Source organism: Lysinibacillus sp. NPDC093197 (genome assembly GCF_044754025.1).
GTDB lineage: Bacteria > Bacillota > Bacilli > Bacillales_A > Planococcaceae > Lysinibacillus.
The window spans coordinates 390,539-495,553 of the sequence record NZ_JBIVOH010000003.1 but is presented as its reverse complement, the minus strand read 5'-3'; the positions used below and the strand labels follow the sequence as shown (position 1 = coordinate 495,553).

General features: G+C 36.6%; 96 protein-coding genes, 21 tRNA genes, 1 rRNA gene, 1 other RNA gene and 3 riboswitches. Of the genes, 80 read left to right on the top strand and 39 right to left on the bottom strand.

Translation table 11 applies throughout. The features are described from left to right. From rrf to ACIP9G_RS12250, 23 genes are all read left to right on the top strand, one after another. A 5S ribosomal RNA gene (gene rrf / locus ACIP9G_RS12360) occupies nt 1-99 on the top strand; the annotation flags it as partial. 14 nt (nt 100-113) lie between these two features. After that, a tRNA-Val gene (locus ACIP9G_RS12355) sits at nt 114-189 on the top strand. Between the two features lie 25 nt (nt 190-214). Beyond that, a tRNA-Met gene (locus ACIP9G_RS12350) sits at nt 215-289 on the top strand. A gap of 6 nt (nt 290-295) precedes the next feature. Then, nucleotides 296-368, top strand: a tRNA-Asp gene (locus ACIP9G_RS12345). 9 nt (nt 369-377) lie between these two features. Then, nucleotides 378-453: transfer RNA gene (locus ACIP9G_RS12340), tRNA-Thr, on the top strand. A 6-nt stretch (nt 454-459) separates the two neighbouring features. Continuing rightward, a tRNA-Tyr gene (locus ACIP9G_RS12335) sits at nt 460-543 on the top strand. Nucleotides 544-555: 12 nt separating this feature from the next. Further along, nucleotides 556-629 (top strand) — tRNA-Trp (locus ACIP9G_RS12330). Nucleotides 630-666: 37 nt separating this feature from the next. Further along, a tRNA-His gene (locus ACIP9G_RS12325) sits at nt 667-742 on the top strand. 11 nt (nt 743-753) lie between these two features. Continuing rightward, nucleotides 754-828, top strand: a tRNA-Gln gene (locus tag ACIP9G_RS12320). A gap of 17 nt (nt 829-845) precedes the next feature. Beyond that, nucleotides 846-918: transfer RNA gene (locus ACIP9G_RS12315), tRNA-Lys, on the top strand. An 8-nt stretch (nt 919-926) separates the two neighbouring features. Further along, nucleotides 927-1,008: transfer RNA gene (locus ACIP9G_RS12310), tRNA-Leu, on the top strand. A gap of 49 nt (nt 1,009-1,057) precedes the next feature. Beyond that, nucleotides 1,058-1,132, top strand: a tRNA-Gly gene (locus tag ACIP9G_RS12305). 5 nt (nt 1,133-1,137) lie between these two features. Further along, a tRNA-Leu gene (locus ACIP9G_RS12300) sits at nt 1,138-1,226 on the top strand. 15 nt (nt 1,227-1,241) lie between these two features. Further along, nucleotides 1,242-1,318: transfer RNA gene (locus ACIP9G_RS12295), tRNA-Arg, on the top strand. 23 nt (nt 1,319-1,341) lie between these two features. Further along, nucleotides 1,342-1,415: transfer RNA gene (locus ACIP9G_RS12290), tRNA-Pro, on the top strand. Between the two features lie 15 nt (nt 1,416-1,430). Beyond that, nucleotides 1,431-1,506 (top strand) — tRNA-Ala (locus tag ACIP9G_RS12285). Between the two features lie 11 nt (nt 1,507-1,517). Continuing rightward, nucleotides 1,518-1,610 (top strand) — tRNA-Ser (locus ACIP9G_RS12280). 12 nt (nt 1,611-1,622) lie between these two features. Further along, nucleotides 1,623-1,695, top strand: a tRNA-Phe gene (locus ACIP9G_RS12275). 9 nt (nt 1,696-1,704) lie between these two features. Next, nucleotides 1,705-1,778 (top strand) — tRNA-Gly (locus ACIP9G_RS12270). 4 nt (nt 1,779-1,782) lie between these two features. After that, nucleotides 1,783-1,856, top strand: a tRNA-Ile gene (locus tag ACIP9G_RS12265). A 12-nt stretch (nt 1,857-1,868) separates the two neighbouring features. Then, a tRNA-Asn gene (locus tag ACIP9G_RS12260) sits at nt 1,869-1,945 on the top strand. Nucleotide 1,946: 1 nt separating this feature from the next. Next, nucleotides 1,947-2,018: transfer RNA gene (locus ACIP9G_RS12255), tRNA-Glu, on the top strand. A gap of 220 nt (nt 2,019-2,238) precedes the next feature. Further along, nucleotides 2,239-3,285 (top strand): nitric oxide synthase oxygenase, encoded by a 1,047-nt coding sequence (locus ACIP9G_RS12250; RefSeq protein WP_401019630.1) that lies wholly within the window; start codon nt 2,239-2,241, stop codon nt 3,283-3,285. 39 nt (nt 3,286-3,324) lie between these two features. On the opposite strand, the gene ACIP9G_RS12245 is transcribed toward ACIP9G_RS12250, so the two are convergent. After that, nucleotides 3,325-4,530: a CynX/NimT family MFS transporter gene (locus ACIP9G_RS12245; protein WP_401019628.1), complete on the bottom strand. Its 1,206-nt coding sequence runs from the start codon at nt 4,528-4,530 to the stop codon at nt 3,325-3,327. Nucleotides 4,531-4,708: 178 nt separating this feature from the next. Then, a riboswitch (Lysine riboswitch) is annotated at nt 4,709-4,884 on the top strand. An 83-nt stretch (nt 4,885-4,967) separates the two neighbouring features. On the opposite strand from ACIP9G_RS12245, the gene ACIP9G_RS12240 reads away from it, so the two are divergent. From ACIP9G_RS12240 to ACIP9G_RS12220, 5 genes are all read left to right on the top strand, one after another. Continuing rightward, on the top strand, nt 4,968-6,431 hold the full coding sequence (locus ACIP9G_RS12240) for an amino acid permease (protein WP_340821319.1): 1,464 nt from the start codon (nt 4,968-4,970) through the stop codon (nt 6,429-6,431). A gap of 234 nt (nt 6,432-6,665) precedes the next feature. After that, the gene (locus ACIP9G_RS12235) at nt 6,666-7,358 is read left to right on the top strand and encodes a response regulator transcription factor (RefSeq protein WP_401019626.1); all 693 of its coding nucleotides are present in this window, start codon (nt 6,666-6,668) and stop codon (nt 7,356-7,358) included. Nucleotides 7,359-7,362: 4 nt separating this feature from the next. Continuing rightward, the gene (locus tag ACIP9G_RS12230; RefSeq protein ID WP_401019623.1) at nt 7,363-8,298 is read left to right on the top strand and encodes a sensor histidine kinase; all 936 of its coding nucleotides are present in this window, start codon (nt 7,363-7,365) and stop codon (nt 8,296-8,298) included. 136 nt (nt 8,299-8,434) lie between these two features. Continuing rightward, the gene (locus ACIP9G_RS12225; protein WP_401019622.1) at nt 8,435-9,358 is read left to right on the top strand and encodes an ABC transporter ATP-binding protein; all 924 of its coding nucleotides are present in this window, start codon (nt 8,435-8,437) and stop codon (nt 9,356-9,358) included. Then, nucleotides 9,351-10,040 (top strand): ABC transporter permease, encoded by a 690-nt coding sequence (locus ACIP9G_RS12220; protein ID WP_401019619.1) that lies wholly within the window; start codon nt 9,351-9,353, stop codon nt 10,038-10,040. Before ACIP9G_RS12225 ends, ACIP9G_RS12220 begins: the two co-directional genes overlap by 8 nt. Nucleotides 10,041-10,120: 80 nt before the next feature. Here ACIP9G_RS12220 and ACIP9G_RS12215 read toward each other — a convergent pair whose 3' ends face one another. After that, nucleotides 10,121-11,500: a purine-cytosine permease family protein gene (locus ACIP9G_RS12215; protein ID WP_401019616.1), complete on the bottom strand. Its 1,380-nt coding sequence runs from the start codon at nt 11,498-11,500 to the stop codon at nt 10,121-10,123. 52 nt (nt 11,501-11,552) lie between these two features. After that, nucleotides 11,553-12,671, bottom strand: coding sequence for a class II histone deacetylase (locus ACIP9G_RS12210; protein WP_401019614.1), 1,119 nt, complete (start codon nt 12,669-12,671; stop codon nt 11,553-11,555). Nucleotides 12,672-12,994: 323 nt separating this feature from the next. On the opposite strand from ACIP9G_RS12210, the gene ACIP9G_RS12205 reads away from it, so the two are divergent. The 3 genes from ACIP9G_RS12205 to ACIP9G_RS12195 all read left to right on the top strand — a co-directional run bounded on the left by ACIP9G_RS12205 (nt 12,995) and on the right by ACIP9G_RS12195 (nt 14,456). Next, complete coding sequence (locus ACIP9G_RS12205; protein WP_340821312.1) at nt 12,995-13,582, top strand: TetR/AcrR family transcriptional regulator; 588 nt, start codon at nt 12,995-12,997, stop codon at nt 13,580-13,582. 210 nt (nt 13,583-13,792) lie between these two features. Then, entirely contained in the window at nt 13,793-14,140 is a 348-nt protein-coding gene (locus ACIP9G_RS12200; protein WP_340821311.1) for a DMT family transporter, read from the top strand. Nucleotide 14,141: 1 nt separating this feature from the next. After that, nucleotides 14,142-14,456, top strand: coding sequence for a DMT family transporter (locus tag ACIP9G_RS12195; RefSeq protein ID WP_340821310.1), 315 nt, complete (start codon nt 14,142-14,144; stop codon nt 14,454-14,456). Nucleotides 14,457-14,613: 157 nt separating this feature from the next. On the opposite strand, the gene ACIP9G_RS12190 is transcribed toward ACIP9G_RS12195, so the two are convergent. Next, nucleotides 14,614-15,879, bottom strand: a complete 1,266-nt coding sequence (locus ACIP9G_RS12190) for an Nramp family divalent metal transporter (RefSeq protein ID WP_340821309.1) — start codon at nt 15,877-15,879, stop codon at nt 14,614-14,616. 363 nt (nt 15,880-16,242) lie between these two features. Then, a riboswitch (cyclic di-AMP (ydaO/yuaA leader) is annotated at nt 16,243-16,389 on the top strand. Nucleotides 16,390-16,568: 179 nt separating this feature from the next. On the opposite strand from ACIP9G_RS12190, the gene ACIP9G_RS12185 reads away from it, so the two are divergent. The 3 genes from ACIP9G_RS12185 (at nt 16,569) to ACIP9G_RS12175 (ending at nt 20,722) form a co-directional block, all read left to right on the top strand. Next, on the top strand, nt 16,569-18,392 hold the full coding sequence (locus tag ACIP9G_RS12185; protein ID WP_401019610.1) for an APC family permease: 1,824 nt from the start codon (nt 16,569-16,571) through the stop codon (nt 18,390-18,392). Between the two features lie 217 nt (nt 18,393-18,609). Next, nucleotides 18,610-18,711, top strand: a riboswitch (purine riboswitch). 134 nt (nt 18,712-18,845) lie between these two features. Continuing rightward, a complete protein-coding gene (locus ACIP9G_RS12180; RefSeq protein ID WP_340821307.1) occupies nt 18,846-19,430 on the top strand; it encodes a xanthine phosphoribosyltransferase in 585 nt (194 codons plus the stop codon). Further along, nucleotides 19,430-20,722, top strand: coding sequence for a nucleobase:cation symporter-2 family protein (locus tag ACIP9G_RS12175; RefSeq protein WP_173478826.1), 1,293 nt, complete (start codon nt 19,430-19,432; stop codon nt 20,720-20,722). The genes ACIP9G_RS12180 and ACIP9G_RS12175 overlap by 1 nt, the downstream gene beginning before the upstream one ends. 337 nt (nt 20,723-21,059) lie before the next feature. Here ACIP9G_RS12175 and ACIP9G_RS12170 read toward each other — a convergent pair whose 3' ends face one another. The 5 genes from ACIP9G_RS12170 to ACIP9G_RS12150 all read right to left on the bottom strand — a co-directional run bounded on the left by ACIP9G_RS12170 (nt 21,060) and on the right by ACIP9G_RS12150 (nt 26,251). Beyond that, nucleotides 21,060-22,037, bottom strand: coding sequence for a DUF2268 domain-containing putative Zn-dependent protease (locus ACIP9G_RS12170; protein ID WP_401019607.1), 978 nt, complete (start codon nt 22,035-22,037; stop codon nt 21,060-21,062). A gap of 250 nt (nt 22,038-22,287) precedes the next feature. Next, nucleotides 22,288-23,121 (bottom strand): ABC transporter ATP-binding protein, encoded by an 834-nt coding sequence (locus ACIP9G_RS12165; protein ID WP_340821305.1) that lies wholly within the window; start codon nt 23,119-23,121, stop codon nt 22,288-22,290. Nucleotide 23,122: 1 nt separating this feature from the next. After that, on the bottom strand, nt 23,123-24,154 hold the full coding sequence (locus ACIP9G_RS12160; RefSeq protein ID WP_340821304.1) for a FecCD family ABC transporter permease: 1,032 nt from the start codon (nt 24,152-24,154) through the stop codon (nt 23,123-23,125). Continuing rightward, nucleotides 24,151-25,185: a FecCD family ABC transporter permease gene (locus tag ACIP9G_RS12155; RefSeq protein ID WP_340821303.1), complete on the bottom strand. Its 1,035-nt coding sequence runs from the start codon at nt 25,183-25,185 to the stop codon at nt 24,151-24,153. The genes ACIP9G_RS12160 and ACIP9G_RS12155 overlap by 4 nt, the downstream gene beginning before the upstream one ends. Before the next feature lies 1 nt (nt 25,186). Continuing rightward, nucleotides 25,187-26,251 carry an iron-siderophore ABC transporter substrate-binding protein gene (locus tag ACIP9G_RS12150; RefSeq protein WP_401019602.1) on the bottom strand — a complete coding sequence of 355 codons (1,065 nt, stop codon included), beginning with the start codon at nt 26,249-26,251 and terminating at the stop codon, nt 25,187-25,189. Between the two features lie 286 nt (nt 26,252-26,537). Here ACIP9G_RS12150 and ACIP9G_RS12145 point away from each other — a divergent pair, with 286 nt between their 5' ends. Together ACIP9G_RS12145 and ACIP9G_RS12140 are read left to right on the top strand one after the other, a co-directional pair. Then, nucleotides 26,538-26,720, top strand: a complete 183-nt coding sequence (locus tag ACIP9G_RS12145) for a DUF6366 family protein (protein ID WP_340821301.1) — start codon at nt 26,538-26,540, stop codon at nt 26,718-26,720. Between the two features lie 558 nt (nt 26,721-27,278). Continuing rightward, nucleotides 27,279-27,851: a YitT family protein gene (locus ACIP9G_RS12140; RefSeq protein ID WP_340821300.1), complete on the top strand. Its 573-nt coding sequence runs from the start codon at nt 27,279-27,281 to the stop codon at nt 27,849-27,851. 48 nt (nt 27,852-27,899) lie between these two features. On the opposite strand, the gene ACIP9G_RS12135 is transcribed toward ACIP9G_RS12140, so the two are convergent. The 4 genes from ACIP9G_RS12135 to ACIP9G_RS12120 all read right to left on the bottom strand — a co-directional run bounded on the left by ACIP9G_RS12135 (nt 27,900) and on the right by ACIP9G_RS12120 (nt 31,768). Beyond that, nucleotides 27,900-28,775: a DMT family transporter gene (locus ACIP9G_RS12135; RefSeq protein ID WP_401019599.1), complete on the bottom strand. Its 876-nt coding sequence runs from the start codon at nt 28,773-28,775 to the stop codon at nt 27,900-27,902. Nucleotides 28,776-28,881: 106 nt separating this feature from the next. Next, nucleotides 28,882-30,039, bottom strand: a complete 1,158-nt coding sequence (locus tag ACIP9G_RS12130) for a PucR family transcriptional regulator (RefSeq protein WP_340821298.1) — start codon at nt 30,037-30,039, stop codon at nt 28,882-28,884. A gap of 135 nt (nt 30,040-30,174) precedes the next feature. After that, on the bottom strand, nt 30,175-31,593 hold the full coding sequence (locus ACIP9G_RS12125) for an amidase (protein WP_340821297.1): 1,419 nt from the start codon (nt 31,591-31,593) through the stop codon (nt 30,175-30,177). Further along, nucleotides 31,583-31,768 (bottom strand): hypothetical protein, encoded by a 186-nt coding sequence (locus ACIP9G_RS12120; RefSeq protein WP_139860532.1) that lies wholly within the window; start codon nt 31,766-31,768, stop codon nt 31,583-31,585. The genes ACIP9G_RS12125 and ACIP9G_RS12120 overlap by 11 nt, the downstream gene beginning before the upstream one ends. A gap of 285 nt (nt 31,769-32,053) precedes the next feature. On the opposite strand from ACIP9G_RS12120, the gene ACIP9G_RS12115 reads away from it, so the two are divergent. Both ACIP9G_RS12115 and ACIP9G_RS12110 read left to right on the top strand, forming a co-directional pair. After that, complete coding sequence (locus ACIP9G_RS12115) at nt 32,054-32,947, top strand: EAL domain-containing protein (RefSeq protein ID WP_340821296.1); 894 nt, start codon at nt 32,054-32,056, stop codon at nt 32,945-32,947. After that, entirely contained in the window at nt 32,913-33,863 is a 951-nt protein-coding gene (locus tag ACIP9G_RS12110) for a GGDEF domain-containing protein (RefSeq protein WP_401019596.1), read from the top strand. The genes ACIP9G_RS12115 and ACIP9G_RS12110 overlap by 35 nt, the downstream gene beginning before the upstream one ends. 42 nt (nt 33,864-33,905) lie before the next feature. On the opposite strand, the gene ACIP9G_RS12105 is transcribed toward ACIP9G_RS12110, so the two are convergent. Next, nucleotides 33,906-34,667 carry a glucose 1-dehydrogenase gene (locus tag ACIP9G_RS12105; protein ID WP_340821294.1) on the bottom strand — a complete coding sequence of 254 codons (762 nt, stop codon included), beginning with the start codon at nt 34,665-34,667 and terminating at the stop codon, nt 33,906-33,908. Between the two features lie 193 nt (nt 34,668-34,860). Between ACIP9G_RS12105 and ACIP9G_RS12100 the strand changes: the two genes are divergently transcribed. Beyond that, a complete protein-coding gene (locus ACIP9G_RS12100; protein ID WP_340821293.1) occupies nt 34,861-36,255 on the top strand; it encodes an L-cystine transporter in 1,395 nt (464 codons plus the stop codon). 407 nt (nt 36,256-36,662) lie between these two features. Here the strand turns inward: ACIP9G_RS12100 and ACIP9G_RS12095 are convergent, their stop codons facing one another. Then, entirely contained in the window at nt 36,663-38,132 is a 1,470-nt protein-coding gene (locus ACIP9G_RS12095) for a methyl-accepting chemotaxis protein (RefSeq protein WP_401019593.1), read from the bottom strand. A 725-nt stretch (nt 38,133-38,857) separates the two neighbouring features. Between ACIP9G_RS12095 and ACIP9G_RS12090 the strand changes: the two genes are divergently transcribed. Beyond that, nucleotides 38,858-40,123 (top strand): MFS transporter, encoded by a 1,266-nt coding sequence (locus ACIP9G_RS12090; protein ID WP_340821291.1) that lies wholly within the window; start codon nt 38,858-38,860, stop codon nt 40,121-40,123. 188 nt (nt 40,124-40,311) lie between these two features. On the opposite strand, the gene ACIP9G_RS12085 is transcribed toward ACIP9G_RS12090, so the two are convergent. From ACIP9G_RS12085 to ACIP9G_RS12075, 3 genes are all read right to left on the bottom strand, one after another. After that, complete coding sequence (locus ACIP9G_RS12085; RefSeq protein WP_401019589.1) at nt 40,312-40,626, bottom strand: hypothetical protein; 315 nt, start codon at nt 40,624-40,626, stop codon at nt 40,312-40,314. A gap of 133 nt (nt 40,627-40,759) precedes the next feature. Next, on the bottom strand, nt 40,760-41,320 hold the full coding sequence (locus ACIP9G_RS12080; RefSeq protein ID WP_401019586.1) for an SLOG family protein: 561 nt from the start codon (nt 41,318-41,320) through the stop codon (nt 40,760-40,762). A gap of 345 nt (nt 41,321-41,665) precedes the next feature. Then, the gene (locus ACIP9G_RS12075) at nt 41,666-42,571 is read right to left on the bottom strand and encodes a TetR/AcrR family transcriptional regulator (protein ID WP_340821288.1); all 906 of its coding nucleotides are present in this window, start codon (nt 42,569-42,571) and stop codon (nt 41,666-41,668) included. A 157-nt stretch (nt 42,572-42,728) separates the two neighbouring features. On the opposite strand from ACIP9G_RS12075, the gene ACIP9G_RS12070 reads away from it, so the two are divergent. Continuing rightward, entirely contained in the window at nt 42,729-44,243 is a 1,515-nt protein-coding gene (locus ACIP9G_RS12070) for an MDR family MFS transporter (protein WP_401019585.1), read from the top strand. 521 nt (nt 44,244-44,764) lie between these two features. Here ACIP9G_RS12070 and ACIP9G_RS12065 read toward each other — a convergent pair. Beyond that, nucleotides 44,765-46,951: an MMPL family transporter gene (locus ACIP9G_RS12065; protein WP_401019582.1), complete on the bottom strand. Its 2,187-nt coding sequence runs from the start codon at nt 46,949-46,951 to the stop codon at nt 44,765-44,767. A 123-nt stretch (nt 46,952-47,074) separates the two neighbouring features. Here ACIP9G_RS12065 and ACIP9G_RS12060 point away from each other — a divergent pair, with 123 nt between their 5' ends. The 3 genes from ACIP9G_RS12060 to ACIP9G_RS12050 all read left to right on the top strand — a co-directional run bounded on the left by ACIP9G_RS12060 (nt 47,075) and on the right by ACIP9G_RS12050 (nt 49,760). Then, a complete protein-coding gene (locus ACIP9G_RS12060; protein WP_340821285.1) occupies nt 47,075-47,692 on the top strand; it encodes a TetR/AcrR family transcriptional regulator in 618 nt (205 codons plus the stop codon). A 410-nt stretch (nt 47,693-48,102) separates the two neighbouring features. Continuing rightward, complete coding sequence (locus ACIP9G_RS12055; RefSeq protein WP_173478809.1) at nt 48,103-48,531, top strand: helical membrane plugin domain-containing protein; 429 nt, start codon at nt 48,103-48,105, stop codon at nt 48,529-48,531. 44 nt (nt 48,532-48,575) lie between these two features. Next, a complete protein-coding gene (locus ACIP9G_RS12050) occupies nt 48,576-49,760 on the top strand; it encodes an NAD(P)/FAD-dependent oxidoreductase (RefSeq protein WP_340821284.1) in 1,185 nt (394 codons plus the stop codon). A gap of 151 nt (nt 49,761-49,911) precedes the next feature. On the opposite strand, the gene ACIP9G_RS12045 is transcribed toward ACIP9G_RS12050, so the two are convergent. Continuing rightward, nucleotides 49,912-50,532, bottom strand: coding sequence for a hypothetical protein (locus ACIP9G_RS12045; RefSeq protein WP_401019578.1), 621 nt, complete (start codon nt 50,530-50,532; stop codon nt 49,912-49,914). A gap of 91 nt (nt 50,533-50,623) precedes the next feature. Here ACIP9G_RS12045 and ACIP9G_RS12040 point away from each other — a divergent pair, with 91 nt between their 5' ends. Beyond that, on the top strand, nt 50,624-51,595 hold the full coding sequence (locus ACIP9G_RS12040; RefSeq protein WP_401019575.1) for a quinone oxidoreductase family protein: 972 nt from the start codon (nt 50,624-50,626) through the stop codon (nt 51,593-51,595). 131 nt (nt 51,596-51,726) lie between these two features. On the opposite strand, the gene ACIP9G_RS12035 is transcribed toward ACIP9G_RS12040, so the two are convergent. After that, nucleotides 51,727-52,521, bottom strand: a complete 795-nt coding sequence (locus ACIP9G_RS12035; RefSeq protein ID WP_401019573.1) for an EcsC family protein — start codon at nt 52,519-52,521, stop codon at nt 51,727-51,729. Nucleotides 52,522-52,595: 74 nt separating this feature from the next. After that, nucleotides 52,596-53,954 (bottom strand): MocR-like pyridoxine biosynthesis transcription factor PdxR, encoded by a 1,359-nt coding sequence (gene pdxR, locus ACIP9G_RS12030; RefSeq protein WP_401019650.1) that lies wholly within the window; start codon nt 53,952-53,954, stop codon nt 52,596-52,598. A 96-nt stretch (nt 53,955-54,050) separates the two neighbouring features. Between pdxR and ACIP9G_RS12025 the strand changes: the two genes are divergently transcribed. Next, nucleotides 54,051-54,632: a GNAT family N-acetyltransferase gene (locus ACIP9G_RS12025; protein WP_401019570.1), complete on the top strand. Its 582-nt coding sequence runs from the start codon at nt 54,051-54,053 to the stop codon at nt 54,630-54,632. Between the two features lie 155 nt (nt 54,633-54,787). After that, complete coding sequence (gene ldmS / locus ACIP9G_RS12020; protein ID WP_401019567.1) at nt 54,788-55,942, top strand: L-aspartate--L-methionine ligase LdmS; 1,155 nt, start codon at nt 54,788-54,790, stop codon at nt 55,940-55,942. Nucleotides 55,943-56,231: 289 nt separating this feature from the next. Here ldmS and ACIP9G_RS12015 read toward each other — a convergent pair whose 3' ends face one another. The 4 genes from ACIP9G_RS12015 to ACIP9G_RS12000 all read right to left on the bottom strand — a co-directional run bounded on the left by ACIP9G_RS12015 (nt 56,232) and on the right by ACIP9G_RS12000 (nt 59,485). Then, nucleotides 56,232-56,939 carry an ABC transporter permease gene (locus tag ACIP9G_RS12015; protein ID WP_401019564.1) on the bottom strand — a complete coding sequence of 236 codons (708 nt, stop codon included), beginning with the start codon at nt 56,937-56,939 and terminating at the stop codon, nt 56,232-56,234. After that, nucleotides 56,936-57,784 (bottom strand): ABC transporter ATP-binding protein, encoded by an 849-nt coding sequence (locus tag ACIP9G_RS12010; RefSeq protein ID WP_401019561.1) that lies wholly within the window; start codon nt 57,782-57,784, stop codon nt 56,936-56,938. The genes ACIP9G_RS12015 and ACIP9G_RS12010 overlap by 4 nt, the downstream gene beginning before the upstream one ends. 144 nt (nt 57,785-57,928) lie before the next feature. After that, on the bottom strand, nt 57,929-58,885 hold the full coding sequence (locus ACIP9G_RS12005) for a LytTR family transcriptional regulator DNA-binding domain-containing protein (protein WP_340821276.1): 957 nt from the start codon (nt 58,883-58,885) through the stop codon (nt 57,929-57,931). A gap of 27 nt (nt 58,886-58,912) precedes the next feature. Continuing rightward, nucleotides 58,913-59,485 (bottom strand): dienelactone hydrolase family protein, encoded by a 573-nt coding sequence (locus ACIP9G_RS12000; protein WP_401019558.1) that lies wholly within the window; start codon nt 59,483-59,485, stop codon nt 58,913-58,915. 464 nt (nt 59,486-59,949) lie between these two features. On the opposite strand from ACIP9G_RS12000, the gene ACIP9G_RS11995 reads away from it, so the two are divergent. The 5 genes from ACIP9G_RS11995 to ACIP9G_RS11975 all read left to right on the top strand — a co-directional run bounded on the left by ACIP9G_RS11995 (nt 59,950) and on the right by ACIP9G_RS11975 (nt 64,238). Then, nucleotides 59,950-60,783, top strand: a complete 834-nt coding sequence (locus ACIP9G_RS11995; RefSeq protein WP_401019555.1) for an alpha/beta fold hydrolase — start codon at nt 59,950-59,952, stop codon at nt 60,781-60,783. A 204-nt stretch (nt 60,784-60,987) separates the two neighbouring features. Further along, complete coding sequence (locus tag ACIP9G_RS11990; RefSeq protein WP_401019553.1) at nt 60,988-61,704, top strand: carboxymuconolactone decarboxylase family protein; 717 nt, start codon at nt 60,988-60,990, stop codon at nt 61,702-61,704. Between the two features lie 13 nt (nt 61,705-61,717). Beyond that, nucleotides 61,718-62,404: a CoA transferase subunit A gene (locus tag ACIP9G_RS11985; protein WP_340821272.1), complete on the top strand. Its 687-nt coding sequence runs from the start codon at nt 61,718-61,720 to the stop codon at nt 62,402-62,404. Next, on the top strand, nt 62,397-63,032 hold the full coding sequence (locus tag ACIP9G_RS11980) for a 3-oxoacid CoA-transferase subunit B (RefSeq protein ID WP_401019550.1): 636 nt from the start codon (nt 62,397-62,399) through the stop codon (nt 63,030-63,032). The genes ACIP9G_RS11985 and ACIP9G_RS11980 overlap by 8 nt, the downstream gene beginning before the upstream one ends. 12 nt (nt 63,033-63,044) lie before the next feature. Continuing rightward, nucleotides 63,045-64,238 (top strand): thiolase family protein, encoded by a 1,194-nt coding sequence (locus tag ACIP9G_RS11975; protein WP_401019547.1) that lies wholly within the window; start codon nt 63,045-63,047, stop codon nt 64,236-64,238. A 33-nt stretch (nt 64,239-64,271) separates the two neighbouring features. On the opposite strand, the gene ACIP9G_RS11970 is transcribed toward ACIP9G_RS11975, so the two are convergent. Next, complete coding sequence (locus ACIP9G_RS11970; protein ID WP_340821269.1) at nt 64,272-64,598, bottom strand: DUF3870 domain-containing protein; 327 nt, start codon at nt 64,596-64,598, stop codon at nt 64,272-64,274. A gap of 109 nt (nt 64,599-64,707) precedes the next feature. Here ACIP9G_RS11970 and ACIP9G_RS11965 point away from each other — a divergent pair, with 109 nt between their 5' ends. The 7 genes from ACIP9G_RS11965 to ACIP9G_RS11935 all read left to right on the top strand — a co-directional run bounded on the left by ACIP9G_RS11965 (nt 64,708) and on the right by ACIP9G_RS11935 (nt 72,608). Further along, a complete protein-coding gene (locus ACIP9G_RS11965; protein ID WP_401019544.1) occupies nt 64,708-66,039 on the top strand; it encodes a short-chain fatty acid transporter in 1,332 nt (443 codons plus the stop codon). A 622-nt stretch (nt 66,040-66,661) separates the two neighbouring features. Beyond that, complete coding sequence (locus ACIP9G_RS11960; RefSeq protein WP_401019542.1) at nt 66,662-67,291, top strand: carboxymuconolactone decarboxylase family protein; 630 nt, start codon at nt 66,662-66,664, stop codon at nt 67,289-67,291. A 16-nt stretch (nt 67,292-67,307) separates the two neighbouring features. After that, entirely contained in the window at nt 67,308-68,171 is an 864-nt protein-coding gene (locus tag ACIP9G_RS11955) for a 3-hydroxyacyl-CoA dehydrogenase NAD-binding domain-containing protein (RefSeq protein ID WP_401019540.1), read from the top strand. Between the two features lie 53 nt (nt 68,172-68,224). Then, nucleotides 68,225-69,289 carry a zinc-dependent alcohol dehydrogenase gene (locus ACIP9G_RS11950; RefSeq protein WP_401019538.1) on the top strand — a complete coding sequence of 355 codons (1,065 nt, stop codon included), beginning with the start codon at nt 68,225-68,227 and terminating at the stop codon, nt 69,287-69,289. Beyond that, nucleotides 69,290-69,970, top strand: coding sequence for a cyclase family protein (locus tag ACIP9G_RS11945; RefSeq protein WP_340821264.1), 681 nt, complete (start codon nt 69,290-69,292; stop codon nt 69,968-69,970). It abuts the gene before it with no gap. A 296-nt stretch (nt 69,971-70,266) separates the two neighbouring features. Continuing rightward, nucleotides 70,267-71,781: a DEAD/DEAH box helicase gene (locus ACIP9G_RS11940; RefSeq protein WP_401019536.1), complete on the top strand. Its 1,515-nt coding sequence runs from the start codon at nt 70,267-70,269 to the stop codon at nt 71,779-71,781. A 47-nt stretch (nt 71,782-71,828) separates the two neighbouring features. Further along, entirely contained in the window at nt 71,829-72,608 is a 780-nt protein-coding gene (locus tag ACIP9G_RS11935) for a YqhG family protein (protein ID WP_401019535.1), read from the top strand. A 70-nt stretch (nt 72,609-72,678) separates the two neighbouring features. Here the strand turns inward: ACIP9G_RS11935 and ACIP9G_RS11930 are convergent, their stop codons facing one another. Then, the gene (locus ACIP9G_RS11930; protein ID WP_401019533.1) at nt 72,679-72,999 is read right to left on the bottom strand and encodes an ArsR/SmtB family transcription factor; all 321 of its coding nucleotides are present in this window, start codon (nt 72,997-72,999) and stop codon (nt 72,679-72,681) included. After that, the gene (locus ACIP9G_RS11925; protein WP_401019531.1) at nt 72,996-73,421 is read right to left on the bottom strand and encodes an SRPBCC family protein; all 426 of its coding nucleotides are present in this window, start codon (nt 73,419-73,421) and stop codon (nt 72,996-72,998) included. The genes ACIP9G_RS11930 and ACIP9G_RS11925 overlap by 4 nt, the downstream gene beginning before the upstream one ends. Before the next feature lie 177 nt (nt 73,422-73,598). On the opposite strand from ACIP9G_RS11925, the gene ACIP9G_RS11920 reads away from it, so the two are divergent. Next, nucleotides 73,599-74,234 (top strand): LysE family translocator, encoded by a 636-nt coding sequence (locus ACIP9G_RS11920; protein ID WP_401019529.1) that lies wholly within the window; start codon nt 73,599-73,601, stop codon nt 74,232-74,234. 507 nt (nt 74,235-74,741) lie between these two features. Here the strand turns inward: ACIP9G_RS11920 and ACIP9G_RS11915 are convergent. After that, complete coding sequence (locus tag ACIP9G_RS11915) at nt 74,742-75,548, bottom strand: SDR family NAD(P)-dependent oxidoreductase (RefSeq protein WP_340821258.1); 807 nt, start codon at nt 75,546-75,548, stop codon at nt 74,742-74,744. Between the two features lie 768 nt (nt 75,549-76,316). On the opposite strand from ACIP9G_RS11915, the gene ACIP9G_RS11910 reads away from it, so the two are divergent. The 5 genes from ACIP9G_RS11910 to ACIP9G_RS11890 all read left to right on the top strand — a co-directional run bounded on the left by ACIP9G_RS11910 (nt 76,317) and on the right by ACIP9G_RS11890 (nt 79,856). Then, nucleotides 76,317-77,198, top strand: a complete 882-nt coding sequence (locus tag ACIP9G_RS11910; RefSeq protein WP_340821257.1) for a LysR family transcriptional regulator — start codon at nt 76,317-76,319, stop codon at nt 77,196-77,198. A gap of 117 nt (nt 77,199-77,315) precedes the next feature. Continuing rightward, nucleotides 77,316-78,026: a CoA transferase subunit A gene (locus tag ACIP9G_RS11905; protein WP_401019525.1), complete on the top strand. Its 711-nt coding sequence runs from the start codon at nt 77,316-77,318 to the stop codon at nt 78,024-78,026. Beyond that, entirely contained in the window at nt 78,026-78,667 is a 642-nt protein-coding gene (locus ACIP9G_RS11900) for a 3-oxoacid CoA-transferase subunit B (RefSeq protein ID WP_401019524.1), read from the top strand. Before ACIP9G_RS11905 ends, ACIP9G_RS11900 begins: the two co-directional genes overlap by 1 nt. An 84-nt stretch (nt 78,668-78,751) precedes the next feature. Next, on the top strand, nt 78,752-79,393 hold the full coding sequence (locus ACIP9G_RS11895; protein WP_401019521.1) for a kinase: 642 nt from the start codon (nt 78,752-78,754) through the stop codon (nt 79,391-79,393). A gap of 55 nt (nt 79,394-79,448) precedes the next feature. Beyond that, nucleotides 79,449-79,856, top strand: a complete 408-nt coding sequence (locus tag ACIP9G_RS11890) for a VOC family protein (RefSeq protein WP_401019519.1) — start codon at nt 79,449-79,451, stop codon at nt 79,854-79,856. Nucleotides 79,857-80,096: 240 nt separating this feature from the next. On the opposite strand, the gene ACIP9G_RS11885 is transcribed toward ACIP9G_RS11890, so the two are convergent. The 3 genes from ACIP9G_RS11885 to ACIP9G_RS11875 all read right to left on the bottom strand — a co-directional run bounded on the left by ACIP9G_RS11885 (nt 80,097) and on the right by ACIP9G_RS11875 (nt 81,831). After that, nucleotides 80,097-80,552, bottom strand: a complete 456-nt coding sequence (locus ACIP9G_RS11885) for a hypothetical protein (RefSeq protein ID WP_401019517.1) — start codon at nt 80,550-80,552, stop codon at nt 80,097-80,099. Between the two features lie 461 nt (nt 80,553-81,013). Then, entirely contained in the window at nt 81,014-81,454 is a 441-nt protein-coding gene (locus tag ACIP9G_RS11880; RefSeq protein ID WP_401019515.1) for a hypothetical protein, read from the bottom strand. A gap of 113 nt (nt 81,455-81,567) precedes the next feature. Further along, nucleotides 81,568-81,831, bottom strand: coding sequence for a hypothetical protein (locus ACIP9G_RS11875; protein WP_173478775.1), 264 nt, complete (start codon nt 81,829-81,831; stop codon nt 81,568-81,570). Between the two features lie 354 nt (nt 81,832-82,185). Between ACIP9G_RS11875 and ACIP9G_RS11870 the strand changes: the two genes are divergently transcribed. The 3 genes from ACIP9G_RS11870 (at nt 82,186) to ACIP9G_RS11860 (ending at nt 84,874) form a co-directional block, all read left to right on the top strand. Then, nucleotides 82,186-82,662 (top strand): hypothetical protein, encoded by a 477-nt coding sequence (locus tag ACIP9G_RS11870; protein ID WP_340821250.1) that lies wholly within the window; start codon nt 82,186-82,188, stop codon nt 82,660-82,662. 135 nt (nt 82,663-82,797) lie between these two features. Next, complete coding sequence (locus tag ACIP9G_RS11865) at nt 82,798-83,376, top strand: TetR/AcrR family transcriptional regulator (RefSeq protein ID WP_340821249.1); 579 nt, start codon at nt 82,798-82,800, stop codon at nt 83,374-83,376. A 76-nt stretch (nt 83,377-83,452) separates the two neighbouring features. Continuing rightward, nucleotides 83,453-84,874, top strand: a complete 1,422-nt coding sequence (locus tag ACIP9G_RS11860) for an MDR family MFS transporter (RefSeq protein WP_401019511.1) — start codon at nt 83,453-83,455, stop codon at nt 84,872-84,874. Between the two features lie 263 nt (nt 84,875-85,137). Here the strand turns inward: ACIP9G_RS11860 and ACIP9G_RS11855 are convergent, their stop codons facing one another. Further along, entirely contained in the window at nt 85,138-85,719 is a 582-nt protein-coding gene (locus tag ACIP9G_RS11855) for a TetR/AcrR family transcriptional regulator (RefSeq protein WP_401019508.1), read from the bottom strand. Nucleotides 85,720-85,968: 249 nt separating this feature from the next. Between ACIP9G_RS11855 and ACIP9G_RS11850 the strand changes: the two genes are divergently transcribed. The 3 genes from ACIP9G_RS11850 (at nt 85,969) to ACIP9G_RS11840 (ending at nt 89,065) form a co-directional block, all read left to right on the top strand. After that, the gene (locus tag ACIP9G_RS11850; RefSeq protein ID WP_401019505.1) at nt 85,969-87,219 is read left to right on the top strand and encodes an MFS transporter; all 1,251 of its coding nucleotides are present in this window, start codon (nt 85,969-85,971) and stop codon (nt 87,217-87,219) included. A 71-nt stretch (nt 87,220-87,290) separates the two neighbouring features. Beyond that, a complete protein-coding gene (locus tag ACIP9G_RS11845; RefSeq protein ID WP_401019503.1) occupies nt 87,291-88,352 on the top strand; it encodes an LLM class flavin-dependent oxidoreductase in 1,062 nt (353 codons plus the stop codon). Between the two features lie 314 nt (nt 88,353-88,666). Then, a complete protein-coding gene (locus ACIP9G_RS11840; RefSeq protein ID WP_401019501.1) occupies nt 88,667-89,065 on the top strand; it encodes a hypothetical protein in 399 nt (132 codons plus the stop codon). A 139-nt stretch (nt 89,066-89,204) separates the two neighbouring features. On the opposite strand, the gene ssrS is transcribed toward ACIP9G_RS11840, so the two are convergent. After that, nucleotides 89,205-89,397: non-coding RNA, 6S RNA (gene ssrS / locus ACIP9G_RS11835), on the bottom strand. 243 nt (nt 89,398-89,640) lie between these two features. Here ssrS and ACIP9G_RS11830 point away from each other — a divergent pair. Beyond that, nucleotides 89,641-89,979, top strand: a complete 339-nt coding sequence (locus tag ACIP9G_RS11830; protein WP_401019499.1) for a zinc ribbon domain-containing protein YjdM — start codon at nt 89,641-89,643, stop codon at nt 89,977-89,979. A gap of 49 nt (nt 89,980-90,028) precedes the next feature. Here ACIP9G_RS11830 and ACIP9G_RS11825 read toward each other — a convergent pair whose 3' ends face one another. Then, nucleotides 90,029-90,535, bottom strand: a complete 507-nt coding sequence (locus tag ACIP9G_RS11825) for a zf-HC2 domain-containing protein (protein ID WP_340821179.1) — start codon at nt 90,533-90,535, stop codon at nt 90,029-90,031. A gap of 95 nt (nt 90,536-90,630) precedes the next feature. Then, nucleotides 90,631-91,272, bottom strand: coding sequence for a YfbR-like 5'-deoxynucleotidase (locus ACIP9G_RS11820; protein ID WP_401019497.1), 642 nt, complete (start codon nt 91,270-91,272; stop codon nt 90,631-90,633). A 171-nt stretch (nt 91,273-91,443) separates the two neighbouring features. Between ACIP9G_RS11820 and ACIP9G_RS11815 the strand changes: the two genes are divergently transcribed. Next, nucleotides 91,444-91,884: a hypothetical protein gene (locus ACIP9G_RS11815; protein WP_340821177.1), complete on the top strand. Its 441-nt coding sequence runs from the start codon at nt 91,444-91,446 to the stop codon at nt 91,882-91,884. 181 nt (nt 91,885-92,065) lie between these two features. Here ACIP9G_RS11815 and ACIP9G_RS11810 read toward each other — a convergent pair whose 3' ends face one another. Further along, nucleotides 92,066-95,086, bottom strand: a complete 3,021-nt coding sequence (locus ACIP9G_RS11810; RefSeq protein ID WP_401019494.1) for an ATP-binding protein — start codon at nt 95,084-95,086, stop codon at nt 92,066-92,068. A 286-nt stretch (nt 95,087-95,372) separates the two neighbouring features. Here ACIP9G_RS11810 and ACIP9G_RS11805 point away from each other — a divergent pair, with 286 nt between their 5' ends. Then, a complete protein-coding gene (locus ACIP9G_RS11805; protein WP_401019491.1) occupies nt 95,373-96,404 on the top strand; it encodes a GGDEF domain-containing protein in 1,032 nt (343 codons plus the stop codon). A gap of 54 nt (nt 96,405-96,458) precedes the next feature. On the opposite strand, the gene ACIP9G_RS11800 is transcribed toward ACIP9G_RS11805, so the two are convergent. After that, on the bottom strand, nt 96,459-97,586 hold the full coding sequence (locus ACIP9G_RS11800; protein ID WP_401019489.1) for a response regulator: 1,128 nt from the start codon (nt 97,584-97,586) through the stop codon (nt 96,459-96,461). Nucleotides 97,587-98,114: 528 nt separating this feature from the next. On the opposite strand from ACIP9G_RS11800, the gene ACIP9G_RS11795 reads away from it, so the two are divergent. The 6 genes from ACIP9G_RS11795 to ACIP9G_RS11770 all read left to right on the top strand — a co-directional run bounded on the left by ACIP9G_RS11795 (nt 98,115) and on the right by ACIP9G_RS11770 (nt 104,473). After that, nucleotides 98,115-98,903: a 3D domain-containing protein gene (locus ACIP9G_RS11795; RefSeq protein WP_401019487.1), complete on the top strand. Its 789-nt coding sequence runs from the start codon at nt 98,115-98,117 to the stop codon at nt 98,901-98,903. A 127-nt stretch (nt 98,904-99,030) separates the two neighbouring features. Then, nucleotides 99,031-99,573: a superoxide dismutase family protein gene (locus ACIP9G_RS11790; protein ID WP_340821175.1), complete on the top strand. Its 543-nt coding sequence runs from the start codon at nt 99,031-99,033 to the stop codon at nt 99,571-99,573. A 303-nt stretch (nt 99,574-99,876) separates the two neighbouring features. Beyond that, complete coding sequence (locus ACIP9G_RS11785; protein WP_401019484.1) at nt 99,877-100,431, top strand: superoxide dismutase family protein; 555 nt, start codon at nt 99,877-99,879, stop codon at nt 100,429-100,431. A 327-nt stretch (nt 100,432-100,758) separates the two neighbouring features. Further along, complete coding sequence (locus ACIP9G_RS11780; protein ID WP_401019481.1) at nt 100,759-101,718, top strand: TAXI family TRAP transporter solute-binding subunit; 960 nt, start codon at nt 100,759-100,761, stop codon at nt 101,716-101,718. Nucleotides 101,719-101,915: 197 nt separating this feature from the next. Beyond that, nucleotides 101,916-102,431: a DUF1850 domain-containing protein gene (locus ACIP9G_RS11775; RefSeq protein ID WP_340826381.1), complete on the top strand. Its 516-nt coding sequence runs from the start codon at nt 101,916-101,918 to the stop codon at nt 102,429-102,431. Further along, nucleotides 102,428-104,473, top strand: a complete 2,046-nt coding sequence (locus ACIP9G_RS11770) for a TRAP transporter permease (RefSeq protein WP_401019479.1) — start codon at nt 102,428-102,430, stop codon at nt 104,471-104,473. The genes ACIP9G_RS11775 and ACIP9G_RS11770 overlap by 4 nt, the downstream gene beginning before the upstream one ends. Nucleotides 104,474-105,015 lie beyond the last annotated feature (542 nt).

Here is a 105,015-nt window from a genome sequence, read left to right as displayed (position 1 = left end):
AGAGGTCACACCCGTTCCCATACCGAACACGGAAGTTAAGCTCTTTAGCGCCGATGGTAGTTGGGGGCTTCCCCCTGTGAGAGTAGGACGTCGCTTCGCTTGTTTTTTTACGTGGAGGATTAGCTCAGCTGGGAGAGCATCTGCCTTACAAGCAGAGGGTCGGCGGTTCGAGCCCGTCATCCTCCACCATTTTATAAACTTAAAGTAATATTGTCGCGGGGTGGAGCAGTGGTAGCTCGTCGGGCTCATAACCCGAAGGTCACAGGTTCAAATCCTGTCCCCGCAACCAAATTATGGTCCCGTGGTGTAGCGGTTAACATGCCTGCCTGTCACGCAGGAGATCGCCGGTTCGATCCCGGTCGGGACCGTCTTTATTTGCCGGTGTAGCTCAGTTGGTAGAGCAACTGACTTGTAATCAGTAGGTCGTGGGTTCGACTCCTATCGCCGGCACCAGCCCTTGGAGGGGTAGCGAAGTGGCTAAACGCGGCGGACTGTAAATCCGCTCCTTAGGGTTCGGCGGTTCGAATCCGTCCCCCTCCACCAGTTTTATTTAATAGGGGCATAGTTCAACGGTAGAATAGAGGTCTCCAAAACCTTTGGTGTGGGTTCGATTCCTACTGCCCCTGCCAATTTTTTTTAGATTAAACTACTGTTATAGTTCATATGGCGGTTGTGGCGAAGTGGTTAACGCACCGGATTGTGGTTCCGGCATTCGTGGGTTCGATTCCCATCAGTCGCCCCATATAATAATATTGGGGTATAGCCAAGCGGTAAGGCAACGGATTTTGATTCCGTCATGCCCTGGTTCGAATCCAGGTACCCCAGCCATTTTTTATTCATAATATGAGCCATTAGCTCAGTTGGTAGAGCATCTGACTTTTAATCAGAGGGTCGAAGGTTCGAGTCCTTCATGGCTCATCATATTTGCGGGTGTGGCGGAATTGGCAGACGCACTAGACTTAGGATCTAGCGCCGCAAGGCGTGGGGGTTCGACTCCCTTCACCCGCATCATTTATTTTAATTACATAATTGCCAGGATAAATAATCTTATGCACATGCGGAAGTAGTTCAGTGGTAGAACACCACCTTGCCAAGGTGGGGGTCGCGAGTTCGAACCTCGTCTTCCGCTCCAAATGTGCCGGGGTGGCGGAACTGGCAGACGCACAGGACTTAAAATCCTGCGGTAGGTGACTACCGTGCCGGTTCGATTCCGGCCCTCGGCACCATTTTTTTTATATTAAGCGCCCGTAGCTCAATTGGATAGAGCGTCTGACTACGGATCAGAAGGTTGTGGGTTCGACTCCTGCCGGGCGCGCCATAAAAAGATAAGATAGACAGTAACGGAATGTAGCTCAGCTTGGTAGAGCACTTGGTTTGGGACCAAGGGGTCGTAGGTTCGAATCCTGTCATTCCGATCATCTTTTAAAATTGGGGCCTTAGCTCAGCTGGGAGAGCGCCTGCCTTGCACGCAGGAGGTCAGCGGTTCGATCCCGCTAGGCTCCACCATATTTATTTCCGGAGGTATACCCAAGTCTGGCTGAAGGGATCGGTCTTGAAAACCGACAGGCGGGTAACACCGCGCGGGGGTTCGAATCCCTCTACCTCCTCCATTTTCTTTATTCGGGTCAGTAGCTCAGTTGGTAGAGCATTAGATTGAAGCTCTAAGTGTCGGCGGTTCGATTCCGTCCTGACCCATCTTTTTTTGCGGGTGTAGTTTAATGGTAAAACCTCAGCCTTCCAAGCTGATGTCGTGAGTTCGATTCTCATCACCCGCTCCAAAGAGGGCCTATAGCTCAGCTGGTTAGAGCGCACGCCTGATAAGCGTGAGGTCGATGGTTCGAGTCCATTTAGGCCCATATAGAAATTATTCCGAAGTAGCTCAGTTGGTAGTAGCACCTGACTGTTAATCAGGTTGTCGCAGGTTCGAGTCCTGCCTTCGGAGCCATGGCCCCTTGGTCAAGCGGTTAAGACACCGCCCTTTCACGGCGGTAACACGGGTTCGAATCCCGTAGGGGTCATCTAGTAAAGCATGTAGCATAGCGTTGCTACATGCTTTTTCTTTGTATTTTTTCGAGTTATTTACTTAGTTCTTATAAAATTTTGATGAAGAATTTTCGACTGTCGGTATAAATTTGAACAAAGTATTTCATATATAAAAGATGTATGTTTTCTGATGGATTTTTTCGTGGTGAATTTATTTCTATTCATCTAATATGAGGTTAGATGGAGGAAAACGACATGAAACTACAAGAGATACAACGTTTTTTAACACTTTATCAAATGGAACAAAATGAGTCTGCACAATGGCTAACAAATAGATTACAGCAAGTTGAAAAAGAGGGAGTATATATTCCTTCAACAGAGGAGCTTACTTTTGGTGCACGAGTAGCCTGGCGTAATAGTAATAAATGTATCGGAAGATTATTTTGGCACTCACTGCATGTTGAGGATGCACGCGATGTTTTACATGAGCAAGGCATATTTGAGAAGTTGCTACATCATATTCGGTATGCGACAAATGGCGGTAAAATTCGCCCAACGATAACGGTATTTGCATCTGAAAGAGTAAAGATTTGGAATCATCAGCTTATACGTTACGCAGGCTATGAGACGGAAGCTGGTATCGTTGGTGATCCACATTCTGTGCCATTTACAAAAGTATGCGAATCACTAGGTTGGCAGGGTGAAGGAACAGCATTTGATGTACTACCACTCGTTATACAGGTGGATAACCGTAAACCTCAATTATTTACAATTCCACGTGAAGATGTATTGGAAGTTGCAATTCGCCATCCTGAGCATCCGCAGGTGGAGAAACTAGCGTTGAAATGGTATGCAGTGCCGATTATTTCAAGCATGCGCTTTCAAATGGCAGGTATTGATTTTCAGGCAGCTCCATTTAATGGTTGGTATATGGGAACAGAAATTGGGGCACGCAATTTAGCTGATCATGATCGTTATGATATGTTACCGAAGATCGCTGAAATTTTTGGTCTCGATACAACAAAGCAGGCATCGCTTTGGCGTGATCGTGCATTAGTTGAATTAAATATTGCTGTTCTGCATTCCTTTAAAGAAGATGGTGTAAGTATAGTCGATCATCATACTGCTGCACAGCAATTTAAGCTATTTGAAGAGGCTGAGCAGAAGGCAGGCCGTGACTTAACAGGCAACTGGACTTGGTTGATTCCACCGTTATCTCCTGCAACGACACATATTTTTCATAAGCCTTATGTCAATGTTTATAATACACCAAATTATTTTTATCAGAAACCGCATTACTAAATGTAAAGAGGCAGCTCATAGTATGATGAGCTGCCTTTTTTAATTTATATATTCATTTCTAGAAGCTCTAAACGAACAGAAGAATAGTAATGCCGCAACGACAACAAATAGCCATCCAGCTGTATCCCAGCCGCCAAATAAATCATGTAAGTAACCAAATAAAATAGGACCTACTGCGGCTAATAAATAGCCTAATGATTGTGCAAAGCCAGATAAATCAGCTGCCTCAAATGCCGTATGTGTACGAAGTGTAAAGAACATCATTGCAAGAGAAAATGAAGCACCACCTGCTAAACCTAGCAATATCATCCACAGTACAGCAAGACTAGTCCATTCCATGACAAGGCCAGTAAAGCCGATGAAATAAAAGGCAGTAAACATTAAAACGAGGGGTCGCTGTGATGTCATTTTACTAGCGATAATTGGTACAGCTAAAGCCATAGGTACTTGTGAAATTTGCATGATGGAAAACATCCAACCTGCACGATCTGCGGCTATTCCTTGTGCAATATAGATTTCTGGAATCCAAGCTGCAGTTGTATAAAATAATAATGATTGAAAGCCCATCGCGCCCGTGACTGCCCAAGTAACTGGTGATTTCCACAATGGTATACGTGCTTTCGTAGTGGCTACAGTTGGTTCAGGCTTATTAAATTTTAATTGTGGAATCCAAATCAAAATCGTCACTACGACAAGAGCTAGAGCGATTGCAAGTGCACCTTGCCAGCCAAGAGAAGCATTGGCTATGGGATAACTAATACCAGCGCCAATTCCAGCGGTTAAGTTCATGGACATTGTGAAAAATGCCATCAGTAATCCAACATGATAAGGGAATTTCATTTTAAGTAGCCCTGGAATAAGGACGTTACCAAATGAAATAGCTACACCTATTATCATTGTACCAAATACGAGTAATCCTGTTGTTCCAAGTGAACGCAGCACAATTCCTAGTGCTAATAAAATCGTTGATATAAATAGTGTTAATTCCAGACCCAGTTTTCTTGCTATTACTGGGGCAATAGGTGACACTAGCGCGAATGCAAGCAATGGAATGGTTGTTAGAAAGCCTGCAAGTACGTTAGATATACCGAGATCCTCACGAATGAAGGAAATAATTGGTCCTACAACCGTTAATGGCATACGTAATGTCGAAGCAAGAAAAATTACACCGATGACTAATAGAAGCGTTGTGCCCTTCCAGTTAATCTTTCTGCTAGGATAAGTAGATTCCTCGTTAGTTGTCAAAATAAGTACCTCCCTGATAGAACAATTATAATTCGAACCACTATAACACTTTAACACAATAATAAAAATAGTAGAATATTCATAAAATACAGAACATTAATCGTATTATTGAAATGTCTTAGGTCGTATGTTAAACTAAGAAACATCATAAATTTAATAATTATATGCCTCATGTTTGTATTGAGGTAGAGGTCGCGGTATTTATAAGTAAGCTAATGGAGATGACAAGCATTGAAGATGTTAGCTGAAAGGAAATATTGCCGAAGTGTGAGGGGACTTGAAAACCTCATGCTGGGGCTGTCTCCGAAAGGAACAGAACTGTCACGTTGGACAACGTGTTGTGCTATCATTTTTAAGAAACAGAGGATTTACTTAGCCATCACAACGTTCATGTGATGGCATTTTTTTGCCTCTTAGAAAAGGAAGGAAGCTTTAACGTGAGTGAGATAAAAACTAATCAGCTCGGTCATAAAGCACCAGAGTTGAAAAAAGAATTAAAAAGCCGCCATATAACAATGATTTCGTTAGGCGGTACGATTGGAACTGGGCTATTTCTAGCAAGTGGTGGTGCTATAGCGCAGGCTGGACCAGGTGGTGCACTTCTTGCTTATGCATTAATCGGCATTATGGTGTACTTCTTAATGACAAGCTTAGGTGAAATGGCAGCTTATATGCCTTCATCAGGTTCATTTAGTACGTATGCAACAAAATTTGTAGATCCAGCGCTTGGCTTTGCGCTTGGCTGGAACTACTGGTATAACTGGGCGATTACAATTGCCGCTGAAATTGCAGCAGTTTCTCTTATAATGAAGTACTGGTTCCCAGACAGCTCTTCGGCACTATGGACAGTCATCTTTATTGCGATTGTACTAACATTTAATTTACTATCTGTAAAAAGCTATGGTGAAAGTGAATATTGGTTCGCAATGATAAAAGTTGTGACTGTTATTGTTTTCATTATCGTCAGCCTATTGATGATTTTCGGTATTTTAGGTGGACAAGCTCCTGTAGGCTTTACGAATTTCTTTATAAGTGATGGACCATTCCACGGTGGCTTCCTTGCTACATTCGGTATATTTCTAGCAGCAGGTTTCTCGTTCCAAGGGACAGAGCTATTAGGGATAACTGCTGGGGAAACTGATGATCCTGGTAAAAATATTCCGAAGGCTGTTAAGTCCGTCTTCTGGCGTATTATTTTATTTTACATTTTAGCCATTGCAGCTATTGGGATGTTAATTCCATTTACAGATGCTCGTTTATTATCTGAAGATATTGCTGTTTCACCATTCACATTAGTGTTTGATCGCTTAGGAATTGCCTTTGCTGCTTCATTAATGAATGCCATTATTTTAACGGCGATGTTGTCTGCAGGTAATTCAGGATTATATGCATCATCACGTATGTTATGGCAATTAGCAGTAGATGGACATGCACCTAAGATTTTCGCTAAGCTAAGCCGTCGCGGAATTCCAATTTACGCATTACTGCTGACATTAGCAGTAGGTTGCTTAGCATTTTTAGCATCATTCTTTGGTGATGGCGTTGTCTATATGTGGCTTTTAAACGCATCTGGGATGTCAGGCTTTATTGCATGGCTTGGTATTGCCTTTAGTCATTACCGTTTCCGTAGAGCTTTTGAAGCACAAGGCATAGACCCAAAATTACTACCATATAAAGCAAAGCTATATCCATTCGGGCCACTCTTTGCATTTACAGTGTGTATGATTGTTGTAATTGGTCAAAACTACACAGCTTTCACAGGCGATTCAATTGACTGGTACGGCGTTCTTGTTTCATATATCGGTATACCGCTGTTTATCGTCTTGTGGTTAGGCTATAAAATAAAACATAAAACTAAAATGATTCCACTGCAAAAGTGTGATTTAAAAGTAGAAAAATAGAAATAAAAGCTGTCCTATTAGTTTATAGGGCAGCTTTTATTTATTTGCCGTTGATTTCCGTTGTGTGCGGCGCTGGAGTGTGATTTTAGCTTGGTAAATTGTTTGAGAATTGTTTGAGTGCCTGTCACTTTTAAAAAAACATATGGTAAGCTATATAGAGACAGGATAAAAATGTAAAACTGTTCAAGCAGATGGGAATTAAAGATAATGCTTTATTGAGAAGAGGTGCCTAACATGCAAAAACATATATTACTTGTTGAAGACGATGAGGCCATCCGAGAAATGGTCGACAAGTTTTTAACAATGGAGGGCTTTGCCGTTACATCCGTTACAAATGGTGAAGAAGCAGTGCAAATTTGTTTAAGTAAAACGTTTGATTTAGTTATTTTGGATATTATGATGCCTAAACTAGATGGATTAGAAGTGTTAAAAATAATTCGAGAAAAAGAAGCGCTACCTATTATTATGATGTCAGCAAAAGACAGTGATGTAGATAAAGCATTAGGTCTTGGATTAGGAGCGGATGATTATATTGCAAAGCCATTTTCAATGTTGGAATTTTCAGCGCGTGTGAAAGCTGCAATACGAAGGGCTACACAATATTCAAGCTCGATGGAGGAAACGAAGGGGACATTGACTATCGGTAACTTGGTAATTGATGTCGTTAATTTCTCAGTTAAAAAAGACCAACAACAGGTGAAACTAACTTCAAAGGAATTTGCGATTTTAAAGCTATTTATCACAAATCGTAATCGCGTATTTACTAAACAGCAAATCTATCAACTCATTTGGAATGATGAATATTATGGTGATGAAAATATTATTAATGTGCATATAAGGAGATTGCGAGAAAAAATTGAAGATGACCCTTCCAACCCAAAGTATATTAAAACACTTTGGGGAATTGGCTATAAATTAGAGGGCTAGGCGTATGATACTATTTCTATCTACCATTATTCTTTTTCTCATAGCAATCATTCTTTTTCAGTTGAAAAGAAAACGTGAGCAAAACGTTACGCTCAAATATATGCACACCAAACTACAAGCTATTATAAACGAACAATCAAACGAGAAAATTTTAGTTGCTACATCGAATCAAGAACTACAGCAACTGCTTACTACTATAAATGCATTACTGAATGATACGCACAAAATATTAGCCAAACATCGAAAAACGGAAAGTTCAATGAAAAAGATGCTTGCCAATATTTCGCATGATTTAAAAACGCCGTTAACAGTTGTGCTAGGCTATACAGAAATGTTGCAACTACAACATTCGCTAAAAGATGCAGAACAAAATCGCTTACTTTCAGGAATCCATTTAAAAACGGAGGAAGTATTGAAGCTTATTCATACATTTTTTGATTTGGCAAAAATTGAAGCGGGCGATACAGAATACCCAATAACAAAAGTAAACGTAAGTGAAATATGCCGCAAAAATATTTTGTCATTTTACGATATGGTGATGTCGGTAGGCCTTCATATAGACATTAACATACCTGAATCACCGATTTATGCTCTAGGCAACGAGGATGCGTTAGAAAGAGTGTTAAACAATTTAATCGCCAATGCAATTGCTTACGGGGCTGAAGGTCGTGTAATTGGGCTAACAGTAAGAAATGACGCTACCGATGTTTATATTGATGTCTGGGATTGTGGGAAAGGTATTGATGAATATCATATAGACAGCGTATTTGAAAGGATGTATACGCTTGAAGACTCAAGAAATAAATCATTTCAAGGTAGTGGGCTAGGTCTAACGATAACAAAGCGACTTGTAGAAATAATGAATGGTACAATCCAACTGAAAAGCATCCCTTATGAAAAGACGGTTTTTACGATTTCATTAAAAAGAATGATGTACTAATCTAGCCCTGCCTGTAGAGCTAAAAATGCTCTAGAGGCTTTTCTTCTTCTCTTAAGGAATTTGTAAGAATCAAGTAATAAAATAGAGAGTTTTACTTCTTATAATAAAGAAAGCCACAAATGAGGGAGAGGTTTAAATGGCGTATATTGTAAAAACAAATCAGCTTACAAAAGTTTATGATGGAAACGAAGTGGTTTCTACAGTCGATATGCATGTTAAGAGAGGAGAGATATATGGTTTTTTGGGTCCAAATGGAGCGGGGAAAACAACGATTATGAAAATGTTAACTAATCTGGTCAAACCGACAAGTGGGGAAATTGAAATCTTCGGTGAAAAATTGACGGATCGGTCGTACGAAGTGCTAAAAAGAATGGGCACAATCATTGAATATCCCATTTTCTATGAAAAGTTAACAGCACAAGAAAACCTTGAATTACATTGCGAATATATGGGTTATTACGATAAAAACGAAATCGGCCATGTTCTCGATTTAGTAAAGCTAACGAATGTGGATGGCAAAAGAGTAAGGGATTTTTCGTTAGGAATGAAACAACGTTTAGGTATTGCACGTGCGATAATGACTAAACCAGAGTTGCTAATTTTAGATGAACCGATTAATGGTCTTGATCCAGTTGGTATAAGAGAGCTAAGAGAATTATTCAAGATGTTAAGTAAAGAATATGGCATTACGATTATTGTTTCCAGTCATATTTTAGCTGAAATTGAGCAAATGGCTGATACAATTGGGGTCATTAATAATGGCAGGTTAATTGCTGAAGTTTCGATGGAGCATGTAAGGCATAGCCAAACAGATTTTATTGAACTAATTGTCAGTGAGGGAAAAAAGGCTGCCTTTATTTTAGATAGTCAATTACGCATCACCAATTTTAAATGCATTGATGAGCGCTGTATTCGAATATACGATATGTCCGTTTCACAAAAAATACTATCCAAAACGTTAATAGAACATGATATTGAAATTGAAGAGATTAGTAGGAAAACAAGTTCTTTAGAGGATTATTTCTTGAAATTAATCAATGGAGGTGGCATCCATGCTTAATTTAATGCGTTTAGAAATGAAAAAAAACCATTTAGGCTCGTATGTGACAGCTGCTATTATTGCCAATGTCGCTATATTAGGTTTTATGTTTATGATTTTAGTTATTTCAAAAATAGAAGGTGACGCTGGTTTAGAAAACTATCCTATCGCTTTAACAGTCATTGATTCTTTTGTAAGATGTGTATTTATTATTTTCGCGGCTACATTAATTGCGAAACTTATTATTGGCGAATATAAAAATAAAACAATAATAACTGCATTTATGTATCCTATAAATAGAAAAAAACTAATCGCAGCAAAGCTTGCCATTGTTATTTTATTTACATTTAGCGCAATTATCCTTTCAAATATATTTATTACAGTAATTTTTCTTATGATTAGCGAGAACTTTCAATTAATCCCAGATACATTGACAAATGCAATGATTATGCAGCGCATTCCTTCAGTAGTAATGAATGCTGTAGCGGCATCCAGTATGGCCCTTATTCCATTGTATTTTGGTATGAAAAAATACTCCGTGCCAACAACAATACTGTCATCTCTTTTAATCGTGATGGTTGTTTCTTCAAATACGGGCACTTTTTCATTGAATGATATTATCGTAATCCCAATAACATTAGCGATTATAGGTATAGTTATTGCCTATTTAGCAATTCGCAACATCGAAAAGGTAGATGTTTAATAACATAAGTAAAGCCACTGTATGAAAATACCATACAGGGGCTTTAAAAAGGCCTGGGGAAGCCTGACGAACCTTATTTATTAATTATTCTCAGGTACATTAGACGTTGCATAGACGTCTACAGAAAGTTTGGCAGGTGCCGTTAATTTAGCAAAGCTAATATACAATAGGAATGAAACCGCACCACCAACAATCCATGCAATATCTAATCCATCTAGCATTTTTGCAATAGGTCCCACATATAACTCCGTATTAATAAATGGAATTTGAATAAAGATGGTTAACAAGTAAATAATCATTGTTGGTATATTAATTTTCCCGAAAATGCCATCCTTTTTGTTGAACTCATCTGGAGGATAATGTACTCTCTTTAAAATATAAAAATCAGTTAATGTAATCATACTCCACGGAATGATAAAGAATAATATAAATCCTAAGTATAATTGGAAATTAGCCATAAAATTGCTAGAGCTCCAAGTGGCAATAAGGGCAATAATGACACCAATTGCTATGGAAGTAATTGTGCGCAGTCTAGCAGATGTTTTAAACGTTAAAAAGTTACTCGCAATCGATAAAATAATAATACCTGCTCCATAAATATTTAAGGAGTTAATAACAAGGACACCAAGAGATAACAGTAATGCAATGATGAAACCTAATGAGCCCATATCTTTAATTTGTGCCATAACATTACCATTCACAACCATAGTGGCAATGGCAGCACCTAAAACCATCAACCAAACTGAACTTGCAAAGCTTCCAAGATAACTATAAGTAAATACCTTTTTAGATTGTGATGGATGGATAAATCTCGAATGGTCAGATACATAAGGACCATACGTAATTTGCCATGTTACACAAATGGAAGTCATTAATAAAAACTGGCTGAAAGAAAAATTACCTGCATTTAAAAGATCCATTGAAACATTCGCTAAAATCATAATAGATAAAATAATAAATACCACTGTAAAGCCAATTGTATAGATTTTCATCGACTTTTGAAGTAAGCCTTGTCCAAAAATAGCTAGAAGCACCATTGGAATAAGACTTACGATAACCGTTACATTCATATTAAGGCCGAGTGTTTCCTGCATGCCTTGTCCGACTAACACGGTATTGGTTGCGCCGTAGCCTAAATACATGATCAGAATGATTAACATAGGCAAGATAGCCCCGAAGTAGCCGAATTGTGCTCTACTTTGTACTACTTGTGGTAAACCTGCTTTAGGGCCAGTAGCAGAATGGAGTGCCATAATTGCAGCTCCAATGGCGTGTCCTAATAGGATAGCAACGAGTGACCACCAAAAATTTAACCCTAATACGATAGCTAGAGATCCTGTTACAAGTGTTGTAGAAACTGTACTTGCGGCAAACCATGTGAAAAATAGCTCTTTGGCAGTGCCATTACGCTGTTCTAAAGGAATATGTTCATAACTAATTTCCTCGATAGAATTGCTCATAGATACCCTCCCTCTTATTAATTATTTTCAATATAATAATAGTGTTTTAAATTTAAACAGTTACTTTTAAAGATGGCCAGTAAGCCGATTGAATTGAAATGACTTCATTAATTGCTTTCTTTTCTACTTCGTTTACAAAGTCAGGATACCCTTGGGAATCTTGGAATGGATCTTCTACATCGCTTTTCACACCACATAATTCTTCAATAATGCGCAATGTACAAAATGGAACATAAGCATTACTGTAACCACCTTCATGACAAAAGACGATTTTTCCATCTGTATGCTTGTTTGCTAAGTTCATCATGATTTTCGTTAAATCTGCAAAGCCTTCAGCAGTCATGTTCATACGTCCAAGTGGATCGAACATACCTGGATCTTGTCCAGCAGAAATAATGATTAGCTCTGGTTTATAATCGTTCACGATTGGCTCCACAATAGACTTAAATGCTTCAATATAGCCTGCATTTCCTGTACCTGGGGGAAGCGGAATGTTCACGTTAAATCCTTTTCCGTCAGCCTCACCTACGTTCTCTGCATAACCTGTATTATTAGGGAAACTTAAATGCTGATGAACTGAGAAGAATAAAACACCATCAGTGTCATAGAATGCACTTTCTGTTCCATTACCATGGTGAACGTCCCAATCTAACACCATAACTCTTTCTAAATTGTATTTTTGCTTTGCGTATTTAGCAGCAATGGCAACGTTATTGAAAATACAGAAGCCGATGCCTTTTGCAGCTTCTGCATGATGGCCAGGTGGGCGAGTTAATGCATAAACATTATCGACTTCACCGTTCATCACAACATCCACAGCTTTTAAAGCGCCTCCAGTTGAAAGTAAAGCAATTTCATATGATCCTCTACCAACAATGGCATGATCTCCAGCGTCTCCACCAGTTGTATCGCTTAAATGCTTAACTTTATCTACATATTCCTTTGTATGGAACATTTCAATTTCCTCACGCGTTGCAGAACGTGGCTCAATTTGTTCTAATTTTTTCATTAGGCCACAACGATTAAGTAAATTATTAATTCGTCTCTTTGTTGAAGGATGTTCGACAAACACATCTGTTTCTAAGTAACCACCCGAAGGTAAATATAATGTTCCGCTTCCGTTGTCGTGCCAGAAATAACTTTCGTCAAAAATATAACCTGTTTTCATCATCAATTCCGCCCCTTTGATTAAAAAATAATACCGATTTGCACCTTGTAACACCCCTTATCAAGGTGGAAAATGGTACTTACAGTTATGAAAATACTAGTTGAGGGAGATTTTTTCTTAAAATGAATTTCAGTCATCTTCCTTGGGATAAAATTTAAATGAATCTCGTTCATTTGTCAAACTAATTTTTAAAAATTATCAAAATTAAATAAATTTTTCTGTTCCATTATAGGAAATAATAATTTTTGGATAAAAGAAAGAGGTTGAAATCTATTTTTGTTTGGATTACAATTTTTAAAAATTCATGATTTTTTAGGGGGCGCATAATGGATAAGGAAAAACGTATCGTAACCTCTGCTATTCAATTGTTTAAAGAACAAGGTATCGACAAAATAAAAATAGCTGATATTGTAAAAAGGGCTGGTATTGCACAAGGAACTTTTTATTTGTACTTCCCTTCAAAAATGTCACTTATGCCCGCTATTGCAAAAGTAATGGTCGACAATATGTTTGAAGCAATACAAAAAAACGTGGATGATCAAGCGCCACTAATTGAAAAATTTAATCAATTAGTAGATACAATATTTATGATGACGAGAGAGCATAAGGAACTTGTAGCAATTATTTATGCTGGATTGTCGGCCTCTGATTATTTGAAAGATTGGGTAAATGCATATACACCTTACTATAATTGGCTAAGAAATGAGCTGGACAGCGCAAAGTCAAAGGGTGAAATTTTAATAGCAGTTGATTCTTACGCAACGTCAAAGATGGTGTTTGGATTAATCGAGTCTGCTGCTGAACGTGCATACTTATTTGATTCCAAAGATGAAGAGCTTATCAATGAGGATAAAAAAGATTTATTAGAATTTATTTTTAATGCGTTAGTCTTAAACAAGGCTGTTACAAAATAAGCGTACAGAGATAAAATATGTTACAGTGAATTTTTGATATATAGTTGGAAATCCATAAACGGTCTTGTTTATAGTAATACGTTGCTATAAACAAGAAAAATATGTGTTCAAAATCCGAATTTAAAAGCGGATTTTTACTAAATTTTCTTGTAGGTTCTTTTATGTAGTAAAAATGAATGAAGTTCAGTCATTATTAACGGAGGGTTTTTTATGGGAAAAGCTTGGTTGTATGTTGGGTTAACTAGTTTTTTTGAATTAATATGGATTTATGGTTTCAATGTGGCTTCTCATTGGTGGGAATGGCTATTGATCGTTATATTTATAGGGCTTGATTTGCACTTTTTATCAAAGGCATGTGAGAAATTACCAACTGGAACAGTGTACGCAATATTTGCAGCAATTGGCACAATGGGGACGACCTTAATGGATATTTTAATTTTTAATCAAGTAGTCAGTATTGGTAAGCTTCTCTTTATTTTTATATTGATTGTAGGAGTTATTGGCTTAAAAGTTTCTGATACCGTTGAAGAGAATAAACGTACAAAAGAGGTGATATAGTATGGGATGGCTTTTTGTTTTTTTAGCTGCAGCGAGTGAACTTGTATCTGTCATTGGTCTGAAAAAATATAGCACGAAAAAGGGATTTATCAGCATGCTGCTCTATGTAGGGGGATTTGCTGCGTCACTTAGCTTTTTATATAAATCATTTGAGTTTTTACAAACGAGTACGGCTTATGCAGTATGGATAGGTATTGGTACGGCAGGGGCAGTCTTAATCAATATGATGTTTTTTGGTGAGTCAAAAAGTAAAGGCCGCTTAGCAAGTGTATGCTGTATCATCATCGGAGTTGTAGGGTTAAAGGCACTTTCTTAAAATACAATAGGCATGGCGCCCCTCTCAACAGCAGTCCGCGCTGGAAATGCTTTTATGTGGCAATAGTGAAAATTTAGCAGTGAGCAACGGCATAAAAAAGTGTTAGATTGATCGCAATCAATCTAACACTTTTTCTCATTTATCCTAGTATCATTATTTAAGCAAATAGCGTTTCCCATAATAAGTAGATATTTAACGCAACTACTATTACAACGACAAGCCAACCAAGAATTGTTGTGATACGGTGATTGACCAGGCTACCCATTATGTCCTTTTTACTTGTAAACATCACAAGTGGGATAAGCGCAAATGCAATACCGAATGATAAGATTACTTGACTTAACACAAGTGCATAGGTTGCATTGACACCTGCTGCAATAATAACCAAAGGTGGAATCATTGTAATCGCTCTACGTAAATATAGAGGGATTTTTCGTTGGATGAAGCCTTGCATAACAACGTCGCCTGCTAATGTCCCAACAGAAGAGCTTGCAAGCCCTGCAATGAGTAATCCAAGTCCGAAAGACACAGCCGCCATTGGTCCAAGAGCTTCTCGTAAACCGTTATAGGCGATATCTAAATCTTCGACTACTAAGCCTTGCGTATGGAACACTGCTGCTGCAATGATTAGCATACTCATGTTAATCGCACCAGCAATAATCATTGCAATCACAATATCGATAAACTCAAATCGGAAAATACGTCGTTTTTCGTTGTCATTACGACCAACCACACGATTTTGTGTTAAGGAAGAATGTAAATAGATTGCGTGTGGCATCACAGTAGCTCCTAATATACCTGTTGCAAGTAAGAGTGAATCGACACCATCAAATTGTGGTGTCAGCATTCCTAATGTCACTTCGCCCCAATCCGGTTGGGCTAAAAATGTTTGGAACGCAAATGCTAGCACAACAATTAGCACCATACCCGAAATGCCCGCTTCAAAAGCTCTAAAGCCTCTACGCTGTAGCTCTAAAATTGCAAAAGAACCAATTGCAGTAATAAGTGCGGCAGGTAGCATCGGAATATCAAATAATAAATATAGACCGAGGGCAGCACCGATAAATTCAGCGAGGTCGGTTGCAATGATTACAAGTTCAGCCTGTATCCATAAAAATATAGAAGTTTTTTTAGAAAAATTCTCCCTTGCTACTTCTGGCAAGTTTTTTCCGGTAGCAATACCGAGTTTTGCTGATAAAGATTGAATCAGTACAGCCATTAAATTTGAAAAGGCAATAACCCAAAGTAGTAAATAACCATACTGCGAGCCAGCGGTAATATTTGTAGCAAAGTTGCCGGGATCTATATAGGCAACAGCTGCAATAAATGCCGGACCTAGAAAGGGTAAAATTCGTCGCCAGCCTTTTATGTCTCCATCTAAAACAGCTTGGGCTGCCGGTTTTGTAATTTGTTTATAGGCCATCTTGTTCCCTCGTTTCAAAAAGTATCGTAAATGAAATAAAGTTTCCTATGGGAAAATAATAATACTACTATTCTATAGCTAGAATTAAAAAATGTGAAGAAGTTTGCTCATAAATTTTTTATAAATTTTGAAAATCGCCGATAAAATGAGCTGAATCGCCCGTGAACCAGTGAAAATCGCCAGTAAAGCCAGCCAAATCGCCCGTAAACCGGTAAGAATCGCCGATAAACCACGCCGAATCACCGATAAACAGCTGATAAAAGCTTGTCTCTAAGAATAAGAAAAAATTTACGAAAACCGGGCAATATCTTCTTTACTTTTTTAATTTACAGGCGTAATATGACATCATTATAAAAGTTTCAAATTTCTAAATCGCTGAAGCAATTAAACGCGGGGGACCCAATTTTAGTGGATTGTTTAAACAATTCTTGGGGTGAATCTCTTTTTAAAGAGTAGGGCTACTCAGGCCCGAATCCGACAGCTAACCTCGTAAGCGTTAAGAGCAGAAAAGTTGGAGCTTGTCAGACGTTAGAGCGTCTACAAGTCGTATTTAGTGATGACTTGTAGACGTTTTTTTGATGGCATTCCGTACGAAAAAGCCCCAGTAGATATAAAGAGACCGATTATGCGAAAGGTGTAATCGATTTAGAAATGCGAAACACACTCTATGAATCTAGAAGGTGTTAAGGATGAAATCCTCATTCAAACGTTATGTTATCGGAAAACCATTGAAATCCGATGCATTAGGGGAACAAAAGCTTAGTAAAACAAAGGCACTGGCCATATTATCTTCTGATGCATTGTCATCAGTTGCATACGGTCCAGAGCAAATTTTAATTGTGCTCATGACTGTCAGTACGGTTGCCTTTTGGTATTCGTTACCGATTGCGGCAGGGGTAGTGGTGCTACTTGTGGCACTCACTTTATCGTATCGACAAGTTATTTTCGCATATCCACATGGTGGTGGGGCATATGTCGTGTCCCGCGAAAATTTAGGTGTGAATGCAGGTCTAGTAGCGGGTGGGTCATTACTCGTTGATTATATTTTAACTGTCGCTGTAAGTGTATCAGCAGGGACAGATGCTATTACTTCAGCATTCCCAAGTTTGCATGCTTATAACGTTCCGATTGCTGTGTTTTTTGTTATTTGCTTAACGATTTTAAATTTACGTGGGGTTACGGAATCAGCGTCTATTTTAGCGTACCCTGTTTATTTATTCGTCGTTGTGATGTTATTACTCATTGGCATAGGAATCTATAATGTAGCAACAGGGCAAGTGCCGGCTGACTTACATCCTAAAATTGGAACGCCAGTTGCGGGCATTAGTTTGTTTTTATTATTAAAGGCATTTGCCTCAGGAAGCTCGGCATTAACTGGTGTAGAGGCAATATCTAATGCAATTCCGAATTTCAAAAGTCCTGCACCCGTTAACGCAGCAAAAACGCTATTAGCGATGGGTAGTATTTTAGCAGTATTATTTATTGGCATTGTAAGCTTAGCTTATTTCTACGGAGTCGCTCCAAATGCACAAGCAACGGTTGTTTCGCAAATTGCCGAAGCGAGTGTGGGACGCAATGTATTTTATTATATTGTGCAAGGAACAACAGCAATGATTTTAGTGCTTGCTGCGAATACTGGCTATTCAGCATTTCCTTTACTGGCAGTCAATTTATCGAAAGACGGCTTTATTCCAAGAATATTTCAAATCCGTGGCGATCGACTTGGCTATTCAAATGGGATCATGATGCTTGGGCTAGCAGCTATTGTGCTTATTATTTTGTTTGATGGCACAACAGAGCATTTAATTCCACTCTATGCAGTAGGTGTATTTATACCATTTACATTAGCGCAGTCTGGGATGATGCGTAAATGGTGGCGTGAAAAGCCTAATGGCTGGGTTATGAAATTTGTTATCAACACAATAGGGGCAGTCATTTCTTTTGTAGTGGCGATGATGTTTTTTGTCACAAAACTACCTCAAGTATGGCCGGTATTCATCTTTTTACCGCTTATTATTTGGATGTTTCATCGCATTAAGCATCACTACAATGCAGTCGGGGAACAACTACGACTAAATGGAGAAGCATTACCGAAAGTAGAGGGGAATGTCTTTGTCGTGCCGGTAGCGGGTATTACGAAAGTGGTGGAAAATTCACTGCACTATGCGCAATCTTTAAATGTTGATAAAATAATAGCCTTTTATGTAGCATTCGATCAAGCGGATGCAAAAGCCTTTGAAGAAAAGTGGAAAGCGTGGCAACCAGATGTGCGACTTGTCACTTATTATTCGCCATATCGTAGCATTACACAGCCTTTGAAAAAGTTTATCGATAAAGTGGAACACCAATATGCGAAATCGGACTACCAAGTAACAGTCGTTATTCCGCAGTTTTTACCGAAGAAAGGTTGGCAGCATATGCTACACAATCAATCTAGTCTATTAATTCGAACATCGCTGTTATTTCACAAAAATGTCGTCATTATGACTGTACCTTTCCATTTATCGAAATAATGACTAGCAAGGTCGAAAATAGTCTGATATAATCAGAGCATTGATTGAAAACACGAACGTTTACGCCAAAAAAATGCGTAAATACCATTAAATTCCGAAAATTTAAACTTTGTTCGGTTGTAGATATAAGCCTCTGCCGAATGAAGTAAAGTATCAGCTTATTATGCATATTCATATTGAAATTATAAAAATGGATATTTATAATAAGGAAGTTCATACAGCTTAATACTATTTCACTCATATAATAGCGAGAATATGGCTCGTAAGTTTCTACCGATTTACCGTAAATGAATCGACTATGGGTAGCATTGTTTTAGAAAATTCATACTAGAGATGATGTTTTCTATTTATTTCGACGTTTATGCGCTGAATGCCTTGCTCCACTCGTAGATGAATGGAATCAAAGTATTTAGCGCTTTTTTTATTATTTTATAAGAAAGAAGGAAAACAGCAATGAAGTTATTACACGACAAAATTAAGCAGGAAGGTAAAGTTTTATCTTCGTCTGTATTAAAAGTTGACTCTTTTTTAAACCACCAAATTGATCCACTACTTATGAAAGAGATTGGGCATGAGTTTGCAAATCGCTTCTCTGATGACATCATTACAAAAGTGTTAACAATCGAGTCTTCAGGAATTGCACCTTCTGTAATGCTAGGGCTTGAAATCGGTGCACCAGTAGTATTTGCACGTAAACGTAAATCTTTAACATTATCAGACAATCTTTATTCTTCAAAGGTACATTCTTTCACAAAAAACGAAACAAATGAAATTTCAGTATCTTGTAATTTCTTAAATAAAGATGACAATATTTTAATTGTCGACGATTTCTTAGCAAATGGTGAAGCGGTAAAAGGCTTACTTGATATTGCAGCTCAAGCAGGTGCAACTGTCGTTGGTGTCGGCATTGTCATTGAAAAAGGCTTCCAAGACGGCGGTAAATTATTACGTGAGCAAGGTGTTCGTGTAGAATCATTAGCAATTGTGGATTCTTTAGAAGATGGTAAAGTAACGTTTGCCACGGAGGATCGTGCATAATGAATGCCTTTAAGTCAACTACGCTAGCTATTCAACATTTACTTGCGATGTATGCAGGTGCTATTTTAGTACCGCTTATTATCGGTGGGGCTTTAGGTTTTGATTCAAAGCAAATGACTTATTTAGTAGCAATTGACATAATGATGTGTGGTATCGCAACATTACTTCAAGTGTATTCAGGCAAATTTATCGGTATTGGTTTACCAGTAGTTCTAGGCTGTACGTTTACAGCGGTTAGTCCAATTATTGCAATTGGGACAAACCCTGAACAAGGCATTACAGATATTTATGGTTCTATCATTGCATCAGGTTTAATTGTAATGGTCATCGCAGGCTTCTTCGGTAAGCTTGTGAAATTTTTCCCACCAGTTGTAACAGGTTCAGTCGTATCAATTATTGGTATTTCTTTATTACCAGTTGCGTTAAACAATATGGCGGGTGGACAAGGTGCAGCAGATTTCGCATCGGGTTCAAATGTTGCTTTAGCATTTATTACATTAGTCATTATTTTAGTCGTTTATCGCTTTACAACAGGCTTTGCTCGTGCAATTTCAATTTTAATTGGATTAGTTGCAGGGACGGTATTAGGCGGATTTATGGGCAAGGTGGATTTCACGCCCGTTTCAGATGCTGGTGTATTCCACATGGTGCAACCATTTTATTTTGGAATGCCAACATTTGATGCAACAGCGATTCTGACAATGACGCTTGTAGCGATGGTTTCTTTAGTAGAATCTTCAGGAGTTTATTTTGCACTTAGCGATATTTGCAATAAAAAACTAGATTCAAAAGATTTAGCACGTGGTTATCGTTCAGAAGGGCTTGCTTCTGTTATCGGCGGTATTTTCAATGCCTTCCCATATACAACATTCTCACAAAACGTGGGACTTACGCGTATGTCTGGCGTAAAAGATCGCAAAGTCATTTACCTAACAGGTGCCTTCCTTGTAGCACTTGGCTTCTTACCAAAAATCGCAGCATTAACAACGATTATCCCAACACCAGTACTTGGTGCGGCAATGTTAGCAATGTTCGGTATGGTCATAACGCAAGGTATGGGTATGCTTGTACCAGTTATGAATGAATCAGCAGAAAACGCGATGATTGCAGCGATTGCAGTCGGTCTTGGTGTCGGTGTATCAGTTGTTCCAGATATTTTCGCGTCATTACCTCCAGGTGTAGCAATCTTAACGTCTAACGGTATCGTATGTGGTTCGGTAACAGCAATTATTTTAAATATCTTATTTAACATGATTGGGCCAAAGCATAAAAATGACCCGATGCATGGGTAAACATTAAATAAACGTTCATTGAAATTTGATGGGCTAAATATTGTCATCTTCTTTATCTATTAACTTAGATTGAGGAGGTGGCATTTTTTATGCTAAATGAGTATGGGCTGTACAATAAATCAGCTATTAGGGTGAGGGAAACTCAATAAAAACTATGTATATTAAAGGCATAATGCAACCAAGTTCTTGTGGACATTAACCTGAATGTGAAGGTTAAAACTAGAAACGCTCAGTGTTACAATCTGAGCGTTTTTGTTTGCTGTTTACACAATTTATTTGTTGAATTCAATGCACTTCATTGTTTACTCTTCAAAAATGGGGCCCAGTATAATCGAAGTTATTTGTAGTGTTCCAGGTATTTCCCTTTTTCAAAAATTTCTTGTGCGCTTAATGCTGTCCAATCTTCTGGGGTTTTATCGGGATTCAAGTCAAGGTAGGATTTAACCATCTTGTAGCCTTCACTGTAACCGTAAGCATACGGTAACCCTTTTCCGCCATATAAAATTTCTAATGTGCGATTAAAATCGTATTTATTTAAATCAGGTTCAACTTTAGACCATAATTTCTTGTCGTAAGTTAAAGTCGTTGATGTATAACCGTAGTCTGGGTAAACGGACCTTTTAAACATTTCAGCTTTTCCTTCAAAGACTACATTATCCAAAATAGAAGCCCAGTCATCCTTCCTAAAATATTTTTCTGCCCAAACGCTGTGATGGTATTCATGGGCAACGGTTAACTTTATACTATCATCCATTTCATTTGGATAGGGGAGGATAATTTTCTCTGCGCCAACTGTGAACGGATCCATATAATTTATAGAGTAAGGGAAGACGCAAACTGCTACATCACTTTGAGACGGTAGGAGGTCTGCGGATTTTAATAGAGATTCTTGAATGATTTGATTGATCTCGATTTTACGAGTGTCCATTTTATCACTTATCACTTGTAAATCTGTTAATCCAGTAGGAGCCGTATTAAGAATGGTTTCTGCCATATGAAAGTATTCTCCATTTTCAAAGCAATCCTTGTAGATGGGTTGAATGATTTCTTTATTATATAGTTCCAAGGTTTCCGAGGTTGAAAGATTCGGATTATCTTTGACCTTTTCAATATACGGAGAAAACAGTTGACTAACATGAATGATTTTGTACTTTTGTTTGGTCTGCGGGTGTTCAAATGCAAACACCATCTCTTTGTAATCTATTTTTTGCTCTTTCTCGGGAATGTTTCTACCTTTTTCAGTTTGTATGCAGGAAGTAAGTATCAATAGTAATAGACATAGAATAAATAAGTTCCCTATTTTAAATTTCAACATTATCCTCCTCTGAAAAATAAAAGTTAATAATTATTTATAATTCCAATTATAACCTATAATACCATATTGAATGATCATTGAAGAAAAGCTTTTTATGTACTTTTAGCGTGAATTTCCTTTTACACCTATAGAGACAAGACAAGGGAAATTGAACAGGAGTTTAATTCCCGTTCAATTTCCCTTGTCTTGAAGAATTGATGGCGTATATAGCCGCTCAAATCACTGATTCAGCTCATTATAGTTGCTGAAGCTAGCTTGACATTGTTTTAAGTGCTATCTTATCAACCTGGTTGTGGTGTCGTCCAATTGGCACGACGGATGGTGAATTTGAAACTGGATCTTCGATAACCATACATTCAAGTGCGAATATATCTTTAATTAAACCATTTGTAATAATGTCAGATGGTGTGCCTTCTGCTACTAGCTGCCCTTCATGTAGGGCGAAAATATAGTCTGCATAACGTGCTGATAAGTTAATATCATGTAACACCATGACAATTGTCGTACCATACTTACGATTTAAATCTGTCAGTAAATCTAAAATTTCTACTTGGTACGTAATGTCTAAATACGTTGTAGGCTCATCCAAAAATAAAATATCAGTCTGTTGCGCCAATGCCATTGCAATCCATACACGCTGTCTTTGACCACCTGATAGTTCATCAATATGACGATCAGCAAATTCCGTAATGTTCATCATTTCCATCGCTTCTGCTACAGCCTCATAATCCTTTTTTGACCAACCTTTTAAAAAGCTATGATGAGGAAATCTACCTCTACCAACTAAATCCGCAACCGTAATTCCCTCTGGAACGATAGGGGATTGTGGTAATAAGCCTAGCACTTTAGCAAGTTGCTTAGGAGGCATTTTTTGAATCGGTTGCCCATCTAACGTCACTTGTCCGGAAGTCGGTTTAATTAATCGCGCCATCGTTTTTAAAAGCGTAGATTTACCGCAGCCGTTCGCACCAATAATAATACTAATTTTATTGCTAGGAATCGTTACACTCACATCTTGTAAAATCGTTTTATTTTCGTAACCGGCAGTAATTTGTTCCGCTCGAAATGTATGTGTTGGCTTCATATTATAAATCTCCTTTTCGATTGATACGAATTAATAAATAAATTAAATACGGTGCACCGATAATCCCTGTAATTACGCCAACAGGATATCTGGTCTCAAATGCGAACTGTCCTATTAAATCTGCAGCTAATACTAAAATAACCCCAACCAAGCCAGCAGGAACGATATTTGAAAAGCCTACGCCCACAATTTTTTTAGCAATTGGACCTGCTAAAAATGCAACAAATGCAATCGGACCAGCAGCTGCTGTAGCCAACGCAATCATTAAAACCGAGCTAAGCAAGAGCACCAATCTCGTTTTGTTCGTATCAACCCCAAGTGATGTCGCTGCTTGCTCACCGAGCTCTAATATTTCTAATCTACTAGCAAAATAAATAACAATTGGTGTACAAATACACACTGTTATGATTAATGGATAAAGGTTCTCCATTTTTGCACCATTCAAACTGCCACTTAACCAACGCATAGCTGAAGGGAGGTCGTGCGTATTACCAATGACCATTAAGTAGGAAATAAAAGCATTTAACATCGCTTGAATACCGATACCGATTAAAATTAATCGACCGATTGAGAACGAGCTACTTTTCGACAATAAAAAAATAACGATAGCAGTTAAAAGTCCGCCAATTACAGATGCAATCGATACGAATGCATTACTCGCATGCAGGACAATAATACAAAAGACAGCAGCAGCGCTAGATCCAGCAGTAATCCCAATTACGTTAGGATTAGCCAATGGATTTCGTAGCATCGTTTGGAAAACGTAGCCACCAACACCGAATGCAAAGCCTGAAAATAGTCCAACTATCATCCGTGGTAATCTGATTGTACCTACAGCAAAGGACGCACCTTTGACATCCTCACCTAATAATACGCCTACAACATCCTTTACTGGATAAATTGTATTGCCAAGCATGAGCATCAAACTCATAAGTACAATAGAAATAACTGTTAGCAAGCACGTCATGAGTAGGAAACGACGTTTTCGTTTCATTCTTGAGCTATAAATAGAATTCATTGTTTCATTCATCATAATGCACGCATTTTCGCTTTCATTGTAATAAAAATTAATAGAGGAGCTCCAATGAAGGCCGTAACAATACCTACCTCAAGCTCACTTGGACTCCCTAATAGTCTTCCGCACACATCAGCAATCGTTAAAATAATAGCCCCAGCTAATGCAGAAAGCGGAATAACATAACGCACATCTGGACCGATAATTAATCGAATTAAATGAGTCGCCAACAATCCGATAAACCCGATTGGCCCAGCTAATGCCGTTGCCACACCGCATAATAAAACGCCACCAAATGAAGCGAGAAGTCGGATTGTCCCAGTTTTTACACCTAAGCCAGTCGCCACTTCATCTCCTAGTGCTAGCGCATTTAATGCAGGTGCAGAGAAGATAGCTATACAAAGCCCAATTAGTAAAAACGGAATAAACAGTTTGATATTATCCCAGCTACCTGAACCTACACTGCCAACTTGCCAAAATCTAAATTGATCCATAACATTTGTACGTGGAATCATAACGGCCACTACTAGTGATGATAATATAGCACTCGTAGCAGCTCCTGCTAAGACGAGCTTTATCGGTGTTGCCCCTCCACTACCAATTGAACCAACAGTAAACACAAAAATAGCGGTAATCATTGCACCCACTATTGCCAGCCAAATATATTGATTTGCAGAACTAATATTAAAAAAGGCAATCCCACAAACAACAAATAAAGATGCCCCTGTATTCACTCCTAATATACTTGGATCCGCAATAGGATTACGCGTTACAGACTGCATTAAGGCACCTGAAACACCTAAAGCAGCACCACACAAAAAACAAAAAATAGTTCGAACAATTCTTTGCCGAACAACATTTGCTTCATGAGAAGCAACTTCTGAATGGAATAAACCATCCAGAAGTTGAGTCCAAGTAATCATCCGAGAACCAAATACAAGCGATGCGATTACACTAAGGCAAAGTAATATTGCAAGCAAAATGATAAGCTTGCCAAAGTTACGTGGCATCAATACATGCTTATTTTCTGAAACGGATGTATTCATCATATTATTTCAGCTTTTTCGCAACATCAGAGATTAATGTTAAGTACTCGTCAATTGTATATTGAATTGATAGAGGGTTTGGGTTACCTGCTGCAGCTAATGGCGTATTATCAGTTATCACTACTACTGAACCATTTTGGATTGCTGGCACTTTTCCTAAGATTGGATCAGCTTGTAATGCAGCTAATGTTTTATCGTCACCATAAGTGATAAAAATTTCAGCATCCTTTAAAGCATCTGCATTTTCAGCACTTAATTCGATATAGAAGCTAGATTTATCTGTAATTTGATCTTTAATACTTTGTGGATACGCCATACCCAATTCCTCTAAAAACTCCCCACGAGGATCTTCTGGTGTATAAATATAAAACTTAGATAGATCTGTTGCATTAAACATAGCAAAGGCAGCTTTTTTACCTTTTAATTCTGGTTTTTCACTTGCCTTTGTAGCAATTAGCTTTTCAGTATCAGCAATTAATTGCTTACCTTCTTTTTCCATACCCATACCTTTTGCATTGTATAGGATTTGGTCACGCCATGAAATCACCCATGGAATTTCTGGGTATGCCACAACTGGCGCAATTTGACTTAATGTATCGTAGTCCTCTTGTGTAATTCCTGAATAAGCAGCTAAGATTACATCTGGATTTGAGTCAGAAATTGCCTCGAAATCTAAACCATCAGTATCTTGGTATACATTTGGTTTTGTTTCTCCTAACTCTTTTAACTTTTCAGCTGTCCATGGTAGCATACCGCTATCATCTTGTACCCCATAGTTTGCAACTGAGAAGCCCACTGGAACAACATCAAGCGCTAATGCAACATCATGGTTTGCCCATGCAATAGTCGCAACACGCTCTGGTTTCTTTTCGATCACAGTTTCTCCAAATGCATGCTTAATTACGATTGGATACTGTGTGTCAGAAGCCTCTGAATCAGACTTTTCCGTTGAACCTTTTGAATCTGTAGACTCAGTGCCAGATTCTTTATCAGCGCATCCCGCTAAAGCAAAAGAAAAAACAGCTATTAATAACATTGTAAATAATGAATAGAAACGCTTTGAATTCATATTAGAATTACACTCCTAGTAATAAAATAATTGATAATGATTATCACTATCGATAGTAGTATATAATCATTACATATATATTTCAATAGTTTATTTTTTATATTAAAAATTGCGAATACTAAGCATTTTTTCTTTTGCATGTATATAGTAGATTCTTTTAATGTTATTACAATGAAAACTTAATTGGACAGCAAAATAGTTGAATGGATGAATACGCGATGGGTTATTTGAAGTGATAGTATGAAGAAGTAAGAAGCGGTTCTAATTCGAAAAATAGGGGGCTTCCATGTCAGAAAAAGAACGAGAAAATTTAAAAGTAAAAGAACAGCAAAAAAATCCTGGTGGTGCTTTGAACAGTGCAGCTGCTCAAGCTCATACAGGTGCACCTAGCAGCGGTTGTTTAATTAATATTGGTTCGATTGTTATTATAATAGTTATGATTTTGTTGGTAAGAGCATGTACAAATTAAAGTTAAGATTTTAACCTCCCTGTCTTTTTTAAAAAGGGAGGTTAGTTTTTTAGGGATGTTTTTGATGTAAAAAGGTTTTTTGTGCTTGGTGATGCTTACTATTGTTAATTAAAGTAATACAGTTAGCCAATCGTTCAATACCGAATTTGATTTAGCTTTCATTCACTTGAGAAATACATAATCGCAGAATATTTTCCTCTTTATATTGTGGCAAAAATATTCTAGAGGCATCATCCACATAGATTTATTGCTCGTTTAACAGATGAACGATTTGCTTGGTAGTCACATTATCCGGTAACCATAACCCCGAAACACTTTCTCTTCTATAATATAGGAAGTTATTACATTTTCTTTTTTCATTTTTTATCCTCCCTACATGTATATGTATACACTTCATTTATTTTAAATAAGATATTTTAGTATATGTGTAAATGCAAAGAAATGTAAACGGGGTGTTTTGTGAAAATACTTTTATTTTCACATATAGTAAAGTCCAAAACATGTTCAATTCATTTCTTTCATACTATAAGTACATGCTTAGTTTCGGAGGGGGGTTATATGTTTTTTCTGAAGAAGGGCTTGGTCATCATAATAGGTAGTATCTGTATTTCCTTAGGCATTAATCTATTCTTAACACCCTATCAAATACTAGATGGAGGCGTTGTAGGGGTAGCGCTCATTTTGTACTATTTGTATAAATTGAAAATCGGGCTAATGATTATTATTTTAAGCATTCCGATATTCATCATTGCTTGGTTTAAATACAGAACCTATTTTTACAATAGTGTGCATGGGTTAATTGGCTCGTCTTTTATCATTGACCTGTTGAAGCCTTTAAGAAATTTGGTTCAAATCGATGCCATTTATAGCGCGATATTAGGAGGGATTTTAGTTGGCTTTGGCATTGGTTTAATGCTTCGATTTCAGACAAGCACTGGTGGGACAGATCTTGTTGCACAGTTTTTATGTGATAAAACAGGCATAAATGTAGGGGTTCTTATTTTTTTTATTGATTCAATTGTTATTGTTTTAGGTGGGCTGCTTTTGTCTTCGAATACATTAATCCTTTCGATCATTACCGTATTAGTAGTCGGTATTACTACAAGTATGATAACCAGTCATGCAAAATAAAAAATAGCTTCAGCATAAACTGAAACTATTTGTAGGGGAGCATTATTGTCAGTTATTCATTATCCGTTTCTTTGGATAGGAGGGCTTCACTTCAGCAATTAAAATAGCTAGTAAAATTAACACTGCTCCTATAACCATTCGGCTTGTTAGTACTTCATGTAAAAATATGACCGATAACACCATTCCGAAAAAGGATTCTGTTGACAGGATAATGGCTGCCTTTGTAGCAGACGTATATTGATTTGCCACGTTTTGAAAAAGGTAAGCAATAGTAGTTGAAAAAATACCTAAATAAATGAGTGAATAAATAGCTTCTTTTTCAAGAGAAGCGGGAATATCACCTTGACTGACAACGACTAAAATACCTATAACGGAGGCCGTAATAAATTGAATAATTGTTAGCGCTATTGCATCTTCTTTTTGAACAAAAAGGTTTGTACAAAAGATATCAAAAGCAAAGGCCACAGCACAAGCTAAAGAAAGTGCATCGCCTATATTCATCGTTAAGGAACCTTGTAATGATAAACAGCCGATTCCGACAATGGCTATGATGGAGCCGATGATTTCGTATCCATCAATACGGCGTTTATAAACGGCATAGGCAATGAGCGGAACAACAATCACATTGACAGCGGTTAAAAATGCATTTTTAGAAGGAGTTGTATATTGTAAACCAACCGTTTGGAGTGCGAAGGCAATATACAATATTGTTCCTAGTAAAACACCTTTCCAAACAACTGATTTTGTTGCTTTTTTTAATTTGTATCCAAATATTACAGTTAGTATAATCGAAGCTAATAAAAACCTACCTGCCATTACTTGATAAGCAGTTAAATATTCTAGTGCAATGGCCGTTATAACAAATCCACTGCCCCAAACGATAGCGGTTGTCAGTAGCATGCCATCAGCTATGTATTGTTTCATCTTTCTTCCTCCTTACTCCAATAAGAATAGCATGAGAAGAAAGAAAAAAATTTGACTTTGATTCTAAAATTTCAGGCGTTTTTTTGTACTTATTCCAAAGCTCTATTTAATCTGCGATTTTGCTATGTAATAAGTACAATTTAACGGCTGCAGATAAGCGTTCATAAAATACATAATCATTATCCAACGGTGCTACTGATTGGCGTATTTTTGTCATGCGATATCGTATAGTATTTGGATGGCAAAAGTGTGCTACCGCTACTTCTTTAATATTACCCTTTTTCAAGATATAAGTGATTGCAGTGTTGATTAAATCCACATCTGCTTTTTCATCTAGTAATGGCCCTAGATAGTCATTTACATAGTTCATAACGAAATGTGGGTCTTTCCGATGTAATTCAATAAGTAAAATATCTGATCCAAGATGATTGTAGTGACAAGTAGGGGTCATATCCATTTCAGCCATTATGCGTGCGAAGAAAGCTTCTCGCACAGCAAGGTGAAGCTCAGTTTGTGTGACATGTACTTGACTATAACCCACAATCAGCTCGTCTGTTGATAAATCATACATTGTGAGCCATTCATTAAGAAATTTCTCGAATTGAAAATGTTGTGATTGATTTGTCACCAAAATGAAGATGCTATTTTTATATTTACAAATTACGCCTGATTTTAATAGTAGCTCTAATTGTAAAAATGGTTGCATCCATTCGGCATTTGTTAATGACTTCATCTGAAGATTTGCTACGAACATATATTTTTCAAACGGCTTGTTCAATTGTTGTAAAAAAGATGTAATTTGTTCATCAGTAACTTCTTCATTAATAAGGCGTTTCATAATTGTTTCTAAAAAGAATGCATAGTCTTGTGTTTTTGCGTATGCCATTGTTTCTAAAATGATTTTTTCGAAAAATTCGTCTCCACCGAATCGCAATATCGGGAAATGATGTGCGTTTGCTAAAGCGAGTACCTCATCTGGTAAATCATTATAAATAACGGGCTTATAAGCTAATGCACTAGCTTCTAACTGAATAAGGCTTTTCACAGCATTTAATAAATAATCGGGTTGTTGTTTTGCAAATAATAAACTGCTGAGTATTACACTATTTGGTGTAAATATCGTTTCTCGAACAGTTTCAATATCAGGTGAAAATTCAAAATCTAGAATTTCAACATTTTGGACAGGTTTATGTAAACCGTTGCTACCTGCAACTACTGTAAAATCCTTTGTAATAGGCAATTGCAAAAAGTTTTTTACGTTCATTAGGGAATCTAGCAACCTTTCCAGTAATTTATTATTAAGTATCGTACCATCATTTTAGGATAAATGAATATAGTTGTTGGCTTTTATTTGCAATGAATAAAAATAACCGCCCACGAATGGACGGCTACATATTTTTTAAATGTTAGCAAAAAGGTTAGGCTTTCGATTTTTTAATGGATTTGTTTGCTCAATTGCATAGCCTACATTTAGGATACGACCTTCGTTAAATGCTGGTCCAATAATTTGTAAGCCGATTGGCAAATTCCCTTTGAATCCACATGGAACAGAAAGTGCTGGTAATCCAGTTAAGTTACTTGGCCCAGTGAAGCGAATAATATTGTCGATTAAGTCGACCTTTTCGCCGTTTAGCTCTGCAAAGTCATCACCAATTGTATTCGCAACAATTGGTAATGTCGGTGAAATTAAGACATCCACTTGATTGAATATTTGCGTAAACTCTTGTTTAATTTGTCTACGTACTTGTTGAGCTTGTAAATAATCAACAGCTGAAGGTAATTCACCTAGCTCAAATAACAGACGAATATCATCACCGAAATCTTGTGGTCTCTTTTGTAAATCTGAGTGATGGATAGCAGACGCCTCAGATAGGGAAGTAACGAGCTCTGCCCATTCTGCATATTGCAAGGATGGGATTTTGACAACTTCCACCTTTGCTCCTTGGTCTACTAGATTTTGAATACTTGCGCGAACCGCACGTTCAACGTCTGAGTCAACGCGGTTAAAGAAATAATCCTCATTAACACCAATGACTAAATCTTTCACATTGCCAGAAAGCTGATTTAAATAATTATCTACAGGTACATCTACACATGTAGGGTCTCGATGATCGAAGCCTGAAATAATCTCGAGCATAGCTGCGGCGTCTTTTACCGTTTTTGTCATAGGTCCAATATGATCTAAACTCCAAGCAAGCGGGTAACAACCAAATTTACTTACACGACCATGAGTAGGTTTTAAGCCAACGATACCACACGCTGAAGAAGGGATGCGGATAGAACCTGCTGTATCTGTTCCCAATGAGGCTACACTTGCACCTGCCGCTACTGCTGCTCCTGAACCACCACTTGAGCCGCCAGGAATTTTATCAAGATCCCATGGGTTACGTACAGGTCCATAATGAGGATTGTTATTTGTAATGCCCCATGCGTATTCGTGCATACTTAATTTCCCTGTGAAAATAACACCTGCATCCCGAAGCTTTTCAACAACGGTCGCATCATAATTTGAGACGAAATCTTTATGAATTTTTGAAGACATCGTCGTTATTTTATCTTTAAAGTATAAATTATCTTTTAGTGCCATCGGAATTCCATGGTACATTCCTCGGTAATTTCCATTTATAATTTCTTGCTCTGCCAATTTAGCATTCTCTATAGCCTCTTCGTGGTAAAATGCCATGTAAGAATTAATTTTTGGCTGGCTTTCTTCAGCAAAATTTAAAATTTCTTTCGTCAATTCGACAGGAGAAAGTGTTTTGTTTTCGATTAATGGCGCCAGTTCTTCTACAGATTTTAAATGTAAATCAGTTTTCAATATGGTCACCTCCAGGTATATTGCGAATAGCAATATCTGCATCATCAATTGCAATGCCTTCTAAATTGCTACGAAGTGATTGCATACTTTCCCACCGCGTTTTTAGTAGTTCAAGGTGTTCAGATTTTGCTGTAATTCCTTTGTTCTCCAATAGTTGTTGAATAGACAAGCTCATTAACATGATCCTCCCTTGAATAATAATTTATCTCAATAGGTTGTCCTATAAAGACCTAAAAAAAAAATCTACTAGCAAACTATAATTTTCAGAAAAAAAAGAAAAATGCCTCTACTATAATCATAATTTAACAAAAATATTTGTCAAGGTGCCAGTCACTCAAACAATTTGCCTGTCCATTTCTACGATGTCTGAAAATCAACTTTGTTCTTTTTACAACTACTTCACAGCACATTTACAATGAAAGCTTACAATAGAACTAATAACCAATTTAAGAGGTGTGAAATGGAGTCTGCTGTGAGACAAAACGTAAAAACAAACAGTTTCTTTTTATATTTAAATCATTTATATGAACAGCATCAAAACAATACTTTATATATAAAACGTTTCAAGACATTGAAAAAAATTATTGAGACTAAAGATTTACATACTTTTTTTCAACCAATTATGAACTTACAAACGAAAGAAACAATGGGATTTGAGGCGCTGAATCGACCGACGCCTTCCGACTTATTTAGTAGTGTCGACCAATTTTATGAATTTGTAGGGCAAACAGACTGCGTATTTTTATTTGAATGCTTTTGTCGAAACCTTTCATTGCAACGTTTCAAAGAGCGTCTTCATGGAGAAATGCTGAATAAAGATTTTATGCTCTTTCTCAATATCCATCCGAACGTATTACTAGATAAGAAATATAATAGTGGTGAGACATTACAATTGTTAAAAGAGCTAGGCATTAAGCCGCAGCAAGTAGTGTTTGAATTAACAGAGCGCAGTGCTGTGTTAGATTTCGTGGAGTTTGAACGAGTATTATCACATTATCGTTCACAGGGCTATCGTATTGCGGTGGATGATATGGGATCTGGCTACAATAGCTTAAAAACACTTATTTATTTAAAGCCCGAATTTATTAAGTTGGATCGCTCATTAATTCAATTTATCGATAAAAACAGTGAGCAGCAGCAGCTTGTTACATTACTTATGACGTACGCTGAGCAAGCAGAAACGAAAATTATTGCAGAAGGTATTGAACGGCAAGAGGAGCTCGATTATTTACAAGACATTGGCATCCATTATGCACAGGGATATGCAATAGGGAAGCCATCAAAAGACATACATTTTGGGGAAATAAGGGTGGATGACTATGCAGATAGGGGAAGTCATAGAAAACGTTCTTAGTATTGATGGATTTGTAAAAAACAAAGAAGTAGATTTACTTTTTACGAGCAATCCATCATTGCGCAGTGTTGTTGTTGTAAGAGATAGCAAACCAATTGGACATATTACACGCACACATTTCTATCAAAAAATTGGTACACGTTATGGTTATAACTTATTTATGGGGCGGCAAAATCAACTTATTATGAAAGAAAATCCTCTAATTGTAGATTATAGTACACCTATTATAGAAGTGAGTACGGATGCGATGGACCGACGAGCAGAGGACCTATATGATGATGTCATTGTTATTAAAAAGGGTTTATATTTGGGTGTAGTTAGTATTAGAGAACTGCTGTTAAAGCTTGTAGAGACACAAGTAGCGATTGCAAGCTTTTTAAATCCTCTGACAAGTTTACCTGGCAATAAGTTAATTGAAGAAAAACTAGAAAAGGCACTACAGCTTGAAAAATATAGTCTGATTTATTTTGATTTAGATCATTTTAAAACTTATAATGACACCTATGGTTTTAATAGAGGAGATAAGATTTTGCTCTATTTAACAGATATCCTTAATAGAAACATTACAGGAATAGAAGATTTTTTAGGGCATATAGGTGGCGATGATTTTGTTGCTATTCTCCCGCATTATGAAGTAGCAAGCATTTGCCAAACAATTATTGAAGAGTTTGATGCCCAAATAATTGATTTTTATGAGCTTGAAGATTTGGTGCAATTACAAGTCCCGAATAGAGTTGGGAAATTAGAGCGTTTTACATGTACATCATTGTCCATTGCTGTTATTACAAATGAGTATCAGCAATTTACTTCAGTTAATCAATTGTCAGATGCAGTAACACGTTTAAAAAAAGAATGTAAAAAAATATATGGAAGCTGTTATTTAATTAATGACAAAAAAACCTACCTCGTTCACTAACGAAGTAGGTTTTTATTATGCGGTACTATTTTAATAGAAATCTTAATAAGCGCTCCAACCAGCATCAGCAGCTAAGGCTACGCCATTAATAAGAGCAGAATCTTCAGAAGCTAAAAATAGAGCAATATTTGCAATGTCTGAAACCTGACCTGCTTTTGGCATAAGTTGAACGCCACGCACAGATTGTTGCATACCGAATGGGTCTACATTAGTCATCGCTGCTGCAAAACCTGTTTCTACATGTGCTGGTGCAATCGCGTTGCAACGGATGTTTTGCGATCCATAGTGAGAAGCAATATTTTTCGTCATACCAACAACTGCATGTTTAGCAGTTGTATATGCTAGTCCACCGCGACCACCCGTTAATCCAGCGATAGAAGCCATATTAACAATCGTTCCTCCGCCATTTTCAATAAAGGTTGGTAATACATGTCGAATTGCACGCATTACGCCGCTCACATTAATATCCATGACACGTTGCCATACAGCATCTTCAACATTTGCTGCTGCCTGCATATTGTCACCAACTCCAGCGTTATTGACTAAAATATCTATACGACCAAAATGAGCTACCGTATTAGCAATCATTTTTTGGATATCCTCTTCTATAGCGACATTTACTTTGACACCAAATGCCTCAAAACCAGCATGATTAAATTCAGCAACGGTTGCATTTAATGCGTCCTCATTGAAGTCAGCAATGACAACCTTTGCACCTTCTTGTGCATATTTACGTGCTATTTCTTTACCGATTCCTGCTCCACTACCTGTAATAATCGCCACTTTATCTTGTAATTTTCCCATAAACATTCTCCTCCTTGAAATCAGTTTACTTATAAACTAATTTGATTGTATTCCTTTTCAGCCATTTAATCAAAATAAATAAACCGCTTACATTTATAAAATTATTAATCTTAATAAAACATACTTGAATAATAGGGATTATAGGTATATAATTCGGTTTACATTATTATAAAACATCTTAGGAGGCCTTCTATTGTCAACTTTACAAGTTATTCTTAACGTAGCGCTGTTACTTGTGTGCGTTGGGATTTTAGTTATTATGAACAAAAAACACGTGAAATTTTCAAATCGTGTTTTTGCTGGTCTAGGTTTAGGTATTGCACTTGGTCTAGGACTTCAATTATTTTATGGTATTGATTCGGAAGTTTTAGCCGAAACAACGCCATGGTACAACATCATTGGTACTGGTTATGTAAAACTACTACAAATGGTGGCAATGCCATTAGTGTTTATTTCTATTTTGATTGCCTTTACGAAAATGACAATTGGCAAAAATTTTGGGAAAATGGCTGCATTAATTTTAGCAATTTTAATCGGTACTACAGCTGTATCTGCAGCAGTCGGGATTCTTTCAGCAACAATATTTGATTTAGATGCTACTCAAATTATGCAAGGTGATGCTGAAACAGAGCGCGGAGCATACCTAGAAGAAAAAACAACGGGAATGGCTGCACCAGATTTACCAACACAAATTATTGAATTATTCCCAGCGAATCCATTCCTTGATTTAACGGGTGCTCGTTCTACATCTACAATTGCAGTTGTAATATTCGCAGCATTTTTAGGTTTTGCCTATTTACGTGTTGCTCGAAAAGATGGAGACATGGCAGCTACCATTAAAAAAGGTATAGATGCTATACACGCGTTAATAATGGGTGTTGTAACAATTGTTTTACGTTTAACACCTTATGGTATTTTAGCAATTATGGCACGTACAGTGGCAACATCTGATTTTGGGGCAATTTACAACTTAGGTAAATTTGTTATTGCTTCTTATGTTGCATTAATTATTATGTTCCTTGTTCATTTACTAATTCTTTCATTAAGTGGTTTAAATCCATTTACGTATTTAAAAAAATCGCTTGAAACATTATTATTTGCCTTCACTTCACGTTCAAGTGCGGGAACTTTACCGATGAATATTAAAACGCAAACAGGTAGACTTGGTGTACCAGAAGGTATTGCGAACTTCGCAGGCTCATTCGGTTTATCAATTGGTCAAAATGGCTGTGCGGGTGTCTATCCAGCAATGTTAGCAATAATGATTGCACCAACTGTTGGCATTAATCCATTAGATCCTGTTTTCATCATAACTGTTATTGCAGTAGTAGCGATTAGCTCGTTCGGTGTAGCAGGTGTTGGTGGTGGTGCGACATTTGCAGCGATTCTTGTGCTATCAGCGCTTCACTTACCGGTTGCACTTGCAGGTATTTTAATTTCAGTTGAGCCATTAATCGATATGGGTCGTACTGCACTAAATGTAAGTGGTTCAATGACGGCAGGTGTTACAACTGCTCGAGTAACGAAAGAATTAGATACAGAAGTGTATAATAATAAAGCAGTTAGTGCACAAGTTGCAGATTTATAGTTTTTTATAAGTGGAAAAAGTATGCTAAGTTGATTCTTAGCATACTTTTTTTCGTAGAATTGAATTGCAAGGAAAGTAGGGAAGGGCTTAAGCGATTTCTTTAATGCAAACCCTCTAAAGATTGAGGTGGCTTTTAAAGCGTATAAATCTACTGCGCTTTCGCGGGTATGACGTAAGTGGTAACCGTCGCTGTTTTGTTTTGCGGTCTGATTCGTTTTACGATATGTAAATCCAACAGGAGTCTCCGTGGGCTTTTACTTTGAATTGTATAAAATTGTGTGAGTGCCTGGCACTATGCTCAGGCACTATGCTCATGTCACCCGATAGAAGTGAATTAACAGCTAGGAAAGAAAAGAGAGTACGGGAACGTTTTTACGTTTTCGTACTCTCTATTTTTTCAAAATACCTTAATAAGTATTTTTTATATTTTCGGTGCTCTTAGCTGTATCATTGATGTATTTTGCAATGCTATGGTTGTCAGCTGTGATGTTTTCAATCGATGCATTCATTTGTTGTAATGTTGCAGTTGCTTCCTCGATAATCGCAGCAAAATCATTTGTCGACGTATCAACATTTTGACTGTTAACAGCTACCTCATTTGATAAATGCTCAAATTCATTAAATTTAGTTTTTAATGAATGTAAAATTTCGCTTAATTGAATAAAGTTTGTGTTTACTAGCTTTGTAGACTCTACACTTTGATGTAATGTATCACTACTCTTGTTCATGTTTATTTGTGCTAATTTATTCGTTGTATTGACATCAGTTAAATTCTCTGTGATTTTGACAGTAATATTATTCGTTAAATCTGCTAAATTTCTTATTTCTTGGGCTACAACAGAGAATCCTTTTCCAGCATCCCCAGCACGAGCTGCCTCGATAGAAGCATTCAAGGCTAATAAATTTGTTTGTTCAGTTATTTGTTGAATATCATTGGCAAACTGATTTGTTTCTTCTATTTTCCCAGTTAAAGTTTTGAAGTTATCACTTAAGTTCGAAATAACATTTTGAAGACTATTCATTTCAGTTGTAAGATGATGGATTTTATTTTGGCCTTCATCTGCTAGGTTGCTTGATTGAACAGAGTCATCTATTAAACGGACTGTTATTTCATTCATTGAATGGATTGCCGTTAAGTTATTTTGTGCACTGTCTGCTATTTTAGAAATTTGTTCACTTTGTATCATACTACCTGTTGAAACTTCATTCATAGCTATTTGAATTTCTTCTTGCGATCTTAAATTTAACTGAACTTTATCGTTAATTTTACTAATACTTTCAGCAATAACGCCAATTTCATGTTCCAAATGAATTTTATGCTCTTCTTTTGTTTTAGCATCTGCTTCAGCAATTTCACTGTACTCTTGTAGTTTTTTAAATTGGTTTTGATTCATACGAATTAATATTGTTAACAGGAAACCAGTGAAGAGATAAATGATAACAAATGAGCTTATATTTCCAGAATAATACTCAAAGGAAGGAGAAGGGAAAAGATAAACTAAAATAAGTGTTACTAACCCTAAACTATATCCAATACTAAAGATTTTGTTATTAAATTGAACAGCAGAAAATACTGCAAAGAAAAATATAGAAAGAGCAGTGGATAGGTCCCCACCATAAATCATTACTAAACATATGTTAAAGATATTCATAATGATAACTATTAAATATGGGAAAACAATTTCTTTCTTATAACGGTTACTAACTATGTATATCAATGGGTAAAAAATGATTTGCGCGCTATAAAAAACAATAGTCCAAAAATCAGGTTTTAAAGATATTGAGCCTACTAACCCTAGAATCGTAGAAGCTAGATAAGTGAAAAGCATTAGTTTATTTTTATTTTTCAAGTCCATTAACTTTAATTGCTCAATCATGTTGCACTAAAGACCTCCTATAATTTTATTATTTTGAAATAGTTATTAATCACTAATAAAGGAAATGATTTCCCGTTAAACTAATGATTAAGATTGATTATATTAATTTTAGTAGGAAGTAGTAAAGACTTATTTTTGAATTTTTCTGATGTTAGTTACAACTACCTAGTTAAAAATTGAAAAAAAGAGCGGGAAATAAAACCTAAAAAATTCAAGAAAAGGTTTTGTCAAGTGTTTTTTAGTTAAAAAATAAATATTCTGTGAAATTAATTAATTTAATATTAAACAGTTTAATGTTAAAATAAATTGCAGGTCACAAAAGTTTCACAATTTTTGGAGGTGTTTATGTGGGGAGAAAGCAAGATAAAGTCTAGTGTAGCAAGGTTTTAGAGGTTAAATGATCAACTGCGAAATTGCTTGCAGAAATGTCAAAAGTAAGCTACCGCAGATCTAAATAAAAAGAGTGTAGGAGCATTTTGAGATAGTCAGTGTGCAAGGATTCCACGTCATTTAATCAATTCAAAGGAAGCCGTAAATTCTTTTTATAAAGTAGATCTTACTTAAATGTTGTGCATATAGCTTAGGCTAATGGTACAAGTTAAGTAATGTAAATATACAACAAATTATCTATCGTATCATTGCATAAACGCCAAATTACATCTGAAACGCGAAATTTGTAGTTTTATGTAAAATAAAGTCTTTAAAATAAAAGGAGAAATAGGGAAATGAGTGCTAATAAAAAAAAGTTTCACTTTGCATGGCTAGTTTTAATAGGTTTATGTATTACAGTTGGTTTAGCTAAGTCTGGACTAAACAGTTCAGCAGGACTATTCTTACCATCAGTATCGGAAGACATTGGTGTAGGTCTAGGGAATTTAACGTTATATCTAAGTATTTCATCAATCGTGACGATGATTTTCTTACCAATTGGCGGGAAGTTAATGGCCAAGTATGATACGCGTATTTTACTTGTTGTTGCGATTATTTTACAAGCAGGTTCTTTCGCTCTATTCGGTATGATGAGCTCTGTGTGGGGCTGGTATATCCTTGCGATTCCTCTAGCTGTTGGTGGTGTATTAATCACAGTTTTAGCAGGTCCAGTATTAATCAATCAATGGTTTAAACAACGCAGTGGATTAGCTTTAGGTATTATTACTGCGTCAGGTGGTTTAATTGGAGCTTTCTCATCTCCGATAATTGGTAACTTAATTGCTAATCAAGGGTGGAGAAGTGCTTATATTATGGTAGGTGTTGCAGCTATCGTAATTATTGTTCCGACAATTATTTTCTTTTTAAGAAAATCACCTCAAGAAAAAGGTTTGTTACCTTATGGTGCTGATGACAATAACAATAGTGAGAAAAAAGTAGAAAAAGATACTAGCAATTCTGGTATTTCATTCGTAGATGCTAAAAAATCATTAGCATTTGCATTATTACTATTGTTCTTCTTTATTATTACGTCTGTTGCGAGTTTTTCAATTCACATTCCAACATACCTTGTGAATCAAGGATTTAGTGTGAAATTTGCTGGTAATGTTATGTCTGCTTTAATGGTCGGCGTACTTTTAGGTTCTATTCTCTTTGGTTATTTAATTGATAAAATTGGTGCTAAAAGCACGACAATTATTGCTATGTTAATTGGGTTAGTTTCTATGTTGTTATTAATATTCTTTGTACAAAGTACAATTGCAATTGTGGCAGCTGTTGGCCTATTTGGTTTCGTATCAGCTTGTATCGGAACATTAGCTCCTGCTATTACTTCTGCATTATTTGGTAATAAAGATTACAGTCAAATCTATTCTACAGTTTCTATCGGCTTGGCAGTAGCAGGTATTATCGCACTACCAGCGTATGGCTATATTTTTGACTTTACAGGAAGCTACACACCTGTGTTATACATCATTGTAATTATGATAATTATTAATATTATTGCTGTATTAGTTGCTTTCGGTAATAAAGAAAAAATGGTGAAAGCTGGATTGTGGAAATAAGTCATATCATCATTAAATGAATAAATGCTTCTAAAACTACACCTCACTTGTTGGACAAGGGGAGGTGTAGTTTTTGCTTGTGAAAGACTAGTTTTTAAGAAAAATTGTTTCATAGGTCGCTTTAAAATTTACTGCTCTTTCCGCGGGTTTTTATTTGGAGAATTCAAAATTGTTTGAGTGCCTGGCACTTAAACGATTTTTACGTAAAAATCTTTACCATTGATAATGTCCGTCAATTCAATATCGTAATGAGCTTTATAGTAGTCATAAATATTGCGTGCTAAACCGGAGTGTCCATTTAAATAAGTTCCCTTTTTAATCTCTTTTCGTGGATTATGGAAATCAAAATATAAGCGTGAATCGTGGCACATTGCATTTAAAATGGCGTTGAATTCTTGTTCCTCAATATGAATCCCTCGCGTATACTGGCACTCACGACGATACGTATCGTGTGAAATATTCACAGGAGAAGGCTCTAGAATCATTTCGATTTTTCTATTCAAATGTCAACAGCTCCTTTCAAAATAATAACAAGTACTATTCCTTCTATTATAAAATTGTCAGAAAATTATATCAATATTTATATTTATTAAAGATTTTTGTCTATCTAACTTGTAGGGGGAGATATTCGATTATCTACCAATCCTGTTGTTGCTGTTGTATTTCCTCTGCGATTACCTGAAGATCGTAGGAGTTGATTGTTAGAATAGTATAGTCATGATTTTCCATATATTTTTCGGCTAAACGCTTCATATACTTCGGGGAGCCCTCATTTTCTTCATCATAAACTAGTAGCAAGCCGTCTGTGTTTTGAATAATAAATTTATCTTTTTCAGTAAACTGCCAAGGAGCTTCATACGGCTTTTTTGTCACACTTGTTACAAAGTCTGCCTGAGCAACTAGTGACTGATATTTTTCTTGTTTTATTTCTTGCCAGTTCTTTTCTTGTTCTAAAAATGGGGTGATGATTGCGTATTTTAAATTAGGAAATTCCTCTTTTAACGTTAAGACAACCTCTGCACTCCATGTTTCAACACCTTGTTGACCACTAATAATGACCCATTCCAAACCTTCATCCAATAAGGCTCTTAAGCGGCTTTCTAAAGCTTTTTTAATAATGGGGATACCAGGATGCTTGTCATTAAAAATACCAAGTTCGTGTGGTTTATAGCCTGTAATTATAATTCGCTGTAACACTAAAACGCCCCCTAAGCTGTTTTTATGTATCAACAGTATACAGCAGGGGACGATTGAAAACGAATGGAATGAGGTAATGCAACGCAATAGATTATTACTAATGGTATCAGGATACATATACAATAATCTGCGAAAAGGATTTGCATAATGGAACAGTAATGTCAGTTCGGGTGGTGAATGACAACGTCTTTGTTTTTGCAATTCTATTAAAGGTATTGTAGAAGTGGTCATGTTTATTGCATTTAACCGTTGCGCTTATAGCGAACTAGGCTTGCAGAAATCTCTGAAATTGCTCAATGTAAAACCCCGATTAGTCATCCTAATCGGGGTTTTTATATGGCTATTTTATTTTTTGCATTGCTCTGGTGGCTGACCCATTTTCACATAGCGCCATAGATTATTGGCAATATCGCGCGCTTCAGCGGCATGTTCGGTTCCGACAAAAGCTTTTCTGAAAGGAGTAAGAAGAGATTCAATAATAAAGAGTTTTGGCTTCTGCTTTTGAAGTTCTTCTAGAAGGAATGTTGCAAATTCAAACCCTTCCATCGTTTCTTCCTCTGTTAGCCCCTTTGTAAAGCCTAGCAATTGCTCAATCACGACATCTTTACTTATTTGTTGATAATTTATTACGTTTTGTATAGCGTTAAACATTTCAGCGGTAATAAGAACTTCTTTCGATTCAAGCATGGCAGGTATAATTAGGCTTATATTGCGTAATGCTACCCGTACAATTGCCTCGCGGTTTATATATTTATAGTCAGCTATTAATACTGCGCGTAAGGAAAGGTTAACCATCCCAAGCGTTTGTACAGCACATTCATAGCTCATCGGTCTAATTTCTTCACCAAAAACCTGTACAAGTCGATTTGCAAGCCATTCCAATTCTTGTAGGTGATAATTCAAAAGGATTTTCTTAAGTTCACTGTCACGTGAATGGAAAATTGATTCAAAAATTTGTACTAGGTTATGCTCACGGTTAACATGCATCAATACAGCAACTTGCTGTGTTAATATTTCTAAATCAGTAGGGTCTTTTCCATAAAGAAGTTCATGTCGACGGTTACTAGCCTCTTCACGTCCCTCATCTAAAATGGCAATTAAGCAGTCATTTTTGGAAACGAAATGATTGTAAAAAGTCCCCTTTGAAACTTTGGCTGCACTAATAATATCGTTAATGGATGTATCTAAAAATCCTTTTTCTATAAAAAGTTCCCGAGCTGAAGTGATAATTTGTCGTTTTTTTTTGTTCATGACCTCACCTTTTTAAATTATTATACTCGTATTCTACAATGTAAACGCTTATATATCAACGTTTTAAAATTTTTTAATCTTAATTCTTGAAAAAAGTAGACTGCGAGTATAAAATAAGTTTTATCGCAAAACAACAAGAAAGAATAGAGGGATATAAATGAATAATGACTTAACAATGAAAAAGCCCCCTTATGGCATGATTGCTATTTTGTTCGTGGGTGCTTTTGTTGCTTTTCTTAACAATACATTGTTAAATGTTGCGTTGCCAACAATCATGAAAGATTTTGATATTACGTATGCAAAGGTACAATGGCTTGCAACTGGTTATATGCTTGTAAGTGGTATTTTAGTACCTGCTTCAGCATTCTTTGTGACACGCTTTAAAAATAGACATTTATTTATTACTGCAATGTCTATTTTTACAATAGGTACAATTATGGCTGGCTTTGCTCCAAGCTTTGGTATGTTACTTGCAGGACGTATGGTGCAAGCGGCAGGGGCTGCTAGTATGTCACCATTATTAATGAACGTAATGCTGACTAGCTTCCCGAAAGAAAAACGTGGAGCAGCAATGGGTATTTTCGGTTTAGTTATGATTGCTGCACCAGCGATTGGCCCGACATTATCGGGTTATATCGTAGAACATCATGACTGGCGTATGCTGTTCCAAATGATTATACCATTTGCGATTATTAGTCTGCTATTTGGTATTTGGAAATTAGATAACGTTATGGAAACACGTAAAGTGCACTTAGATGTTCCTTCTGTATTATTATCAACAGTAGCATTTGGTGGTATTTTATACGGTTTCAGTACTGCAGGTGACAAAGGATGGTCTAGTCCTTGGGTTTACGGTACGATTTCAATCGGTTTTATTTCCTTACTTATCTTCATCTTTAAACAATTACGTATGGATCAACCTTTACTAGAGTTACGTATTTACAAATATCCGATGTTTGCATTAGGTTCTGCTATCTCAGTAATCGTTTCAATGGCGATGTTCTCTGGGATGATTTTAACACCTGCGTATGTGCAATCAATTCGCGGTATTGAACCATTTGAAGCTGGTTTAATGATGCTTCCTGGGGCACTTGTAATGGGGATTATGTCACCAATTACTGGTAAACTTTTCGATAAATTCGGACCACGTATTTTGGCAATCATTGGTCTAACGATTACAACAATCGCAACATTTGGATTAACAAAATTAGCACTTGATTCTAGCTATACATTCATCGTATCGATGTATACAATTCGTATGTTCGGTATGTCGATGGTTATGATGCCTATTATGACAAATGGTTTAAATCAATTACCACAAATGATGAATCCACATGGTACAGCGATCAATAATACATTACAACAAGTAGCAGGAGCTATTGGTAGTGCTGTATTAGTTACATTTATGAATAACCGTACAAAATCAACAGCTGCAGACTTAATTGCAGATGCTAAGGCAAAAGCAGCGCAATCAGGTGCTGCACCTACAGCAGAGCAAATGCAACAAATGCAAGATCAAATTATGCAAACAGCTCTACTAGATGGTATTACACATTCATTCTTAATCGCGGCATTCGTTACAGTTCTCGCATTAATACTTGCGTTCTTCTTAAAACGTGTAAAAGTTGAAAGTGCAGCTGCTACAATGGATTTAAAAAAACCAACAAACTAATATCATAAAAAAGAATCCCACCAATAAGCTATTCCAGAGCTTGTCGGTGGGATTTTTTCTGTAGACTAAACTCAAATGTCTATAGTCTTTTTATGAAAAAGGGTGACTGTTTCTATTCATTTTTTCTACATACGTATATGCGAACTACTTTCAGCGTTGTAGCATTCTGGACGACCTTCCTATAGCGGGAAAATTCACTGCGCTTTCAGCGGGCACGATGTAAGCCACAACAGTCACTAGCGCACCGTTTGTTGCCTCTGACGTCCTGTGTGTCCCACAGGAAGCCGACGCGTTGATAATTAGCCGCAAGGTCGCTCTGGCCGTCAAGGTGACATAGGTGAAAGTCGCTAATAGTTTGCTGCAAATAATTAAAAAAACGACTATTTGAATATGGCAAGTAGCTTAATAGAAAAAGGCAATGCCTGAAAAGTACATTTAATATAGTAGGGAATGTTCTTATCTAATTAAAAAAATAGCAAAAGGCATCAAGATTGATGCCTTTTGTAAAATCATTTAAAGCGTTAATTCCCTCTTTTAAATAGGGCTCCTGGCCAAAATGCATATTTGCCAAGCACTGTTGTAATAGCTGGGACAAGTAAAGGTCGCACGATAAACGTATCGAGCAATATACCAATAGCCGTCACAACCCCGAATTGTACAAGTACTTGAATTGGTAGTGTAGCAAGCACTGCGAACGTACCTGCTAAAATAAGCCCTGCAGATGTAATAACACTACCTGTATGCACAACGCCTTCTTCTACCGCTGTTAAATGATCCTTCGTTTTTCGTTTCTTCCAAATCTCTGAAATCATGAAGATATTATAATCCTCGCCAAGTGCAACTAAAAATACAAAGGCATATAGCGGAATAGAGCCTGCAATTGCCTCTGCCCCCATGACATAATGCAAAATAAGCCAACCTGCGCCAAGTGCACCAAAATAAGAAATAATGACTGTAGCGAGCAGATATACAGTTGCTGTTACTGAACGTAAATAGACAAATAATAATAAAGCTATTAAAGCAATCATTGTCGGCATGATGACAGATTCATCACGCTCAGTAACTTGTTTGGTATCATATTGACTTGCTGTTTCTCCACCAATCCATACGTGCGTATCAGCGTCTTTAATACCCGTGTCTTCAAGTAACTGAACTACTTCAGCCTTCAGCTCTGGAATATGTTCTAAAGACTCTTTTGCATAAGGATTTGCATTCAATGATAATTCATATAATTGAATAGAGTTGTTTTTCGTACCAATTTGTACATCAGAAACATTATCAATATATGAAATATTTGCAAGCTGTTGTTGTAAATTGATATCACTACCTTGCGTGTCGATGACTAGCTGAACAGGTGCTAGTTCACCAGGTGAAAAATTTTCTTCTATTAAAGTGAAGCCCTCACGTGACGGCATATCTTCTGGGAATGAAGACAATAAGTCAAATGTATATTGAATGCGTGGTACAAATGATGCTAAACCGCCAAGAAGCAGGAGAGTGATAACAATAACAATCCATGGCTTATGTGTTACAAAGCGTCCAATTTTATGACTAACTTTATGTGAAGATTTATGTTGTTTTTTGCCTTTTCTCTTTGCCATTTCCTCTGTACGTGGCGTGAATGGGAAAAAGGCTACTCGCCCTATAACAACGAGAATCGCTGGCAATACAACAAGTGCAGCAATTCCCATTACTAACACGCCAAAGCTAAATGGAACTGCGAAGCGTTGGAATGAGCCATAATGGGCAAGACTAAGGGTAGCTAAACCAATAACAACCGTTAGGGCACTCATCATAATAGCGCCACCCGATTCCTTAACAGCGAGCTTCATCGCTGCAGCTTTATCCTCAACTTCAAATAAAATTTCACGGTATTTTGAAATTAAAAATAAGCAATAATCTGTTCCTGCACCAAATAGTAAAACTGTCATAATCGATACAGCTTGTGAATCTTTATCAATCCATCCTTGCTCTGCAATGAAACCAAGTGTTGGGCTAATTACACCGTAAGCAAGCCCTACAACAATTAGTGGGATAATGGCAAGTAATGGAGAACGATATATTAAAATTAATAACACTAATACAAGAAGCACTGTCGCTATCATTAATTTCACATCAGCTTGTGAGAATAAGCTAACAGCATCTGTTGCAATACCAACTGGACCAGAATAACGAACATGAAGAGCGTCACTTGTTAAGTCTTTATCCAATTGCACATTATTCGAGTCCATTGTTTTCGTTAAGGAATCTAGGCTCTCTTGTAACATATCTGTTGCAACACCTTTTTCAAAGAACACAGGTGTGACAAGAGTGGAGCCATTGTCAGATGTAGATGCAGAAAAAGCCTGTGGAGGCATTGCATCATAAGGTGGTATGAGCGTTTGATGCTCTAAAGGATTTGTTTTAAGTTCTGCGTAAACCTTTTGGATAGCTGCAAAATCATCATTTGTTAGGCCGCTTTCTCTATGCCAAACGAGTAATAATGGTGTCCCTGCATCATTAGGGAATTCTTCAGCAATAATTGCTGCTGCTTGCTCGGACATCTCAGTATCAGGTAAATTTTTACCGGACTCACTTTCAATACTGTTAATTTGTGGCCAAGCAAACGAGAGGACAACAACAAGTAAAACCCAGCATCCGAGTGCTAAAAAACGCCCTTTTTTACTTGCTACCATTGAGCCCCATTGCTCAAGAGGGTGTTTTTTCATGAGAAAACCTCCGTTTCGTGTAATTATTATTAATTATATATACTAGAAGGTTAATTAATCAATAAAGAAGTTTTGATATGTTATAATATGTTTAAAAGAACACATTATAAGGAGGCGATCTTGTTGAAACAATCACCGCGTGTTCTAGGAAGACCTCGCCATGATGATAAGTCTAAACCTACAAAAGATATTGTCTTAGAAACAGCAACGATGCTATTTATTAAAGAGGGCTACAAAAATGTATCCATGGACGATGTTGCGAAAGCATGTAATGTTACGAAAGCTACGATTTATTACTATTACCCAACTAAAGGGGATTTATATACATCGGCTTTGGTTGAAATGATGCATAGAATTAGGCTGCATATTGAACGAATTTTAGAACAGCCCATTCCATTCAAAGTGCGATTAGAACAACTAGTTGAAGTACATTTATCGGCAACTGTTGATATTGATATGAAGAACTTTATGCGCGAAGCTACAATTAATTTATCAAATACTCAATTAAAAGAAGTCCATACATCAGAAAATGAAATGTATAAAACGATTGAGCACTCGATGCAAAATGAAATGGAAAAGGGCACGATTCGCAATGGGAATGCTGAATTTTTTGCCCATACATTTATGGCATTGATGTCAGTGGGCTATTTTAAAGATGGGGAAGGAAAAAGATTATTTCAAACAGTGCCTTTAGCGGCGAAAGAGATAATTGATTTCTTTTGGTTATCTGTCGAAAAGTGAGAATATTTGTAGGTAATAACATTTTTTATAGCGTATTGGTTTTTAAAGGGGATTTCTATTTTGGATTATTTTACTAAAACAAACAAATAAAGAGCGCGGATAACTAAAAATGGTTTACAAATAAACTATTTTTAAAAGATTGTGCTGTAGTTGATTGAAATAATGCGTAAACAGTCTTATAATGGATGTTGTAATATCACCAAGATAAGAGATAAGGATGGAATTGTGATGCGCTTTGTGCAAAATGCAGTAAATATTGTAATAATAAATCATGAAACTCGCTTTCCAGCCCTTTGTGACTGGTGTGTAAGATATCCGCTGTAAGGACTGTTAAGAAGATCGCTTAATGGTCTTTTTTACATGGAGGCAATATAAAAAATAGTATTAGTGACGGCAAAGGAGAGTTCAAAATGTCAGAAACGAATAACCAAGCACAGTCTGAACAATTAACTGTGAGTCAAGAGCAATTAGATGTACTAGACCAACTATTAAAGCCTGAGGTGCAAGAATCTCTAACAACTTTAGTTGAGCAATTACCAAAGCTAACTGAAATGATGACGTTATTAACTAAATCATATGAGTTTGCTCAAGCTGTTGCAACTGATGATGTACTAAAAAGTGACACTGTTGGCGCTGTAACAGAAATGGCTGCACCAGTAGTAGGATCAGCTAAACAACTTGCTGCAACTGCTATTGAAGCAAAAGATCGTGCTTCTGAAAGCAATGAAGTAATCGGTTTATTTGGTCTTGTAAAAATGATCAAAGACCCACAAGTTCAAAATGTTTTCCGTTTTGTAAATGCATTTTTACAAGTAAACGCTGAACGTAAATCTAAATAAGGCCGAGATATATTCAATTCGTAAGGACGGAGGATTAATTAATCATGTCAAAAGAAATCGTCATCTTAGGTGCTGGTTACGCGGGTGTATTAACTGCATTAACAGCACGTAAGTATTTATCAGCTGATGAAGCTAAAATCACTGTAGTAAACCAATTCCCAACTCACCAAATCATCACTGAACTTCACCGTTTAGCTGGTGGTACTATTGCAGAAGGTGCAGTAGCTTTACCGCTTAAAAAAATCTTTAAAGGTTTAGATATTGATTTACAAATCGCTAAAGTAACTAAATTCAATGTTGATACTAAAAAGGTTGACCTAGATAATGGTTACACTTTATCTTATGATACATTAGTTGTTTCTTTAGGTAGCCAAACTGGATTCTTCGGTATCCCAGGATTAGAAGAAAATTCAATGGTACTTAAATCAGTTAACGATGCAAACAAAATTAACCGACACATTGAAGATCGTATTAAAGCATATTCACAGTCAAAAGACGAAGCAGATGCAACAATCGTTATCGGCGGTGGCGGTTTAACAGGTGTTGAGCTTGTTGGTGAAATCGTGGACAACTTCCCGAAAATCGCAGCAAAACACGGCGTAAACTTTGCAGATCTAAAAATTAAACTAGTTGAAGCTGGTCCTAAAATTTTGCCAGTACTTCCAGATGTACTTATCGAACGTGCAACTGAAAGTTTAGCAAAACGTGGTGTTGAATTCATCACAGGTACTCCAGTAACAGGTGTTGAAGGTAACGTTATTTCACTTAAAGACCGTGAGTCAATCGTTGCTAATACATTTATCTGGACTGGTGGTGTAGCTGCACTTCCAATGGTAGCTGAATCAGGTCTTGCTGCTGATCGTGGCAAAGCAACAATCAATGAATTCCTACAATCTACATCACATGAAGATGTATTTGTAATCGGTGATGCTTCTGTTGCATTACCAGGCGATGGTGGACGTCCACTTTACGCTCCAACTGCACAAGTTGCTTGGCAAATGGGCGAATGCGCTGGTTACAACTTATTCGCACAATACAAAAACCAAGAGATGAAAACATTCTCTGCGGTTAACTCTGGTACTCTTGCAAGCTTAGGTCGTAAAGATGCAGTTGCTACTATCGGTGCTAGCAATACACAACTTAAAGGTCTTCCTGCAACACTTATGAAAGAAGCGTCTAACATTCGCTATCTTACACACATCAAAGCGCTATTCGGCTTAGTGTATTAATTTTCAATAAATAACTAAATTAATGCCCCGTAGATGTTAATGAAAAAATGAACATTTTACGGGGTGTTTTATTGCTAAGTTTGCCCATAAAGCTACTTTTAAACGAATGTCTCGTTTAAAAGTAGCTTTTTTAAAATAGAGAAATGAAAGATTAGTTTTGAAGGTAAATTTTGAGCTTTGTTAATATAGTCTGACACGTAGAAATCGATTCTAGTGTATTGTTCGTTATTTCGAGTGAATGATCTGCATTTGTTGCTATAGTAAGTTGATGGGACTTTAGCTGATGCAGCTTTTCATTGGAGAAATGAGGGTCAGCTGTTCCAATTGCTATGAAGCTATGTCGATTTACTAAGTTTTGCATAATGTGTTCAAAGGATAGTGGTGGTGTTAATAGAATATAGCGAGAAGGAATAATGGCCTCCTGTTGCATATAATAGTCGACGATTGGAAATGCTCCGAGCGATTTTCCAACGAAAACAGCTTCCTTGTAAGCATTTGAGTGTAAATAATATGTAACGATAGAATTGGCGGCATTATAAACCATTTCTGAAATAGCTTCTGGTGGCTGATTGAACTGCTGTTGCTCAAATGTATAACAAACTTGGACAACATCATAGCCTAAGTCTAGCATTAGTGTAGTAGCGTAATGCATTAGCGGTTTATCATAGTTATAGCCTGTACCCGAGAACATAAAGCAAATTTTATTACTATTCATATCAAAAAAGTTGTAAGCAATATCGTTGTAAATTTCTTTACTAGGTTTGATTGTCATCATAATCCCCCTTAAATTAGTAAAATGTAAATATGTAACTTTTTTATATAAAGTTAGTTATAATTTCAATATAACAGGAAGGAGGTAAATTATGAAGGCTGTTACAATAAATGCTTTTGGACCGCCGTCTGTCCTAACAGTGGTGGATTGTCCAAAACCGATGATTGCAAAAGGGGAAGTGCTAATACGTACGTCCTATACGAGTGTAAATTTTGCTGATATTAAAAATCGAACTGGAAATAAAGCAAAAGCTAATTTTCCTATGATTCTTGGTTTAGATGTAGCTGGTGTTATAGAAGAGGTTTTTGATGAGCGCAGTGATTTTAAAAAAGGGGACCACGTCATTGCTTTTCCAAAAAAAGGTGCATATGCTCAATATGTTGTAGCAAATGAACAGCTAGTCTTTCGCATTCCGAATGGTGTACCTCTTGAAAAGGTAGCTGCTATACCGACTGTTTTATTTTTGTCCTACATTTTAACGCATCGCATCACGCAAATTGGTACGGAGGATAGTGTTTTAATTCATGCCGCGTCGGGTGGAGTGGGGACGATGCTTATTCAAATGGCGAAAAAGCGTGGGGTAAAGAAAATTATAGGTACTGTTAGCTCTGTAGAGAAAGCAACCATTGCTTATGAGCTAGGCGCACATCATGTTGTGACATATGAAAATTTTAGTGCCCAAGTTAATGAATATACGGATGGTCTTGGTGTCGATGTTGTTTTCGATTCAATTGCAGGAACGATTACAGAAGAGAGTTTTAATTGTTTAGCGCCATACGGTACTCTTGTGCAGTTTGGTAATAGTAGCGGTAAAGCGGGCAATATTAAAACATCTGATTTACATAGTAGTTGCCGTAATGTAAAAGGCTTTAGCTTAGGAACGACTCGGGCTTTAAAGCCGGAACTATTACAACAAGTAGCTCCAGATATTTTTACACTATTGCAGGATGAAAGTTTCCAAGTGCCGATAGCAGCAGTGTTTGACTTAGAGGACATGGAGAAGGCGCATGAGTTGATGGAGAGCCGCCAGCATCAAGGGAAGATATTAATTAAAATTGTGTGAGTGCCTGTCACTTAGCTCAGCAGGCAAATTGTAAGCCGCAACAGTCGCTGTCGCGCCAACTGTTGCGTCTTACTTTGCTGCATTCCCTCAGGGGAAAATAAATTGTTTGAGAATTGTGTGAGTGACTGGCACTATTTTAGCTTTTCGTATATTCTTCTTTTTCGGTAAAGCATGATTCCTGTTTCTGCTACATCTTGCATCATACCTTTATTAGCGTATGCTCCGAAAATCATACCTGCTATCGGAACCATTTGGAAAAGCTTTTTCCAGCCCATTTGATCACGATAAGTGAAGAAAACTTCCTGCCAACCTTGAAGCTGTGAAATCATCTTTTCGGATACGTTATTATTGTCGTGCATGGATGAAATTTCTTCTAAAATAGCTTCTTTACCTACAATATCAGCGGAGGTAAATTGTAGGCACTTCACAATGAAAATACGTTCCATTTTATCATTAGGGTCAAAGCCATGAATAATTGCTATTTCTTGCAGCGTTTTTAAAGCCATTCCTAATATAAATGGGATATCAATCGCCAATGTGAAAATGCCGCCAAAGCCAGTAGAAGCCCCTTGGACTGTTGCCAATTTTACGCGTTCTTTTTGCAGCTTATCACTTAGAGCAATCATCTCCTCTAAAGGAATGTTACCGATATCAGAGATTGTAAAAATATTTGGATACGAAGAATTATTACGGATTTTTTGAATCATCGTTTGCTCATTGATTAAATATTTTCCTCCTGATTGAACATAGCTCCCAAGCTCATCAACAAGTAAAGCTAGTTTTTGTTGAATAAAGGTAGGGGTCATCTTATCCAAAATTTTAAAAGGAATACGCCCTAATCTTTCCCAAAACCATAATCCTTTTTGGTCTTTTTCCCACGCTTCAATTTCTTGTAAATAAGTTTGTAGTTGCTCCTGATTCTCCATTTATCTTTTCCCCTTGTGAGTGCATTTAGTTACAATACGTAAACTAGTTTAAAAAGTTTCAAGTTCATACATATCTATTGCCATACAGAAGCAAGTAAAGTAATACCCTCATCAATTTGCTCAATTGACAATCCACCATAACCTATAATAATCATGCCGTGTTCAGTAGGGTGTTGAAATGAAGTAGAACAAGGATAGACATTGACTCCTACCGCATGAGCAAGCTGGATAGCGTCATGCTCTGACAATCTTTTTGGCAATTTTACAATAATATGTAGCCCAGCATTTTCACCGATAATTTCAAATTCCTCAGAGAATTGACTACGAAGAGCAGCAAGTAACGTCTGCTGTTTTTTTCGATAGATAGTACGCATTTTTGCTAAATGTTTATCGAATAAGCCTTGCGCAAGAAAATCTGCTAGTACAAGCTGATCTACCTTTGAGACGACTGACTTTTGTTCTTGATGGAAGCGGGTAAATGGCTCTACTAGTGACTTAGGCAAAATCATATAGCTAATACGTAGAGAAGGAAGAAGTGTTTTTGAAAATGTGCCAAAGTAAATGACCCGCTGTAGCTGATCCATGTTCGCGAGAGAAGGGATTGGAAGGCCCTTATAACGAAATTCAGAATCATAATCATCCTCTATAATAAATGCATTATTTAAGGTTGCCCATTGTAACAGTGCAGCACGGCGTTCAATCGACATAATCATACCTAGTGGAAATTGATGTGCTGGTGTTGTGTATAACATGTGAATAGCTTTTTTAGGTACAGTAATGCCTGAGTTATCCACAGAAATCGGATGTGTTAGTAAACCACATTGCTGTAAAGTGGCCCTTACTCGTTTAAAACCTGGTTCTTCTAAACCAACTTGGGTTTGTGGCCCGAAGTAATGGCATAGAGCCTGTAGTTGGCTTTGTGTACCGCTATAGACAAATACTTGTGATGCATCACAAGTAACTCCTCTAGAACGTTCAACATAGTGGGCAATCTCTTGTCTTAATGTAGTTTCTCCTTGCCACGGACTTGTTGATAAAACATCCACAGTAAAGTGTTTTTTCATTAGCTTATGAAAGGCTTGTAGTGGGAAAGCAGCTTTATCCACATGCCCATTATTAAAATCAAATTTCACTATGTCATTTGTTGGCAAGGAAACTGAATCTTCTGTTTGAACTTGCTGTAGCCATTCAAACTCAAATGGCGCTATATAGTAGCCTGAGCGCTCTTTACTATATATATAACCTTCTGCAAGCAATTGCTCATAGGCTACTTTAATTGTATGAACACTGACATTTAATGTTGTTGCAAGCAGACGTTTTGAAGGTAATTGTTCATGTGCTAAAAGTTTCTGCAAAAGAATAGCTTGTTTAATGCTTTCATAAACCTGTACATATTTAGGAATATGTCCTGTGAACGAAATTGCAAGTTCCATCATCTATCAACTCCTTGGTATGGTCTGAATTTTAAAAATTGGTTATGTTCATCATATCAGAATTACCGTTTAATAATGAAAAAGGAGTGAAGGTCAATGAATTTCAGCGCTTTAGAAAATGAAGTCGTTTTATTAAGACCATTAGTAAAAGAGGATGTACAAGGGCTACTTACAGCAGGAAGTTATCCAGAGATTTGGTCGTATTTGTCCACAACGATTGAAGATGAAACGGGTGTGCATAACTTTGTGGAAAAGGCATTGTCTAGCAAAATGCAAATGGAGGAGTTTCCATTTGTCATTGTGGATAAACGTTCGGGACAGATTATAGGCTCAACAAGGTATATGGATATTGATAGCAAGCATAAACGTCTAGAAATAGGAAATACATGGATTACTCCTGCGTTTTGGCGAACTGCTGTAAATACCAATTGTAAATATTTATTACTAAGCTATTGCTTTGAGGTAATCGGTCTACAACGGGTCCAAATTAAAACAGATCATGAAAATACACGTTCTCAAAAGGCAATTGAACGTATAGGGGCAACGAAAGAGGGCGTTCTTCGCAATCATATGGTACGTAAAGACGGTTCGACTCGGCATACGGTAATGTATAGTATTACGATCGAAGAATGGCCAGAAGTAAAAGCTCGAATCGAACAGTTATTGGGTTTGGGCTAATTAAAAGTCTTTCTCCATTTGCTTTACTTACTAAAAATAAGTAAAAAAATGGATATTTACTAGTCTTATAATCTAGTTTTTGTCAAATTATGTGTGAGTAATGGTATTCAAGGGTAGATTACTTAAAATCTATTTTTGAAAAGTGGGGGAAAAGTATGTTAAAGCCGAAATTAACATTACGACAAATTTACGGTGATAATGCTGTGTATACACCTCGTACACCATATAGCGATAATCCGTGGATGATGGATGATTGCCATAAACTAGATGCATTAACAGCAAGGGAAGTCGCCATCGCGGATATTCCTGTTTTAGTGCACCGTGCGACGCAAACGGCGAAGGCTAAAAAAATACATGAATTAGCGGGTTTAACATGGGTAGAGCAGCCGTATACGTATGAAACACAAGAAGAATATTTAGCACAATTAGATGCATGGTGTGAAGAAGGAAAGACGATTGTTTGTCAGTATTTACATGACGCAGAGCATATGAACCGTAATTGCTATTGGATGGATGCCGCCAAATTTAATGAGCTAAATACAAAAGCATATATTGATCATTTAATTGATAGTAAATACGTACCAAGCCGTTTAAATATCGAACTATATAGATTATCGGATGCAATGAAAAATTGGAAGCCACCTGTTGTGCTCAAGCCTGGAGATGATTCGCCCACTTCTGGTGGATACGGCGTCATCATATGCCAAAATCAAGATGAGTTAACAGAGGGTTTACGTCAATTTCGAATGAACGGGACGGAAAGCATTATTATAGAAGAGTTGTTACAGGCAAAAGATAATTATAGTTGTCAGTTCGTTTATTGTGAAGAGCTTGGTATCCAGTATTTAGGTGCTTCTCAACAAATGACAGATGACAATGGAATTTATGAGGGGAATGTCATTGTAGAAAAAGTACCAGAAAAAGTGATTGAAGTAGGTCGCCATATAATGGAGCGTGGTGTGGCAGAAGGTTTTGTTGGTGTAGCGGGGTTTGATTTAATCGTAACGGAGGCAGGAGATGTGCAGGCGATTGATTTGAACTTCCGCCAAAACGGCTCTACCTCTATGTTAATGTTTCATGAAGCATTAGGTAAACCTGTTAATAAATTTGCTTCCTATGCATCAAAAGGTGCTGAGGATAATGAAGCATTTTATCAAAAGATTGAACAATTAATAAAACAAGGTGTTCTATTCCCATTAGCTTTTTATGATGGTGATTATTTTGAAAACAAAGTAGCATCACGATTTGTTGGTATTTGGTATGCGGATGCATTACAAGAAATCGAAGAACTTGAAGAGCAATTGCTTTAATGTTAGAAAAGAATGGTCGTTACGTTGCATTTAATTGACGTTGATTTCGCTACGGGCGGCACTCTCCGTTGCAATCAACTAGTAAAATTGTTTGAGTGCCTGACACTTATGAAAAATCCACTACACTTTCCGCTGGCACTCTGTAAGCCGCAACTCTTGCTGTCGCTTGGTCAAGTTGCGGCTTACATTGCGTGCGTAATGAGCAGGAGTCTACGGGGATTTTCCCTGGCAAGTTATAAAATACATGATTTGTGTGGAAATTGTTTGAGTGCCTGGCACCCTGTCCCTGTTAATCTACCATTCTTTTTTTATAAACAAATCCAGTAACAATCCAAGCTACTATTGACCAAGCAATAATAGTAACGATAGGAATAATGTAATCCATTGAAGAGTAGTTACCTTCTAAAGCCTCTGCTAGAAGAACTAGTTGAGCGCTTGGAAGCCACTTTGCAATTTCTAGCACTGGATAGACAGAAGCTAAAGTTAAGGCAAACGGTCCAAATGAGAAAATAAACATAACAGGCAACACGATAATAGATGCTTCCATAATTGTTTTTGCAAATAATCCACATAATGTTCCTAAGGCGATGTAGAAAACGATAGAAAGTATTAAGGCGATAGCTAATATGAAAAGATTTGCTGGCTCGTAACCAACAAGGAAAATCGACAAGCCTACTACAACAACCGTCACAATAGAGACGAACAAGCTTTTACCTATTAAAATATCTCCAAGTGAAGCAGGAGAAAGCATTAAACTTCGGAGTGTATTTTTCTCCTTTTCTTCTGCAATTAAACAACATTGTACATAGGCAGTAACAACTGCAAACACTAAATTTATTGGTAAAAAATAAGCGTCGATACTATTTGTTCCGATTTTGTTATAAGCAAAAGCTAAAATAAGAGGTAAAAAAATCATAACAGAGACTGCGTAATTTCTTGAAAATTCCTTGTAGTCCTTCATGAAAATAGCTTGAATACGTGTTATTGATATGTTCATATTAGATCACTCCCTGTTATTTGCATAAATATATCGCCTAAAGTTGGCTCATTTGTGTATATACGTGCAACTGCATTTTTTTGCATCCAATGAAATAGTTTTTGCGCATCCTGATCGCCATTTTGAATCGTTTCAGATTGGCCATTTTTCAATTCAACAGTAATCGTTTCATCTCCAAAATCTTTTTTTAATTGCTTCGGTGAACCGATTGCACGAATTTTTCCTTGATGTAAAAAGGCAACACGATCACAAAGTATTTCTGCCTCACTCATATCGTGAGTTGTTAAAAAGATTGTTGTTCCGAGTTCATTTAATTTCCGTAAGCCATTATAAATATGCTGCGTATTCACTGGGTCAAGTGCAGATGTTGGCTCATCTAAAAATAACAATTCGGGTTTATGCATAATGGCACGAGCTAGTGTGACACGTTGAATCATGCCTTTAGATAGCTGACTAACTTTCTTTTTACGTTCTGGGTAAAGATTAACAAAATCTAAAGCGTCTTTTACTGCTGTATGAGGTAATTGATACAAATTACTATATAGTAATAAATTCTCTTCAATTGAAAGCCGTGTATACAGCCCGCTATTATCCGTCAAGATACCAAAGCGCTGACGATTTTGACTATATTTCATTTCACTAGCAGGGCGATTAAATAATGATACATCTCCCGCAGTTTTTTCAGTTTGCGCAGTTAATATTTTAATAGTAGTTGTTTTACCTGAGCCGCTTGGACCAAGAAAACCAAATATTTCTCCTTTTTTAATAGTGAAGGAAACATCCTGTAATGCAGCTTCACTATTAAAGACCTTTTTTAAATGTTGAACATCAATTACTGTCTCCATGTGTAAACCTCCTGTGGTTGTTGATAGCCTAACTTTAAAGCACGATGGAGAGGTAAACATTAAATTACAGGTGAAAGGCGGAAAAATGAGCTTCAATGGAGTAATATTTAGCTGACAGGAGTCGTTTATTTCCTGGGAAATCTACTATATTCCGAGTATTTCTTTTAAATCTGCTAGTTTGTTTTTCGACAAGGGTACAATTGTTTTTTCGTTGCTATTTAAAGCAAGACTGTAGCTATTGCGGGTCCAAGTGATAATCTCACGTACTTTTTGCAGGTTAACGATATAAGAACGATGACTTCTAAAAAAGCCGAATGGTGTCAATTTTTGTTCTAAATCATTAAGGGACATTGTGCATGGATAGGCTTCATTTGCAACATAGACGCTCACAACACCTTCGACACTTTCAATGTAATCTATTTCTGGTGGATTAAATAAAATGATTTTGTCATTTTTCTTTGTTGGGATTTTATCAAGTCGTATAGGTGCATTTTCGTTATGTGTAGGAACTGTTTCGATTTCATCCTCTTTTACATCGAGTGCATGCAAACCTAATGCATCTAATCTATATATTTCGTCGCACGAAATAATTAAGTCCTCTAAATTGTTTGAAAGTAAAACAACAGATTTTTCTTGGTTTTGAAGTGCCATCAAAAGCTTGAGAACATTTTGTTTTGAAAATTCATCTAAGTTTTGTAGGGGTTCTTCGATTATTTGAGTAGGTGCTAGATTAAGATATGTATGTAGCAATTTTAAACGTTGTTTTTCCCCATGTTGAAGTTTAAGTATTTTAATATTCCTCTGATCAGACAAAGAAAACAGCTTTAAAATTTCCTCTTTATTGTGTAGAGGCGCTGTAAAAAGTTTCATAGAAAAATGAATATACTCTCCTACTGTTAATCGTTCGTATAATGCACTTTCACGAATATGCGTATATGTCTTTTCTTGCTTTGTAAACCATTGCATTAAAGTATTGATTTTCGTTACATCTGTGTAGATGCCTACAATAGCTCCTATATGCAATGGAAGTTGAAAGCTTGGATAAATGACATTTCCTGATTCCGTGTAAGGATCGATTTCTAAAAGCTGTGGTTGATTCAAAGTGATAGCCTCCACCTCATAAAAGATTTATAAAAATTTTTTTATATACGTCTGCGCCAGCATAGCACTTTCTTGATGAAATGAAGCGTTATAACGATCCATAAATCCATGTTTCCCTGGAAATTGAATAGTTTGTACAAAGTGTTGATGCTTTAGTGCATGACTCAATTTTTCGACATTGAAACTAACCTCATGACTAGGTAGAAGAATAAGTGTCGGGCAATTTGGTTGCAAGTCAAGATTTTGGCGAATGCGTGAGCCGTAGACGCAAACAACACGATATAACGGCAGCGTAGCAAGTCGCCAAGCAAGTGTTGCGCCTACACTATAACCGATTACTATAACTTTTTCATATTGTTGTATGGCAGTACTTAGTTGTGTGAAAAGTATTTCCAAAGGAGCATCGAAGCCAATTTCATTAATGAAATACTTGTAAGCTTCTTTTTCCTGATTATAAGTAAAGCTTTTTTCATCTGTGTAAAGTTGCACACATTCTACCTCGGTTTGCTTATCCATAAAGGCACATGCCTGTTCTCGAATAAAATCATTTACTCCATAAATTTCATGTAAAATAAATATTTTTCTATTTTTTCTATTCAATTGAGACTCCTTTTTTGCTTTTTCAAATAGTGTATCAAAAAGTAATTATATCGTACATTTAATCCATTAAAAGTAAATTTATGGTTTGGTAATTTATGTAGTAATAAAGTTTTATATCAATAAGTAAATTGCTCACATGATTTAAATGTTTATTATTGGAAATATGCTTAATAACAATTGTTTTAGAGGATTTAGGAAATGGGAAATGGAAAAAATAATAAATTTTAATTATTTCGAAATAGTATTATCGGAATGAAAAGTCGAAGGTATTTTTCAAATGCTGCTTTAAAAAAAGAGTAACGTAAGTGTTAGTATAAGAAAAAATTTTTTGACTTTTTTGAAATAACAATGTAAAAATAACTTTATCTTTATTCGGCGAATGTTTAGGTGAGGAGATGGATGAAAGTTCACCTTCACAATGGGCTTCAAAACGCCGCATGATTTATATGAGGAGGATGATGGAAATGGAATACCAAACAATTGAAGTGAATGGTAGTGCATTACATTTTGCAGATTATCCAGGTGAGAAAGGTACTATTATTGCCGTACATGGTTTAACCGGCAACCATATGCAAATGCATTATTATGCTGAGCTTTTGAAAGGCGACTATCGTTTTATTTCGGTTGACTTAAAAGGGCGTGGTAATAGTGCACCAGCACCTGCAAATACAGGTATTGAGTTACATACACAAGATATATTAGCGTTGCTTGATGCGTTAAACATTGAGAGCCCGATATTAATGGGTTACTCAATGGGGGCATTTATCATGGCGAATGTTGCGAGTAAACGAAAAGATGTAAAAGGGGTCATTTTACTTGATGGAGCAGCAACTTGTACAGATCATCAACGCCAAATTGTTGAACCATCACTAGGTCGAATTAGCAAACCGTATGACTCAGCGGACGCGTACATCGAGGAAATAAAAGCAATTTATGGTCGCCTAGGCGTTGAATGGACAGATCATTTAGCAAGCGTAGGTCGTTATGAGGTTGCAATACAAGATGAGCATTGGGAAAATAAGTCTGACGAAGAAAAAATCCGTTTAGATTTCCAAAGTTTTTATGACTACAAGCCTGCAGAGGTTTTTGAAAAAGTGGAGTGCCCAATACTTTTAATTCATTCAACTGGTGGTATTGGAACAATGCCCGCATTATTTTTAGCGGAATCTTATACAGAAACGCTAAAATATGCCAAAAATATTTGGAAATTCACTTCAAATAGTAATCATTACACTTTAGTTTTTGAAGAAAGAAAAGATGTTAACCGAGTAATACTGCGGTTTTTAGAGAGTTTCTAAAAAAAGAGTTGCAGTTTTTAAAATTTTATGCGAATAATTAAATAACAAATATTAAATGCCTATCGAGCAGCTTTAGAAAAACGACCTTTTTCTACTTTCCCTGCTTGACTGTTGGCTACACTTTTCTAAACGTACGGTACATGCCGTCTTTTGGGGAAGTGTGGCCTTTTTTTATTCGAATTTAACAAAAAGGGGATTTGTTGGATGTCTACAGGATTAGAGTATTTTAAAAAAGTTTATGATGTAGTACCTGAATGGGTGCAAAAAATGCATGATTATAATCCAGCAATGCTAGACCACTATACAGCACTTCGTGGAGCAGCAATGGCACCAGGTGTACTTTCTGTAAAGGACAAGGACATTTTGTTAGTTGGCATGAATGCAGCAAGACATTATGCACGAAGCATGGTGTACCATACAAAAGGCGCCATTGATGGTGGTGCTACTCTCGAAGAATTAATTGAGTACTTACTCGTAGCGTTTAACTATGGTGAGGAAAAAGCATTACAGATTGGCTTGCAGTCTTTTGACTATGCGTTAGAGCTAACGAATACTAGTGCAGACAAAATTTCACATGATGCTTCAGCAATGGATATTGTGCGCTATTACAGTACGTTTGCTTCGACAGATAAAAGTAAGGCATATTTTGAGAAATTATTAAGTTTTATTGTTGCAAAAGATGAAAACGCTTTAAAAGTTGCGTTACTTGATAGCAATGTTGTATCAACGCAAATGAAACATATCTTAATGACGGGAATTTACACAACGATATTGAAAAATGAGGAAACAGATTATTGGGCTAAACAATCACGTGAAATAGGTGTAGAAGAAGCAGAATTAGCAGAGCTAGGCTATATTTGCCTATTAACAGCTGGCATTCCTTCTTGGTTTGAAATTAGTGATGCGCTTATCCAAAAGTAATGGAGTGAATACAATGAAAATTTATGAATCTGTAGAACAGGCTTTATCTTGCGTTGAAAGTGGCCAAACAATAATGGTCGGTGGCTTTGGTTTAGTAGGGGGTCCACTCACTTTAATAGATGCACTAGTAGAGTTAGAGGTCAATGATTTAACAATCATCAGCAATAACTTAGGGGAAAAAGGTAAGGGTCTTGGAAAATTGCTAGAGCAAAAGAAAGTAAAAAAGGCAATCGGCTCTTACTTTACTGGCAATCGAGATGTTGGCGAAGCATTTCAACGTGGAGAACTTGAAATTGAATTATTACCCCAAGGTACGTTAGCTGAATCGATTCGAGCTGGTGGTGCTGGGATTGGTGGCTATTACACAAAAACATCTTTTGGAACTGACTTGGCGAAAGGTAAAGAAACAAAAATAATCAATGGTGAAGAATACGTTTTTGAGGAAGCGTTAAAGGCGGATGTCGCAATTATTCGTGCACATAAGGCAGATAGACTTGGAAATTTAGTGTATTACAAAACTGCGCGTAATTTTAATCCGATTATGGCAACTGCGGCCAAGACAGTCATTGTTGAGGTAGATGAAATTGTAGAAGCAGGCGAACTAAGCAGTGATGATATCATTACTCCGCATTTATTCATTGATCGAGTGATTGTAGCACAGAAGATTTTAACGAAGGAAGGCGTTGTGGAGAATGGCTAATCCAATTCAAGAGCTAATAGCAAAAAGAGCTGCAAAAGAAGTTGCAAATGGACAAATTATTAATTTAGGTATTGGTATCCCTACACTTGTTGCAAAGTATGTAGAAAATGACAATGTTCACTTTCATACAGAGAACGGCATGCTCGGCGTAGTAGGTGTAGATGAGGAGGATATCGATCCGAATGTAGTGAATGCTGGAAAAATGCCAGTTGGAGAAGCGATTGGATCATCCTTTTTTAATAGTGCAGAATCATTTGGCATGATTCGAGGGGGTCATGTGGATGTAGCCATCTTAGGCGTACTACAAGTAGATGAGCAAGCACGTATCGCCAATTGGGCAGTACCAGGGAAAAATATTATTGGTGTTGGTGGTGCAATGGATTTACTAATCGGTGCACAAAAGGTCATTGTCACGATGACGCATACATCAAAAGATGGGAAAAGTAAGATTTTAAAGAATTGCACTTATCCAATTACCTCAACTCGTAGCGTGGATACGATTATTACTGAATTGGCAGTTTTTAACTATGTAGATGGACAGTTACATTTGGTTGAATTAATGCCTGAAGTTACATTACAGCAAGTAGAGGCTAGCACAGAAGCAAGTTTTGTCAATGCGTTGAAATAGGAGGGAAATAGCATGAAAGAAGTAGTTATTGTAGAAGGTGTTCGAACAGCTATAGGTAAGTTAGGGGGCTCATTAATCAATGAGACAGCAGACATTCTTGGTTCAACAGTTATTCGTGAACTCCTAAATCGTACACAGCTAGATCCCACGCTAATTGATGAAGTGATTTTGGGACAAGCAAAACAAAGTGCTGATCAATCCAATGTTGCACGCCTTGCATCTCTACGTGCCGAGCTACCAATTACTGTTCCAGGTTATACAGTACATCGCCAATGTGGTTCGGGAATACAATCCATTAATAATGCGGCACAGCAAATAGCTCTTGGCTATAGCGATATTATTATCGCAGGGGGAACAGAATCCATGAGTACAGCCCCATATTACTTACGAAATGCTCGTTATGGATATGGCGTTGGAAATGCTGTCATGTTAGATCCGAACACAGAAAGTCAACCAGGCTCACAACCTTTTGAAGTTTATGGCATTTCAACGATGGGTGAAACAGCAGAAAATTTAGCCGAAAAATATTCAATTTCTCGTGAAGAGCAAGATGCATTTGCACATCGTAGTCAAGAACTTACAGCGAAGGCCATACAAGAAGGTTATTTTGACAAACAAATTGTACCTTACGAAGTGAAAAAACGAAAATCAATAGAAATTTTTGAAAAAGATGAGCATCCATTTTTAACGAGTAAAGAGAAGTTAAGTACGTTAAAGCCTGTATTTCGTAAAGGTGGAACAGTAACAGCGGGCAATAGTAGTGGGCGTAATGACGGTGCAGCTGCATTGTTAATCATGTCGAATGAAAAAGCTATTGAACTAGGCTATAAGCCCAAGGTGAAAATACTTGCTCAAGCAGCCGCTGGCGTAGATCCATCTTTAATGGGAATCGGTCCAGTTCCAGCTACATTAAAAGCATTGAAGCAGGCAAATTTATCAATTCAAGATATTGATATTATTGAGTTAAATGAAGCCTTTGCAGCCCAATCTATCGCAGTTATCAATGAACTTGGGTTAGATATTAATCGAGTAAATCCAAACGGTGGTGCTATTGCAATGGGCCATCCTATTGGGGCAACTGGTGCCATTTTAATGACAAAACTTATTCATGAGCTTGAACGAACAGGCAAGCGTTATGGTTTAGTAACATTATGTATCGCAGGGGGACTTGGTGTTTCCACTATCGTTGAAAACTGCCAAGCATAAAATAACACCGAGTACATGACTCGGTGTAGATACTTAGTTATCTTTTTGAATTTTTTCAAGGTATCTTTTTTGCGCAGACTGTAGAGCTACTACGACTGAACCACTTGATGGGGCATAATAGTGTTCATCTACACGAGCAATTAATTCATCAATATTGGCCGTAAGATCAAAGCCAATCAACATACGTTTAAAGAAATTTTGAGCAAGATCAGTAACGAATGTGAATTCTGCATCAATAATTTTATGCGTTTGTTGATCGATTTCTAACACAATGCCAGCATGTTTGTACATCTCGTACATAGACGTGCCTTGGGGTGCTTTAGCATAAGCAGTCACTAAAATACTAGTTAATTTTTGCAAGAAAATGCCCTCCAACATGTATAGATTGTGATTATATTTTATCATGTTTTACACGTTAAAGAGCTAATTCCAAAAATTACTTAGTAGATTACATCAAGGGGGAAATAGTATGGAAAAGTTAACGAATTTTTTCACAAATGTAATGAAAAAATATTTACCAGATCCATTTGTATTTGCAATTGGACTTACATTATTAACGTTTGTATTGGCTCTACTAATTGAAGATATTAGTTTTGTGGATCTAACAACTGCCTGGGGTGGTGGCTTTTGGGATTTACTAGCATTTACAACACAAATGGCCGTTATTCTTGCAATGGGTTATGTATTAGCTACGGCACCTATAACTGATAAGTTATTAAATAAAATTGCAAGTATGGTTCATACACCAAAAATGGCAATTATCGTGGCAACACTCGTTGGGGGTATCGGTAGTTATTTAAACTGGGGATTTGGTTTAGTAATTGGTGGGATTATCGCAAAAAAACTAGCGTTGAAAGTTAAAGGGGTCCATTATCCGCTAATCATTGCAGCTGCATATTCTGGATTCACTTTCTATGGATTAGGTTTATCTGCTTCTATTCCAATTTTAATTTCAACACCAGGTCACTTCTTAGAAGATGCTATGGGATTAGTTACATTATCAGAAACAATTTTTAGCTTACCAATGATTATTACAACAGTTGTTTTATTAATTACGTTACCTTTATTTAATGCGATGCTACATCCAAAAGATCCTAAAAATGTTGTGGAGATTGATCCAGCATTATATGCAGACAAACCAAAAGTAAAATTAAACCTTTTAGAAGACAATACTTTAGCAAATAAATTAAATAACAGCCGCATTCTAGCTTACGCAATTGGTGTGTTAGGGCTGATTTATATCGTAATCTATTTCACAAATGGTAATTCATTAAACTTAAATATTTTAAACTTTATTATTTTATTCGTAGGAATTATTTTACTAGGCACACCTGCACGTTATGCTGAGCACTTAGCTGACGGGGTTAAAACAATTTCAGGAATCATACTGCAATTTCCATTCTACGCGGGGATTATGGCTATCATGGCCGCTTCTGGTTTAGTGGACACAATTGCAAAAATATTCGTTGACTTATCAAACGAACATACCCTACCGTTTTGGGGGTTAATTAGCTCCTTCTTCATTAACTTCTTTGCACCATCTGCAGGAGGGCACTGGACAGTACAAGGTCCATTTATGATTGAGGCAGCAAAAGAATTAGGTGCTTCCTTATCAGAAACATCAATGTCTGTTATGTTAGGGAATGCTTGGAACGATTTAGTACAACCATTCTGGATTTTACCAGCTCTAGCACTCTCTCGCTTAAAGTTAAAAGATATTATGGGCTTCCTTGTTATGATCATGTTCTTCGTAGGTGTTATTTACATTATTGCAACATTAGCTTGGTCATATTTACTTTAGAAATTAAAGAGTAAGGATTATAGGATTTCAGCAAAAAATTCGCTAAACTTCTGTGGGAAAGCGAGCCAAGCGAGCCTCCGCAGATGTTTAGCATTTGTGAGGATTGCGGTTCGTCCACAGAAAGAGAGCGAATTTTTTTGCATTGAAAGAAGGTTGTGAATCGCCGGAAAGACAGTGGAAATCGCCGATGGAAGCATGTGAATCGCCGGAAAGAAAGTGGAAATCGCCGATGGAAGCATGTGAATCGCCGATAAGACAGTGAAAATCGCCGATAGAAGCATGTGAATCGCCGATAAACCCGTGGAAAGCGCCCGCCGTAGCGGACAGCAACGACACATGGGAAAACTATAATTTTTTATAATAGAAGTAAAGATGTTCGTGAATTTTTACTATTAATTATGAAGAAGAACCTAGCTATTCTTTCTTTTGCCATAGATAAAAATTTGCAGATAGCACTAGTTAATGGTAGCGAAGGCGGTGACTCCTGCGGGAACGCACAAAACGTAAGACGCAACAGACCGCGCGTAGCGAGGGTTGCGGCTTACGGTGTGCCCGCGGAAAGCATCCGCCGTAGCGGACAGCAACGTATGTCAAATAGCCATAACCTGAGGAGGAAATATAAATGTCCAGCATGTATCAAGCACTTCTAACAGAAGATGCTTTAACAAAAAAAGAAAAAACATTGTTACTTGTAGGATTATTTGCAGCAAGGCGTGAGGAAAAACAAATGCTTTATTTCGTAAAGCAAGCAGTTGAAGCGAGCAATACTGTCGCAGAAATTGCAGAACTAATTGCATCAGCTATTATTTCTAGAGGTATTCCTACTTGGTTATCTGGAATAGAAGCTATTTCTTACGCAATTCAACTATCAGGAGACGCACAGGCCATTGAAATGGGGGAAGAGGTTGATACATTTTCCTCACAGCAGGAATGTATTGATTATTATCAAGGTGAGTTTGATGTATTACCTACTTGGATTCAATATTTAGTAGATTATGCACCGGATACTTTATTAAAATATAGCAACTTGCGAACAACTTCTTTACGTGATGGGTCAGTGTCCAGATTACTGAAGGAATTATTACTGTATGCTATAAACGTTTGTGATGCCTATGAAAAAGGCATTCTGATTCATAAAGGTAATGCCATTTCACTTGGTGCAAGTGTTGATGTTTTAGCCGAGGTGAAAGCATTATGTATTTATGCAGTAGGAATACAAGTAATTTGGAATGATGAGGATAGTAAAGCTTAAAGAAGGAGATCTAAAAATGCAAAAAGTACTAATAATAGGCGGGGGCTTTATGGGCTCGGCTATCGCGAAATATTTTAACCAATATAACGTAAATGTCTATTTATATGAGCCTAATATAGAAAGATTACAGCAATTAAAGCAAGAATCAGATTTACAACAAATTACTTTTTTACAGCAACTAGAACAAATTGATGGTTTATCATTTGTCTTTGAGGCGATTGTTGAAAATTTGCAAGCTAAACAAGCTTTATTCGAACAACTGGATTCATTTTATGAAAAAGAAGTTACGTTTTGTACCAATACTTCAAGTTATCTAATTAGCGATATTGCAGTAAAAATGTTGCACAAAGAACGCTTAATCGGGACACATTTCTTTTCTCCCGCACATATTACCCCTTTAATCGAAGTAGTTCCTAGCACTTTTACATCTCAGGAACGGGCAAATGCGACTATGGAATTTTTACAAAGTGTTTGTAAAAAGCCTATCTTATTGAAACGGGAAATTGAAGGCTTTGTAGCAAACAGATTACAAAGTGCACTGGCAAGAGAAGCGATGTCTTTAGTTGAGAAGGGAATTGTGACGGCTGAAGAGTTGGACTTTATTGCTAAAATGAGCCTAGGTGTACGATTAGCTAATACTGGGCCACTTGAGCAACGGGATATAAATGGTTTAGATACGCATTATGCCATTGTCGAACATGTATATCCAACTTTAGAGAATGGTACGAAACCACTTGCGATACATCATGCGAAAATAGAAGCTAAACAATATGGTATGAAAACCAATCAAGGCTTTTACGATTGGTCATCCATCGATAAACAACAATATTTAGCGCAAAAAGAAAAGACACTAGTAGATATTATTAAGTTGGTTCAGTAGAGATTCAATATAAAGGCAGCAAATTTGAAATGAGAATAGGAGTAGATATGGCGATGGAATATCAAGCATTAGTAAAGTGTTCAACAAAGAAAAAGGATGTTCAGTTTAAAACCTATTCTGTTCCGGAGTTAAATAGTAATGAATGTTTACTAAAAGTAAGTGCAGTGGGTATTTGTGGGAGCGACTTGCATATGTATGACGGACATGGTGGCTACGATTGGGTCACTTACCCACTTGTGCTCGGGCATGAAGTAACTGGAACAGTAATAGGTATGGGGACAGCTGGTGATCAAGCACTTTTAAATAAAAGAGTGGTTATTAACCCATATAAAAGTTGTGGTGTATGTGATTATTGTCAACGTGGCGAAACGAATTGCTGTGATTTTAATGATTATAAATTGATAAAAACACCGACTGAGGCTCTTCGATATGGATTTCGAGAGGCTGGTGGCATGGCACAGTATATGGTAGTCGATGTGAATAATATTATTGTAATTGACGACGCAGTGAGTGATGAAGTGGCAGCTATTTCAGAAGCTTTAGCAGTTAGTTATACGGCAGTTTTAAAAGTAGCTGATTACAAGAAAAAGTCTATTTTAGTAATTGGGCCAGGACCAATAGGATTAGGGGTAGCTGCAATCTTAGTAGGGGCAGGTAATGAAGAAACACATATGCTAGGAGTCCCACAAGATCAAAGTCGTTTGCAGTTAGCAAAAGAGATAGGTGTACATGCAACGTTTGTTGCTACAGAGGAACTAATACACGATAATTTTTCAGGCTATGATGCAATCATTGACTGCTCTGGTCATCCATCTATTCCGAAAGAAGCTATTCGTTTACTTAAACGAGGTGGACAGCTTGTATTAGTCGGCATCAATTCTGCAGAGTTTGCTGTTCCAATGGATCAAATTGTCCGTGGTGAAATAATGATTAAAGGCAGTTACGGCATTACACAGGCTAATTATGAAGCGGTTTTACAAATGGCTGCGGATGCAAAATATCCATTTAATAAGTTAATCGCACATACGGTTCCATTTAAAAATAGTCTTCAAGGTTTTGAAAGTGCGCTTAATAAAGTAAATGGAAAAGTTGTGATTCATTTTAAGGAGGAAAAATAAATGAAAATTATTGATTTAACACTAGAAATTTATGATGGCTTAGTTTCTTATACATCACATCCACCGATTGCTATACAAGAAGAATCCACTTTTGATAATTCCGGTCATCGTTACGTAGCACCATGTGAAGGATTTGAATCTCGCTTTTTACGTATGTCCGATCATAGCGGGACACATATTGACGCACCACTTCACTTTATAAGAGGTGGGGAATCTACGGCTGAAATGGATTTAACAAAAACTTATGGGGATGCTGTCTTACTTGATGTATCCTCTTTCAAAGATCCGTTTGAACCTGTTACAGCTGAGATGCTTTCGCTAGCTGAGCAAAGACAAGGAATTACTGTACAGCAAGGTGATATTGTCTTAGTACGAACACGCACTGCAAAGTGGGGACAAGGGGACTTTTTTGAAGAGCACGCTTTTGCTACTTGTGCAGGTGATTGGTTATTCGAGAAACAAGTAAAATGCATTGGTCTTGATTTAGCGAATATAGATGTTCATGACAATATGAAACGCGAAGTGCATCTAAAGCTGCTAAGTGTTCCTATTTATATAGTAGAAAACCTAGTCAACCTTGAACAGCTACCTTTAAATGACCGTTTTACTTTTATGGCACTGCCGCTTAAATTGAAAAACTCCACTGCATCTCCAGTAAGAGCTGTCGCATATGTGAAGTAATGTTAATAACAGGAAGAGAGGGCATATAAGCCTTCTCTTTTTTTGTGTGATTTAAAGCTATTCAAATTCAAAAATCTTTTCAAAAAAAGCTGTGGTGAGTGCTATATTATTATGCCTCGTTTAAACCATAAAAATAGTAAAAGAACAATGCCACGAAATTATTTCTAGGGTTAAATTATTTGAACAGTAGAAGTCATCTGCATATCACTTAAAATATGTATATTTTTACATGAGCAAAATCTAACATAGCTTTTTCTTTTTTGGACAACCTAATTTAGAAATAATAGCATGAGGTGATGATCATGATCGTGGAGAGGTCGTCCGATTGGCAAGAAGGCTTTATTAATAGGCTAGAAAATCATGAAAAATGGCATAGTTGGACTTTGTACAAAATGAACTATGAAATTGTGAAAATGAATTTAATTCCGGAATTTACTGGTTTACAAGCACCTAAAGTTTTACCGAAGCTAACACCACTTGCCCATCAGCTAGAAGCAGCGCAAACCGTGATAGAAAGAATGAATGGGAAAGCGATACTTGCAGATGAGGTGGGGCTTGGTAAAACAATTGAAGCTGGCTTAATACTAAAGGAATACATGATACGAGGGCTTGTGAAAAAAGCTCTGATTTTAGCACCTGCTTCTCTTATTAATCAATGGATTGAAGAATTGAATCAAAAATTTCATATTCCAGCTGTAGCGTATAAAAAAAATTGCCCGATTGAGCGTTACGATATTGTTATTATGAGCATGGATACGGCAAAAAAAAGTCCACATAAAGAACTAATTTATGCGCAAAATTATGACATGATTATTATTGACGAGGCACATAAATTAAAAAACCATAAAACACAAATTTATGAATTTGTGCAAGGATTAAAGAAGAAGTTTTGCTTATTATTAACGGCTACACCGATTCAAAATGATGTTTTTGAGCTTTATTATCTTATTTCTTTACTGAAGCCAGGTCATCTTGGCAATTATGAGACATTCCAATCTGCGTTTTCAGCAAGCAAGCACGATTTACAGCACGATGACTATTTAAAAGAACTAGTCAACCAAGTGATGGTAAGAAATCGAAGAGAGGACACAGGCATTGAGTGGACCAATAGACGTGTTCAAATTGTCCCTATCCATTTTAGCCCTGAGGAAATGGAAGTTTATCATTTACTTGGTTCGCTTACGTCTACAGGTTCCTTTTCATTAATTACTTTGCAAAAAGAAATGTGTAGTAGCAAAGAGGCAACGGCTTTAACGTTGTCTAAAATGCTAGAAAATAGTTCAGAACGCGATGAGCTAGAAGCAATTCTTGCAAAGGTTATGGCTTTAGAAGTGAATTCTAAGGCTGAGAAGACGCTTGAAATTATTGAACAGGCTAAAGACAAAGTCATTATTTTTACTGAATACCGTGCAACTCAAATTTATTTACAATGGTATTTACATTCTCATGGTATTACGAGTGTTTTGTTTAATGGTAAATTCAATAAAAACAAGCGTGATTACATGAAGCATATATTTAAGGAAAAAGCTCAAGTATTGATAGCAACAGAGGCAGGGGGAGAAGGGATCAACCTTCAATTTTGCCATCATGTTATTAACTACGATTTGCCTTGGAATCCAATGAAGCTTGAGCAACGCATAGGGCGTGTTCACCGTTTAGGACAAGAACATGATGTTCATATTTATAATCTTGCTGTAGAAGATACGATTGAAAAGGATATTTTGGCATTACTGCATACAAAAATTGATGTCTTTGAAAAGGTAGTAGGAGACCTAGATGCAATCTTAACGAATTTCAAAAAATCTGTTTAAGACGCTATCACACCAAGGTGTAATTGATATTGTAAGGGGAGAGGGGCATGTATCCACAACAGGTTCACAGCTATTTACGACAATTTTTTTTAGAAAATGAATGCGATATGGTAGGTGATGGTGACCATTACCTAACAGTACAATTAACGATTGCTATTGATAAAAGAATTATGAATCGCCCCTTTTACTGGCAATACGTAGAAGCAACGAATGGCGAACCTAACCCTGCACAAGTTACCTTTATAACAGATCAAAGTGCACTGTCAGAAAAAATAATGGGGGAGGTCGTGCATTTTGGTTCTCCAAGGCTAAATCAATTGTTTCATGCTACGAGAGAGCTAGGAGCTTTTGTTCAAATGTTTCAAAAAGTAGATGCAGGTACAGGGCAAGTCATGCTGACTCCTTGGCTTGGGGTAAATTATAAAGTGTCGTATTGTTGCGATCGAACGAAAGAAATGATGTTCTCTTTTGGTATTAATTTACTGACAGGGACAATAAATGATAATTTTCATGACACAATAAGTAATATTGACTGGGATATTACGCCGTCAGAAGATGCTTTTTATGTACAATATATAATTAAGCCTTTACGGGCGCTTCAACGCTTAGATGAAGCTATTGATGCAATTATTCAACAGGATGATCATACATGGGCTGAGCAAGCAAAAAAGAGATGGCAAAGAGATCAACGCGTATTAGACTATTTTTATGAAGATGTGGAAGAAAAGCCAGAGTGTTATGAAGTAGAGAAAAATGCTTTAGAAGAACAATATGATGCAAAGATTAAAATTGAAATTATAAATGGTGGATTATTTTATATGCGATAAGAAAAGTAAGCCGCAACAATTGCTAATGCGAATTGTTGCGGCTTATTTTTGCTGCTGCCATAAAACTTTGTTAGTCTTTTTCGATAATGTTTTGTAATTGTGCCAGCTTATTATCCCAAAATAAATGAAAGTATTGTAACCAATCTTCAATTTCTTTTAAGCGATCGATGTGTAAAGTGTAAATTTTTTCTCGGCCCTTCTTTTGGGCTGATACTAGCTTGGCTTGCTCTAATATGTGTAGATGTTTGACGACAGCAGTTCTGCTAATCGTAAAATGCTCTGAAATAACAGCTATTGGTTTATCACTTTCGGCTAGCAGTTGTAGTACATGACGTCTTGTTGGATCAGCAATTGCTTGGAAAACATCATACTGTTGTGCAAGCAGTGTCATTTTGTTTCTGCAATCTCTTTCAACTTTTTACCAACAAGCATTGTCCAACCGCCATCCATATTTTGCCGAACAGCTTCTGCAGGCATGTTAGCCTTTGGAATAATATGAGAGGCTTCTTTCCAGCCACCATGAGTTAATATAAATTCTGTTTGCTCTCCAGCTTGCTTTAACTCAAATGTGACAAACCATCCATCAGTATCCCATGCAAAACGTACATAATGAGGTGCATCAACTTTTTCTACTTTACACGGCGAAGGTCCAAATGGAGATTGTAGTGTAAATTCATGCCCTTCCACTGGTTTAAAATCATTTGGCATAAACCAAGAGCCAAGCTTTTCGGCATTTGTAACTGTTTCCCACGCCTTCTCGATAGGCGCATTAAGTGTAATAGTTTTAACAATATTTTGTAGTTGTTCAGGCATTTTATAGTCTCCTCTTTTTTAAAATATAACCATAAGGTGTTACGAATATATAACACCTTATGGTTATATGTCAATTGTAAAGAATATGGGGAATTTTTTAAGTGGTATCTTTTTCAGATAGGTTACGTATGGTAGAATTGTTTTTATAATTTTCAGACGGATTGGAGGGCTATCGGCATGGAGAATATTCCGATGTTTTTATTGATGTGTATTTTATTAATAATTTTACCTGGACCCGATACTGCGATTGCGACTAAAAATACTTTAACAGTTAATAAAAAGGGTGGGTTACAAACAATACTTGGCTCATGCTGTGGATTATTTATTCATACATTAGCTGCGGTTATCGGACTCTCTGCAATTATTGTAAAGTCAGCCTATATATTTGCTATTTTAAAATACGTTGGAGCGGTGTATTTATGCTATTTAGGTGTGAAGACATTATGGACTTTAAAAACAATTCGCACGCAGTCGCCAGTCGTAAATGATGATACTCAAATTGATATTAAGTATGGGAATCAATCATGCTTTAAGCAAGGTTTCTTAACAAATGTGACAAACCCAAAGGTAGCAGTGTTTTTTCTAACGTTCTTACCACAATTTGTAGATGGCTCAAACAGCACATTTTTCCCATTTTTACTGATGGGACTTATTTATACCGCCTTAACGGCTTCATGGTTCATCTTCTATGTATATTTATTAGATAGAATTAGTGCTTTTATGAAGAAGCCTATGACAAAGGCAGTAATCGAAGGCTTAACAGGAATAGTTCTGATTGGCTTTGGCATCAAATTAGCGTTAGAGAAGGCCTAGGTGTCAGGCACTCAAACAATTTCCTCTATAACTATCCAAGGAAAAATCCACGAAGACTCCTGCGGGAACAGCACAGAACGTAAGACGCGACAAACCGCGCGATAGCGAGGGTTGCGGCTTCCGATGTGCCCGCGGAAAGCGAAGTGGATTTTTCTGATTTAGGAGCCAGTATGATGCTAAGTATTTATGAGAAGTGTTATGAGAAGTGCCAGGCACTCAAACAATTTCCTCTATAACTATCCAAGCAAAAATCCACGAAGACTCCCGCGAAAGCGAAGTGGATTATTCCGATTTAGGAGCCAGTATGATGCTAAGTATTTATGAGAAGTGTTATGAGAAGTGCCAGGCACTCAAACAATTTCCTGAAAAAAAGACTGTAGACAATTCCAAATTTCTTTGGAGTTTATCTACAGCCTGAGACTAACGAGAATAGCAATCTCGTTATCTTTGCTAACACTTTTAATACTGATTGTTCGCTCAAACCTTTTTAATCAGCTAAAAAGGTTATTATTTTTGTTGGTTTGAAGCCCAAACATTTGTATCTGCAATTGTTGGGTTAGCAATGTAATGGCCACCTTCAATTTGAAGAGTTTGACCAGTCATAAATTTAGATTCATCAGAAGCTAAGAATACTACTGCGTAACCGATATCATCTGCTTCACCATTGTATGGTAGGGCATTATATTTTGTGAAAATTTCTAGTAAATCTTTTGGTAAATTGTTTTTAGCTGCAGGAGTTAAAATTAATCCTGGTGCTATAGCGTTACAGCGGATTTTATCTTTACCGTATTGAGTTGCAATATATTTAGTTAAGTGAACTACGCCAGCTTTTGTTGTACCGTAAGCTGTACGAATTTGGTCACTTGCAAATCCACCCATAGAAGCAGTGTTAATGATAGAACCACCACCAGCTTTTTGCATATGTGGAATAGCGAAACGGCTACCAAGTAATACTGATTTTAAGTTGATATTTACTAGGCGATCAAATTCTTCTAAATCCATGTTTACTACATCTAAATCTTTTTGTAAGTTTGTTGAACCTACATTGTTATATAGTACTGTTAAAGAACCGAATTGCTCAACAGTGAATTCTACTGCTGCTTTGATTGAATCAGCATCGCCAGCATCTAAAAATACTGCAGCTGCTTCATAGCCTTCTTTTACTAATGCTGCAGCAATCTCTTTTGCCCCTTCAAGATTATAGTCAGCAATAACAACTTTTGCTCCTTCTTTCGCTAACAAAGTTGCTGCTGATAAACCGATTCCTGACGCTCCGCCAGTAACAAGTGCTACTTTATTTTCAACACGTTTCATAATAAAATTCCTCCTAGTTTGAGTGATAAACTGAGTATTGACAGTAAAACATAAATCATACTCATTACTACTTCATTTAATTGACAATAGATAGTTTAACACTAAACTAAAAAGATTTGAAATAAAAAGCATAGATTGTTCTTATTTTTTTCGCTTATGTAGAAGGGCTAGCATTTGAATAAAGCCTAGCGTGAGTATCGTCCTTACGTTAAATTCTGCGTATGTAATGTAGTAAAGAAATATTATTTATAGTTGCTTAGAATTCGAAAAAATAAGCTTTTTTAATCGTTCCTCCATAATCTTTTTCTTTTCTAGGCGGTCTTTTCTAATATAAAACATTCTTCGTAACAAGAATCCTCCTAAAATAATGGCACAAAAAATAATTAAATAAATTAGCATCCGTAAAATCCCTTTTTATATTATTTAATAGAACGTGGCGCTAGAGTTATTGCGTTATCTCCTAACTTTTAATTGCGACAAAATACTTATATGTTGATAGGAAGATAAAGCCTCGAAAAAGCCCAACTAGTCAAATATATAGATTTTCAAAGAAATTATCCATAAATAAATCTTTTAAATAAAACAAAAATCCTACTTTAATGTTACAGATATTCACATGGATGAGAAAGATGTATATGAAAACCTTTACGTTCTACATTTAGGTTGCATTTGCAAAGAAGGATTAAAGAATTATTAAGAGAATTTATTACTAATTAATACTTTAATGATTTTATCCATAACAAATTAGAATAAATAAGGGGTTTTCATATGGAGTTACGAGATTTAAAGGCGTTTATGGCAGTAGTAGAACATGGAAGTTTTACGAAAGCAGCAAGTGAAACCTTTGTATCACAACCCTCATTAAGTAAGAGCATTAAAAAGTTAGAAGATAATCTTCATGTTGAGTTATTAAATCGTTCTACAAGACATGTAGAGTTAACGGATGCTGGCAATATTGTTTATCAACAAGGTCAAAAAATTATGCGTTCTGTCTATGATTTGCACATTTTGCTAGATGATTTAGTAAACATCAAAACGGGGTCTATTAAAATGGGTATCCCTCCGCTCATTGGCACTTTGTTTTTCCCTGAAATTGCACGTAAGTTTCATCAACAATATCCAAATGTTCATTTAGAGCTAGTCGAGCGTGGAGCAAAATTAGTTGGTACTTTAGTGGAAAGTGGAGAAGTAGATATGGGCATAGTTGTGTTACCTACCGACGAAAGGAAGTTCATTGTCCAATCTTTCGTTGAAGATCAATTTTTTGTTTTTATTAATGAACAACACCCATTAGCTAAGCAAGATCACATTTTATTGCAAGAGTTAAAAAATGAATCATTTATTATTTTTACAGAGGAATTTTCATTACATGATTATGTTATTAAATCATGTAAAAGTGCAGGGTTTACGCCAATAATTAGCTACAAAAGCTCTCAATGGGATTTAATTGTTGAGCTAGTATCCTCAAATTTAGGCGTGACTCTTTTGCCTTATTCTATTGCAGCGAAGCAAAACAATCGAAATGTAAAGATTATTCCATTACAGAACTTTTATATGCCGTGGCGTCTCGGCGTAATTACGAAAAAAAACACATATCAATCTTATGCCTTAACGCAATTATTAAAGACAATTCGAACGGAAAAAGAATAGCATTCGTTGATTTATGCAAATTAAGCATAAATAACATTACAATTAATTCCTTTACTTATAAAACAAGAATGATGTAGAATTTTTCTTGATAAACGAGCAATTTTAGGGGGTTTCGATATGGTGAATGGGAAAGTGTGGAATTCGTTTGAGGAAGCCATTGCTGATATTAATGATGGTGCTACGTTAGCAGTAGGGGGATTCGGTTTAAGTGGTATTCCTGAAAAGGCTATTGCTGCGTTACAACATAAGGGAACAAAGGATTTAACAGTGATTAGTAATAACTGTGGTGTAGATAATTGGGGATTAGGGTTATTACTAGCAAATAAGCAAATTAAAAAAATGATAGCATCCTATGTTGGCGAAAATAAAATCTTTGAACAGCAATTTTTAAGTGGCGAGTTAGAAGTTGAGCTTGCACCACAAGGTACATTAGCAGAGCGTCTGCGAGCTGGAGGAGCTGGCATTCCAGGTTTTTATACAGCGACAGGGGTTGGAACGCCAATTGCTGAAGGCAAAGAAGTAAAGGTTTTCGATGGCAAGGAATATATTTTAGAAGAAGGAATTGTTGCAGACTTTGCTCTTGTCAAAGCGTGGAAGGCAGACAAGCTAGGCAATTTAATTTATCGAAAAACATCGCGTAATTTTAATCCTTTAGCAGCGATGTCAGGCAAAATTACAATTGCAGAAGTGGAAGAGATTGTAGAAGTGGGCGAACTAGATCCAGATCATATTCACACACCAGGTGTCTTCGTGCAACGTGTTTTACTCGGCGAAAATTATGAAAAACGTATCGAACGTTTGACTGTTAAAAAGGAGGAGGAAGCATAATGGCGGATACAAGATATAAAATTGTGAATAGAGCTGTCCAGGAAATTAAAAATGGCATGAATGTCAATTTAGGTATCGGTATTCCAACACTTATTGCCAATGCCATTCCTTCTGATTATGAGGTGCTTTTACAATCCGAAAATGGCCTCCTTGGAATTGGTCCTTATCCAGAGAAAAGTGCGGTAGATGCTGACCTCATAAATGCTGGGAAAGAAACAGTGACAGCTGTGCCAGGAGCATCTTTTTTTGATAGTGCTGAGTCCTTTGCAATGATTCGTGGTGGACATATTGATCTTGCTATTTTAGGTGGAATGGAAGTTTCCGAAACAGGTGATCTTGCCAATTGGATGATCCCAGGGAAAATGGTAAAGGGCATGGGGGGCGCCATGGATCTTGTTGTCGGTGCGAAAAGAGTCATTGTCGTGATGGAGCATGTAAACAAAAACGGGGAGTCAAAAATTAAAAAGCAGTGTGAGTTACCGTTAACAGGCAAAGGTGTTGTGCACAGATTAATAACGGACTTAGCTGTTTTTGATTTTACATCTACAGGCATGCAACTAATAGAATTAGCAGAAGGTGTAACATTGGAGGAAGTAAAGGCGAAAACCGCTGCTTCATTTGATGTTGCGTTATCCCAATAATTTAAAAGAGACCAGTTTACTTTGTGGGAAGTAAGCTGGTTATTTTAATGTTGATAACAGTATTGGATTAGGAGAGTGGAATAATTGCGTGGGGCACAACAGGTGACAACCGAAATAATGAAGCGATTTAATAGTCCAGAGAGGGGAGAAAGGCCTCTCATTGTTGCCATTGACGGATTAGGAGGAGTAGGAAAAACAACCTTTGTAAATAAACTAGCTAGCGCGTTGGAAAATGATTGCGTGGTTAATGTTTTGCATATTGATGATTATATTGTAGAAAGTGAAAAGCGATACAATACGGGCAATGAAGAATGGTTTGAATATTATTATTTACAATGGGATATAAAATTCATAAAAGAAAGCCTTTTAAAAAAAATACATAATGGTCATCAAGATTTAACACTGCCTTTTTATAATCGCGCAATGAATACAGTAATAAATAGTAAAAAGCACTTTGTACTAAATAGTATTCTTTTAATAGAAGGAGTCTTTCTTCAGCGCAATGAATGGAGGAGATTTTATGACTATACGATATTTTTAGAATGTCCAAAACATGTTAGGGAAGAAAGAGTTTTAAAGCGTGATTCGTATATAGGGGATGTATCAGCAATTAGGAAGAAGTATGAATGCAGATATTGGGTAGCGGAAGAGTATTACTTAAAAAAGGAAGTACCATTACAAAAAGCGGATATAATATGGCATGCGGAATACAACTCAGACTATTGACCGTTCTCCTCTCAAGTTTTCCCATTATATAATCGTCCTAGAAGGAGAGATGGCGATGAAAGAACAATGGGCAAAGGAAGTTGTACAAGTACGTGTTGCAAGACCGACTCATCAATTATCGGCAATAGAAAGGTTTTATTGTGAAGGTGTCGGTTTAGAAAAGATTGGCTCGTTTAAAGGGCATCGAGGCTATAATGGTATTATGATTGGTCTGCCGAATGCCAATTATCATTTGGAATTTACTGAGCATGTTGATGGTAGCCCATGTCCTGCACCGACCAAGGATAATCTTCTTGTGCTTTACATGCCAAACATTGAAGCAATCCAGCGCATTGTGCAACGACTAGAGCAGATGGGTTATCCAGAAGTGGAGCCAGAAAATCCTTATTGGGCAGAAAAAGGTGTAACGATTGAAGATCCAGATGGCTGGCGTATTGTATTAATGAATACTGAGGGCATATAAGGGGTTCGTGCCAGGCACTCAAACAATTAACTAGTTGATGGTAGCGGAGGCGGCGACTCCTGCGGGAACGCACAGTAAGTAAGACGCAACAAACCGCGCGTTAGCGAGGGTTGCGGCTTACGATGTGCCCGCGGAAAGCGTCCGCTGGAGCGGACATCAACGTTGAGAGCAAAAAAGTGTTAGATTGATCGTAGTCAATCTAACACTTTTTCTCCTTTGTCCCAATATCTTTTTGATGTGTTAATCGCCTAAAGCTGGGTTTTCTTTATATTCAGTGGCAATGGATTCTATATTTAATTGTGAATAATCGGCCCAATTGACGGTTCTAAAATCTTCTTCATCAAAATAAATGCTTAATACTTCCGTCATTTCTTCATTACTATTAGCACCTGTTAATGGGGCAAACCAAATGATTGAAGGTGTTTTCACACTTTTTAGCTTCGACAGCTCGGCAAATATTTTACCAGAATCTTTTAGCATCTGATTTTTAGAACCTTCTCGTACATCTGTATCTTGAATCGATATAGTAACAATGCCTTTCGTTTCTTCTACAGTAAATTTATTTTTAACAACTGCCCCTACAATATCTTTTACAGATGTGTCTTGATCGACAGCGACTTCCTTCGGTTCCGCATTTTTTCCACAGGCTGATAGTAATAATGTGAATAGTACTAAGATATAAAGTAGTTTTTTCATGATGATAACCTCCCTTGTTACTCCATATATGTTCAAATTGCGGATGAATTATACAAAGTTACAAGGAGTCAAAACTATTTTTTCTAATCGATATGTAGAAAATCATTTCTACGCATTACGGTTTACCCAAAATTATTGGATGATGAATAATATTAGAAATACTAAACACATTGTGAGACCTGTATACAAGCATTGATAAAACGCTTTATTATTAGTTCCTCTATAGTCAAACCCGCGATTTAGTACTACCAGTCCAAAAATAAACATGATTATATTTAAATATTTTGGATTGAATCCAGCGGGTATGATAAGTGAAAACATCAAAATTATTAAGATGAAATGTATGTACTTTCTTATAGGATGGATAAATTTAATCTTGTTAAAAAGTTTCAAAAATATCACTCCTTTAAAACAGAATGTTCAGCATAAATAGATAGAGATACAACACAAATTATACAATATTATTTAACTCTTATACTAAAAACGAAAGACGAACTCCCTTTTTCCCATCTGCCGGAAACAGTGTATATATAGATGCCTTTTTCTTGAGGCGCTGAAAAAACATCGCCTTCAACTTTTATTAGTGCACTCTCGCTTTTATCCAACCATTTTTCTACTTCTATTTCATCAATGGGTGGTTTTTTAAAATGGATTTTTATTTCGCTATTAGGGGATACAGGAAAGGGTGTGATTTTATTATTTTCCAGGATTTCTGGTGGCGATATTTTATCAACACATTCAAATCCAATTATCTTATTCCAACAATATGAACCTTGTACTATCGTTATTTTTTTCCCTTCTGCCGATACAATTGGCTTAGGAGGACCAGAGTTTAATAAAATGACCATTAATGCAAATACAACAATAAATAGAATGCTTATTATTCCCTTTAAACTTCTCATAGTAATTCCTCCTAACTTGTATGAGCATATGACAATCGTACTTAAATAAAAATAATATCAACCGAAAACAAAAGGATGTTGTTTCTAGTTGATATTATTTCATCAAGTTCTATTTATTTGCTTACTACATCAAGGCACCAAGAGAAATTATCCCATGCTGAATACCAACCGTTGAAAACTTCTGATGAATCATCCCAACGAACTTCGAACTTTTTATGACCTTCGATATCTAGTAAATATAAAGCTAACGTATCATCCGCTTTAGAGACAGCTATTTTCATACCGTTTTGAAGTTCTTCTTCAGTGAATGGTACATCCGAAACCGAACGTAGCTGCGCTTGTTCAAATACTTGTTTGTTAATAATTCTGTAATTCATAATAAACCTCCAATAAAACTTTCTTGAATTTTAAATTTAAATTTTACGTGCCAATAACAGGACTATAAAAGTATATCCTATATTCATTGAGTAAAGAAAACAAAATAATAATTAACTAGCCTTTTTTTTGTCTAAATTGTTGCTTATAGTGTATCAGTGATTGAATGAAGAAATCTAAATACAATTTGTTCTTAACCCAATGTTACAAGGAGGCATTAAAAAAGTCCAGAGACTCACAAAATCGAGCAGTCTTGGAATTAAGTTCAATAAGAACAATCATCCTTTGAATTTTATTAAAATAAATGAAACGAATTTGAGAAATAAAAGTCAAATTTAGAAAAAGGAGGTTGCACATTGAAAAAGTTATTTTTAATGATTGGCTTGATTGCACTTTTAATAGCGGGTTGTTCGAATGATGTAAATAAAACTCACCATGAAGCAGAACTCAATAAAGAAAGTTTTCCTCCATCTATGGCAGGCTGGGTCCATGTTAATGGGAAGAAGTTTGAAATGGAAGCGGGCGGTTATCAATGGGAAAGGAAAAAGTGGCTAACAACTGAGACTGTTCAAACTGATCATGCATCTCCAAACCAAGTAGCTGAAAAATTACAGGCGATTCAGTTAGAACCAAATATGAACATGCGTATTGAGGTTGAAGAAAACCCGGAAATCTTTGTTTATCTTTGGAATGAAAACGGGAGAGATAATGAAATTATGTTGAAAAACAATGAGATGGCAGCGCCGTCAAACAAAGGTCGATATATTTTTGAGGTTTTAGCTAGATGGTCAAATGGTGAGGTATCCTACACATTTGTAGTTGAAGTGAACTAATTGGTCAGCGACATTTCATTGTATTGATTGAATTTAAGGTGGGAAGGTTAGAGTTATTAAAATTTGACAGCGTTCAAAAAGACTTTTATTATTATGTAGACCGTTCGTTATAATTTTTTTAAGGGAGGTAATCCTATGTCTAGTAAAAAAACATCGCGAGAGAAAATTTTAGAAGCTGCAACAGAGCTTTTTCATTTAAAAGGATACCATGCTACAGGCTTGAGTCAAATAATTCAAGAGAGTGGCGCGCCAAAAGGTTCTTTATATTATCATTTTCCTGATGGTAAGGAACAATTAGCTGTTGAAGCGATCAACTTATCAGCAAATAGAATTGCAGCAGAAATTGAGCAAAATCTAGCAGCTTACGAAGATCCAGCGAAGGCATTTCAATATCATATAGAAAGTATTTCGGGAATTTTTCATGACATGGATCCAATATCAAAATTAAAAAATGTTCCAATGGGTTTACTCGCAATGGAAACAGCATTTGTAAATGAGAATTTACGTCAGGCTTGTGAAGAAACCTTTGAAATATGGGGAAATCTTTACTTTGAGAAATTAAAAGTTAGTGGTTATAGTGAAGAACGTGCTTACTTAATTAGCAAAACAATAAGTGCATTAATTGAAGGTGGGATTACATTATGTGTAACCAAAAAATCGAGTGAGCCTTTAATTCAAATTAACAAAATGATTCCTTTATTGCTTTCTAAGTAAATAGGGGCTTCATTTTTATGCTTATTATATAGACCGGTCTAATTAATTATAGAGAAAGAAAGGAAGTATTTTATTTATGGCTTCATCTTTGCAAGTTGTGCCAGTACGAAAACCTAAAAGTATGGCTTTTGTGCTTATGTTTGCAGCATTTATAGGGTTGTTTAGTGAGACAGCTTTAAATATGGCTCTGACCAATATTATGTCCGATTTCACTGTTTCAGCTGGGACAGCACAGTGGCTTACTACAGGCTATCTATTAACAATAGGTATTTTAGTGCCTGTTTCATCTCTTCTAATTCAATGGTTTACAACAAAACAGTTAGTTGTTGGATCATTAGTATTTTCGATTGTAGGAACGATTTTAGCAGCTTTAGCACCAAGCTTTCCGATTTTACTGCTAGGTCGTATCATTCAAGCGTTTGGAACGGGCATTATTTTACCGCTCATGATGAATGTAATTTTATTAATTTTCCCGATTCAAAAGCGTGGAGCGGTAATGGGGTTAATGGGGCTTGTTATTACGACAGCTCCTGCGATTGGGCCAACATTGGCAGGCTTAATTGTGGACTCGTTGGATTGGTCGTTTATTTTCTGGATAAGCCTTGTTTTTTATGCAGGATTAGTCGTAGTGGGGCTTAAACAAATCGATAATGTATCTACTATTACGAAGCCAGCTATTGATGTTGTTTCAATTATTTTATCGACACTTGGATTTGGCGGCTTCATTTACAGTTTAAGTACTATTGCAGAAAAATCCTTTGCTTCTGCAGGGGTATATATACCATTTATTGTTGGCCTAGTTTCAATTGCGTTATTTGTAATTCGTCAATTTAAAATGGAGCAGCCTATGATTAATTTACGAACGTTTAAATATCCTATGTTTACGTTAGGGACGGTATTGTTATTTAGCGGTATGCTTTTAATTTTATCAACAGCGATACTATTGCCTATGTACTTAAAAGGTTCTTTACTATTCAGTGCAACGGTTGCTGGTCTTATTCTTTTGCCTGGTAGTGCCATGAATGCAGTTTTATCACCAGTAGTAGGAAAGATGTTCGATCAATTTGGTGCAAAGAAATTTTTGCCCCTTGGCTTTCTGCTAACATTAATTGCAAGTTTACTTTTTGTCTTTACGATTTCCGCACATACACCCGTTTGGCAGATTATTTTAGCGAATACAATATTCTTTATAGGGATTTCTATGATTATTATGCCTGCGCAAACAAATGGTTTAAATCAGTTGCCACGTGAATTATACGCAGATGGTGCAGCTGTTATGAGTACATTACAACAAATTGCAGGTGGGACAGGGACAGCATTGGCTATTACATTAATGGTCAGTGGACAAAACAAGCATTTCGAAAAATTCCAAAATGCTTCACCATTTGAATTAATGGCTGAAGGGACAAAGTATGCATTCTTCTTTATCGCAGCCATTGCGCTTATTGGGCTTGTGTTATCAGTTTTTGTTAATGGAAAACGTGTTGAGAACAATTAAGTTGGGTCTATTTAAATAGCTGAAACAACAAAATAATGACACCCCAATCGTTATGATAAAAAAACTAGCCCTTTGCTGACTAGCATCGGTAAGAAGAAGAATTTTGGCCAGAGCATTACATCAAATATAGAAAAATTTTTGCGTATTAAGGAAAATGAAAAACTCGTATGTTGATTTATGTTTTATCAACATGCGAGTTTTCCCTTATCTATTGGATGTTCTATATTCTCGGCAACAGTTGTTGTAAGTTTGACTGTTAAATGTCATTTGAGCAATGTAAGAGTCGTTGCGATTGCATTGTCGATAAAAGAGCGTTGAGGGCGGGATTTCATCATAACTGTTAGACCGATTAATGCGATAATTAGTGATTGTGCTAAAGATTTTGCATCAGTGTTGGCTTCCAGCTCACCAGATTGTATTCCCCGTTCAATCGTTTCTTGAAAGATAACAGTTAGGTACAGTTGATGTTCTCTAGTTAAAATTTCAAATCGCTCATCATGCGGTGCGAGTTCAACCATCGTATTAATACAAAAACAGCCTTTACTAAGTGCACCTCCATATTCGTCATTGATGATATCTGAAAAAAAAGTAGAAAATGCCTCTTTTATAGAGGAGTGACTTTGGAGCTTGGTTCGAATATCGGATGCGCGGGACATTGTATATTTGCGAAGTGCTGCTTCGAATAACTCTTTCTTATCACCAAAGGTTGAATAAATACTAGGGCGTTGAATGCCCATTCTAGAAGTAAGGTCGCTTAATGAAGTAGCCTCATATCCTTTCTCCCAAAATAACTGCATTGCTGCGTTTAAAACTTGATCCTCATCAAACTCTCGGGTTCTTGCCATAAGAATACCTCTCTTCAATTTTCGATTTTAATGTTTTGTATGTTGACAATTAGATTGTTATTTATATACCGAACAGTATGTAATCATTATAGTATTAGCCGTGTTTTTAGTCAAATCTATTGAATGCAACGCTTTTGTAGAAAATAAAAGTGTTGACAATCAAAATAAGTTTAAGCTATATTTACCAATAATTATATTGTACCGTTCGGTATGTTATGGTTGCTAATTTAACGTAATGGAGGTTAAGGTGTGTACAAAACAGATTCGAATCTAGAAAATGGCCCACTTTATTCTAAGGTGAATAGTCCATCTCCTGAAACTAAACCTCATGGGCATCAGCATTCATCCATGTCTCGCTCTTTGACATTATTGTTTGCGACTGCCTGTGGAATGTCAGTGGCCAATATTTATTTTGCCCAGCCATTGCTCGATCGATTATCGAATGATTTTGGCATTGACCATTCCGTTATTGGTGTTGTGATTACTATCACACAAATTTTTTATGGATTGGGTTTACTACTACTCGTTCCCCTTGGAGATTTATTAAATCAACGGCGCCTTATTGTGGGGCAGATGCTCTTATCCACAATAGCTTTGATTATAGTGGGGACAGCTTTCTCTAGCGTTGTACTTTTCGTAGGTATGGCTTTAGTAGGTCTTCTTGCAGTTGTGACCCAAACGCTTGTGGCTTATGCAGCAAATATCGCTTCTCCTACAGAACGAGGGCGTGTCGTTGGTATTGTAACAAGTGGAATAGTTATCGGCATACTGCTCGCGCGGACTTTTGCCGGTATACTAACAGATCTAGCAGGTTGGCGTTCCGTATATATCGTCTCTGCAGCACTCATGCTTTTGCTAGCTAGTTTGTTTTTTAAAGTACTGCCAGTTGTTGAGCGCGAAGTGAAATCAATCACTTATCTCCAGTTGATTAGGTCAACGTTTACATTATTTATTCAAGAGCGAACTTTACGCGTTCGTTCAGTTTTAGCGCTGTTGATTTTTGCCGATTTCAGTATTTTATGGACTTCGCTCGTTTTACCACTTAGCGCACCGCCGTTTGCTTTATCTTATAGTGCAATTGGAGCTTTTGGTCTTGTTGGTGTAGCAGGAGCATTAGCTGCGGCAAGTGCAGGAAAACTTGCAGATCGAGGGTACGGACAACGAACGACTGGTAGTGCTTTATTATTATTGCTAATTTCATGGTTGTTTATCAGTTATCTACAACAAACAATTGTCGCATTAGTTGTCGGTATTGTTCTACTTGATTTGGCTGTACAGGCAATACATGTAACGAATCAAACGATGATTCTTCCGTTGCACCCCGAAGCAAGGAGTCGACTTACTGCTGGATATATGATGTTCTATTCTATCGGCAGTGCGAGTGGTTCAATTGCCTCAACTCAAATATATGCACATTTCGGCTGGGGAGGCGTTTCTTTGCTTGGCGCTTCGGTCAGTGCTTTGGCTCTGCTTTTTTGGGCTTTAAGTATTCGAAAATAACTGGGTGATAGTACTACTACGAGTAACACTATATTTATTCTTATAATTTAATTGGACTAGGAGAGATTTAAATGGAAATAGGTATTACATCTTTTGTAGAAACGAAACCGGATGTTTATAATGGCGAAGTGATTAGTCATGCCCAACGTCTACGTGAAGTGGTCGAAGAAATTATCCTTGCTGATCAAGTAGGGCTGGATGTGTTTGGCGTTGGTGAACATCATAGGAAGGATTATGCAGCATCATCTCCAGCGATGGTTCTCTCAGCGGCTGCACCCCAAACGAAAAACATACGACTTACAAGCGCGGTAACTGTGCTTTCTTCAGCTGATCCTGTACGTGTTTTTCAAGATTTTTCTACACTAGACGGGATTTCAAATGGACGCGCGGAAATAATGGCAGGGCGAGGTTCTTTTATCGAGTCATTTCCGTTGTTTGGCTATAATTTGAACGACTATGATGCGCTGTTTGAAGAACATTTGGAGTTGCTGCTTAAACTTCGTCAATCGGAAAAAGTAACGTGGGAGGGCAGACATCGACCTGCAATAAATAATTTAGGTGTCTATCCAAGACCTGTTCAAGATTCTTTACCTATATGGGTCGGTAGTGGTGGAAATCAAGATTCTGCCATCCGTGCAGGCCTGCTCGGATTGCCACTGATGCTGGCGATCATTGGTGGTAGCCCGATGCAATTTGCACCAATTGTACAGTTATATAAAAAAGCGGCGGCTCATGCAGGTCATGATGTCTCCAAACTGAAGGTGGGATCTCATTCGATAGGTTTTGTAGGGGAGAATAGGGAACTGGCAGCAGATACATTTTTCCCATCCACTCAAGCTGGTATGAATAAACTTGGCAAGGAGCGGGGCTGGGCTTATTATGATCGTTCAAGTTTTGATGCAGCGCGAAGTTTTGAAGGGGCATTGTATGTTGGTGATTCTGATACTGTCGCAGAGAAAATCATTCATTTGCGTAAGCATGTGGGGATTACTCGTTTTATGATGTATGTACCGTTAAGTACAATGCCACATAATCAAGTGATGCGTGCCATTGAATTGCTTGGGAAAGAAGTTGCCCCTCGTGTTAGAGAGGAAATTGCTAAATGGGAAGCTAACGGTGAACGGGATATATGATGATTTAGTAACTAGAAATCTATTTTAATATGACAAATTTTAATGAAACAAGACTAGCTGTTTTAGCTAGTCTTTTTCTTCATCTTTATAGCAAGAAGAATCCCGATAATTATGAGATTAATACTGTACTGTAAAAAGCAAAGGTACCTTTTTATAACTGGCTAAATGAACGTGATGTTCGTACACAAGTAATTAATAAACCGGGTAATTTTAAAAATTGGCTGGCATGGTAGAGAGAAAGTGGAAAGTAGGTGCTCACATAGTTATTACTAAAACCTCACACATTAAATTTAATAAAGATTGGAGGTTCTATAATGAAAATCGTTATTAAAGGTTTTTTTCTTTTATTAACCTTAGTTTTATCCTTTTCAACATTAGTTCATGCAGAAGAAAATAAACAAGAAAAAGAAGACAATAATGAAGGTACGGTAATATATCATGTTAAATACGATTATGATGCAATATGTAAATTATTGGGGATGAGTAGAGGGGAATATAATCAGAATTGGAATAAAGGTCTTTCTATATCTGAGATGGCGAAGAAAAAAGGTATTGAAAGAGGTGAGGTGGAAGGATATTTTTATAATTTCCATTATGAAGAAATGCAAAAATGGAGAAAAAAGGGCGTTTTGGAAGAGAAGCATTATTTCGATCTTGTATATAGACTAGCTGATGATATTGAGGAATTTATTGACCGAAATCCAAATCGTTAATGCGTTAAGTTATAACTGTAATTAGTATTAATTTATTTTTGCATCAAATTTGCATCAACGCTTGTTTTTAACAAAAAAACTCACCCTCCAATAAATGAAGGGTGAGTCGCTTTGAAGCCTTGAGGCTCTAATGTAAAATTTAAAAGCCGCGTATGCCGTATTTCTTATAGAAAGTTTTAAACCACCACTCCTCAAAGTGGGTGTTCGCAGAAGTTTTCCTGCTTATCCTCATGCACCTAAGTGTGAGGCCCGTCATTCCAACTCCAATAATAAAACTCCCTTTTACAGCTTAAAGGTTAAAACTTAATATTATACGAACAATGCAGCCTTTAAGGATATAATACGGCATGATAAACAAAGTTGCAAGTAAGATGGTTTTTGAAAAAAAGTCAATGGGCACGTGCTATAAAACATGAAATTTATACATATAAAGCGCTTGGATTATATGAAATGGCTTCATATATTTTTCACAAATACGAACGAAAAATGCGAACAACCTTTGCGAAATTATAGTAAGTGTGTAAAGATAGGAGCGTAATCATTTACTTAACGAAAATTCAAGGGAGGAAGCGGAATTGGCAGCATATCCAAATTGTCCGAAATGTAATTCTGAATACACATATGAGGATGGCGCAAACTTTATATGTCCAGAATGTGCACATGAATGGAGCACTAATGCAACAGAGCAAGAGTCAGATGCACTTATTGTAAAAGATGCAAATGGTAACTTGTTAGCAGATGGTGATGCAGTAACAGTTATTAAAGATTTAAAAGTAAAGGGAAGCTCTTCAACTCTAAAAATGGGCACAAAGGTTAAAAGTATTCGCCTTGTTGAAGGTGACCACAATATTGATTGTAAAATTGACGGTTTCGGCGCAATGAAACTAAAATCAGAGTTCGTGAAAAAAGCCTAATAGCTGGAATGATAAGGAGCATCTTTCATACGAGAGATGCTTTTATCATTTAAAACCTCCGTAAAATGATGGCAAAGGCAGAGCCAAGCAAGGCGAAAATCGTATGTAATAGAGCTATATAGCTAGCGCCAATGATAAGTGCACTAATATCCATAAAAGAGACACCATGAATATAGAGTGGATTGCTAAAATTATTAATGATGGCCCATACAAAAACAGGTATAGAGCTTATGGCAAATACTATCCAAATGTTTTTATAAAATAAATAGGTTAAACAGCCGAAAAGGGCATATAACGCGACAAAGCTTTTATGATCGCCGAGTAGGGATGAGTTGAGGGCAAACATAAAAGATAGCACGATAAAAACGAGATGGAAAAATGTTAATGTGCTTTTCATGGATAAGTTTTGATTAGATGAAAGCTTCGTTGCGGCCAACTGCTGACAGTGTTTACATGTAGCTAAATGCTGTTCGACAAATTCAGTTGTATCGGCTTGTAGACCTTTAGTTTTATATAATGGTAGTAAATCTTCTACTATTGAACATTCATGTGACAAAATTTTCCCTCCCATCACTCCTATTATACGCCTTTTTTTAGGAAATAAAAAAAGCCTTCCGTCGATCAATTCATCGGAAAACTTGTACATGCACATTATTTGTTTGTGTTTAATACTTCATTCGTTAGCGTTTGAATATCAATATGTGTTTTCTCCTTAACAGCATCTTTCAATATTTCAGTACGGAAATATTGGACTGTTGCCGGAAGAGGAATAGCTAAAAGCTTCGCCAGCGCTGTTTGATACATATAGACGAATTCCATATCGGTATTACCGCGCTTTAATTCTGCAAATGCTTCATAAAATTGATCTAGTTTATCTGCAAATTCAAGCAAACGTCCTTCAATTGTTGCATCTTTGCCTTCTTTCATACGCTCGAAAAAGATGTCCTGGAAATCTTTCGGGATTTCGTTAATAATGAATTTTTCCATCATTTTTTCTTCCACATGTGCGAGCATTTGTTTAAGCTCAGGACTAGCATGCTTAACGGGAGTTTTTATATCACCGATAAATACTTCAGCGAAATCATGATTGATGGTTTTTTCATATAATGACTTCCAGTTTACTGTAGCGCCATTCATTTCTTCGAGAGTTGCAAAAAACATGGCGTATTGTGAAACTTTCCATGAATGGGCAGCTACATTATGCTCTTCGAATTTGAAGCGGCCAGGGCAACGAATAATACGTTCTAAATCATTAAGACTTGTAAAAAATTGATGAATTCCTATAAGAATCACTCCTTTTTGTTCTATAAGTGCATGTTACTATAATCAATACCCTCATTGTGCAGATTTCAAACAATTTTACAATGATTCATGCTACGTTTACAAAGGATTCACATTTAGAATGAGAGAACATAATGAGGAATGCTATAATTAGTAAGACTTATTAAAGGGAGAGTATGCATTATGATATCGATTTATACACTTCTTCTATATATACATATTTTAAGTGCTATCCTTTCGATTGGGCCATTGTTCGTAGTTTTAGCAATAGTAAAGAAAATGCATACAGCTGCGCATGAGGAAATGCCGCCATATATCCAAGTATTTCAGGGTGCGATTACGATTGTTAAACACGCTGGACATGTTCTAGTTGCCTCGGGTATTTTATTAATGTGGCGTGGAGGATATCCATGGACAACATCTTGGGTAGTGTTAACATTTCTTGTTATGGCAGGTTCCATCGTCTTTTTGGCGCGAGCGTTTAAACCGACTATTCGAACATTTAATACGCCGGCCTACAATCAGCAAAAATTTGCCTCGCTTTTACATCGAAAGGCATGGATGTATATTGTATTACTGCTCATTATGCTATGGCTAATGGTAGCTAAGCCCGTAATTTGGTAATCGATGCATGCAAAATAACAGCGTCTTAAATTGTGAAAATTGTGTGAGTGCCTGGCACTTCCCATCTTAAATTGTAAAAATCCACTGCACTTTCCGCGGGCACATTGTAAGCCGCGGGAGACGCAGTGGATTTTTATTTGGCTCTCCATAAATTGTGTGAGAATTGTGTGAGTGCCTGGCACTATTTTGGGATGTTGAAGGTGATTGTTGTGCCTTCATTCGGTGTACTTTTAATTTGCAACCTTTGCCCATATATTCTTTTAAGGCGTAGGTCAGTATTGCGTAGGCCTATGCCTCTACTAGTTGTATTAGTATCGGAAAGCAATTGTGTTAATGTACTGGCTTCTATACCAATACCGTCATCTATAACACTTACGGTTACATAATCTGAATACTCTTTGATGCGAATACAAACAGTCCCGCCGTCTTTTTGTTTCAATACACCATGGCGTAATGCATTTTCTACCAAAGTTTGCAATGAAATAGGGGGTATCTCAATTTGAATATGGTCATCGATATCCCAATCAATTTGTAATAGCTCCCCAAAACGTTCCTGTTCGATATAAAGATACGAACGGACAAGTTCTAGTTCATCACGAAGTGGTACAACTCGTTGTAAATTCCTTACATCAAAACTCGCATGTAGATAATTACCAAAATGGTGCATTAAATCAATCATTCGATTTGGATCAATTGTACTAAGTGAGGCAATTGTATTAAGCGTATTATATAAAAAATGAGGCTGTATTTGTGCCTGAAGCCAAGCAGTTTCTAAATGTAGTTGCTGATTAATGCTATATTTTAAGTCGATTAAAGCCCGACACCGTACTTTTAGTTCCAGCGCATTAATAGGTTTTGTTACATAATCATTTGCACCGTGAGCAAATCCTGTATAAACATCTTCGGGATTACTTCGAGCAGTTAACAATAATATTGGTAGCTCTAGTAAGGAATAATGCTCGCGAATATTTTCAATTAAAGCATACCCAGAAATATAAGGGAGCATAGCATCAATAATAACTAAATCCCACCTTTGCGTAGGCAACAACTCCAGTACCTTTTCGCTACTTGTAATTGTTGTAATGTCATATTCTGTGGCGGAAAATAAACTTCGCATCATTGTTAAATTAACAGGATCATCATCAACCATTAAAATTTTAAACTGTTTTTCAGAAGGTATGGCCTCTAAGTTTGTAGTACTTGCTGATAAAAGTACCTTCTCTTGTTGTTCCTCATTCATCTGTTCCTCATTTTCCATCTCATCGGCAATCGGTATGGTGAAAAATAAATCAAAGCCTTTATTCGGACTAGAATAGATTAGTAATGACCCTCCATGTAAATCAATTAGTTGCTTAGAAACCAGTAAACTTAGATGCATTCTATCATTATCTTCACTCCCTTGATCAGAAGAAAATAGATGATCCTGGAGTATCATATCCTTTTTTTCTATTCCAGAGCCTGTATCTTTAATATGAATAACGGCCATATTTTTTTCAATTGTTGCGCTTATTTCTATTAAGTCAGCGTTCGTATATTTAATAGCGCTGTGTAAGAGATTGAAAAGTATTTGAATAAGTCGTTTTTCATCTGCTAGTACACGAGGGAAGTTCCGTGCAATGGTAGAAGTCATTTGAATTTGTTTTCCAGCTGAAATAAAACGTAGCATATCAAAAATACCTGAAACAATTCCTTGAATACGCACATTTTTCTTATGGAGATGTAAATTCCCATCTTTTAAGCGTGTATAATCCAATATATCATTTAGCGTAAACGACATGCTTCGTCCAATATCAATTAAATATTTTAAATTCTGCTTATCCTCTGTGACGAAACTATTGTTTGGATTATCATAGATTGTTTGACCCAAGGTAATCATTTTATTCATAGGATCCCATAATTTCTGTGCATTACTTAATAAAAATTCATCCTTTAATTCCCCGTCTCTTTGTAATTGAGCAACTAACAGATTAATTTGTTGTTGGTTTTCATAAAAACGTTTAAACCAATAACCTGAAAAGCCAAGTGCAATCATTAAATAGTCGAATGGATAGAACGGAATAGTTAACACAAAATACATTTTTATCAGGCCCCATATAATACCGTTTGTTGTTCCAATGGCTGTAAACGCAATAAAAGCCGAACTTTCCTGATTACCTATGTACTCCTTCAAGGCAAGCGTTAAAACATATAAAAAGGAAACAATATAGAGCATGAAAAACACTAGGTTTGCTGTGTATAGCCATTGGATAGGTAATAGCACAATGAGAAGTGCTCCTAATGTATATAACATTGAGAACAATCGAAAATATTTTGCTTGTTGATATTTAACTAACAAGATGCGAATAAATTGCACAAAGAAAAATGAAGCTCCAAGATAAATAATATTTGATAGTTTCATTGACCATACGTAGTCTAAGTGAAACCAATCCAAAATTGAACGGTCGTGTGTAATGAGTTCATCTGCCAAAGGTAAAAGAAAGCCTACTGTAAACAGCAATACTATTTTTTTGCGATAAATAAAGATAAAGACAAGAATGCTAAACAATGCAAATAAAATGAGTAACATTGAAATAGCTACTAGTGATAATTCCGTAATGAGTTGATAGTGCGTCATAGCGGATGCTGAACTAAATGAAAGTCGCTTAGTTATAAGTACATTCGACGGCGTATCAAAATTGGATACTTGTAAAATGACATCAATTTCGGGCTGCTCTTCTGTAAAATATACAGTGTAAGGAGCGGCCTGCCCTTTATGATTACTAGCATTTGTTGATACTTCACCTGACTGTCCTACAAGTTTGCCGTTAATATACAATGCTGAGGCAGTTGAGATGGCAGGAACTTGAATTGCATATCGGTAATCTGAACCATCATTAGCATTTAACAAAATTTTTAAATGATAAGTGCCATAGTGTTGGGTTTTTGCTGCTACCTTTTGCATAGGAATAGTTCTAATAGTTTGATCTGGATGAGGGGAGCTAGTCGTATCTAACAATACTTCAGGATAATAAATCCATTCACCATTCATTTGAAAAACTTCATTCTCTGATAAAGAATGGTTGCGCATATCTAAAATACCAGCTTGTGCAGTTGGTTGGTCATTAGAAGGCATAAAATATGCTAGCCAAAGTATGCGGAAGATAGTAAGGACGATAAAAATCAAAGCGATAATTAGTAAATGTCGTACGATGGTCTTTTTCAACGCTACATAGAGCCTCCTGTAAGCAAAATAATTTATTGTCTCGTTTTACCATGCCATGGAATGAAGAAAAAGAAAACGGACTTTTTTATAAAAGAAAACTTTATGTAACTAAAAAGAAGTTTTTTAGTTCTTTTTGAGTAATTAACTTCTTCGGAAACAGGTTAAAACTATTAGTTGTTAAGTATTTTTTAAGAGGTATGACGTATGATGTTAAAATAAAAACTTTTAATATTGAAATCAATATAGCTTTTGCAAAATATCATCTCAATGGGAGAAATGATCTATTGTGGAGAAACTCAAGTTAAATTTATCGTTTGTCATTATTAGTATGATGATTATTGTTGTATTCGTTACATCTAGTATCAGTATTTGGATTAGTTATCAAAGTTTTAACGAAATGCTCGTACAATCTAAACTTGTCATGCAGGAAGAGTATATAGCAGAAGTTTCGGACATAGCTGAAAAATATGTACAAGAGGGATTACAAAATGCTGAAACAGAAGGTTTAACAAAGGAAAAGTTTAAACAAGCCGTAAATCAGGTGCAAAATGAAGATGTTATCTCTATAAGTATGTTCTTAAAAAAAGTATTATTGCCTTTATTATTAATGTTTGTAATCGTTTTCGTATTTGTGTTATGGCTAACTTTGAAAATTGCCCGACCTCTACAAGAAATTTCTAAATGTGGACGGAATGGCAATAAAATAGGCTCTTTACAATCAGTTGATGACTGGTATGTAGAGGCGAGTAACTTGAAAAATGTCATGTTACAATCGATTGCAGACTCACAAAATACAATTGATGAATTGACTGACCAGTTGAAATTAGATTCATTAACTGGAATTCCAAATCGCCGAAGTATGGATCATGTATTAAACAAATTAATTACAGAAAAAGTGCCACATGCCATAATATTAATTGATTTAGATGATTTTAAAAATGTGAACGATACATATGGTCATACAGTAGGTGATGAAGTTTTAAAAGCATTTGCAAGCAAAATGAAGGAAAGTGTGCATCAGCAGGGGAGCTGTTTTAGATATGGAGGCGAGGAGTTTATGGTTATTTTACCGAATACTGCAATCGAAGACGCTGTCAACTTAGCAGAAGATTTACGGATTAAACAAGCGTTAGCAGAAAATCCTAGTGGACGCCCTGTTACTTTATCTGCAGGTGTAACAGTTTTTGCTTCCACTTTTAGCAGCCCAAATGAGTTAATTGCTATTGCTGACCAAGCATTATATGAAGCAAAACAATCAGGAAGAAATTGTATACGTATAGTTGAGGGTTTATCAAGTGTTGTTAATTCGATGAACTAAAAAGAAAGGTAGCTGTCTCTGGAAAACGATTGTTTGGAGGCAGCTACATTATTTTTATTCTTGCGCAATAGTATCATATAACGCAATGGTCTCTGGATTGGGTAGAATACCAAGGTCTACATACAGGTTTTTCTTAAAGGTTTTGTATACTCTTACTGCATTTGCGCGATTATCTTCTTCGATATAATGTTGAATAAGTTTTTGGATAGTATTATCAGCATAAGGATTATACTCAATCATCAATAGTAACGTTTGCTCTCTTTTTTTTGCATTCTGTTTTGTTGTATAATGCTCGACTAAATAACTAAGTAAAAGTATAAGTTGGTTAAGAATAAAATTTGCTTTACTATGAATCCAAGAGTAATCTAGTGTCGCCATATACTCTCCGTGATAATTTTGAATAAATAATTCTGCTTTTTCTACATCAAATTCCCCAAACTCTTCTTTGTTTTTTAACATTTGCTCCAATTCCAGAACATCACAATGGAAATTTTCTAATTGTAAAATATAACACCCGTTTGCATATTGCAATACGTTGAAATAGCCTAAAGATGAAAGAGTTGTACGTAAATAAGAAACCGTTGTATGCAGTTGAACTCTTGCTTTTTTGTATTCTGTTTCAGCCCATAAGGCATCAATGATTGTATCGCGTAGTATATGACTGTTGAGATTAGAAAAGAGAAAGGCAAACAACTCTTTTGTTTTTACTGTTCGCCAATGGACGATGTTCTTGTTATGGAAGACGGTGAATCCACCTAAGCAATGGATGCTAAGGGAAGGCTCAATCTGCTGTACTTGTTTAGAGACTGTTGTATCTACTTGGAAGAGTTCCTGTATTCTATTAATAGTTGTCTCAAGACGAGATTTAGAAATGGGCTTTAATAAATAGTCGAGAGAATTAATTTCAAAAGCCTGAACAGCATAGTCTCGATACGCGGTTACAAATACAATACGGACATCCTTTTTCCATTTTTTTAATAATTGAGCAATCTCCAAACCGTTCATACCTGGCATTTCTACATCTAAAAAGGCTACATGAAAATCCAATGTCGGTGCCTCATCCAGCAAGTCGTGAATTGTTGAATATGCTTTAACAACTTCTACTGAATCAAATTCTTCTAACTTTTTTTCCATGTTTAAAAGAGCTAACGGCTCATCGTCTGCTATAATTACCCGAATCACAGTAGGACACCAACTTTCAGATTAGTATACAACCTCACTATGTTGCACTATAGATAATACTAATAATATTTAAATTGTTATTATTATGTTAATTAAGATTTATTTTACATTAAAAGGGATATTAAAAACTATAAGTATGTATAGCGACATAATTGAGCCCCTTCATATTCTACGCTTAGTACTAACTGTACTAGCCCCATAAGAAATTTCTACTTTAAAAGATTGAATCTATTAGATACCCCCTTTACTATATTATCGGTTACATAAGCTGTATTTCCATTATATAAAATATGCAAATGGTTAGTAGTAATACGAGCTATATTTTCCATTTAAATGTTTAATTTGCTAAAAAAATGATTGGAATTGTATAAAATCTTGTTTAAATAGTAATAATTTGTAATATCAGGTCCGATGTCCTGTGAAATTTAGAAGCATTCTACAATATTGCGTGCATAATTTAAGAGCCTAATTCTCTAGTGTGCTAGCAACGGAATGCAGAAAATTAAACAACTGGAGGTATTACTTATTATGAAGAAAAAAGCGATAGCATTAGCTGTAGCATTGACTCTTGGCATGGGGATGTTCGGGAGTGCCACTCCCGCTAAGGCAGCATATACTGGTCAGATTGGCGAGACACTGTGGGGATTACCCAATATTTTTAATTTGAGTTTAGCGGATTTGAAGGAGTTAGATGAAATTGATACCATATGGGTTGATCCGGAACAAGCCTTAAGTATCGAAAGAATTTTAAAAGAGGATACGACCGACGAGACTCATCTTATTGAGGCTGGCGACACATTATTCAGCCTTGCAAAAGTTTATAATGTGGAAGTTGAAGATTTACAAGAATGGAACAACCTTTCATCTGATTTAATTTTAGTTGGTGACGCTTTAGCTGTTAAGGCATCTGCAGCAAAACCTAAAACTGAAAAGAGTGTAGCGAGTACTTCTAGTTCTTCGAGTACTGTGAAAAAAACTACACCAAAGCCTGTAACAACAGTTACGAGTGCGCCATCTAACCAAGATGGCCAAACATATACGATGCGTGCTACGGCTTATACGGCATATTGTACAGGTTGCTCAGGTATTACAGCGAACGGGACCGATATACGCTCAAATCCAAATTTAAAAGTAATTGCTGTTGACCCAAGAGTTATTCCTCTTGGAACAAAGGTATGGGTTGAAGGGTATGGTGAAGCGATTGCTGCTGATACTGGCGGTGCGATAAAAGGAAATAAAATTGATGTTTTTATTCCATCAGATGGACAAGCCCGTAATTGGGGTGTAAGAACAGTTACAGTAAAAATTTTAAATTAATTAAAATAGGGATTTCTCAGTGTTTTTTCTGAGAAATCCTTATTTTTTACTATGAGGATAAATGCCTAGTTATCAGTTGCACAATTATTTAGACAGGTGATAAACTATAAAAAAAGGAGGTAATTTAATGAAACTGACAACTTTATTGATTATTTCTTTAGGTGTATTTTTGGTTGGGTGTGCTAGTAATAAGGAGGAAGCTAACTCTTCTTTAACAGCAACTGCAAAAGTTATAGGCTCTAATAATGAAAGCTATGGAGATGCCTATTTTGAAGAGCAGGATAATGGTGTCAAGGTGACATTAAATTTAAGTGGTTTTCCTGCAGAGGCAAAAGGATTACATGGCATGCATATACATGAAGCTGGAAAATGTGAAGGTCCAGATTTCGGAACAGCTGGTGGCCACTTTAACCCAACTTTTAAAGAGCATGGGAAGGATAATCCAAATGGTCACCACCTTGGAGACTTGCCGAATTTAGAAATAGCTGAGGATGGCACGGCCAAAATGACTGTTATGGCAGAAGGTGTCACTTTGAAAAAAGATGCAGAGTATTCTTTACTTGATGGAGAGGGTACTGCGATCGTTATTCATGAATCAACGGACGACTACATGACTGATCCCACTGGTGAATCTGGTGGAAGAATTGCATGTGGCGTAATTCAATCATAATAGAGAAGGACTATATCTTATATAGATATAGTCCTTTCTCATTTTAAATAACGGCTCCATTGATTTCTAAAAATCACCCTGTCAGTAGCAACCATCGCTAGCACATGGTTTGTTTGTTAGAACCATACATGCTATAAAGGGAGCGACTTGGACAGTATTCTTCACAGTAGCATTACTTCATACAAAGCTGGTAAGATGCAGAAGTTATTGTATTACCTTTTGAAAAGTGATGGGAAATCACCAGTACATATTGCATAAGTAATCGGTGAGATGGGTACCATCAGAAATAGAGGAGGTAATAACATGAAAAAAATATCAATATTCATTATTTCATTGACCGTATTTGTCGGAGGATGCAGCTTCTTTGATAAAAAAGAGGATAAAGTAGCTGTAAACGCTCCAAAATCAACTTTAACGGCAACTGCAAAAGTAATTGGTTCAAACAATGAAAGCTATGGAAATGCCTATTTTGAAGAAGAGGACAATGGAGTCAAAGTAACATTAGCATTAAGTGGCATACCAGCAGGAACACATGGTATTCATATTCATTCGGTAGGAAAATGTGAACCACCAACGTTTGAATCGGCGGGTCCTCACTTTAATCCGACACATAAAGAGCATGGTACATTAAATCCAAAGGGCTATCACTTAGGTGACTTACCAAATTTAGAAATTGGTGAAGATGGTACTGTAGATTTAAATTTCGTGGCTGAAGGTGTCTCTTTACAAAAAAATGTAGAAAACTCCTTACTTGATGGAGAAGGTACAGCGTTAGTTATTCATGAATCAGCAGACGACTATAAAACGGATCCTTCTGGTAATTCTGGTGCAAGAATTGCATGTGGGGTTATTCAATAAGGGCGATAGAAAGACTGTATCTATGGAAAATTTAGATACAGTCTTTTCTTTGTAATAATGACCATTGGTAAAGGGTGTAATGTAACTTTTATACAAAATGTATACATTTTAAATTAATTATATTTTCTGATAAAATATAATTTAATAGTTTATTAGAGATAAATAAAGGGTAAATGAGAGTTTATTTGTAAGTAGTGATAATTGATGAATGGGACAAAGAGTATAAATATAATTATCTGAATTTACTATAAATAGATTGACATAATTATACTTAATTTGATAGTTTTAAATAGATTCTTATAATATTTCCAAAGGGGGAAGATTAATATGAAGAAAAAGCAATTTAGATTGTTAATGCTATTAAGTGCCATTGCATTATTAATTTTAGCTGCATGTGGAACTGATAGTAGTACTGGCTCTGATAAGCCAGAATATTTAAGTTTATTAACGGGTGGAACGCAAGGTACTTACTATGCATTAGGTGGTACATTTGCTGATTTAATTACAACAGAAACAGACATTAAAACAACAGCAGAAGTTTCTCAAGCATCTGCAGCTAACATGACTGCTTTGCAAGATGGTAAAGGTGAGATTGCGTTTGTACAAACGGATATTGCTTATTACGCAACTGAAGGAAAATTAATGTTTGATGGTAAAAAAATCGATTCGATTGCTGCTTTAGGTGCCCTTTACCCAGAGACTGTGCAATTAGTGACGACAGAAGCTTCAGGTATTAAAACATATGCTGATTTAAAAGGGAAAAAAGTCTCTGTAGGTGCTCCAGGTTCAGGGACTTATGCGAATGCTGAACAATTACTTGAAATCCATGGCTTAACAATGGATGACGTAAAAGCGCAAAATCTTGATTTTGGTGAGTCTACTGATGGACTTCAATCAGGACAAATTGATGCTGCATTTATTACGGCTGGTACACCAACAGGAGCTGTAGAAGCATTAAATGCAACAACAAAAGTCAATATTATCGGTGTAGATGCTGGGAAAGCAGATGAGCTAATTGCCAAATACCCTTACTATGCAAAAGACACAGTAAAAGCTGGTACTTACGGTATTGCAAATGATACGGAGACAGTTTCTGTACTTGCGATGTTGGCAGTGAAAAAAGATTTACCAGACGATGTTGTTTACGCTATGACGAAAGCTATTTATGACAACACGGATAAGATTTCGCATGCAAAAGGTGCATTTATTAAAGCGGAAACGGCTTTAGATGGTATCAGCATTGATATTCATCCAGGCGCACAAAAATACTTTGATGAAAAGAAATAAAAAACACAAGTTCCATGCTAATGAGAAAGCTTTTATTTGCTCGTAGTTTGACTATGTGATGTGAATATTCTCGACATTGAATAAGCATTTTCCTTAACAGACAAAGGGGCTCGGATTGCGTAAAGCTTCGGGTCCTTTTTGATTCGTTAAGGCAAAACAAAAAAGCGGATAGTTTTTAAGGTGGGGGAATAGATGTGATGCGAAAGAGGAGAGTAGTTTTTGTTATAGCCTTATGTTGTATATGCTTTGGCATAATTATTTTTCTTCCTCTTCAAAAGGTATTCGCATTTACAGAAACACGTATAGACAATCCGAAAGTGCATTATATACCATTTGCTGCTGATAATGCTTTCAGTATAAGGTACACACATTCAATCCATAAATCTGATGTGTTTGAATATTATCGATGCGTAGAAAAGAAGCGTATTCAAATGTTAGGAATGGAGTATGAAGACTTAGCGGTTGGTATGCCGGGTTACGCGGAAGAAAATCAAACATTAACACAACGAGATGGTAAGTATTTTCTGCAATTTGACAAGGAAGTCATTGATAATTTCACAATTTTTATTGGGGATTTAGACTTGGATCTTGTGTTTGTTTATAAAAGTTATGAATATGATTTAAAAAAAGATTTACAAAGGGGTAAATCCTATTTATTTGAGGTGAAGCGATTATCACTTTATGAAAGATGGAAAGGAGTTAGGTTGAAATGACAAAACTGAAGGAACGCAACAACGAAGTAAAAGAACAATTTGAACAAATATCTGCAGAAGAGCAACAAGCAATACTTGAAAAGTACGATATTGAATCAAATGTGCGTACGATTTCAGGAATCATGAAGCATGTAATCTTCTTTGGATTATTAGCATTTTCATTGTTTCAATTATATACTGCGATTTTCGGGCAATTTACAGCACCGATTCAACGGACTATCCACTTAGGGTTTGGGTTAGCACTTATTTTCTTATTATTCCCAGCTCGAAGAAAAGCGCCAAAGCATAAAATTGCATGGTTTGATTATATTTTATCGTTATTATCTGTAGTTGTAGGTTCGTATTGGGCATTAAATTATACGGAGCTTGTTAATCGTAATGGTACTATCACACAGTTGGACTTTTTAGTAGGTTTAATTGCTGTCGTTCTCGTGCTTGAGGCTGCTCGCCGAGCGGTAGGCTTACCGATTATGATTATCGCGACTTGCTTCTTGATTTATGCTTATTTTGGTCCTTATTTCCCTGCCTTTATGGCGCACAGAGGGCAAGATTTTGAAAGTATCGTTAACCTTATGTATTTTACGACAGATGGTATTTTAGGAACACCGATTAGTGTATCTGCTACATTTATTTTTGTGTTCTTATTATTTGGTGCGTTCCTTGTAAAAACAGGGGTTGGTCAGTATTTTAATGATTTAGCTGTAGCTTTCGCTGGAAAATTAATTGGTGGTCCAGCTAAGGTAGCTGTCTTCTCAAGTGCTCTACAAGGGATGATTTCAGGAAGTTCTGTGGCCAACGTTGTAACATCAGGTTCGTATACAATCCCGATGATGAAAAAACTTGGATATCGTAAAGAATTTGCTGGTGCAGTTGAAGCAGCAGCTTCTACTGGTGGTCAGTTAATGCCTCCGATTATGGGTGCCGCGGCGTTTCTAATGGTAGAATTTATAGGACGCGGAATTACATATTGGGATATTGCAAAAGCAGCCGCAATTCCTGCGTTGCTTTATTTTACAGGTATTTGGATTATGACGCATTTTGAAGCAAAACGGGTTGGCTTAAGAGGCTTACGTGATGATCAAATGCCTAATCGTAAAGAAGTATTCAAGAAGATATATTTATTACTACCTATTATTGCCATTATTGTTTTAATGTTAACCGGAACACCTGTTATGCATGCTGCACTTTACGGAATTGTTATTTCAATTGCTGTAACAATGTTCAACAAAGACACTCGTTTAAAGCCAAAAGATATTGTCGATGCGTTAGTGGAGGGCGCTCGTACGGCATTGGGTGTTGTAGCAGCAACAGCTTGTGCAGGTATTATTGTCGGAGTAGTTGTTAAAACTGGCCTAGGCTTAAGTTTAGCTAATAGTTTAGTAGCATTAGCAGGGGGAAGCATTATTTTAACGCTTGTTTTCGTTATGATTGCATCACTAATTTTAGGAATGGGTGCCCCAACAACGGCAAACTACGTTATTACGTCAACGATAGCAGCACCTGCAATTGTGGCATTATTATCGCCAAATACACCACAAGAATTAGTGCCAGTTGTTATTTTATTATCGGCACACTTCTTTGTATTCTACTTTGGTATCATTGCCGATATTACACCACCTGTAGCACTCGCCGCATTTGCTGCTTCTGGTATTTCAGGTGGAGATCCAATTAAGACTGGCGTTAACTCTGCAAAGCTTGCTATTGCAGCATTTATTATTCCATATATGATTGTTTTCTCGCCAGCTTTATTAATGATAGATACGACGATACCGCAAATTTTATGGGTAGTATTTACCGCTGTTACGGGGATGGTCGCAATCGGTGCTGGCGTAATAGGGTTCTGGTACCGTAAAGTTCTATGGATTGAGCGTTTGTTTGCTATCGTAGCTGGTCTATTGCTTATCTATCCTGAAAAGTTTTCAGACTGGGCAGGACTTGGAATTTTTATTGTGCTTGTAGTAATTCAAATTTTAACACAGCACAAATATGGTGGAAACGGTACTGATAATGACAACAGCCATACTAAAAGTGTGACTGCTTAATTAAAAAATAATAAAATTTCAAACTGTATTATAAAATAAAAGCAAAAGTCCATGGTAGCGAAGGCGAGTGACTCCTGCGGGAACAGCACAAAACGTAAGACACAACAGGCGGCGCGACAGCGACGGTTGTGGCTTACGATGTGCCCGCGGAAAGCACGCGCCATAGCGGACATCAAAGACATGGCGAAAAAGTGATAGATTGAGGGCATTTTTCCGCTATGTAATAAAAATGAAACTTAGTGGTTCAATCTATTGCAGTAAATAAAAAATTAGAAATGAACGATGGTAGCGAAGGCGAGTGACTCCTGCGGGAACAGCACAAAACGTAAGCCACAACAGGCGGCGCGACAGCGACGGTTGTGGCTTACGATGTGCCCGCGGAAACACGCGCCGTAGCGGACATCAAAGACATGGCGAAAAAGTGATAGATTGAGGGCATTTTTCCACTATGTAATAAAAATGAAACTTAGTGGTTCAATCTATTGCAGTAAATAAAAAATTAGAAATGAACGATGGTAGCGAAGGCGAGTGACTCCTGCGGG

Bases quoted from the DNA above. Each gene is read 5' to 3' on its own strand.
- ACIP9G_RS11795 (WP_401019487.1), top strand. From the start codon at position 98,115: ATGAAGAAAAAAGCGATAGCATTAGCTGTAGCATTGACTCTTGGCATG.
- ACIP9G_RS11890 (WP_401019519.1), top strand. From the start codon at position 79,449: ATGAAAGAACAATGGGCAAAGGAAGTTGTACAAGTACGTGTTGCAAGA.
- ACIP9G_RS12130 (WP_340821298.1), bottom strand. From the start codon at position 30,039: ATGAACGTAAAAAACTTTTTGCAATTGCCTATTACAAAGGATTTTACA.
- ACIP9G_RS11885 (WP_401019517.1), bottom strand. From the start codon at position 80,552: ATGAAAAAACTACTTTATATCTTAGTACTATTCACATTATTACTATCA.
- ACIP9G_RS11960 (WP_401019542.1), top strand. From the start codon at position 66,662: ATGTCCAGCATGTATCAAGCACTTCTAACAGAAGATGCTTTAACAAAA.
- ACIP9G_RS11965 (WP_401019544.1), top strand. From the start codon at position 64,708: ATGGAAAAGTTAACGAATTTTTTCACAAATGTAATGAAAAAATATTTA.
- ACIP9G_RS12160 (WP_340821304.1), bottom strand. From the start codon at position 24,154: ATGATGAATGAAACAATGAATTCTATTTATAGCTCAAGAATGAAACGA.
- ACIP9G_RS11845 (WP_401019503.1), top strand. From the start codon at position 87,291: ATGGAAATAGGTATTACATCTTTTGTAGAAACGAAACCGGATGTTTAT.
- ACIP9G_RS12095 (WP_401019593.1), bottom strand. From the start codon at position 38,132: ATGATTGAGCAATTAAAGTTAATGGACTTGAAAAATAAAAATAAACTA.
- ACIP9G_RS11950 (WP_401019538.1), top strand. From the start codon at position 68,225: ATGGAATATCAAGCATTAGTAAAGTGTTCAACAAAGAAAAAGGATGTT.
- ACIP9G_RS12215 (WP_401019616.1), bottom strand. From the start codon at position 11,500: ATGAGCAATTCTATCGAGGAAATTAGTTATGAACATATTCCTTTAGAA.
- ACIP9G_RS11775 (WP_340826381.1), top strand. From the start codon at position 101,916: ATGCGAAAGAGGAGAGTAGTTTTTGTTATAGCCTTATGTTGTATATGC.
- ACIP9G_RS11880 (WP_401019515.1), bottom strand. From the start codon at position 81,454: ATGAGAAGTTTAAAGGGAATAATAAGCATTCTATTTATTGTTGTATTT.
- ldmS (WP_401019567.1), top strand. From the start codon at position 54,788: ATGTTAAAGCCGAAATTAACATTACGACAAATTTACGGTGATAATGCT.
- ACIP9G_RS12010 (WP_401019561.1), bottom strand. From the start codon at position 57,784: ATGGAGACAGTAATTGATGTTCAACATTTAAAAAAGGTCTTTAATAGT.
- ACIP9G_RS11770 (WP_401019479.1), top strand. From the start codon at position 102,428: ATGACAAAACTGAAGGAACGCAACAACGAAGTAAAAGAACAATTTGAA.
- ACIP9G_RS11910 (WP_340821257.1), top strand. From the start codon at position 76,317: ATGGAGTTACGAGATTTAAAGGCGTTTATGGCAGTAGTAGAACATGGA.
- ACIP9G_RS12115 (WP_340821296.1), top strand. From the start codon at position 32,054: ATGGAGTCTGCTGTGAGACAAAACGTAAAAACAAACAGTTTCTTTTTA.
- ACIP9G_RS12230 (WP_401019623.1), top strand. From the start codon at position 7,363: ATGATACTATTTCTATCTACCATTATTCTTTTTCTCATAGCAATCATT.
- ACIP9G_RS11990 (WP_401019553.1), top strand. From the start codon at position 60,988: ATGTCTACAGGATTAGAGTATTTTAAAAAAGTTTATGATGTAGTACCT.
- ACIP9G_RS12220 (WP_401019619.1), top strand. From the start codon at position 9,351: ATGCTTAATTTAATGCGTTTAGAAATGAAAAAAAACCATTTAGGCTCG.
- ACIP9G_RS12090 (WP_340821291.1), top strand. From the start codon at position 38,858: ATGAGTGCTAATAAAAAAAAGTTTCACTTTGCATGGCTAGTTTTAATA.
- ACIP9G_RS11855 (WP_401019508.1), bottom strand. From the start codon at position 85,719: ATGGCAAGAACCCGAGAGTTTGATGAGGATCAAGTTTTAAACGCAGCA.
- ACIP9G_RS12105 (WP_340821294.1), bottom strand. From the start codon at position 34,667: ATGGGAAAATTACAAGATAAAGTGGCGATTATTACAGGTAGTGGAGCA.
- ACIP9G_RS11790 (WP_340821175.1), top strand. From the start codon at position 99,031: ATGAAACTGACAACTTTATTGATTATTTCTTTAGGTGTATTTTTGGTT.
- ACIP9G_RS11840 (WP_401019501.1), top strand. From the start codon at position 88,667: ATGAAAATCGTTATTAAAGGTTTTTTTCTTTTATTAACCTTAGTTTTA.
- ACIP9G_RS11955 (WP_401019540.1), top strand. From the start codon at position 67,308: ATGCAAAAAGTACTAATAATAGGCGGGGGCTTTATGGGCTCGGCTATC.
- ACIP9G_RS11935 (WP_401019535.1), top strand. From the start codon at position 71,829: ATGTATCCACAACAGGTTCACAGCTATTTACGACAATTTTTTTTAGAA.
- ACIP9G_RS12250 (WP_401019630.1), top strand. From the start codon at position 2,239: ATGAAACTACAAGAGATACAACGTTTTTTAACACTTTATCAAATGGAA.
- ACIP9G_RS11925 (WP_401019531.1), bottom strand. From the start codon at position 73,421: ATGCCTGAACAACTACAAAATATTGTTAAAACTATTACACTTAATGCG.
- ACIP9G_RS12145 (WP_340821301.1), top strand. From the start codon at position 26,538: ATGTCAGAAAAAGAACGAGAAAATTTAAAAGTAAAAGAACAGCAAAAA.
- ACIP9G_RS12050 (WP_340821284.1), top strand. From the start codon at position 48,576: ATGTCAAAAGAAATCGTCATCTTAGGTGCTGGTTACGCGGGTGTATTA.
- ACIP9G_RS12135 (WP_401019599.1), bottom strand. From the start codon at position 28,775: ATGAAACAATACATAGCTGATGGCATGCTACTGACAACCGCTATCGTT.
- ACIP9G_RS12025 (WP_401019570.1), top strand. From the start codon at position 54,051: ATGAATTTCAGCGCTTTAGAAAATGAAGTCGTTTTATTAAGACCATTA.
- ACIP9G_RS11860 (WP_401019511.1), top strand. From the start codon at position 83,453: ATGGCTTCATCTTTGCAAGTTGTGCCAGTACGAAAACCTAAAAGTATG.
- ACIP9G_RS12195 (WP_340821310.1), top strand. From the start codon at position 14,142: ATGGGATGGCTTTTTGTTTTTTTAGCTGCAGCGAGTGAACTTGTATCT.
- pdxR (WP_401019650.1), bottom strand. From the start codon at position 53,954: ATGGAACTTGCAATTTCGTTCACAGGACATATTCCTAAATATGTACAG.
- ACIP9G_RS12035 (WP_401019573.1), bottom strand. From the start codon at position 52,521: ATGGAGAATCAGGAGCAACTACAAACTTATTTACAAGAAATTGAAGCG.
- ACIP9G_RS11785 (WP_401019484.1), top strand. From the start codon at position 99,877: ATGAAAAAAATATCAATATTCATTATTTCATTGACCGTATTTGTCGGA.
- ACIP9G_RS11980 (WP_401019550.1), top strand. From the start codon at position 62,397: ATGGCTAATCCAATTCAAGAGCTAATAGCAAAAAGAGCTGCAAAAGAA.
- ACIP9G_RS12235 (WP_401019626.1), top strand. From the start codon at position 6,666: ATGCAAAAACATATATTACTTGTTGAAGACGATGAGGCCATCCGAGAA.
- ACIP9G_RS12045 (WP_401019578.1), bottom strand. From the start codon at position 50,532: ATGACAATCAAACCTAGTAAAGAAATTTACAACGATATTGCTTACAAC.
- ACIP9G_RS12165 (WP_340821305.1), bottom strand. From the start codon at position 23,121: ATGAAGCCAACACATACATTTCGAGCGGAACAAATTACTGCCGGTTAC.
- ACIP9G_RS12040 (WP_401019575.1), top strand. From the start codon at position 50,624: ATGAAGGCTGTTACAATAAATGCTTTTGGACCGCCGTCTGTCCTAACA.
- ACIP9G_RS12170 (WP_401019607.1), bottom strand. From the start codon at position 22,037: ATGTTGAAATTTAAAATAGGGAACTTATTTATTCTATGTCTATTACTA.
- ACIP9G_RS12110 (WP_401019596.1), top strand. From the start codon at position 32,913: ATGCAGATAGGGGAAGTCATAGAAAACGTTCTTAGTATTGATGGATTT.
- ACIP9G_RS12180 (WP_340821307.1), top strand. From the start codon at position 18,846: ATGAAGTTATTACACGACAAAATTAAGCAGGAAGGTAAAGTTTTATCT.
- ACIP9G_RS11920 (WP_401019529.1), top strand. From the start codon at position 73,599: ATGGAGAATATTCCGATGTTTTTATTGATGTGTATTTTATTAATAATT.
- ACIP9G_RS11915 (WP_340821258.1), bottom strand. From the start codon at position 75,548: ATGAAACGTGTTGAAAATAAAGTAGCACTTGTTACTGGCGGAGCGTCA.
- ACIP9G_RS12185 (WP_401019610.1), top strand. From the start codon at position 16,569: ATGAAATCCTCATTCAAACGTTATGTTATCGGAAAACCATTGAAATCC.
- ACIP9G_RS11900 (WP_401019524.1), top strand. From the start codon at position 78,026: ATGGCGGATACAAGATATAAAATTGTGAATAGAGCTGTCCAGGAAATT.
- ACIP9G_RS12070 (WP_401019585.1), top strand. From the start codon at position 42,729: ATGAATAATGACTTAACAATGAAAAAGCCCCCTTATGGCATGATTGCT.
- ACIP9G_RS11905 (WP_401019525.1), top strand. From the start codon at position 77,316: ATGGTGAATGGGAAAGTGTGGAATTCGTTTGAGGAAGCCATTGCTGAT.
- ACIP9G_RS11815 (WP_340821177.1), top strand. From the start codon at position 91,444: ATGATATCGATTTATACACTTCTTCTATATATACATATTTTAAGTGCT.
- ACIP9G_RS11780 (WP_401019481.1), top strand. From the start codon at position 100,759: ATGAAGAAAAAGCAATTTAGATTGTTAATGCTATTAAGTGCCATTGCA.
- ACIP9G_RS11865 (WP_340821249.1), top strand. From the start codon at position 82,798: ATGTCTAGTAAAAAAACATCGCGAGAGAAAATTTTAGAAGCTGCAACA.
- ACIP9G_RS12225 (WP_401019622.1), top strand. From the start codon at position 8,435: ATGGCGTATATTGTAAAAACAAATCAGCTTACAAAAGTTTATGATGGA.
- ACIP9G_RS11975 (WP_401019547.1), top strand. From the start codon at position 63,045: ATGAAAGAAGTAGTTATTGTAGAAGGTGTTCGAACAGCTATAGGTAAG.
- ACIP9G_RS12210 (WP_401019614.1), bottom strand. From the start codon at position 12,671: ATGATGAAAACAGGTTATATTTTTGACGAAAGTTATTTCTGGCACGAC.
- ACIP9G_RS12055 (WP_173478809.1), top strand. From the start codon at position 48,103: ATGTCAGAAACGAATAACCAAGCACAGTCTGAACAATTAACTGTGAGT.
- ACIP9G_RS12075 (WP_340821288.1), bottom strand. From the start codon at position 42,571: ATGAACAAAAAAAAACGACAAATTATCACTTCAGCTCGGGAACTTTTT.
- ACIP9G_RS12150 (WP_401019602.1), bottom strand. From the start codon at position 26,251: ATGAATTCAAAGCGTTTCTATTCATTATTTACAATGTTATTAATAGCT.
- ACIP9G_RS12120 (WP_139860532.1), bottom strand. From the start codon at position 31,768: ATGAGCTTGTCTATTCAACAACTATTGGAGAACAAAGGAATTACAGCA.
- ACIP9G_RS12015 (WP_401019564.1), bottom strand. From the start codon at position 56,939: ATGAACATATCAATAACACGTATTCAAGCTATTTTCATGAAGGACTAC.
- ACIP9G_RS11940 (WP_401019536.1), top strand. From the start codon at position 70,267: ATGATCATGATCGTGGAGAGGTCGTCCGATTGGCAAGAAGGCTTTATT.
- ACIP9G_RS12065 (WP_401019582.1), bottom strand. From the start codon at position 46,951: ATGAAAAAACACCCTCTTGAGCAATGGGGCTCAATGGTAGCAAGTAAA.
- ACIP9G_RS11930 (WP_401019533.1), bottom strand. From the start codon at position 72,999: ATGACACTGCTTGCACAACAGTATGATGTTTTCCAAGCAATTGCTGAT.
- ACIP9G_RS12155 (WP_340821303.1), bottom strand. From the start codon at position 25,185: ATGATGAATACATCCGTTTCAGAAAATAAGCATGTATTGATGCCACGT.
- ACIP9G_RS12200 (WP_340821311.1), top strand. From the start codon at position 13,793: ATGGGAAAAGCTTGGTTGTATGTTGGGTTAACTAGTTTTTTTGAATTA.
- ACIP9G_RS12190 (WP_340821309.1), bottom strand. From the start codon at position 15,879: ATGGCCTATAAACAAATTACAAAACCGGCAGCCCAAGCTGTTTTAGAT.
- ACIP9G_RS11945 (WP_340821264.1), top strand. From the start codon at position 69,290: ATGAAAATTATTGATTTAACACTAGAAATTTATGATGGCTTAGTTTCT.
- ACIP9G_RS11875 (WP_173478775.1), bottom strand. From the start codon at position 81,831: ATGAATTACAGAATTATTAACAAACAAGTATTTGAACAAGCGCAGCTA.
- ACIP9G_RS12140 (WP_340821300.1), top strand. From the start codon at position 27,279: ATGTTTTTTCTGAAGAAGGGCTTGGTCATCATAATAGGTAGTATCTGT.
- ACIP9G_RS12205 (WP_340821312.1), top strand. From the start codon at position 12,995: ATGGATAAGGAAAAACGTATCGTAACCTCTGCTATTCAATTGTTTAAA.
- ACIP9G_RS12175 (WP_173478826.1), top strand. From the start codon at position 19,430: ATGAATGCCTTTAAGTCAACTACGCTAGCTATTCAACATTTACTTGCG.
- ACIP9G_RS11995 (WP_401019555.1), top strand. From the start codon at position 59,950: ATGGAATACCAAACAATTGAAGTGAATGGTAGTGCATTACATTTTGCA.
- ACIP9G_RS11985 (WP_340821272.1), top strand. From the start codon at position 61,718: ATGAAAATTTATGAATCTGTAGAACAGGCTTTATCTTGCGTTGAAAGT.